Annotated in this window: 107 protein-coding genes, 5 tRNA genes, 1 pseudogene and 1 riboswitch; of the genes and pseudogenes, 46 read left to right on the forward strand and 67 right to left on the reverse strand. The window is 59.6% G+C overall.

Features of this window, described 5'->3' with window-relative positions:
• The 4 genes from J3351_RS06030 to J3351_RS06045 form a co-directional block, all read right to left on the reverse strand.
• Positions 1–1,093, reverse strand: a 1,093-nt coding sequence (locus tag J3351_RS06030) for a type IV secretory system conjugative DNA transfer family protein (protein WP_242699324.1), incomplete at its 3' end; no start/stop codon positions are given.
• On the reverse strand, positions 1,090–1,566 hold the full coding sequence (locus tag J3351_RS06035; RefSeq protein WP_002569165.1) for a PcfB family protein: 477 nt from the start codon (positions 1,564–1,566) through the stop codon (positions 1,090–1,092). The genes J3351_RS06030 and J3351_RS06035, both read right to left, overlap by 4 nt.
• 41 nt (positions 1,567–1,607) lie before the next feature.
• On the reverse strand, positions 1,608–1,829 hold the full coding sequence (locus J3351_RS06040) for a DUF5348 domain-containing protein (RefSeq protein ID WP_002569164.1): 222 nt from the start codon (positions 1,827–1,829) through the stop codon (positions 1,608–1,610).
• Between the two features lie 31 nt (positions 1,830–1,860).
• A complete protein-coding gene (locus J3351_RS06045; RefSeq protein WP_008978068.1) occupies positions 1,861–2,844 on the reverse strand; it encodes a DUF6017 domain-containing protein in 984 nt (327 codons plus the stop codon).
• Between the two features lie 300 nt (positions 2,845–3,144).
• Here J3351_RS06045 and J3351_RS06050 point away from each other — a divergent pair.
• The 9 genes and pseudogenes from J3351_RS06050 to J3351_RS06090 form a co-directional block, all read left to right on the forward strand.
• A pseudogene (locus J3351_RS06050) lies at positions 3,145–4,581 on the forward strand (recombinase family protein); the annotation flags it as partial.
• A 330-nt stretch (positions 4,582–4,911) separates the two neighbouring features.
• Positions 4,912–5,193 (forward strand): hypothetical protein, encoded by a 282-nt coding sequence (locus J3351_RS06055; RefSeq protein ID WP_055189751.1) that lies wholly within the window; start codon positions 4,912–4,914, stop codon positions 5,191–5,193.
• Positions 5,193–5,900, forward strand: coding sequence for an ImmA/IrrE family metallo-endopeptidase (locus J3351_RS06060; protein ID WP_156060461.1), 708 nt, complete (start codon positions 5,193–5,195; stop codon positions 5,898–5,900). The genes J3351_RS06055 and J3351_RS06060 overlap by 1 nt, the downstream gene beginning before the upstream one ends.
• 532 nt (positions 5,901–6,432) lie before the next feature.
• The gene (locus J3351_RS06065; RefSeq protein ID WP_207697327.1) at positions 6,433–6,924 is read left to right on the forward strand and encodes a sigma-70 family RNA polymerase sigma factor; all 492 of its coding nucleotides are present in this window, start codon (positions 6,433–6,435) and stop codon (positions 6,922–6,924) included.
• Between the two features lie 373 nt (positions 6,925–7,297).
• Complete coding sequence (locus J3351_RS06070; protein WP_156060459.1) at positions 7,298–7,525, forward strand: hypothetical protein; 228 nt, start codon at positions 7,298–7,300, stop codon at positions 7,523–7,525.
• Positions 7,526–7,611: 86 nt separating this feature from the next.
• Complete coding sequence (locus J3351_RS06075) at positions 7,612–8,286, forward strand: type II toxin-antitoxin system PemK/MazF family toxin (RefSeq protein ID WP_156060457.1); 675 nt, start codon at positions 7,612–7,614, stop codon at positions 8,284–8,286.
• On the forward strand, positions 8,277–9,086 hold the full coding sequence (locus tag J3351_RS06080) for a DUF6551 family protein (protein ID WP_156060455.1): 810 nt from the start codon (positions 8,277–8,279) through the stop codon (positions 9,084–9,086). Before J3351_RS06075 ends, J3351_RS06080 begins: the two co-directional genes overlap by 10 nt.
• Before the next feature lie 114 nt (positions 9,087–9,200).
• Positions 9,201–9,566, forward strand: coding sequence for a helix-turn-helix domain-containing protein (locus tag J3351_RS06085; protein WP_242699325.1), 366 nt, complete (start codon positions 9,201–9,203; stop codon positions 9,564–9,566).
• Positions 9,567–9,568: 2 nt separating this feature from the next.
• Positions 9,569–10,681, forward strand: a complete 1,113-nt coding sequence (locus J3351_RS06090) for a phage integrase SAM-like domain-containing protein (RefSeq protein WP_242699326.1) — start codon at positions 9,569–9,571, stop codon at positions 10,679–10,681.
• Here the strand turns inward: J3351_RS06090 and J3351_RS06095 are convergent.
• Positions 10,642–10,728, reverse strand: a tRNA-Leu gene (locus tag J3351_RS06095). The two genes, J3351_RS06090 and J3351_RS06095, sit on opposite strands and share 40 nt — an antisense overlap.
• A 141-nt stretch (positions 10,729–10,869) precedes the next feature.
• Between J3351_RS06095 and J3351_RS06100 the strand changes: the two genes are divergently transcribed.
• Both J3351_RS06100 and J3351_RS06105 read left to right on the forward strand, forming a co-directional pair.
• Positions 10,870–11,349, forward strand: a complete 480-nt coding sequence (locus J3351_RS06100; RefSeq protein WP_207697328.1) for a hypothetical protein — start codon at positions 10,870–10,872, stop codon at positions 11,347–11,349.
• 185 nt (positions 11,350–11,534) lie between these two features.
• Entirely contained in the window at positions 11,535–11,867 is a 333-nt protein-coding gene (locus J3351_RS06105; RefSeq protein ID WP_035393739.1) for a DUF6465 family protein, read from the forward strand.
• Between the two features lie 132 nt (positions 11,868–11,999).
• On the opposite strand, the gene J3351_RS06110 is transcribed toward J3351_RS06105, so the two are convergent.
• The 3 genes from J3351_RS06110 to J3351_RS06120 all read right to left on the reverse strand — a co-directional run bounded on the left by J3351_RS06110 (position 12,000) and on the right by J3351_RS06120 (position 14,736).
• Entirely contained in the window at positions 12,000–12,599 is a 600-nt protein-coding gene (locus J3351_RS06110; RefSeq protein ID WP_097771480.1) for an ECF transporter S component, read from the reverse strand.
• A gap of 241 nt (positions 12,600–12,840) precedes the next feature.
• A complete protein-coding gene (locus tag J3351_RS06115) occupies positions 12,841–13,824 on the reverse strand; it encodes a Gfo/Idh/MocA family protein (protein WP_207697329.1) in 984 nt (327 codons plus the stop codon).
• A 24-nt stretch (positions 13,825–13,848) separates the two neighbouring features.
• On the reverse strand, positions 13,849–14,736 hold the full coding sequence (locus J3351_RS06120; protein WP_005931758.1) for a type III pantothenate kinase: 888 nt from the start codon (positions 14,734–14,736) through the stop codon (positions 13,849–13,851).
• Positions 14,737–14,987: 251 nt separating this feature from the next.
• On the opposite strand from J3351_RS06120, the gene coaBC reads away from it, so the two are divergent.
• The 7 genes from coaBC to J3351_RS06155 all read left to right on the forward strand — a co-directional run bounded on the left by coaBC (position 14,988) and on the right by J3351_RS06155 (position 23,444).
• Positions 14,988–16,184 carry a bifunctional phosphopantothenoylcysteine decarboxylase/phosphopantothenate--cysteine ligase CoaBC gene (coaBC, locus tag J3351_RS06125; RefSeq protein WP_097771483.1) on the forward strand — a complete coding sequence of 399 codons (1,197 nt, stop codon included), beginning with the start codon at positions 14,988–14,990 and terminating at the stop codon, positions 16,182–16,184.
• A gap of 206 nt (positions 16,185–16,390) precedes the next feature.
• Complete coding sequence (locus tag J3351_RS06130) at positions 16,391–17,332, forward strand: ABC transporter permease (RefSeq protein ID WP_207697330.1); 942 nt, start codon at positions 16,391–16,393, stop codon at positions 17,330–17,332.
• Entirely contained in the window at positions 17,332–18,363 is a 1,032-nt protein-coding gene (locus J3351_RS06135) for an ABC transporter permease (RefSeq protein ID WP_005931769.1), read from the forward strand. Before J3351_RS06130 ends, J3351_RS06135 begins: the two co-directional genes overlap by 1 nt.
• 13 nt (positions 18,364–18,376) lie before the next feature.
• Positions 18,377–19,438, forward strand: a complete 1,062-nt coding sequence (locus tag J3351_RS06140; RefSeq protein ID WP_097771486.1) for an ABC transporter ATP-binding protein — start codon at positions 18,377–18,379, stop codon at positions 19,436–19,438.
• The gene (locus tag J3351_RS06145) at positions 19,431–20,456 is read left to right on the forward strand and encodes an ATP-binding cassette domain-containing protein (RefSeq protein ID WP_242699327.1); all 1,026 of its coding nucleotides are present in this window, start codon (positions 19,431–19,433) and stop codon (positions 20,454–20,456) included. Before J3351_RS06140 ends, J3351_RS06145 begins: the two co-directional genes overlap by 8 nt.
• A 183-nt stretch (positions 20,457–20,639) precedes the next feature.
• Complete coding sequence (locus tag J3351_RS06150) at positions 20,640–22,373, forward strand: class I adenylate-forming enzyme family protein (protein ID WP_207697331.1); 1,734 nt, start codon at positions 20,640–20,642, stop codon at positions 22,371–22,373.
• Between the two features lie 39 nt (positions 22,374–22,412).
• Positions 22,413–23,444: a GDSL-type esterase/lipase family protein gene (locus J3351_RS06155; RefSeq protein WP_207697332.1), complete on the forward strand. Its 1,032-nt coding sequence runs from the start codon at positions 22,413–22,415 to the stop codon at positions 23,442–23,444.
• Positions 23,445–23,611: 167 nt separating this feature from the next.
• Here J3351_RS06155 and J3351_RS06160 read toward each other — a convergent pair whose 3' ends face one another.
• The gene (locus tag J3351_RS06160; RefSeq protein ID WP_097773420.1) at positions 23,612–24,640 is read right to left on the reverse strand and encodes an NAD(P)H-dependent glycerol-3-phosphate dehydrogenase; all 1,029 of its coding nucleotides are present in this window, start codon (positions 24,638–24,640) and stop codon (positions 23,612–23,614) included.
• Between the two features lie 316 nt (positions 24,641–24,956).
• Here J3351_RS06160 and J3351_RS06165 point away from each other — a divergent pair, with 316 nt between their 5' ends.
• The 3 genes from J3351_RS06165 (at position 24,957) to J3351_RS06175 (ending at position 27,479) form a co-directional block, all read left to right on the forward strand.
• The gene (locus J3351_RS06165; RefSeq protein WP_005931789.1) at positions 24,957–25,640 is read left to right on the forward strand and encodes an amino acid ABC transporter permease; all 684 of its coding nucleotides are present in this window, start codon (positions 24,957–24,959) and stop codon (positions 25,638–25,640) included.
• 16 nt (positions 25,641–25,656) lie between these two features.
• The gene (locus tag J3351_RS06170; protein WP_242699328.1) at positions 25,657–26,472 is read left to right on the forward strand and encodes an amino acid ABC transporter ATP-binding protein; all 816 of its coding nucleotides are present in this window, start codon (positions 25,657–25,659) and stop codon (positions 26,470–26,472) included.
• Positions 26,473–26,630: 158 nt separating this feature from the next.
• Positions 26,631–27,479 (forward strand): transporter substrate-binding domain-containing protein, encoded by an 849-nt coding sequence (locus tag J3351_RS06175; RefSeq protein WP_117476735.1) that lies wholly within the window; start codon positions 26,631–26,633, stop codon positions 27,477–27,479.
• 54 nt (positions 27,480–27,533) lie between these two features.
• Here J3351_RS06175 and uvrC read toward each other — a convergent pair whose 3' ends face one another.
• From uvrC to J3351_RS06215, 8 genes are all read right to left on the reverse strand, one after another.
• Positions 27,534–29,381: an excinuclease ABC subunit UvrC gene (gene uvrC / locus J3351_RS06180; protein ID WP_005931797.1), complete on the reverse strand. Its 1,848-nt coding sequence runs from the start codon at positions 29,379–29,381 to the stop codon at positions 27,534–27,536.
• 78 nt (positions 29,382–29,459) lie between these two features.
• Positions 29,460–29,723: an HPr family phosphocarrier protein gene (locus tag J3351_RS06185; protein WP_005920365.1), complete on the reverse strand. Its 264-nt coding sequence runs from the start codon at positions 29,721–29,723 to the stop codon at positions 29,460–29,462.
• A gap of 260 nt (positions 29,724–29,983) precedes the next feature.
• Entirely contained in the window at positions 29,984–31,216 is a 1,233-nt protein-coding gene (trmD, locus tag J3351_RS06190) for a tRNA (guanosine(37)-N1)-methyltransferase TrmD (RefSeq protein WP_005931800.1), read from the reverse strand.
• A 3-nt stretch (positions 31,217–31,219) separates the two neighbouring features.
• On the reverse strand, positions 31,220–31,756 hold the full coding sequence (gene rimM / locus J3351_RS06195) for a ribosome maturation factor RimM (RefSeq protein WP_156059751.1): 537 nt from the start codon (positions 31,754–31,756) through the stop codon (positions 31,220–31,222).
• 212 nt (positions 31,757–31,968) lie between these two features.
• The gene (locus J3351_RS06200; protein WP_005934928.1) at positions 31,969–32,202 is read right to left on the reverse strand and encodes a KH domain-containing protein; all 234 of its coding nucleotides are present in this window, start codon (positions 32,200–32,202) and stop codon (positions 31,969–31,971) included.
• A gap of 16 nt (positions 32,203–32,218) precedes the next feature.
• Positions 32,219–32,461 (reverse strand): 30S ribosomal protein S16, encoded by a 243-nt coding sequence (rpsP, locus tag J3351_RS06205; RefSeq protein WP_035394752.1) that lies wholly within the window; start codon positions 32,459–32,461, stop codon positions 32,219–32,221.
• 153 nt (positions 32,462–32,614) lie between these two features.
• Positions 32,615–33,970 (reverse strand): signal recognition particle protein, encoded by a 1,356-nt coding sequence (gene ffh, locus J3351_RS06210; RefSeq protein ID WP_207697333.1) that lies wholly within the window; start codon positions 33,968–33,970, stop codon positions 32,615–32,617.
• 31 nt (positions 33,971–34,001) lie between these two features.
• The gene (locus J3351_RS06215) at positions 34,002–34,385 is read right to left on the reverse strand and encodes a sigma factor-like helix-turn-helix DNA-binding protein (RefSeq protein WP_035394754.1); all 384 of its coding nucleotides are present in this window, start codon (positions 34,383–34,385) and stop codon (positions 34,002–34,004) included.
• A gap of 298 nt (positions 34,386–34,683) precedes the next feature.
• On the opposite strand from J3351_RS06215, the gene J3351_RS06220 reads away from it, so the two are divergent.
• Both J3351_RS06220 and J3351_RS06225 read left to right on the forward strand, forming a co-directional pair.
• Positions 34,684–35,595: a pyridoxal-phosphate dependent enzyme gene (locus J3351_RS06220; protein ID WP_005934933.1), complete on the forward strand. Its 912-nt coding sequence runs from the start codon at positions 34,684–34,686 to the stop codon at positions 35,593–35,595.
• Between the two features lie 17 nt (positions 35,596–35,612).
• Positions 35,613–36,941 carry an MATE family efflux transporter gene (locus J3351_RS06225; protein ID WP_207697334.1) on the forward strand — a complete coding sequence of 443 codons (1,329 nt, stop codon included), beginning with the start codon at positions 35,613–35,615 and terminating at the stop codon, positions 36,939–36,941.
• Between the two features lie 31 nt (positions 36,942–36,972).
• On the opposite strand, the gene J3351_RS06230 is transcribed toward J3351_RS06225, so the two are convergent.
• Entirely contained in the window at positions 36,973–37,659 is a 687-nt protein-coding gene (locus J3351_RS06230; protein WP_207697335.1) for a ClpP family protease, read from the reverse strand.
• A gap of 253 nt (positions 37,660–37,912) precedes the next feature.
• On the opposite strand from J3351_RS06230, the gene J3351_RS06235 reads away from it, so the two are divergent.
• The 5 genes from J3351_RS06235 (at position 37,913) to J3351_RS06255 (ending at position 43,125) form a co-directional block, all read left to right on the forward strand.
• On the forward strand, positions 37,913–38,554 hold the full coding sequence (locus J3351_RS06235) for a redox-sensing transcriptional repressor Rex (protein WP_005934937.1): 642 nt from the start codon (positions 37,913–37,915) through the stop codon (positions 38,552–38,554).
• A gap of 87 nt (positions 38,555–38,641) precedes the next feature.
• Positions 38,642–39,250 carry a thymidine kinase gene (locus tag J3351_RS06240; RefSeq protein ID WP_005934938.1) on the forward strand — a complete coding sequence of 203 codons (609 nt, stop codon included), beginning with the start codon at positions 38,642–38,644 and terminating at the stop codon, positions 39,248–39,250.
• Positions 39,251–39,794: 544 nt separating this feature from the next.
• Positions 39,795–41,165, forward strand: coding sequence for an ABC transporter substrate-binding protein (locus J3351_RS06245; protein ID WP_117476729.1), 1,371 nt, complete (start codon positions 39,795–39,797; stop codon positions 41,163–41,165).
• Positions 41,166–41,329: 164 nt separating this feature from the next.
• A complete protein-coding gene (locus J3351_RS06250; protein WP_005934943.1) occupies positions 41,330–42,256 on the forward strand; it encodes a carbohydrate ABC transporter permease in 927 nt (308 codons plus the stop codon).
• An 11-nt stretch (positions 42,257–42,267) separates the two neighbouring features.
• Positions 42,268–43,125: a carbohydrate ABC transporter permease gene (locus J3351_RS06255; protein ID WP_005934944.1), complete on the forward strand. Its 858-nt coding sequence runs from the start codon at positions 42,268–42,270 to the stop codon at positions 43,123–43,125.
• Positions 43,126–43,204: 79 nt separating this feature from the next.
• Here J3351_RS06255 and J3351_RS06260 read toward each other — a convergent pair whose 3' ends face one another.
• The gene (locus J3351_RS06260) at positions 43,205–44,020 is read right to left on the reverse strand and encodes an AraC family transcriptional regulator (RefSeq protein ID WP_207697336.1); all 816 of its coding nucleotides are present in this window, start codon (positions 44,018–44,020) and stop codon (positions 43,205–43,207) included.
• 99 nt (positions 44,021–44,119) lie between these two features.
• On the opposite strand from J3351_RS06260, the gene J3351_RS06265 reads away from it, so the two are divergent.
• Together J3351_RS06265 and J3351_RS06270 are read left to right on the forward strand one after the other, a co-directional pair.
• Positions 44,120–45,676, forward strand: a complete 1,557-nt coding sequence (locus J3351_RS06265; protein WP_207697337.1) for a glycoside hydrolase family 28 protein — start codon at positions 44,120–44,122, stop codon at positions 45,674–45,676.
• Positions 45,677–45,679: 3 nt separating this feature from the next.
• Entirely contained in the window at positions 45,680–46,825 is a 1,146-nt protein-coding gene (locus tag J3351_RS06270; RefSeq protein ID WP_005934947.1) for a glycoside hydrolase family 105 protein, read from the forward strand.
• 171 nt (positions 46,826–46,996) lie between these two features.
• Here the strand turns inward: J3351_RS06270 and J3351_RS06275 are convergent, their stop codons facing one another.
• From J3351_RS06275 to J3351_RS06290, 4 genes are read right to left on the reverse strand one after another with little or no spacing between them, the layout of a single operon-like run.
• Complete coding sequence (locus tag J3351_RS06275; protein WP_207697338.1) at positions 46,997–47,491, reverse strand: hypothetical protein; 495 nt, start codon at positions 47,489–47,491, stop codon at positions 46,997–46,999.
• Positions 47,472–48,149, reverse strand: coding sequence for a hypothetical protein (locus J3351_RS06280; RefSeq protein WP_207697339.1), 678 nt, complete (start codon positions 48,147–48,149; stop codon positions 47,472–47,474). The genes J3351_RS06275 and J3351_RS06280 overlap by 20 nt, the downstream gene beginning before the upstream one ends.
• Positions 48,150–48,159: 10 nt before the next feature.
• The gene (locus J3351_RS06285) at positions 48,160–48,738 is read right to left on the reverse strand and encodes a hypothetical protein (protein ID WP_207697340.1); all 579 of its coding nucleotides are present in this window, start codon (positions 48,736–48,738) and stop codon (positions 48,160–48,162) included.
• Positions 48,722–49,252: an RNA polymerase sigma factor gene (locus tag J3351_RS06290; RefSeq protein WP_005934952.1), complete on the reverse strand. Its 531-nt coding sequence runs from the start codon at positions 49,250–49,252 to the stop codon at positions 48,722–48,724. Before J3351_RS06290 ends, J3351_RS06285 begins: the two co-directional genes overlap by 17 nt.
• A 226-nt stretch (positions 49,253–49,478) precedes the next feature.
• On the opposite strand from J3351_RS06290, the gene J3351_RS06295 reads away from it, so the two are divergent.
• Positions 49,479–50,441 (forward strand): biotin--[acetyl-CoA-carboxylase] ligase, encoded by a 963-nt coding sequence (locus J3351_RS06295; protein WP_207697341.1) that lies wholly within the window; start codon positions 49,479–49,481, stop codon positions 50,439–50,441.
• 51 nt (positions 50,442–50,492) lie between these two features.
• Here the strand turns inward: J3351_RS06295 and J3351_RS06300 are convergent, their stop codons facing one another.
• The 4 genes from J3351_RS06300 to J3351_RS06315 form a co-directional block, all read right to left on the reverse strand.
• The gene (locus tag J3351_RS06300; protein ID WP_207697342.1) at positions 50,493–51,689 is read right to left on the reverse strand and encodes a hypothetical protein; all 1,197 of its coding nucleotides are present in this window, start codon (positions 51,687–51,689) and stop codon (positions 50,493–50,495) included.
• Between the two features lie 7 nt (positions 51,690–51,696).
• Positions 51,697–51,939, reverse strand: coding sequence for an acyl carrier protein (locus J3351_RS06305; RefSeq protein ID WP_005934955.1), 243 nt, complete (start codon positions 51,937–51,939; stop codon positions 51,697–51,699).
• Positions 51,940–52,121: 182 nt separating this feature from the next.
• Positions 52,122–53,594 (reverse strand): class I adenylate-forming enzyme family protein, encoded by a 1,473-nt coding sequence (locus J3351_RS06310; protein WP_207697343.1) that lies wholly within the window; start codon positions 53,592–53,594, stop codon positions 52,122–52,124.
• Positions 53,595–53,622: 28 nt separating this feature from the next.
• Positions 53,623–55,131: a class I adenylate-forming enzyme family protein gene (locus tag J3351_RS06315; RefSeq protein ID WP_207697344.1), complete on the reverse strand. Its 1,509-nt coding sequence runs from the start codon at positions 55,129–55,131 to the stop codon at positions 53,623–53,625.
• 376 nt (positions 55,132–55,507) lie between these two features.
• Between J3351_RS06315 and J3351_RS06320 the strand changes: the two genes are divergently transcribed.
• The 7 genes from J3351_RS06320 to pflA all read left to right on the forward strand — a co-directional run bounded on the left by J3351_RS06320 (position 55,508) and on the right by pflA (position 64,681).
• A complete protein-coding gene (locus J3351_RS06320) occupies positions 55,508–56,668 on the forward strand; it encodes an acyltransferase (protein ID WP_207697345.1) in 1,161 nt (386 codons plus the stop codon).
• 60 nt (positions 56,669–56,728) lie between these two features.
• Positions 56,729–57,556 carry a hypothetical protein gene (locus J3351_RS06325; RefSeq protein ID WP_207697346.1) on the forward strand — a complete coding sequence of 276 codons (828 nt, stop codon included), beginning with the start codon at positions 56,729–56,731 and terminating at the stop codon, positions 57,554–57,556.
• 22 nt (positions 57,557–57,578) lie between these two features.
• On the forward strand, positions 57,579–59,180 hold the full coding sequence (locus tag J3351_RS06330) for a glycosyltransferase (protein WP_207697347.1): 1,602 nt from the start codon (positions 57,579–57,581) through the stop codon (positions 59,178–59,180).
• 303 nt (positions 59,181–59,483) lie between these two features.
• Positions 59,484–60,509, forward strand: coding sequence for a lysylphosphatidylglycerol synthase transmembrane domain-containing protein (locus tag J3351_RS06335; protein WP_156070498.1), 1,026 nt, complete (start codon positions 59,484–59,486; stop codon positions 60,507–60,509).
• An 89-nt stretch (positions 60,510–60,598) separates the two neighbouring features.
• Positions 60,599–61,051 (forward strand): hypothetical protein, encoded by a 453-nt coding sequence (locus tag J3351_RS06340; RefSeq protein WP_207697348.1) that lies wholly within the window; start codon positions 60,599–60,601, stop codon positions 61,049–61,051.
• 635 nt (positions 61,052–61,686) lie between these two features.
• Entirely contained in the window at positions 61,687–63,939 is a 2,253-nt protein-coding gene (pflB, locus tag J3351_RS06345) for a formate C-acetyltransferase (protein ID WP_207697349.1), read from the forward strand.
• Entirely contained in the window at positions 63,926–64,681 is a 756-nt protein-coding gene (gene pflA, locus J3351_RS06350; RefSeq protein ID WP_097773391.1) for a pyruvate formate-lyase-activating protein, read from the forward strand. Before pflB ends, pflA begins: the two co-directional genes overlap by 14 nt.
• 134 nt (positions 64,682–64,815) lie before the next feature.
• Here the strand turns inward: pflA and J3351_RS06355 are convergent, their stop codons facing one another.
• The 30 genes from J3351_RS06355 to J3351_RS06500 form a co-directional block, all read right to left on the reverse strand.
• Positions 64,816–66,663: an HD-GYP domain-containing protein gene (locus J3351_RS06355; RefSeq protein ID WP_207697350.1), complete on the reverse strand. Its 1,848-nt coding sequence runs from the start codon at positions 66,661–66,663 to the stop codon at positions 64,816–64,818.
• Positions 66,664–66,849: 186 nt separating this feature from the next.
• Positions 66,850–68,220, reverse strand: a complete 1,371-nt coding sequence (locus J3351_RS06360; RefSeq protein ID WP_207697351.1) for an MATE family efflux transporter — start codon at positions 68,218–68,220, stop codon at positions 66,850–66,852.
• 123 nt (positions 68,221–68,343) lie between these two features.
• Complete coding sequence (locus J3351_RS06365; RefSeq protein ID WP_207697352.1) at positions 68,344–69,015, reverse strand: precorrin-8X methylmutase; 672 nt, start codon at positions 69,013–69,015, stop codon at positions 68,344–68,346.
• Complete coding sequence (locus J3351_RS06370) at positions 69,012–70,514, reverse strand: cobyric acid synthase (protein WP_207697353.1); 1,503 nt, start codon at positions 70,512–70,514, stop codon at positions 69,012–69,014. Before J3351_RS06370 ends, J3351_RS06365 begins: the two co-directional genes overlap by 4 nt.
• Positions 70,511–71,560, reverse strand: coding sequence for a histidinol-phosphate transaminase (locus J3351_RS06375; RefSeq protein ID WP_207697354.1), 1,050 nt, complete (start codon positions 71,558–71,560; stop codon positions 70,511–70,513). The genes J3351_RS06370 and J3351_RS06375 overlap by 4 nt, the downstream gene beginning before the upstream one ends.
• A gap of 97 nt (positions 71,561–71,657) precedes the next feature.
• Positions 71,658–72,608 carry an adenosylcobinamide-phosphate synthase CbiB gene (gene cbiB, locus J3351_RS06380; RefSeq protein ID WP_156182470.1) on the reverse strand — a complete coding sequence of 317 codons (951 nt, stop codon included), beginning with the start codon at positions 72,606–72,608 and terminating at the stop codon, positions 71,658–71,660.
• Positions 72,605–73,204, reverse strand: a complete 600-nt coding sequence (locus J3351_RS06385; protein WP_117505890.1) for a histidine phosphatase family protein — start codon at positions 73,202–73,204, stop codon at positions 72,605–72,607. The genes cbiB and J3351_RS06385 overlap by 4 nt, the downstream gene beginning before the upstream one ends.
• A complete protein-coding gene (locus J3351_RS06390; RefSeq protein WP_005934987.1) occupies positions 73,198–73,515 on the reverse strand; it encodes a bifunctional adenosylcobinamide kinase/adenosylcobinamide-phosphate guanylyltransferase in 318 nt (105 codons plus the stop codon). The genes J3351_RS06385 and J3351_RS06390 overlap by 7 nt, the downstream gene beginning before the upstream one ends.
• Complete coding sequence (locus J3351_RS06395; protein WP_207697355.1) at positions 73,512–74,264, reverse strand: adenosylcobinamide-GDP ribazoletransferase; 753 nt, start codon at positions 74,262–74,264, stop codon at positions 73,512–73,514. The genes J3351_RS06390 and J3351_RS06395 overlap by 4 nt, the downstream gene beginning before the upstream one ends.
• Positions 74,261–74,782: a bifunctional adenosylcobinamide kinase/adenosylcobinamide-phosphate guanylyltransferase gene (locus J3351_RS06400; RefSeq protein ID WP_207697356.1), complete on the reverse strand. Its 522-nt coding sequence runs from the start codon at positions 74,780–74,782 to the stop codon at positions 74,261–74,263. Before J3351_RS06400 ends, J3351_RS06395 begins: the two co-directional genes overlap by 4 nt.
• Positions 74,776–75,840 carry a nicotinate-nucleotide--dimethylbenzimidazole phosphoribosyltransferase gene (cobT, locus tag J3351_RS06405; protein WP_207697357.1) on the reverse strand — a complete coding sequence of 355 codons (1,065 nt, stop codon included), beginning with the start codon at positions 75,838–75,840 and terminating at the stop codon, positions 74,776–74,778. Before cobT ends, J3351_RS06400 begins: the two co-directional genes overlap by 7 nt.
• On the reverse strand, positions 75,837–77,222 hold the full coding sequence (locus J3351_RS06410) for a cobyrinate a,c-diamide synthase (protein WP_207697358.1): 1,386 nt from the start codon (positions 77,220–77,222) through the stop codon (positions 75,837–75,839). The genes cobT and J3351_RS06410 overlap by 4 nt, the downstream gene beginning before the upstream one ends.
• Positions 77,219–78,421 carry a precorrin-6y C5,15-methyltransferase (decarboxylating) subunit CbiE gene (cbiE, locus tag J3351_RS06415; protein ID WP_207684195.1) on the reverse strand — a complete coding sequence of 401 codons (1,203 nt, stop codon included), beginning with the start codon at positions 78,419–78,421 and terminating at the stop codon, positions 77,219–77,221. The genes J3351_RS06410 and cbiE overlap by 4 nt, the downstream gene beginning before the upstream one ends.
• The gene (gene cobK, locus J3351_RS06420) at positions 78,418–79,155 is read right to left on the reverse strand and encodes a precorrin-6A reductase (RefSeq protein ID WP_207697359.1); all 738 of its coding nucleotides are present in this window, start codon (positions 79,153–79,155) and stop codon (positions 78,418–78,420) included. Before cobK ends, cbiE begins: the two co-directional genes overlap by 4 nt.
• Positions 79,152–79,886: a precorrin-3B C(17)-methyltransferase gene (gene cobJ / locus J3351_RS06425; protein WP_005935001.1), complete on the reverse strand. Its 735-nt coding sequence runs from the start codon at positions 79,884–79,886 to the stop codon at positions 79,152–79,154. The genes cobK and cobJ overlap by 4 nt, the downstream gene beginning before the upstream one ends.
• On the reverse strand, positions 79,879–80,877 hold the full coding sequence (locus J3351_RS06430) for a cobalamin biosynthesis protein (protein WP_207697360.1): 999 nt from the start codon (positions 80,875–80,877) through the stop codon (positions 79,879–79,881). Before J3351_RS06430 ends, cobJ begins: the two co-directional genes overlap by 8 nt.
• Positions 80,874–81,635, reverse strand: coding sequence for a precorrin-4 C(11)-methyltransferase (gene cobM / locus J3351_RS06435; protein ID WP_207697361.1), 762 nt, complete (start codon positions 81,633–81,635; stop codon positions 80,874–80,876). Before cobM ends, J3351_RS06430 begins: the two co-directional genes overlap by 4 nt.
• 1 nt (position 81,636) lies before the next feature.
• Complete coding sequence (gene cbiD / locus J3351_RS06440; RefSeq protein ID WP_207697362.1) at positions 81,637–83,553, reverse strand: cobalt-precorrin-5B (C(1))-methyltransferase CbiD; 1,917 nt, start codon at positions 83,551–83,553, stop codon at positions 81,637–81,639.
• Positions 83,550–84,566, reverse strand: coding sequence for an iron ABC transporter permease (locus J3351_RS06445; RefSeq protein ID WP_207697363.1), 1,017 nt, complete (start codon positions 84,564–84,566; stop codon positions 83,550–83,552). The genes cbiD and J3351_RS06445 overlap by 4 nt, the downstream gene beginning before the upstream one ends.
• Before the next feature lie 3 nt (positions 84,567–84,569).
• The gene (locus J3351_RS06450) at positions 84,570–85,706 is read right to left on the reverse strand and encodes an ABC transporter substrate-binding protein (protein ID WP_207697364.1); all 1,137 of its coding nucleotides are present in this window, start codon (positions 85,704–85,706) and stop codon (positions 84,570–84,572) included.
• A 122-nt stretch (positions 85,707–85,828) separates the two neighbouring features.
• Positions 85,829–86,680 (reverse strand): iron transporter, encoded by an 852-nt coding sequence (locus J3351_RS06455; RefSeq protein WP_207697365.1) that lies wholly within the window; start codon positions 86,678–86,680, stop codon positions 85,829–85,831.
• A gap of 118 nt (positions 86,681–86,798) precedes the next feature.
• Complete coding sequence (locus tag J3351_RS06460; protein WP_207697366.1) at positions 86,799–88,034, reverse strand: sirohydrochlorin cobaltochelatase; 1,236 nt, start codon at positions 88,032–88,034, stop codon at positions 86,799–86,801.
• Entirely contained in the window at positions 88,031–88,255 is a 225-nt protein-coding gene (locus J3351_RS06465) for a hypothetical protein (protein WP_156066495.1), read from the reverse strand. The genes J3351_RS06460 and J3351_RS06465 overlap by 4 nt, the downstream gene beginning before the upstream one ends.
• A riboswitch (cobalamin riboswitch) is annotated at positions 88,212–88,430 on the reverse strand. (Overlaps the previous gene by 44 nt.)
• A 38-nt stretch (positions 88,431–88,468) precedes the next feature.
• Positions 88,469–89,740: a glycerate kinase gene (locus tag J3351_RS06470; RefSeq protein WP_207697367.1), complete on the reverse strand. Its 1,272-nt coding sequence runs from the start codon at positions 89,738–89,740 to the stop codon at positions 88,469–88,471.
• Positions 89,741–89,851: 111 nt separating this feature from the next.
• A tRNA-Pro gene (locus J3351_RS06475) sits at positions 89,852–89,926 on the reverse strand.
• A gap of 72 nt (positions 89,927–89,998) precedes the next feature.
• Positions 89,999–90,778 (reverse strand): ComF family protein, encoded by a 780-nt coding sequence (locus tag J3351_RS06480; RefSeq protein ID WP_207697368.1) that lies wholly within the window; start codon positions 90,776–90,778, stop codon positions 89,999–90,001.
• A complete protein-coding gene (locus tag J3351_RS06485) occupies positions 90,778–92,964 on the reverse strand; it encodes an S-layer homology domain-containing protein (protein WP_207697369.1) in 2,187 nt (728 codons plus the stop codon). Before J3351_RS06485 ends, J3351_RS06480 begins: the two co-directional genes overlap by 1 nt.
• Before the next feature lie 206 nt (positions 92,965–93,170).
• Entirely contained in the window at positions 93,171–94,376 is a 1,206-nt protein-coding gene (locus J3351_RS06490; RefSeq protein ID WP_207697370.1) for an ABC transporter permease, read from the reverse strand.
• Positions 94,373–95,122 (reverse strand): ABC transporter ATP-binding protein, encoded by a 750-nt coding sequence (locus tag J3351_RS06495; protein ID WP_117506087.1) that lies wholly within the window; start codon positions 95,120–95,122, stop codon positions 94,373–94,375. The genes J3351_RS06490 and J3351_RS06495 overlap by 4 nt, the downstream gene beginning before the upstream one ends.
• 12 nt (positions 95,123–95,134) lie before the next feature.
• Positions 95,135–96,772 carry an HlyD family efflux transporter periplasmic adaptor subunit gene (locus tag J3351_RS06500; RefSeq protein ID WP_242699329.1) on the reverse strand — a complete coding sequence of 546 codons (1,638 nt, stop codon included), beginning with the start codon at positions 96,770–96,772 and terminating at the stop codon, positions 95,135–95,137.
• 237 nt (positions 96,773–97,009) lie between these two features.
• Between J3351_RS06500 and J3351_RS06505 the strand changes: the two genes are divergently transcribed.
• Together J3351_RS06505 and J3351_RS06510 are read left to right on the forward strand one after the other, a co-directional pair.
• Positions 97,010–97,561 (forward strand): biotin transporter BioY, encoded by a 552-nt coding sequence (locus J3351_RS06505; protein WP_035394764.1) that lies wholly within the window; start codon positions 97,010–97,012, stop codon positions 97,559–97,561.
• A complete protein-coding gene (locus J3351_RS06510) occupies positions 97,558–97,962 on the forward strand; it encodes a DUF1284 domain-containing protein (RefSeq protein WP_156072428.1) in 405 nt (134 codons plus the stop codon). The genes J3351_RS06505 and J3351_RS06510 overlap by 4 nt, the downstream gene beginning before the upstream one ends.
• A gap of 62 nt (positions 97,963–98,024) precedes the next feature.
• Here the strand turns inward: J3351_RS06510 and J3351_RS06515 are convergent, their stop codons facing one another.
• The 5 genes from J3351_RS06515 to J3351_RS06535 form a co-directional block, all read right to left on the reverse strand.
• The gene (locus J3351_RS06515; RefSeq protein ID WP_207684207.1) at positions 98,025–98,387 is read right to left on the reverse strand and encodes a NusG domain II-containing protein; all 363 of its coding nucleotides are present in this window, start codon (positions 98,385–98,387) and stop codon (positions 98,025–98,027) included.
• Entirely contained in the window at positions 98,384–100,303 is a 1,920-nt protein-coding gene (locus J3351_RS06520) for a flavocytochrome c (RefSeq protein ID WP_207697371.1), read from the reverse strand. Before J3351_RS06520 ends, J3351_RS06515 begins: the two co-directional genes overlap by 4 nt.
• A 125-nt stretch (positions 100,304–100,428) precedes the next feature.
• A complete protein-coding gene (locus J3351_RS06525) occupies positions 100,429–101,427 on the reverse strand; it encodes a GGGtGRT protein (protein ID WP_097778332.1) in 999 nt (332 codons plus the stop codon).
• A gap of 17 nt (positions 101,428–101,444) precedes the next feature.
• Positions 101,445–102,146, reverse strand: coding sequence for an iron-sulfur cluster assembly scaffold protein (locus J3351_RS06530; protein ID WP_035394767.1), 702 nt, complete (start codon positions 102,144–102,146; stop codon positions 101,445–101,447).
• Positions 102,147–102,422: 276 nt separating this feature from the next.
• Positions 102,423–103,646 carry an MFS transporter gene (locus tag J3351_RS06535; protein ID WP_207697372.1) on the reverse strand — a complete coding sequence of 408 codons (1,224 nt, stop codon included), beginning with the start codon at positions 103,644–103,646 and terminating at the stop codon, positions 102,423–102,425.
• A gap of 258 nt (positions 103,647–103,904) precedes the next feature.
• On the opposite strand from J3351_RS06535, the gene hisS reads away from it, so the two are divergent.
• Positions 103,905–105,146: a histidine--tRNA ligase gene (gene hisS / locus J3351_RS06540; RefSeq protein WP_097773364.1), complete on the forward strand. Its 1,242-nt coding sequence runs from the start codon at positions 103,905–103,907 to the stop codon at positions 105,144–105,146.
• Positions 105,147–105,340: 194 nt separating this feature from the next.
• Here the strand turns inward: hisS and J3351_RS06545 are convergent, their stop codons facing one another.
• Genes J3351_RS06545 through J3351_RS06555 form a run of 3 tightly spaced genes read right to left on the reverse strand, consistent with a single transcriptional unit; the run spans position 105,341 to position 109,473 of the window.
• Positions 105,341–106,837 carry a carboxypeptidase M32 gene (locus J3351_RS06545; protein ID WP_207697373.1) on the reverse strand — a complete coding sequence of 499 codons (1,497 nt, stop codon included), beginning with the start codon at positions 106,835–106,837 and terminating at the stop codon, positions 105,341–105,343.
• A 17-nt stretch (positions 106,838–106,854) separates the two neighbouring features.
• Positions 106,855–107,517, reverse strand: a complete 663-nt coding sequence (locus J3351_RS06550; protein WP_156066481.1) for a metallophosphoesterase — start codon at positions 107,515–107,517, stop codon at positions 106,855–106,857.
• A gap of 30 nt (positions 107,518–107,547) precedes the next feature.
• On the reverse strand, positions 107,548–109,473 hold the full coding sequence (locus J3351_RS06555; protein WP_242699330.1) for a BMP family ABC transporter substrate-binding protein: 1,926 nt from the start codon (positions 109,471–109,473) through the stop codon (positions 107,548–107,550).
• Between the two features lie 190 nt (positions 109,474–109,663).
• On the opposite strand from J3351_RS06555, the gene J3351_RS06560 reads away from it, so the two are divergent.
• The 5 genes from J3351_RS06560 to J3351_RS06580 all read left to right on the forward strand — a co-directional run bounded on the left by J3351_RS06560 (position 109,664) and on the right by J3351_RS06580 (position 111,364).
• Positions 109,664–110,227: a DUF1643 domain-containing protein gene (locus J3351_RS06560; protein WP_005935043.1), complete on the forward strand. Its 564-nt coding sequence runs from the start codon at positions 109,664–109,666 to the stop codon at positions 110,225–110,227.
• A gap of 12 nt (positions 110,228–110,239) precedes the next feature.
• On the forward strand, positions 110,240–110,776 hold the full coding sequence (locus tag J3351_RS06565; protein ID WP_207697374.1) for a phosphatase PAP2 family protein: 537 nt from the start codon (positions 110,240–110,242) through the stop codon (positions 110,774–110,776).
• Between the two features lie 143 nt (positions 110,777–110,919).
• Positions 110,920–110,993, forward strand: a tRNA-Arg gene (locus tag J3351_RS06570).
• A gap of 9 nt (positions 110,994–111,002) precedes the next feature.
• A tRNA-His gene (locus tag J3351_RS06575) sits at positions 111,003–111,076 on the forward strand.
• Positions 111,077–111,277: 201 nt separating this feature from the next.
• Positions 111,278–111,364 (forward strand) — tRNA-Leu (locus tag J3351_RS06580).
• A gap of 48 nt (positions 111,365–111,412) precedes the next feature.
• Here J3351_RS06580 and J3351_RS06585 read toward each other — a convergent pair.
• Together J3351_RS06585 and J3351_RS06590 are read right to left on the reverse strand one after the other, a co-directional pair.
• Positions 111,413–113,122, reverse strand: coding sequence for a recombinase family protein (locus J3351_RS06585; protein ID WP_119194707.1), 1,710 nt, complete (start codon positions 113,120–113,122; stop codon positions 111,413–111,415).
• 98 nt (positions 113,123–113,220) lie between these two features.
• Entirely contained in the window at positions 113,221–113,406 is a 186-nt protein-coding gene (locus J3351_RS06590) for a hypothetical protein (protein ID WP_113992624.1), read from the reverse strand.
• Between the last annotated feature and the right edge of the window lie 14 nt (positions 113,407–113,420).

Raw genomic sequence — 113,420 nt, forward strand, 5'->3', positions numbered from 1 at the left:
GTTCGTACAGAGCTGTGATTTTCTCATTTTTTCTCATAACTTGCGCTCCTTTCTTCGGTTTTAGGTTGTGTGTTCTAAGAGACTTCCCAACCGCTTGATTAAGAAGTCTTTTAGAGCATACAACACCCGCCGCAAGTTTGTATTTTTTGTACTGCTTGACTGCAAAATGCTCCGGGTCTTTTTCTTCCAGACGTTCAAACATGAGGTCAACCGGGTTCTGGAAGTCCTCGTCGTCCTCGCGGGCTTCCGACGCATTTATCATTTCAAGCAGCGTCGTGAAGTTCTTCTCGTCCTCCGGGGCTTCATACCAGATATAGCCGATTAGCGCGGTGTAGTAGAGCTTTTCCGCTTTCACCCAGAAATCCTCGCCGGATTTTTCCCCGTCGCCTTTGGTGTTGGCGATAATGGTATTGACTAACTTCAAAATGTCCTTTTCGCTCCGCAGATAGGCAAAGGGATTGTATTTCATGGATTTTTTGAAGTTAATCGTATTTAGCACTTTGATACGGTATTTGTACCGCTGTAACATTTTCCCGGTTTCCAAAATCAGTGTTCCTTTCGGGTCAGTGACGATATACGACGTTGGAAAATCCTTTGACGTACATTGCATGAGCGACGGTTTCACAAAGAACCGGGTCTTGCCGCTGCCGGAACCGCCGATTACAAGGATATTTTTGTTTCTTGCGTATTTCGGCTGCTTCGGGCGGCTGTTCATGGTAAGCCGTTCCGTCTGCGTTAGGGGGATATTGTTCTCAAATACCGGGTCGGTGTACGGCTTTATGTCGTCAGCCCCGCCCCAACGCGCCGAACCGTATTCTGTCCCGCGGCGGTATTTCTTCGCGTTCTTGCCTTTGGTGTAGATAATCAGCCGGACAATGACCGCCCCCGCAATGCCTAAAGCTAAGTCTGCCGGGTGGAAGCTCGGCGCGATACTGGAAAAGGCGGCGGTAAAACCGTCCCCAAGATGTAGCAGCTTTGCGCTCGCGTCCGCGCCGGGGGAGAGCCGGACAGCCGCGCCCACTTTATCAAAGAGCCAGACAAAGAGCAGATACGGGAGATTTAAGATAAGCAGCTTCTTGATTTCCGGCTTCATAGCGATACCTCCCTGTCTTTGTTCTTGACCTTTGCCCGTTCCGCGTTCTTGCCCTGTGCAGCTTCTTTGAGGGTAGAGAGCAGCTTTCGGATTGAGGGCTTTTTCTCCTGTGTCAGCTTTTTTGCGGAAAATTCCTTAAAGGCGGCGGTCAGCACGTCCGCGTCCCGCCCCTTGAAGAAAACCAGATAGCGGGGCGGGCTTTCCGTCGCGTCCTTTTTCAGCGCAAAGTCGATACCGTACTTTTTCGCCGTACTCTCAAAGGCTTTGATATTGCCCTCGGTAATCTCAATGTTGGAAACGCCCGCGTTCTGCTTCATAAGCTGCTTTAAGCTCTGCTTGCCCTGTGGCGGTTTTGCAAGCTGCTTTTTGCCCTTTGACAGTATGGCTTTCATTGCCTTTTGGAGCGTCTGCGCGGTCAGCTTCCCGGTCTTGATGTAAAGGGCTATGGTCTTTTCGTTTACTTCGTCCTGCAATTTGTCGCGTCCTCCTTTCGCGTTTCTTTATGGGGCGGCGGTCAGATACGCACCCGCAGCCCGTTCAAGTCCTCGGCTCTGATACCCACAAGATACCAGTTGTCGCCGTACTCAATCCGGGTCGGCTTCCACTTGCCCCGCACGAATACGTCAAAGCACTCGCCGCAATGCAAGCCCCCGTAGTAGCTGTTTAAGTCAAAGCGGATGTCGTAACGGTCGGTGCGCTCGTCAAATACCAATGCTCCTGTCATTTTCTGTGCCATAATAAAATCCTCCTTTTGTGGTTGTGGGTGGTTACAGGCTTTCGCCCTCGTTGCATGAATAATAGTCCGGGTCGCCGTACTGCGGCTTTTTCGGTGACAGTGCGCCGCTTGCCATGTCATGGGCGACAAGGGAAGTGTAATAATTGCCGATAGTGGACGGGGCGTTGAAAAGGGCTGCTTTCAGATATTGCTTGATGTTGCGGATTTTCGTTGTGTTCTCCCGCATACAGTCAAGCACAAAGCGGATATGCTCGCCGTCCAGTTTCATAAACTTAGATTTCACAAGCTCTGCCGGGTAGTCGTCCCCCGCAATCCGTACCCGCTTTCTGGCGGTGCATACGGTTTCAAGCATGAGGTCTACAATCTCGTCAAGCCTGTCACTGTCAAACTTCATGTCCTGTTTGAGAATGTCGTAGTCGATATTGTCCTTGATGATTTCCCGGTATATATCAACTGCGCTCTGTGCTGTCGCTTCCGTTCCTTTCCGTTCCGGCGGCGTAGCCGCTTCTCTGCAAGGAGAGGGGTTAGGGGAAAGGATAGGAATGGAATGGGTACTTTGTTCATCAGTAATTATTTTTTCTTTTTTTGGTAAGTCAGTTCTTTGTATATCTTTATTTAATTGCGTTGGATTTTCCAACGTAGGTTTTTCCAATGTTGGTTTTTCCTGTGTTGGATTATCCAATGTTGGATTTTCCAATGTTGGTAAATCCGGCGTAGGCGGCTGCGGCTGCTCGAATATCACATAGTCCGCGCCCCGCAAGCGTCCTTTCTCGTCGCGCTCCCTTGAACGGACGATATACCCGGCGCGTTCAAGCTCCTTAATGGCTTCGCGGATAGCGTCTATCTTCTCCCGGTTGATAAGGGATAAGCCTTTCAAGGTGTAGTCCCAATCTTCGGGGAGTGACAGCATTTGCGACAACAGCCCCTTTGCCTTTAGGGAAAGCTCCTTGTTGCGTAGGTGGTGGTTGCTCATTACGGTGTAGCCCTTGTTCCGTTCCACTCTGAAAACTGCCATAGTTCATAGCTCCTTTGCTTTGGATTTGTTACGCAGTAGAAGCGCGGTTTCGGGGAATAAGGTATAAATCCCTTGCCGCGCCAGATACACACCCGCAAAACCGCTTGTAGCAAGGCTTTTTCTGCCCCTACTGCGTAACAAAGGGCATGAAAAAAGCGGCGTTCCTGTTCTCCCATGTAGAGAGTAAGAAACGCCGCTTCTGCGTCGTATTCAGTTTTTAGTACAATACCCTGCTTGTCCGTCGCTCGAAAAACCTTGATTTTCCAGTGTTTTCAAAAGTATCGTTATCTAACGTCAGCTTTTGACAGACCGGGCTTTCAACGGATGATCGACGATATTGAGGAAGGCAAAATCAACTGCGTTGTAACAAAGGATTTATCCCGTTTAGGTCGAAACTATATTCTGACAGGTCAGTACACGGAGATCTACTTTCCGAGTAAAGGTGTCCGCTATATTGCTGTCAACGATAATGTGGACACTCTCAACGGCGAAAGCGAACTCGCTCCGTTCCTGAACATCCTGAATGAGATGCACGCTCGCCAGACCAGCAAAAAAGTCAAGGCCGCTATGCGGACAAGATTTGCGAACGGTGCGCACTATGGTGCATACGCTCCTCTGGGATATATCAAAGACCCCGACAAGTCAGGGCATCTTCTGGTAGACCCGGAAACGAAGTGGATCATTGAGAAAATCTTTGATCTTGCGGTGCATGGACACGGTGCGGCCAGCATCACCCATATTTTAGTAGATGAAAAGGTTCCCACTCCCGGCTGGTTGAATTTTCAGCGGTATGGCACATTTGCTAACATCTATGCAGGAGCGTCGGAAGAGAAGTCCTACGCATGGACGGTAGCGCAGGTCAAAAGTATCCTGAAAGAAGAAACCTATATCGGTCACAGCGTTCACAATAAGCAGAGCAACATCTCTTTCAAGAACAAGAAAAAGGTGCGGAAGCCGCAGGAGGAATGGTATCGTGTGGAGAACACCCACGAAGCTATTATCTCTGCGGATGTGTTCCGACAGGTGCAGGAGCAGATTGCTCATCGCCGTAGAAAACAGAAAGACGGAACAACGCAAATCTTTTCCGGGCTTGTAAAATGTGCGGATTGCGGCTGGTCGATGGCCTATGGTATGAATAAGCAGAACAAAAAGCCCTACGGCTATTACCATTGCAGCAAAAACGGACAGGGCCTTCACCAATGTTCCATGCACTATATTCGATATGATGTGCTGTACACCTATATTCTGGCAAGAGTGCAGTATTGGTCGCAGCAAGCACAGCAGGATGGAGATAAACTCTTGCAGCGTTTACTGAATGCCAGCGACAAAGAACGCAACACCGCCAAGAAAAAACAGACTGCCGAACTCAAAAAGGCCACAAAGCGTAAGGCAGAGGTGGACAACCTGTTCGCCAAAATGTATGAGGACTGGTCTGTTGGACGCATTACGGAGTACAATTTCAATATGCTGTCCGAAAAGTATCAGGCAGAACAGCATGAACTGGACGAAAAGATTCAAGAACTTCAAGCCGAACTTGATGCAGCCGTTCAGACCGCTGTTGACGCTGAAAAGTGGATTGAGTTGATGAAAAAGTACGTCAACCCCACACAATTGACCGCCGAACTTCTAAATGCTCTGATTGAAAAGATTCTCATTCACGAAGCTGTCAAGCATGAAGATGGCACCAGAGAACAGGAAGTTGAAATTTTTTACCGTTTTATCGGCAAAGTCGAGTGACGCATTATAAAAGGGTGTGCAATCGAACGGTTGCACACCTAGTACATAACCAATATCTTTAAGTGAGGGATTCTCCTTTTTCCCATTTGCTGATACCCTTGTCACTGACATGCCCGATGTGCGGAACCATGAACTATGATGTAGATTTTGATGCAACCGACGGCTGGACAAAATGACATCTGTGCAAAGCAGTAACCTGCTCTATGGATGAGTGGAAAAAGCATACAGTGTCCGTTCCTCTGTTAAACGAAAAACAGCTCGTGGCACGCAGTATGATTCGCAAGTAATGCACGCTGCATTCTGATAAATCTGCAAAAAGGAGGAATTCTGATGTGTGGTGATTACAACCTTCGCCGTGAGAAAAGATACGTCGAAGTGGATGTTCGTTTTACTCCTGACGGTAAGATCCGTCCTCTTGCCATAAACTATGACAAGACTCGCACTTATGGAATTGACCGTGTTTTGGCAGTCAGGCATGGCACATCGCGCCTTGGCGGAAAAGGTCACTGCTTCACCTGTCTAATCTGCGGGCAGAAGCGAAATCTTTGGCTTGAGCAGGGCAAGTGGTTCGTGGAAGCCTACTGCTCTGTGCCGGAAAGCCGTGCTTCGTAATGGCAAGGTACTTATCCCGCGCAGACCTTTCGCGCATAGCGGGTAAGTATATCGACCAGTACTATACCCGCTTCAGGATCAGCAAAGATGCCCCGGAACCCATTGACCCTGAACGGCTTGCAAGCGCTGTTCTTGGGCTGAATGTGAAAATGCTGCCGCTGTGCAGCGATGGCAGCATCCTCGGACTGACCGTTTTTCAAAGATGCGGTTTTACCGTAACTTTAGGGGATGGTACAAAGCTTGTAGAGATGTTCATGCCGAAGGACGTTGTGATCGATTCCGCCCTTGCGGCAGACAACTGCACCGGATGCCGGAATTTCACGATAGCGCATGAAGCGGCACACCATATTCTGGCTGACCTGTTTCCGAACGACTATGGAAAAGCAGTCAAGTGCCGTGGGCACATTGCCTATCGGGAACGAAACGGACAGCCCTCATGGGAGGAATGGCAGGCGAATACCCTTGCAGTGGAGATGCTGATGCCAACATTTCTGGTCAACGCCGAAATAGAACGTGCAGCGCTGTGCCTGCCAAATGGTATCCTGTACAAATCCGCATCGGACCCGAACTATGAAAAAATTCTGGAGATGGCTGCACGGATGGGAGTATCGTGGTCTGCGATTAGGATCAGATTACAGCAGATGCAGGTCATCAACGGAAAACCCATCCACTGCCATCCATTGGACGTCATTCGATTTGGAGAATAATATGACTTGGTCAAATAATCGCTCTTTTAAGAGTAAACCGCTGAACAATATACAGCAGGCACAATTCAGCATTGGCTGGAGGTTTTGTCCGGTTTGCGGACACAAGCTCTACCAAAAAACTGAGAGCTGTTCAGGCTCTATCAGCATAAAGTGCCTCAAGTGCGGCAACGTAGCAACCGTTGACTTAGCCTACCGCAGGCGCTGACTTTTTAGACAAAACACAATTTCAAAAATCGGGTGCATTGCACCCTGAATATGGACTGTTCGTCACCGAGCAACGGGCCATTGCCGCAAGGCAATGTATGAAACGTGCACCAAATAGCCGGGCAACAGCTGATAGAGTGATTCTGCTTTAGAACCGCTCTGTTAGTTGGTTGTCCGGCTATTTTTTTAGCCTTCAGGTAGCCTGCTCCCGTAAAAAGGAGCAGGCTTTATGTTTGTCCGTTTTTCGTGGATGCCCCAAGCGGCGAAATATCCGTAGCCTTCCAAATTTTCGACTTTTCACGACTTATCGAAAATTTGGAGGTTTAACATGGGCTTTAACTACGGTTTGGAAAAGAAGAATTTTGATAGTCAGTGGGCTATGACCCGCAAGCAGTATGAAGATGCCGGTATGAGCAGCGAAGCGATTCAGGCAATGTACGATTACGACTGGTCTGTTTTTAACGCTAATCGCTCTTACCAGAACCATACGCAGGAAATTGCAGCGCCGTCCTTTGAACAGAGCGAAGAATCCTACTCGCCCTTGATGAACAAGTATCAGGAAGCCGTTTCCGTTACGGATACTTACCACGAAACTAAAAGCCGTTTTGCATGGATTGGTGAGATTGAGAACGAGCAGTTGCTTACTGCACTCGAAACTTTGAAAACCGAAGATTTGGAAATTATCACCATGTACGCTTACGAGGGATACGACATCACTGAAATTTCTAAAGTCTACTGCGTATCTCGGCCCACTATTAGTATCAAAATCAAGAGAATTACTAAATTTTTGAAAAAATTCAATTTTAATGCTACGAATTGACCCTTCTCGATGCCTACCAAGTGAAGGGACAATTTCCCAAGCGGCATCTGCCGCAGGGCAAAGCGTCCGACTTCATGGTCCTTGAAAACTGAATAGTTCCGTCATCTGGTACTCCGATAATGATACTTCCGTAATTCGCGGCCCGGTCACAAAGCAGACGGGGTGGCTGAAATGCCAATGAAGCGGTACAAGTCCGCTGCCAGATGTTTATGCCCCACTCGCAGGGGGCCGAGGGCGAATATGCGAGATCTTTAATCATATTGATCCGGGAACTGTCGGGTACGTTCCACGCATCCGGCAGTTCCCGTTTTTTACGTATTCTTATTTATTCTTTACCCGAATATCCACTTTTGATACATAGGAGGACACTTTTATGGACGAGTTGAACCCCACGGTGTGCGAGCAGGAGATCTACGAGGAGATGGAGCTGACCCCTGAGATGGTCAAGTCCATCCGCACCCTTTGCGGCACCTGTCTGCGGCATTTTGTGGATGCAAAAGTTTTCAAAATCGCACTTGTACCCAGCGCAGACCGGAGCATGGACACTTGCACCGTCTGCCAGATGCGGCGCGGCTACGATTATGTGGTCATGCACCGCTGACCTAACCATACCACCATACCGTGAACGAAGCCCATTGCGGAACATCCGGCAGCGGGCTTTGCACATAACAACATGGAGGTACAATTTTGCAGCAAAACTGGAAATTCCAACGCGGAGACATCTTCTTCACCCATTTCGGGGCGAGCACCGGTTCGGAACAGTACGGTGACCGTCCGGCGGTCATTCTTCAGAATGACGTGGGCAACTATCACTCTCCGACCCTGATCGTTGCGACCATGACAAGCAAGGCGGAAAAGAAAGTAAACCAGCCGACCCACTGCCCGTTGGAAAACGCAGGGTTGAATATGCCGTCCGTTGTGCAGGCAGAGCAGATCTTCACCATCGACAAGAGCCGGGCGCTGAAGTATCTGGGGCATCTGACCCCGGAGGAGATGCGCAGGGTGGATGATGCAGTGCGTATCAGCCTTGCGCTGAACCCCATGGGCAGCATCCAGCAGATGGAGCCTATCCGGCGCTCTACGGCGCTTTACGCACCGCCTGAGGTGGTGGATGGCAAACCACCTGTCTACCCCTATACGCCCATCAAATCGTCTTTTGAGAACGCCGGAAGCATCGAGGAAATGATGCTGTACACCGAGTTGCAATCCGCGGTTCATGCCATGATCCAGCGGTTGGAATACAGCTTCACCTTCAATCCCAGCCTGCTCACCAGCCCGAAGCGGAAGCAGCAGGTGGCTGAGATCTTAGAGGAAGCCGAGAAGTACATTTGGAGAATCAAGGAGGAAATGCGATGCGCCTGAACGAAAACAATACTTTCATTGGTATCAACCCGCCGTACCAGCTTTCGGTCATCCACAGCAGCAAGCTGATCTATCCCCGCGAGATCTACCAGCGGGGCGTGGAGCGCAAGCGGGTGGAGCTGATCGCCAGAGACTTCAATGAGTACATCGTTAACGAGCCGAAGGTCAGCTTCCGCAACGGCAGGTACTATGTGATGGACGGGCAGCACACCATCGAGGGCTGCATCCTCCTCAACGGTGGCGAGGACCGCCCGATCCTCTGCAAGGTCTACACCGGACTGACGATGGAGCAGGAAGCCCTGCTCTTTGCGGAGCAGAACGGTCACGCCGTACCCCTGTCGGCGGGCATCAAGCTGCGCGCCAAGGTGGTGGGCGGTGATGCGCCTTCCAAGGCGTTTGTCGCAGCCACTAACCGGGTGGGGCCGTCCCTCAACTACGACAGCATGCAGCTGAGCGACTACCGCATCAGCTGTGTGGGCACGGCGCTGAAGCTGTACGACCAGCTGGGTGAGGAAATTTACTGCGAAGCCCTGCGGCACATCGTGGAAGCGTGGGAGGGCAGACCGGATTCCTTCCGGGCAGCTGTTCTGCGGGGCGTGATGTACTTTGTGCAGCTGTATCATGGACAGTACAGCGCGGAGCGGCTTGTCCGTGCGCTGAGCGGCGTCCATCCCATGGAGCTCTACCGTATCAGCCGGGATAACCCCGCAAAGCTCCCGGGCTGGCGGCGGTATGTTTACCCCATCTACACCACCTACAACGGCAAGTGCAGGAAGGATGCACTGCCGATGAAGTTCTAAACTCAAATATCTCCTTTGGCAAGGGCGATGGTACCCGGAAAAGGCCATCGCTCTTTACATATAGTATTTTCTTTCAAATAATTGACATATTGAACTAGAAAGGAGAGGACCGGAATGAGCGAGATCGCAGCCTGCACTTTGATTCAGGAAGAGCCTGACCGAAAGACGGAGAGGTATCTGACGATGTTCAAGGACTACCCGGATGTGGTGACGGTGGAGCATCTTCAGGAAATGCTTGGCATCTGCCGGAAGAATGCGTATCTGCTGGTCAAGCAGAATAAGATCCACTCGGCGCGTGTAGGACGCAGCTATAAGATACCAAAACTCTGCGTGGTAGAGTACCTGCTCGATCAGGATCGGCAACTTGGAGGGATGCACCTTTCAAACTCCCTTGCGCCATCCTTGCAAAACACTCCAGAATCTTCTAAACTTATGATGCCTAAGCAAAGGACGTTTGGCTGCGAACAGAAAGGAGCATAACTATGACAAATGTGGCCGGACATTTAAGAGAACAAAATGGTATGTATCAGATGATTCTGAGCTGGAAAGACGCAGATGGAAAGCGCAGAACCAAATCCATCAGCACAGGACTTCCGGTTAAAGGAAACAAAAAAAGAGCTGAATCTCTGTTGCGTAAAACACAAAAAGAGTTTAACCCTGAAACGATGCAGCAGGTTTCCGACCTGCCGGTATCGGAATATCTGAACCGCTGGCTTCGGGAAAGCGTGATGAACCTTCCGCCCGAAACCTATGGCAGATATGCTTATGATCTGGGAAGAGTAGTTGTCCCATACTTTGAAAAGAAGCGGCTGTCTTTGAAAGCACTCTCTCCGCGCGATCTGGAAACGTTCTTCCGCTATGAGCGTCAGCAGGAGGAGGCCAGTGTACAGCAGCTTCTGGATTGGCACAAGGAGTTGACCGATGCCCTACAATATGCCGTTGACAATAATTGGCTGAAGGTCAGCCCCATCAAAGAAGTTGACCCCTGCCTTGATAACTCCCCGGTACTTTTCACCGACTTCATCACGGACTGGTTGAAAATGATGAAGTCACGAGTGGAAATCACAACCTATACCAGCTATGAAAGAGCAATCGTTCACAAGATCGTCCCATATTTTGAACCGCTCCACTATACATTGCAGGATATGGAACAGCATCCCAAATACATCCAAGACTTCTACCAGCATGAGTTGGATCGTGGCCTTACGGCAAACACCGTCATTCACTATCACGCCAACATCCGCAAATGCTTGCAGTACGCTTTTCAAATCGGCATGATCCGTTCCAACCCGGCAGATCGCGTTGAACGTCCTCGTAAGGAAAAGTTCAAGTCGGAGATTTACAGCGGTGAAGAACTGGAGCAGCTATTCAAAGTGATTCAAGGTGATTCTTCGGAGTTTGGTGTTATCATGGCTGCATTCTACGGCCTGCGGCGCAGTGAAGTTGTTGGCTTGAAATGGGATGCCATTGACTTTGAGAACGAGACCATCAGCATCCAGCATATGAAAAAGCGAGTGTCCTTACAGCGTTTCAAATGCTGTAAGAACACTCGCTATGGTGCCGGTGGTGGGGGTCGAACCCACACGTGTTATTAGCACAAGGGATTTTGAGTCCCCCTCGTCTGCCATTCCGACACACCGGCGTATGTAGAACGGTATTATTATAGCGGATTTTCCATCCAAAATCAAGACACTATTCCCTTTTGCAGAAAAAAGAATTTTTCGCCTTCCCTTTCCGGGGATTCCGTGGTATCCTTACAACAAAAAAGAGCCTGGAGGTTTCTATGAATCACACGTTTTCTGCTCCCGTTACCGATGCACAGCGTCAGCGGGATGCTCTGCTGGGTGCGCTGGTGGGGCTGGCGCGCTCCACAGTCAATGAACCCAAAACGGAGGACACTGACCGCATACTGGCTGCCAGTCTGCGGCTGGCGGCTGACCCCGAGGCCGCCGAGAGCGCGCTGCTCCGGATGACCGACATCGTTGAAGCTGAGAAGCACCGGGTGGCCCCCAACTGCGCTGCCTGTGCCATGCCCTGCGGAAACACCAGCAATTATGACCTTGCCCGTTTGTGGGGCGCACCCGCAGAAATTTGTGCCCTGAAAGTTCGACTGCTTTCTGCGGTCTGCGTCCTTGCCGGACAAAAAACGACGGCACAAATCCAGAAGGAGATCTGCGATGATCTATTTGTGCTGGCAGAGGACTGGGACACCGAACTGCTGCTGCCCATCGTCATACGGGCCGAGGGGCTGTGCGCCCAGTAACTTTTCCAGAAACAAAAAAGCTTTTCCTGCCTGAAAACGAACCTTTTTTCACAAAACCTCTTTACAAATGCGCCGCAAAAAACTATTATATAGTTATATGCTGCCGTTTGAAGCAAAGTTTTTCTACCGGCGTAGTCCGGTATTATTCCCACACGCAAGACTATATGAGAAAGAAGGTAGAATCCATGTCAGTGAAAAAGCCTGTCGTTCCTGCCGCTGCAGAAGCTCCCGCAGCCGAGGCAAAGCCCGCACGCAAGACCGCAAAGTCCGCTGTCAAAACGGAGAAAGCCCCCAAAACGGAAAAGACCGCCCACAAGGGCCGTCCCCCGCTTTCCCCTGAGATCTACGTTGAATTTGCCGGCAAGCAGTATAACATCACCGATCTTGTGGACCGCGCCAAGGCCGATTACCGCCTGACCCACAAGGTGGGCGTGCAGTCCTGCAAGATCTACGTCAAGCCTGAGGAAGAGGCCGCCTACTATGTCGTCAACAAGGTCGGCGGCAAGCTGCCTCTGTAAAGGCTGTGTTTTTGTTTTTCACCGCACAGAAAAAGACCAGAGCTGTTCTGCCAAGCGGCAGTTCAGTTCTGGTCTTTTGTTTTACAATGTTACAAAACCCATACGCTCTTCCCTGACGCGGAACGCGGGGTCTTACTTCAGGAACTTGTGCACGGCGCGGGCCACGATACCGCCCAGGATGCCGGAGACGAGGAACTCAGCCACGCCCTGGACACCAACCAGCAGCACAACGAACATCAGGGGGTTGGCAGCGCCCTTAACGGACACCAGGTTCTGGACATAGTCGCAGTTGTAGAACGCCAGCACGATATAGCCCATGAAGAACAGGGTGTTCAGGGCCGGAGCGCACATGGCGCTGACGATATAGCTCCAGGTGCGGCTCTTGTCCAGCTTGCTCAGGCCGTTGAAGATCAGGCCCACACACACGCCCATCAGCACACGCATGCCCACGCAGAGGATAAAGGTGTTGACAGGGCTGACCTGGAACAGAGCGCCGGTCATGGCGGAAGCGCCGGTAACGGCATCATAGAAGCTCACCGCGCCGAACACGCCGCCCAGCACAGCACCGGCCACAGGGCCCATGGTGATGGCACCCACCGCAATGGGCAGGGTCAGGAAGCTCATGTAAAGCGGGCCCATGGGCACACTGCCCAGGCCGATGGCCTTCATTACAAGTTCGATGGCGACCAGCAGTGCCAGTCGGGTGAGAGTGCGAAGATCGTTGTTTTTCATAATTCAGTTTTCCTCCTGCTGCCGTTCCGCCCTATACGTCGGATACGGCGCAAATCTGGTTTTTGATAAAATGTCAGGGATGCTTGAAAATTTATAAACGACCTCACCCTCTCCGTCATTGCTTCGCAATGCCACCTCTCCCGAAGGGCGAGGCCTTGGCAATCCATGCAAAGTTTGCGGTTTTGTCAAAAGCTCCCCCTTTGGGGGAGCTGGCACGAAGTGCCTGAGAGGGTTAGGATGTTTATCTATCACAGGGAAATTTGATGCCGGCGCTCCGCCGGGCCACGGTCAGCACACGGCTGACGGCCACGGAGGTATCCAGCATCCGGCTGCACAGCTCCTGGTCACCGCCCTCGATGGCCCTGGCAAAGGCGTGGAACTCCGCCGCCTGCCGGGGTCTGCCGCCGTTCAGGTTGAAGTGCTCTTCCTTGCCCTGATTGGGGTGGAAGGTCACGCCACCGCACCAGTTGGCCGTGGATTTCTGCAGGATATAGCCCTTTGTGCCCTGGATGACATACCGGGCAGGCGCACCGCAGTCCTTGGCGGCCATGCTGACTGCCTTGAAGCTGTTGTACTCCATGGTCAGGATACCACTGGTGTCGATGCCGCGCTCCATGTTGGCCAGGTAGTGCACCTGGTTCGGCTCACCGAACAGGCCCACGATATAGCTGATGTTGTAGACGTTCAGATCCATCAGGGCACCGCCCGCACACTCCGGGTCAAAGGAGACCGGCGTTTCCCCGGCACAGAAGGCATCGTAGCGGCTGGAATACTGGCTGAAATTGCACTGCACCAGCTTCACCCTGCCAATGCGGGGCAGCAGCTCCCGGATCTTGTTGTAGTTTTCGAGGTACTGGGTGGTCATGGCCTCAAACAGGAACACCTTTTTGCGGCGGGCCAACGCCGCCAGCTCCTCGGTCTGGGCAGCGGTGCAGGCCATGGGCTTTTCCACAATGACATGCTTCCCCGCTTCCAGCGCCACCTTGGCATAGCGGTAATGCTGCAGGTTGGGCACGGCCAGATAGATCACGTCCACCCACTGCAATAATTCAAAATAGTTCGTGGTGTGCTGGGGAATGCCGTACTGTTCGCACATCTCGTCGGCCACCGGCGCACTGCGCTGGGTGCTGCAGAGCGCCTGCACCGTAAAGGGGCAGTCCGGCCCTGCCAGCCAGGGCAGAAACTCCCGCACGATCATCCCCGTGCCCAGGATCCCTAGTTTCATTGTTCTCTCCATCCTGTTTCGTCGTCAGCCGTTTTTGTTCTTCTCCTCGCGGCGTTCCCGGCGCTGGGAGCGGGGACGGCGGCCCCGGCGGAAATTGTTGTTCGGGTTCCGCCGCCTGCCCCCGGCGGCATAGTGCGGCTGAGGTGCGTTCATCTGGTACAGCAGTGCCAGCCCCTTCAGCAGCAGCTCCGGGTCGTAGGTCAGCGGATGGCGGCAGAGCGGCGTGACATACTTTGCCAGCCCGCCCGTGACCACCAGGGTGGCCGGACGGCCCAGCTCTTCCTCAATGCGCTGGGTGATGCCGTCCAGCAGGACTGCCGTGCCCAGCACAGAGCCCGAAAGCATACAGCTCTCAGTGTTCACACCAATGGCTGCTTTGGGGGAGCTCAGCCGCACCTGCGGCAGCTGGGCACAGCGCTCCCCCAGAGCCCGCAGGCCGGTGGAAAGCCCCGGGCAGATCACACCGCCCCGGAATACCCGGTTCTCATCCACAACATTAAATGTAGTGGCAGTGCCCAGATCCACGGTGATGACCGGCAGCGGGAAGTTCGCCGCAGCGTAAGCGGCATCCACCAGCCGGTCCTTGCCCACGGCATGGGGGTCAGGCACCCCCATGGTCAGGCCTGTGCGGATCTCCGGCGAAACGATGACCGGCTTTTTGCCGGTGTAATAGCGGGCGCACTCAGCCAGTGCTCCGGTGATCTGGGGCACTACGCTGGTCAGCACCGCGCCCTCGAACCGGATGGGCTTTTCCGGGTGGCGGCGGTGGGCAAACACCTTTTCCATTTCAATGCGGTATTCCGCGGCGGTACGGGTGCGCACCGTATCCATGTGGGCCACAAAGCATACACGTCCGTCCTTGATGCCGCCCAGGGCGACGGTGGTGTTGCCTATATCAATGGCTAAGATCATATTTTACCTTTCCTGCAAAACCTCTCAGGCGCTTTGCTCCGGCTCCCCTGCCAGAGGAGCCGGTTGGCTTGCCTCTCCCGGCAGGAGAGGCGGCAAAGACGCAGACCTTGACGGAGAGGTTTTATTCTAAGTCAAGCTATTTTACCGCATTTTTGCGCTGGATACAAGACCCAACCGAAAGATTTTGTTGTGCTGGCGGTGATTTTGGATTATACTAAAGAGGCAAACCCGCAAAACAGGAGGTTTTTTGGATGGATCTGCAGGGCAAATGCGTCCTTTTGGGCGTTACCGGCGGCATTGCCGCCTATAAAATGGCAAATGTGGCCAGCGCACTCAAAAAGCTGGGGGCGGACGTGGAGGTCATTATGACCGAGAACGCCACCCATTTCATCACCCCTCTCGTCTTTGAGACGCTGACCGGCCACAAATGCATGGTGGATACCTTCGACCGCGATTTCAAGTTCGAGGTCACCCACATCTCGCTGGCCAAAAAGGCAGATGTCGTTCTGGTGGCACCGGCCACGGCCAACGTCATTGCCAAAATGGCCCACGGCATTGCCGATGATATGCTCACCACCGTGGTGCTTGCGGCCAGGTGCCCCAAGCTGGTCAGCCCGGCCATGAACACCGGGATGCTGGAAAACCCCATCACGCAGGACAACCTCAGAACGCTGGAGCACTACGGCTTCACGGTCATCCCCTCTGAGAGCGGGGTGCTGGCCTGCAAGGATGTGGGCAGCGGCCGCCTGCCCAAGGAGGATGTGCTCATCGAGTACATCCTGCACACCATCGCCCGGCCCAAGGATCTGGCCGGTGTCCGCATCGCTGTGACCGCCGGGCCCACGCAGGAGCCGCTGGACCCCGTGCGCTACCTGACCAACCACTCTACCGGCAAGATGGGCTATGCCATCGCCCGGGCCGCCGCCATGCGGGGAGCAGAGGTCACCCTCATCCACGGCCACACCGACCTGCCGCCGGTCCGCTTCACCACCGATGTTCCCATTACCACGGCGCAGGATATGTACGATGCCGTGACCAGCCGCTTTGAGGAGATGGACGTGCTGGTGATGGCTGCCGCCGTGGCCGACTACCGCCCCGTGACGGTGGCAAGCGACAAGATCAAGAAAAAGGACGGCGACCTCTCCATCCCTGTGGAGCGCACCGCCGACATTCTGGGTACCATCGGCCCGAAAAAGACCCACCAGTTCCTCTGCGGTTTTTCCATGGAGACCCGGGATATGGTGGAAAACTCCACGGCCAAGCTGACCCGGAAGAATCTGGACATGGTGGTGGCCAACAACCTGAAGGTCGCCGGAGCCGGTTTTGGGGTGGACACCAACGTGGTCACCTTCATCACCCCCGACGGCACCCGGGAGCTGCCCCTGATGAGCAAGGCCGATGTGGCCGATGCCATTCTGGATGAGATTTTGAAGCGCAGAGGTTTATAAAAACTTTTATCCCTCTCCGTCAACCCGGCGGAGAGGGTTGTTTTTGTAAGAAAAACGTTCACTTTACCCTGCTTTTACAAAAACATTTTTCAAAATCCGGGCAAATCACTTTCCAAAAGTGCAATTTTGATGTATTCTATTCCTATCCGCTGTTCAGGACCACTGTCCGCGGAGGAACCACAAACGAAAGAGGGGTGCGCACAGATATGCTGAAATATCTGGCAAAACGCATCGGGCGTTCCATCCTGACGCTGTTCGTCATTGTAACGCTCGTGTTCTGCCTGCTGCGGCTGATGCCGGTGGAAGGCTACTTTGCAAACTACGAAAAAATGACCGAGGCCCAGATCCAGGCGGGCCTGCAGTCCATGGGCCTGCTGGACCCGCTGCCGGTGCAGATCGGCCGCTTCTGGTGGAATGCCCTCCACGGCGACCTGGGCGTGAGCCATATTTATAAGGTAAATGCCTCGGTCACCGGCATCCTGGCCAAGAAGCTGCCCATCTCCATCCAGATGGGCGTGTTTGCCATGCTGCTGAGCCTGGTCATCGGCATTCCCATGGGCCTGCTGATGGGCCGGTTCAAGAACCGCTGGCCGGATAAGATCGGCACCGCCGTCATCGTGCTCATTCAGGCTGTGCCTGCCGCCGTGTATTACCTTTATATTCAGATGTACGGCACCACCGCCCTGGGCGTTGGCCTGCTGTTTGATGCCTCCGACTGGCGGTACTGGGTGCTGCCGGTCTGCTCCATGAGCCTGGGCAACGTGGCATTCTACGCCATGTGGCTGCGCCGCTACATGGTGGACGAGAGCAACAAGGATTACGTCCGGCTGGCACTGGCCAAGGGCGTGAGCGAGAGCAACATCGCCCTGCGCCACATTTTCCGCAACGCCATGGTGCCGCTGGTGCAGTATATTCCCTCTGCCTTCCTGAACACTGTGGTCGGCTCCATCTACATCGAGAGCCTGTATTCCATCCCCGGCATGGGCGGCCTGCTGGTCACCTGCGTCCAGCGCCACGACAACACCATGGTGCAGGGCATCGTGCTGCTGTACGCCTGCGTGGGCATCATCGGCCTGATCCTGGGCGATCTGCTCATGGTGCTCATCGATCCCCGCATCAGCTTTGGCAAGAAAGAAGGTGGCCGATAATGCTGTTCCACATGAAAGATCACAAGGCAGCTGTTCTGGAAAACGACCTGAACAAGCTGCAGAAGGACGGCCCCGCCGCTTGGGCCGACCTGCCCGAGGACGAGCTGTTCACCCCCGCCGGGTTCAGCGAGGAGCGTGCCGAGGCCACCTCCTACTCTAATTACAGCTATTGGGGCAGCACCTTCCGTGCTTTCTTCAAGAATAAGATCGCCGTGGCCCTGCTCATTGCACTGGTGTTCGTGGTGGGCTTTGCCTTTTTGCAGCCTTATCTGCCCGGTCAGGCAGATCCCAATCTCTGCCAGGTAGACTCTACCACCGGTATCCAGTTCCGCAATATCGCCCCCGGGGAAGAGGGCTTTATCTGGGGCTCCAATGCCATCGGCCAGGACCTGTGGGCCCGCATCTGGGCCGGTGCACGCACCAGTCTGACCATCGCCTTCTTCGTGGCCCTCATTGAGGCCGTGGTGGGCATCACGGTGGGCGTGCTCTGGGGCTATGTCCGCCAGCTCGATTTCTTCTTCACCGAGCTGTACAACATCTGCGATAACATCCCCTCCACCATCATCCTGATCCTGATCTCCTATGTCGCGTCCCCCAGCATCCAGACCCTGATCCTGGGCATGTCCATCACGGGCTGGATCGCCATGGCGCGCTTTATCCGCAACCAGATCCTGATCATCCGCGACCGTGATTACAACGTGGCTTCCCGCTGCATCGGCACCCCCATCCGCCGCATCGTGCTGCGCAACCTGCTGCCCTATCTGGTATCGGTCATCATGCTGCGCATGGCCCTGACCATCCCCGCCGCCATCGGCAGCGAGGTGTTCATCACCTATATCGGCCTGGGCCTTTCTGTGGAAACGCCCTCTCTGGGCAACCTGATCAACGACGGCCGCAAGGTGATGATGCAGGCGGGCCTGCGGTACCAGCTGCTCTACCCCACCATCATCCTGAGCTTTGTCACCATTGCCTTCTACCTCATCGGCAACGCCTTCTCGGACGCTGCTGACCCGAAGAACCACCTGCAGTAAGGAGGGACAGAAGATGGAAAAAAATCAGCTCATCCTTTCTGTAAAGGACCTCAACATCAAATTCAACCTGCGCGGCAAGGTGCTGCATGCCATCCGCGGCATCGACCTGGACATCTACCACGGCGAAGTCCTTGCCATCGTGGGCGAATCCGGCTCCGGCAAGAGCGTGTTCACCAAGAGCTTCATGGGCCTGCTGGATGCCAACGGCTCCATCACCTCGGGCACCATTGATTATTACGGTGCCGATGACGGCAAGCCCATCCGCCTTTCCGACCTGAAAAAGGAGAAGGACTGGCTGAAGGTCCGGGGCCATGAGATTGCCATGATCATGCAGGACCCCATGACCAGCCTGAACCCCCTGAAGACCATCGGCGACCAGATCATGGAAGCCGTGGAGCTGCACCAGCATCTCAAGGGCAAGGCCGCCCGGGAAAAGACCCTTGAATACCTGCGGGACGTGGGCATTGCTGACCCCGAGGTGCGCTTTGCGCAGTATCCCCACGAGTTTTCGGGCGGTATGCGCCAGCGCGTCGTCATTGCCATTGCGGTGGCCTGCAACCCGCAGATTCTGATCTGCGATGAGCCCACCACCGCACTGGATGTGACCATTCAGGCCCAGATCCTGCAGCTGCTCAAGGAGATGCAGGTCAAGTACAACCTGACCATCGTCCTCATCACCCACGATCTGGGCGTGGTGGCCAACATCGCCGACCGGGTGGCCGTCATGTACGCAGGTGACATCGTGGAGATCGGCACCTCCGATGAGATCTACTACGACCCCCGCCACCCCTACACCTGGGCGCTGCTGTCCAGTATGCCCCAGATGGGCATCAAAGGCGAGGATCTGTTCAACATTCAGGGTACACCCCCGAACCTGTTCACCGAGATCCACGGCGATGCCTTTGCCCCCCGCAACCCCCAGGCGCTGAAGATCGACTTTGTCAAGCGCCCGCCCTACTTTACGGTCAGCCCCACCCACAAGGCCAAGACCTGGCTGCTGGACCCCCGGGCCCCCAAGGTGGAACCGCCTGCCGCCGTCAAACTGTTGAAAGAGGAGGGGATGCAGGATGCCTGAAAATCGTGACATTCGCGTTTGCGAAGCAGCGAACACCCCAGTGGAGTGTTCGAGCGAAAAAACGGTCTTGCGCCAGCAAGATGGAGAGGCCTCGCCCCGGCAGGTCCTGCTTGAGGTCAAGGACCTCGAGGTGACCTACGGCTCCGGCCGCAAGGCCTTCAAGGCCGTGAACCGTGCCAACTTTGAAATTTACAAGGGTGAGACCTTTGGTCTGGTGGGCGAATCCGGCTCCGGCAAAACCACCATCGGCCGCGCCATCATGCGCATCCTGCCCACCTCGGGCGGCGAGATCCTGTACAAGGGCCAGAAGATCAACGGCAAGATTTCCCGCCAGCTGGACCAGCAGGTCATCAAGGAGATCCAGATGATCTTCCAGGACCCGCAGTCCTCCCTGAACGAGCGTGCCAAGGTCAGCTACATCGTGGGCGAGGGCCTGCAGAATGTCCGGCCCGACCTGACCGCCGCCCAGCGGGAGGAGAAGGTCCGGCAGGCACTGCTGGATGTGGGCCTGCTGCCTGAATTCGCCTCCCGTTTCCCGCATGAGTTCTCCGGCGGCCAGCGCCAGCGCATCGGCATTGCCCGCGCCCTGATCGTGGAGCCTGAGTTTATCATTGCCGACGAGCCCATCTCGGCTCTGGATATGTCCATCCGTGCCCAGGTGCTCAACCTGCTGCGTCATCTGCAGAAGGAGCGCGGCATCACCTACCTGTTCATCGCCCACGACCTCTCGGTCATGCGGTACATTTCGGACCGCATCGCCGTCATCCACAAGGGCAATATCGTGGAGCTGGCCGATGCGGAGGAGCTGGTGACCCATGCCATCCACCCCTACACCCGCAGCCTGCTCTCCGCCATCCCCATGCCCAACCCCAGGCTGGAGCGGAAGAAAAAGCTGCTGGTCTACGACCCTGCCATGCACGATTACACGCAGGAGGCTCCCCAGTGGCGGGAGCTGCGCCCCAGCCACTGGGTGCTCTGCAGCAAGCAGGAGGCCAAAGACTGGCTGGCTGAAATGTAAACTTTCTCTTGCGTTTTTTGACAAAGTTCGCCCTTTGTTTCTTGACATTTCCACCCTGCTCTACTACAATAGCTCTTGTACGTATTGTGTTGTTTTTAACAAACGGACGAAATTTAAGACCCTGTTGAATCCGGCTGCCCCGGCTGCGGGTGCAGTGACTGCTCAAAGGACAAAGGACAATTTATGACAACATCCAACACCCCGATCTATGCTTCCCAGGCACGTCCCTGGCTGAAATTCTACGATCAGAAGTACATTGACCAGACCATGCCCGCCTGCACGGCGTTTGAGCTCGTCTGCCGGCAGAACAAGAACCGGCTGGGCGAGACCGCACTGGAATACTATGGCCGCAAGTTCACCTACGCTGATTTTATCGTCAACGTCAAAAAGACGGCTGCCGCCCTGCGGGCCGCGGGCCTGAAAAAGGGCGATATCGCCACGGTGGTCAGCGTGATGACCCCGGAGATCATCTTTGCGTTCTATGCCGCCGACATGATCGGCGCGACTCTGAACCTGGTGGATCCCCGTTACAGTGTGGAGGGCATCCGTGAGTACATTGAAGAGGTGGATTCCCACCTGCTGATCTGCCTGAATGTGGTGTATGAGCGCTGCCATCAGGCTGCCAAGCGCACCCATGTGGAGCATGTGGTGGTGCTCTCCCCGGCCGATTCCCTGCCGCTGCCTCTGGCGCTGGGTTACAAGGTCAAGAATCTCGACAAGAACAAGTATCATTCCAACGTCATCCACTGGAAGCAGTTCCTTGCTGCCGGGAAAGACGAGAGCATTGCCGCGGAGCCCTATGACCCGGAGCACGCCTGTGTGGTGGTGCACACCGGCGGCACCACTGGCTCCCCCAAGGGCGTGATGCTGACCGATAACAACTTCAACGGCATTGCCATGCAGTTCTCCGCCTGCGACACGCTGTTTTCCAAGGGTCAGTCCCTGCTGAACATCATGCCCCCCTTCATTGCCTACGGCTTTGCCTGCGGCGTACATCTGCCGCTGACGCTGGGCATCAAGGTGGTCATCATCCCCAACCTCGACTCCAATAAGCTGGGCAGTCTGATCTGGAAGTACAAGCCCGAGCACATGTTCGGCGTGCCCTCCCACTACCAGCAGCTGGCTGTTGACCCCAAGCTGCAGAACAAGGATCTCTCCTTCATCCGCAACTATGCCGCAGGCGGCGATGCCATCGCCCGGGGTGCCGAACAGACGGTCAACGACTTCCTGGCCGCTCACAACGTGGAATTCCCCATCGCCAAGGGCTACGGCATGACCGAGGCATCCTCTGCTGCCACCGCTGCTGCCGGACGGAACAACAAGTCCGGCAGTGTGGGCCTGCCGCTGGTCAACACGCTGGTGTCTGCCTTTGAGCCGGGCACCGACACGGAGCTGCCCATCGGCCAGCGGGGCGAGCTGTGCATCTCCGGCCCCGGCGTTATGAAGGGCTACTACAACAAGCCTGCCGAGACCGCCGCCATCCTGCGCACCCATGCAGATGGCCGGGTCTGGGTGCATACCGGTGACATCGGCTATCTGGACGAGGATGGCTTTGTCTATCTGGACAGCCGGATCAAGCGGCTCATCATCCGCCACGATGGCTTCAAGGTGTTCCCCTCCATGATCGAAAATGTGGTCAGCCAGCATCCCGCCGTGCATCAGTGCTCTGTGGTGGGCTGCGCCGACAAGGATCATGTGCAGGGCCGCCTGCCTTTTGTCTATCTGGTGCTTGACCCTGCGGTTCCCGCCGCCAAGCGCAAGCAGATCATCAAGGAATTGCGCCAGCTCTGCATTGAGGAGCTGCCCGAATATGTCCAGCCCGTGGGGTACAAGATCATCCCCGAAATGCCCCTGACACTGGCCGCTAAATTTGATTATCGCAAGCTGGAAGAAGAGATCACTCCCCGCGATTATTAAGCAGAATAATACACATTGGAAAGGATTCGTGACGACACCATGAAAAAGAAACTGATTGGCCTGGCCCTTTCGGCCGCCATGCTGTTCTCCGTCCTGAGCGTTCCGGCCTTTGCAGCCGCCCCGGAAGAAAGCGCAGACCCCGCTCTGACCGCTGAACAGGCCGCCGCAGAGGAGGAGAACTGTTTCTTCACCTCCAGCAACACCGAAGAAGAGAAGGAGCCCAACTCCATCACCTATGTTGCCCTGGGCGACAGCATCTGCGCTGGCATCGGCCTGACGAAGGTGCAGTACGCCACCAACCTCATCGGTGTGGATGTTTCCTTCAACTTCAAGGGCTACCCCGAGGCCTGCTATGTGGGTCAGGTGGGCAAAAGCCTGAACCTCGACCGGGATCATGCCATCAATCTGGGCCTGCCCGGCGTGATGAGCAAGGATATGCTGGAGCTGGTCAAGACCGGCACCATGGCCGAGATGAACACCCTCTCCGGCTGCCAGTACAATTACCCTGAGTTCATCAACTACATCAAGAGCGCCGATGTCATCTCCATCCAGCTGGGCTCTAACGATGCCTTTGTGCCCACCGTGGTCTCCTTTGGCGAGGCTACCAACTGGAAGAGCGCCGACCTGGCTTCCATCGTGCTCAGCGGCAACCTGCGCGACCGCGACCAGGACACTGAGGCTGCACTGAACGAGAGCCTGAAAAAGCTCAGCCTGACCCGCAGCGAGAAAGATGCCGTCTGGAACCTGTTCTTCTCCGGCATGAACAAGATCTGCGAGAACGCTTATCCCGAAAGCACCAGCAACCTGCGCCAGATCGTAGCAACCGTCAAGGAGCTGAACCCTGATGCCCAGATCCTGATCATCGGTGCCACCAACCCTGTGCCCCTGCTGCCCAGCTGGAGCGATTACTTCAGCAAGCTGAACAACTACGAAAAGCAGCTGGCCGATGTTTACGGTGCCACCTACGTTTCCATCCCCTTTGCTCAGACTGAGCTGGATGGCCACCCCACCGTCTCCGGCCACAAGTACATCGCCGACAAGATCGTCAAAGCAATCGAGGCCCAGCAGTAAAATGAAAGAGGAACAACCCTCTCAGTCAAAGCCTGCGGCTTTGCCAGCTCCCCCGAAAGGGGGAGCTTTTTTGATGCCGTAAAGTACAGCACCAACCCTCTCCCCTCGGGAGCGGTGGCATTGCGAAGCAATGACGGAGAGGGTCGTCCCTCTCTATGAAAAAAATATTACTTTTCGTAGCTCTGGGGCAGCTCGTTCTTGGGGTCACGGTCCATCAGGGAACGCACCGCCTCGGCGGCGCTCATGCCCTTGTTCACAACGGCGTTCACGGTCTGAACGATGGGCATTTCCACCTGATACTTGGCGGCAAGCTCCAGCGCGGCGGGCAGGGCGTTCATGCCCTCGACCACCATGCCCACCTCCTTCACGGCCTGCTCCGGGGTTTCACCCTTGCCGATGAGGATGCCGGCCCGGTTGTTGCGGCTGTGCATACTGGTGGCGGTCACGATCAGGTCACCGATGCCGGCCAGACCGGCAAAGGTGTGGACATTGCAGCCCATGGCCACGCCCAGCCGGGCAAGCTCGGCAATGCCGCGGGTGATGAGTGCGGCGCGGGCGTTGTCGCCATAGCCCAGGCCGGTGGAGATGCCCACGCCCAACGCAATGACATTCTTCATGGCACCGCTGAGTTCCACGCCCTTGATGTCCTCATTGGTGTACACACGCATGACGTTGTTGGTGAACACCGTCTGCACGAATCTGGCCGCTTCCATATCCTTGCTGGCCGAAACGATGGTGGTGGGTAGGTCGATTGCCACCTCCTCAGCGTGGGTGGGGCCGCTCAGGGCCACCAGACGCACCCCCTTGGGGCCGCCCTCTTTGCCCAGCTCATCGGCCAGGATCTCCGTCATGGTGAACAGGGTATCCTTTTCAATGCCCTTGGCAACGTCCACAATGATCTGACCGTCCGGCACAAAGGGCCGGGCCTTGGCTGCGGTGGAGCGCACGAACACCGACGGCACCGCGAACAGCAGGATCTCCTTGTCCGTGCACACCTCTTCCACGCTCTTGGTGAACTTCATCTCTGCCGGAATGGTCATGCCGGGCAGATTGGGGTGGACCCGAGTGGTGGAAAGGTTGTCGATCTCCTGTTCCAGCGCCGACCACACGGTCACGTCATTGCCGCTCACCGTCAGCATCCGCGCCAGAGCCATGCCCCAGGTGCCTGCACCCAGAATACCAATTTTATGCTTCATTGTGTTTTGTCCTCCGTATGCGCCGGGCTGCTTGTGTGCCCGGCCTGTTCCCCGCGCTTCCTGCACGGGGCCTGTCTGATTCCATTTTACACGAAACATCGTACCGCGTCAACTCCTTGCCAGACTGCACAAAGTTAACCTGTGTTTTCTTTTGTTTTTGGCCAGAGTGAAGGATTTTCGCCAATGGATTGCACTTGTCTCCATTTCATGCTATAGTATTTTGGTAGGAATTGTAGGATATGCTCTTGACCTGAACCATAGTTTAAGGTGTATCCTAAAGATATTCCACCGTTTTTTATCAATAAGGAAGAAAAATATGTTTGAAGCACTTCTTACCAACCGCACGGTCAGCGTGCTGTGGGAGGCCCTGCCCCGCATCCTGACGGCAGGCCTGACCATGACCATTCCCCTGACCCTGATCTCCTTCAGCCTTGCCATGGTCATTGCAGTGGCTGTTGCGCTGGTGCAGTACGCCAATGTTCCGGTGCTGCGCCAGATCGCCCGGTTCTACATCTGGGTCATCCGGGGCACGCCGCTGCTGGTGCAGCTGTTCATCATCTTCTACGGCCTGCCCAGCCTGGGCATCATGCTGGATGCTTTTCCGGCAGCCGTCATCGCCTTTGCCTTCAACGAGGGTGCCTACTGCGCCGAGACCATGCGCGGCGCGCTGGAAAGCGTGCCCCAGGGCCAGCTGGAGGCCGGTTCCTGCGTGGGCATGACCTGGTGGCAGATCATGCGCCGCATCGTTCTGCCGCAGGCCCTGCGCACCGCTGTGCCCTCCCTGTCCAACTCCCTCATCAGCATGATCAAGGACACCTCTCTGGCCTCCAACATCACGGTGGCAGAGTTGTTCATGGCAGGCCAGCGTGTGGCAGCCCGCACCTACATTTTCCTGCCCATCTACTGCGAGGTGGCTGTGGTCTACCTGCTGTTCTGCACCATCATCACCAAGCTGCAGGCGCTGGTGGAGCGACAGCTGAACGCACACGGCTTCCAGTGAGAAAGGGGTGGACGGTATGGCCATGTTAGAGATCAAAGACATCCACAAAACATTTTACACCTACGATGACAAGCCCAGCTTCCACATCGGGCCTTTCCCGCGCGGCAATGCCCGCCGGGTGCGCAGCGCACTGCACGTCCTGAACGGCGTGGACCTGAGTGTGGAAAAGGGAGACGTTGTTGCCATTCTGGGCCCTTCCGGCTCCGGCAAGACCACCCTGCTGCGCTGCCTGAACTTTCTGGAGACCGCTGACAGCGGCACTCTGGTGTTCGACGGCGAATCCTTCGATCTTGGCAGGATCTCCCGGGCCGACATTGCCCGCCTGCGCAAAAAAACGGCCTTTGTGTTCCAGAACTACAACCTGTTCCGGAACAAGACCGCCCTGCAGAATGTGACCGAGGGCCTGATCGTTGCCCGCAGGATGCCCAAAGAGCAGGCGGATGAGATCGGCAGACAGATGCTGGAAAAGGTCGGTCTGGCCGACCGGGCCGACTACTATCCCCGCCAGCTTTCCGGCGGACAGCAGCAGCGCGTTGCCATTGCCCGCGCCCTTGCCACCGACCCGGAGATCATTTACTTTGACGAACCCACCAGTGCCCTTGACCCGGAGCTGACCGGCGAGGTGCTCTCTGTCATGCGGAAGCTGGCCGAAGAGGGCATGACCATGTTGGTGGTCACCCACGAGATGGGCTTTGCCCGCAACGTCTCCTCCAAGACGGTATTCATGGAGAACGGCGTGGTGGTGGAGCAGGCCCCTTCCCACGAATTCTTTGCCCACCCCCGCGAGGAACGGACCCGGGAGTTCCTGCGGAAGATCGAGCACACAGCATAAGGGATGGCCGACGGGGAGCTTTCCACGCAAATGCTTCGGGCCATTCCATCGCCCGCCCTATTGCCTGCGGCAACAGGGTCCCACCCCAGCGGAACATTTGCTTAGGAAACTCCCCGCCGTCCTTTTGATACAGCTTTTTCTATGAAAGGATCTTAACTATGAAGCGCAGAACTTTTATTTCGATGATGAGTGTCATGGCCGCCGCCGGCGTTCTGACCCTGTCCGGCTGCTCCAACAGCAGCACCTCCACCGCCGCAAGCTCCGGTGCATCCTCTGCTGCCGGTTCCGCTGCTGACCAGCTGGCTGCCATTCAGGCCAGTGGCAAGCTGATCGTGGCACTGGAGGGCGCATGGCAGCCCTGGAGCTACCATGACGAGAGCGACACTCTGGTGGGCTATGATGTCGAGGTCTCCCGCGCCATTGCCGAAAAGCTGGGCGTGGAGCCGGAGTATGTGGAGAGCGACTGGGACAGCCTGTTCGCCGGTCTGGACGCTGGACGCTTTGACATGGTCTGCAACGGCGTGGAGGTCACCGACGAGCGCGCCCTGACTTATGATTTCACCACTCCCTACGGTTACATCCACACCGCTCTGGCCGTCCGCAAGGACAACGACGAGATCAAGACCTTTGAGGACCTGAAGGGCAAGACCACTGCCAACAGCCTGGCTTCCACCTACATGGAGCTGGCCGAGAGCTACGGTGCTACCGTGCAGGGCATCGACACCCTGGAGGAAACCATCCAGCTGCTGGCTGCCGGACGCATTGATGCCACCCTGAATGCGGATGTCTCCTTCTACGATTACCTGAACGTCCATCCGGATGCCGACTTCAAGATCGTGGCCCAGACTGAGGATGCCTCCCACGTTGCCATCCCCCTGCGCAAGGGCGACAACAGCGCCACCCTGCTGGAAGCCGTCAACAACGCCATCGATGAGCTGCGCGCCGACGGCACCCTGAAGGAGCTGAGCGAGAAGTACTTCGGTCAGGATATCTCCTCCGAGAATTGATTTTTCCCTGAATACGCCAGGAGGGCGGCTGCTGATGCAGCCGCCCTCCTTTTGTTATGCGTGAAAATAATCATAGATGGTCTGTGCCAGCTGGGGGCCAACGCCGGGGGTATTTTCCAGCTGGTCGGGGGTGGCCTCCCGCACAGCACCCACGCTCTTGAACTGTGTCATCAGGGCCTTGGCCGTTTTGGGGCCCACCCCGGGCACCTCGGTCAGGGTGGAGGAATAGCTCTTCTTCCGCATCTGCTGCTTGCGGTAGGCATTGGCAAAGCGGTGGGTCTCGTCCTGGATGGCCGTGATAAAGGTGAAAGTCCCCCGGTTCATATTGATGGCGATCTCCCGGCCCTCACTGTCCACGATGGCGCGGGTACGGTGATGGTCATCCTTGACCATGCCGTAAAGGGGCACATCGGCCAGCGAAGTTCCTGCCAGTGCCGCCTTGGCCGCGCTGACCTGTCCCCGGCCGCCATCCATCAGCAGCAGGTCCGGCTTCTGCCCGAAATAATTGTCGCTGCCCTGCCCCTGTGCGGCCAGCGCGGCGTATTTCTCATACTCTGCCGCCCGCCGGGAAACCGTCTCGGCCAGCGAAGCATAGTCGTCCGTCCCCAGCACGGTCTTCATCCGGAACTTCCGATATCCGGCTTTGTAGGGCTTGCCATCCCGGAAGGTGACCATGCCGCAGACGCTGGTGCCATCACCCCAGTTGGAGATATCGTAGCTCTCAATGGTGCGCGGCGGCTTGGAAAGCCCCAGCACCTGCGCCATCTCATCCAGCAGCTTCTCCTCACGGGCGTAGCGGCCGCTCTCCCGGGCCAGCCGTTCCACCGCATTGGTGTGGGCCATCTCCACCAGATGGGCCTTATCGCCCCGCTGGGGCACATAGAGCTGTACCTCACTGCCCCGCTTTTCGTTCAGGGCCTGCTGCAGCGCCTCGCTGTCCGGCGGCAGCTCGTCCACGGCAATGATCTTTGGGATCTGCTCATCGTCCAGATAATACCGGGGCAGAAACTCCTCCCGCACGGCGGCAATATCTGCCGTATCGTGGAAAAGGAACTCCCGCTTATCGGTCAGCCGCCCCTCCCGGAAGCGCAGGACTGCCGCGCAGACACTGCTGGGGGTACCGGCCAACGCCACCACATCCATCTCCACCTCCGGGTCCACCACGACCTTCTGGCCCGCTGTCACCTTGGTGATGGCGTTGATCTGGTCCCGGAGGAGGGCCGCTGTCTCAAATTCCAGCCGGTCAGAGGCTTCCAGCATCCGCTCGTTCAGGATCTTGAGAATGTCCTTTTTGCCGTACCGGATCAGATGCACCGCATTTTTCACGGCCTGATTGTAGTTCTCGCAGCTGATCTTGCCGCTGCACACGGCCATGCACTTGCCGATATGGGCATTCAGGCAGGGCCGCCCCTTGCCGATATCCTGGGGGAACCGCTTGCTGCACCGGGGCAGCAAAAAGGCATCCAGCGCGGTCTCGGCCATCTGCCGGGCCGCAAAGGACGAGGTATAGGGGCCGATGTATTCGGCATCGTCCTCCTCCTTTTGCAGCACGAAGGAAAGGCGGGGCCAGGCTTCCCGGGTCACCTTGATATAGCTGTAACCCTTGTCATCCTTCAGCAGGATATTGTACTTGGGGGTGTGCGCCTTGATCTGGCTGGCTTCCAGCACCAGCGCCTCGAACTCGCTCTGGCAGACGATGACATCAAACGCATAGGCGTGGGCGATCATCTGGCTGACCTTGTTGTCGTGGGGCACCCCCTCGCGGAAATACTGGCTCACCCGGATGCGCAAGCGTTTGGCTTTGCCGATATAAATAATGGTATCGCTTTTGTCCCGGATGATATACACACCGGGCAAAAGCGGCAGCATACAGGCTTTCTGATACAGTTCTGCTTTGGTCATGGCAGCTCCTCCGGGAAATTGGTAAAACAAAAAGCGGCAGGAAAAACATCCCGCCGCCTCAAAAATCAAAGGCTCGAATTACTCTGCAAAGCCAGACTCGACCAGCTTGATCAGGCCATCAACAGCAGCCTGCTCGTCTGCGCCGTCAGCGATGATGCGGATGGTGGTGCCGCCCACGATGCCCAGAGACAGAACGCCCAGCAGGCTCTTAGCGTTCACGCGGCGCTCTTCCTTCTCGACCCAGATGGAAGACTTGAACTCGTTAGCCTTCTGGATAAAGAAGGTAGCCGGACGAGCGTGCAGACCAACCTGATTTTCAACGGTAACTTCTTTGACGTACATAGTAAAACGCTCCTATCTATTATCGTTCTCGGGAATTCGATTTGTTTCTTGCCTGTTGCGTTGTACCTATTTTAGCGCAAGCCGAAACCAATGTACAGCCCCAGAACGCATTTTTGGCGGTTTTCCCAATGATGAGGGGGGTCTTTTTCACCTTTTATACAAAGATAACAAAATTATTCCCCCAGTGTTGGCCGGGTAATACAAAAGTTTTCAACATTTTTTCGACCTTCGACAGTTTCCCGGCCCGTTCGACCCTGTTTTCAGCCCTGATAGCGCATTTCCAGCACCTGACTGGGGCGCACCACCAGCGGGTCTTTGGCCGGGTCGAATTTCTCCTTTGCGCCCACTACCTGCCAGCCCATGCGGCGGTAAAGAGCCAGTGCCCGGGTGTTGGTGTTCAGCACCGTAAGCACCGGGTGCTCATGCTCCGGCAGCTTCTTCCGGGCGAAATCCAGCATCTTCTGGCCGATGCCCCTGCCCCGGGCGCTCTCCGTCACAAAAAGATGCTCCACCTGCCCGGTCTTGTGGTGTACGCTGACCGTGGCATCCGGCACATCCTTGGTATAGTGGAGGTAGCAGACCCAGCCTTCCTGCTTTTCCTGCTGCAGCTGGGGCAGGAACATCTCCGGGGTCAGGGCATCCAGCGCTTCCTGCACCCAGCCCCCGGCACAAATGCTCCGGCGGCCCTCCGCAAACAGCTTTGCGGCAGCCTCCATCTGCTCGGCGGTCTTGACCAGCCGGACATTCTCGCCCCGCTTCCACTTGGGGATCTCGGTCAGGGGATGGGTCTCACACCACTGCTCGTAGAGCTCCGGGCGGCGCAGACGGGTGCGCTCCCGGCTCTGCTGCCCCCGCCAGGCATCGATTTTCTGGTGGTTGCCCTCCAGCAGGACAGGCGGCACAGCACGGCCCTCCCAAACCTCGGGCCGGGTGTACTGGGGGTACTCCAGCAGGCCGTCCCAGTAGCTCTCCTCCTCGTAGCCCTTCTGCTCAGCCAGAACGCCGGGTTTCAGGCGGAGGACGCTGTCTGCCACCACCAGGCTGGCCAGCTCGCCGCCGGTGAGGATATAATCGCCGATGGAGATCTCCTCGTCCGCAAAGGCATCGATCACGCGCTCATCAATGCCCTCGTAGTGGCCGCAGACCAGGGTCAGGTTGTCGTACTGGGCCAGCCGCCGGGCGTGCTCCTCGGTATAGCGCTGCCCACCTGCCGTCAGGAATACTATATGCGGCGCAGGCCGTCCCTGTTCCTGCACTTCCTTCTGGACTGCCCGCAGGCAGTCGGCAATGGGCTGGGCATAGAGCACCATGCCGCAGCCGCCGCCATAGGGATAGTCGTCGGTCTGCTTCTGTTTATTCAGGGTGTAGTCCCGGATCTGGTGGCAGTGAGTCTCAATATATCCCTTTTTGGCAGCGCGGCCGATGATGCTGGAATCCAGCACCTGCTGGCACATCTCCGGGAAAAGGGTCACGATGTCCACACGCATCCCCATGGCTCACTCCTCCTCCCGCTCACTGTCAAAATCGTCATCCAGCAGGCCCGGGATGGGGGTGACGAGGAGATAGCCCTCCGGCGGGTTGCGCTCTTTCAAAAAGGCATCCACCCCGGGGAACATATATTCCTTGCCGCTGGGGGCCTTGACGGTGTAGATATCCTGTGCGCCGGGGTGGTCCACGCTGGTCACCACGCCGTACACTTTGCCGGTATCGGCATCCCGCACTTCACACCCGATGAGGTCGGCCACATACCACTTGCCCGCAGGCAGGGTGGCATCGTCACGGTCAAAGTAGAACACCTGCCCCCGCAGGGCACGGGCGGCATCCATATCGCTGACCCCTTCCAGCTGGAGCAGGGCCATCTGCCCCTGGGGGCGGATGGAGGTGATCTTGTAGCACCTGCCGCCCTGGGGGGTGGTGTACAGGCGGCCCACCTTTTTCAGAAAGGCCGCGCCATCGCACCACAGCTCCAGCTTCATCTCGCCGCGCACACCGTGGGTGGTCACCACCTTGCCGGCTTCCAAGTATTTCTGCATTGCTTTTACTCCTTTAGCATCCTCACCCTCTCCGTCATTGCTACGCAATGCCACCTCTCCCGAGGGGAGAGGCCTTGGCAGTCACCACAAAGTTTCTGGTTTTGCCAAGGGCTCCCCCTTTGGGGGAGCTGGACGCGAAGCGGCCTGAGAGGGCGAGCTGCCTAATAATACAAAAAGGCCCCTTGCCTTGCGGCAAAGGGCCCGTAGGGTGCTCAGTCGATCTCAACAAGGACCTTTTCATCGACCCGCACAGCAGCCGCGCGCATCACCACACGAATGGCTTTTGCGATCCGGCCCTGCTTGCCGATGACACGGCCCATATCTCCCTCTGCCACGCTCAGGTGGTAGACGATGGTGCCGTCCTCGCGGGGCTCGTCCACCGTGACCTTGACGGCTTCCTTGTCCTCCACGAGACCGCGGGCAACTGCCAGCAACAGCTCCTGCATGAGTCAGCCCTCCTACTTACAGAATGTTGGACTTCTTCAGCAGAACGCGGACGGTATCGGTGGGCTGTGCGCCGTTGGCGATCCAAGCCTTGGCCTTCTCAGCGTCGATCTTCACCTCAGAGGGCTCCTGGTTGGGATCGTAGGTGCCGATCTCCTCGATGAAACGGCCGTCGCGGGGGAAGCGGCTGTCAGCAACAACAACACGATAGAAGGGAGCCTTCTTAGCGCCAACGCGGCGCAGACGAATCTTAACTGCCATGGTAAATATCCTCCAAAAATGTTTGTGCCCCGTTTGGGGTTTGATTAAATCTATCTGTACAACCCCTGCGGGGTGTATACCTGTGTTTGAAAGAAAACCTCTCCGTCACCTTCGGTGACACCTCCCCCCAGCAGGGGAGGCAAGCTTCAAGGTTTATTTAAGGCCCCGGAAGGCATTGGGGTTGCCCATCATGCCGCCCAGGCGGCGGGCAAAGCCCTTGGGGCTCTTCTTGAACTGCTTCATCATCTTCTGCATCATCTCAAACTGCTTGAGCAGCTTGTTGACATCCTCCACCCGGGTGCCGCTGCCCGCTGCAATGCGGCGCTTGCGCTTGGGGTTGATGATGGAGGGCTTTTCACGCTCTTCCTTGGTCATGGAATAGATCATGGCCTCGATGCGGTCAAAGGCTTTCTCGTCGACCTGGCTGGCATCAATGCCGGACATACCGGGCATCATGCTCAGCATGGCACCTGCACCGCCCATCTTGCGGATCTGCGCAAACTGGGCCAGCATGTCGTTCATATCGAACTTGTTTTCCATCATCCGCCGGGCGGTCTCTTCTGCGGCCTTTTCATCGGCGGCATCCTGCGCCTTCTCAATAAGGCTCAGCACATCGCCCATGCCCAGGATGCGGCTGGCCATGCGGGAGGGATGGAACACTTCCAGATCGTCCAGCTTTTCGCCGGTGCCCTGGAACTTGATGGGCTTGCCGGTGACGCTCAGCACCGAAAGTGCCGCGCCGCCGCGGGTATCGCCATCGGTCTTGGTCAGGATGATGCCGTCGATGCCCACCGTCTCGTTGAAGGTCTTAGCAACATTCACAGCATCCTGACCTGCCATGGCATCCACCACCAGCAGCGTCTCGTCCACGGGGACAGCTTCCTTGATCTGCACGAGCTCCTGCATCAGGACCTCGTCGATCTGCAGACGGCCGGCGGTATCCAGGATCACGATGTCGTTGCCGTAATCCCTGGCGTGGGCCAGCGCCTTGCGGGCGATCTCCGGGGGCTTGGCACCCGGCAGCGTGAACACGGGCGCACCTGCCTGCTTGCCCACCACCTGCAGCTGGTCGATGGCGGCGGGGCGGTAGATATCGCAGGCCACCAGCATGGGGCGGCGGCCCTGCTTGATGAAGTATTTGGCAAGCTTGGCTGCGTGGGTCGTTTTACCGTTGCCCTGCAGGCCGCAGAGCATGATGATGGTCTGACCCTTGTTCTTGACGATCAGGCGGGGGGCTTCCTCGCCGCCCATCAGGGCAACGAGCTCCTCGTTGACGATCTTGACCACCTGCTGGGCGGGGGTCAGGCTCTCCATGACCTCCTGACCCATGGCGCGCTCGGAGACCTTGGCACAGAAATCCTTGGCAACCTTGTAGTTGACATCGGCTTCCAGCAGGGCCATCCGCACCTCGCGCATGGCGGCTTTGATGTCGGCCTCGGTCAGCTTGCCGTGGCCGCGCAGCTTTTTGAACACACCGGCAAGGCGGTCGGTCAAAGATTCAAATGCCATGTTCGGTGCTCCTCTCAAAATAGTAATGGTGTCAGCTCTCGTTGACTTCGTCGATGGAGCGGATCAGCCCCAGCATCTTGTTCAGCGTTGCTGCATACTCAGTGGTGGTGAGCCTGGCATAGGGGCCGGTGCACTCGAACCGCGCGTCAATGACCAGCTGTTCCAGTTCCTCCAGCTTTTCCTGCACCCGGCGGTAGCGGCCTGCAAAGCCCACCTTGGCTTCCAGCTCTTTCAGGGTGGTCTCGCCATGCTTGATGGCATCCCGTGCGCCCTGACGGGTGATCCCGAAGTTTTCCCCGATCTCACTGAGGGAGAGGTCGTCGTTGTAATACTGGTTCAGCATCTCGCGCTGCTTGGGCGTGAGCACCTCGCCATAAAAATCGAGCAGATAGCCCATTTCAAAGTCTTTTGCCATGATGCGTTCTGCCCTGACCTCCGTTTGTTGTAAAGTTCATTTGCTTTACATACGGAGTATAGCAGACATTCTTTTCCTTGTCAAGGCTTTTTTCCATCACTCTGCTGATTTTTCAGCAGATTTTTCTCCATTTTGTCCAATTGCGGCTTGACGCTGGGCACAGGATGCGCTACCTTATAGGTATTAAACCTCTCAGTCTAGGCCTGATGGCTTTGCCAGCCCCCCTCTAACAGGGGAGCCCTTGGCATGGCAGACAGTTCTGTGCTGACTGCTCAGGTTTGCGTAAGGGAGGAGTTTCGTGGCGATCTATCCAAACATCTACCAGACCCTGGTCCCCTGTCCGATTGTGGAGCTGCGGGGCTATCTTGCCGCCTGCGGGCTCAAAGGGCGGCTGTATGCTTACCTTGATTATAATGGGCCCACCGGCACGTCCCGCGATTCGGTGGCCGAGGGGATGCTGGCCCTTGCGGCGGAAAAGCACAAGCTGCTCCCGGGCCAGCCCATCATTGAGGCGGCCTCCGGCTCCTTTGCCATGGCGCTGGCCCTTGCCGGGCGGACGGCGGGCCACCCTGTGGTGCTGACCATGCCGGAGGATGCCCCGGCCCTGCGGCAGGAATACCTGCTCCGGCTGGGGGCACAAATCCTGCATTCCCCCGCCCAGCGGGGCCTTGCGGGGGCCCGGGCGCTGGCAGAGACCACCGCCGCCGAAAAGGGCTGGTACTATATGAACTGGCTTGCCAATGACGATAACCCCGAATACCATCGCCGGGTGACCGGCCCCGCCATCGTGCAGGCCATCTCCCGGGAGGGCCGCAGTCTCGTGGACACCATCACCGTCGGCGTGGGCAGCGCGGGCACCATCACCGGCGTAGGCGAGACCATCAAGGCCTGGACCAACGATGTCCGCATCGTGGCCGTGGAGCCCTTTGAAAATCAGGCTCTGGGCGGCGGCTTCACTGGCGGGCACGGCATCCCGGATATCGGCTACGGCATCGTGCCGGGCAATTACAACGCCTATGTTGTGGATAATGTAGCCGCCGTTACCAGCACCGATGCCAACCGCGCTGCACAGCGGGTCCTTGCCACCGATGCCATTCCCGCCTCCCCTGCCGCCGGTGCAGCCCTCCACGCCGCCGCACAGCTGATCGCCACCGGCACCAGCCGCTCGGCACTGGCCATCTTCAGCGGACGGCAGGCATTTAATCTATAAAGAAAAGAGAGTTCCAAATGACCAAGGATATGACGACCGGCCCGATCACACCGCTGCTGGTCAATTTCACCATTCCCCTCGTGCTGGGCAACCTGTTCCAGCTGACTTATAACGCCGTAGACAGCATCATTGTCGGCAAATTCGTGGGCGAGGATGCCCTTGCCGCCGTGGGCACCTCCAACCCGCTGATGACGCTGGCGATTTTGTTCATCAACGGTGTCTGCCTGGGTGCAGGCATCCTTGTCAGCCTGGCGTTCGGGGCAGGCAACACCGAGCTGGTGGAGCGTCAGGTCTCCACCACCGCCATTTCAGGCTCCGTCTTTTCCCTGGTGTTCTCGCTGACCTGTGTGATTTTGGCAAATCCGCTGCTCCGTCTGCTGCAGGTGCCGGAAGAGATCCTTCCCATCGCTGTGAACTACCTGCGCATCGTGTTCGGCGGGCTGCTGTTCACCTTCTTTTATAATTTCCTCGCCGCTACCATGCGTGCGCTGGGCGACAGCAAAAGCGCGCTGTACTTCCTGATGATCAGTTCGGTGCTGAACATCGGCGGCGACCTGTTCTTTGTTGAGGTGCTGGATTGGGGCTCCGAGGGCTGTGCCCTTTCCACCGTGCTGAGCGAAGCGCTCTGCTGCGTGTTCTGCCTGATCTATATCCGCTGGAAGGTCCCTGTGTTGCAGCTGGGCAGGCGCTGGTTCATTTTTGACTCCTCGCTGCTGAAAAAGACCATCAGCTACGGCTGGACCAGCGCCATGCAGCAGGCCACCGTTCAGCTGGGCAAGATCGCCATTCAGGCCATCGTGAATACCATGGGTGTCAGCGCCATGGCCGCCTTTGCCGCCGCAGGCCGCATCGATGACTTTGCCTATGTGCCCCAGCAGAACATCGGCCATGCCACCACCACCCTGATGGCCCAGAACCGCGGCGCGGGCAAAAAAGACCGTGTCCGCGCCAGCTTCTTCTGCGGCCTGAAGCTGGAGTTCCTCTACGCCATTTTTATCACCGCTGTCTGCTTCTTCTTTGCCGAGCCCATCATCCGGCTCTTCGTCACCGATGCCGCCGTGGTGCATCTGGGGGTGCGCTTTTTGAAGCTGGTCTCCCTGTTCTATCTGATGCCCTCGCTGACCAACGGCATCCAGGGCGGCTTCCGCGGCCTGGGCGACCTCAAGATCACCCTGAACAGCAGCACGCTCAACATGGCAGGCCGTGTGGCGGCCGCTGCCGTCTTTGTGCTGCTGATGAAGATGGATATCGAGGCCCTGCCGTACAGCTATGTTGTGGGCTGGATCCTCATGCTGGTCTATGAAGCCCCCATGATGGTGAAGTATCTGCGGAAGGGCGAGCTGTAAGCCTGACACCGCCCCGGGCAGACCCATGCTCTCACTCTGCCCGCTCGATCTCCCGGTACAGCCAGTCCAGTGCATCAGAAATGCCGCCCAGCTGATCGATGAGCTTTTCCTTCACGGCCTTTTTGCCGTCCAGCATGGTGCCCACGTCCATCACCAGCTCACCGGTGCGGAGCATCAGCTCTGAGTAGCGCTCTGCCGTAATGCCGCTGTGGCCCGCCACAAAGCCGGTGATGCGCTCCTGCATCTGCTCGAACCACCGCATGGTCTGGGGCACGCCCAGAATCATGCCGGAGTGGCGGACCGGGTGCACCGTCATGGTCGCCGTGGGCACGATAAAGCTGCGCCGGGCGCTGACTGCCAGCGGGATGCCGATGGAGTGGCCCCCGCCCAGCACGACCGTGGCACTGGGCTTTGAGATGCTGGCAATGAGTTCTGCCAGCGCCAGCCCGGCCTCCACGTCCCCGCCCACGGTATTGATGAGCACCAGTAGGCCCTCCACAGCGGGGTCCTCCTGCACTGCCACCAGCTGCGGGATCACATGCTCATACTTGGTGGTCTTCTGGCCCTGCGGGGCCTCCACATGGCCCTCGATCTGGCCGATCACGGTCAGGCAGTGGATGGCATGGGGGCCGCGGGTGCGCCACACCGTTCCCAGATCTTCCAGCTGCTCTTTCTCCAGCCGCTGCTGTTCGGTGGTTTCCTTTTCATATTCCGGCATGTTGGCTCCTCCTCAGGGTGTTTTTTTCAGTGTTCCCGGGGATCGAAGCAATATGCGGCGGCTAAGATTTCTTTACTTTGAAAAAAATTGGCCCAGAGGATTTGACATTCTGTCTCATTGCAGTATACTTTATACTAAGAATAAGATTGACAAGTATATATCATTATTGTTCATAAACTGTCTTAACTGCCGGTGCACCTTGCAGGGCGCAAAGAGACCGGCATTCCCTTTGGATGAAAGGAGAACCATTTCCATGAACAATCCCGGCAAAGCTTCCCTTCCGGTGATCAAGCGCCTGCCCAAGTACTACCGTTACCTGCGGACGCTGAAGAACGACGGCATCACCAGCATCTCCTCCCGCGAGCTGGCCGCCCAGATGGGCACCACGGCCTCTCAGGTGCGGCAGGATTTCAACTGCATCGGCGACGTGAACGGCCGCCAGGGCATCGGCTACTCGGTGGAGAACCTGCTTTCCATCCTGGAGCATCTGCTGTTCGGCAACGGTGACCTGCTGCCCACCATCCTCATCGGCTGCGGCCGGTTGGGCAAGGCAGTCAGCCGCTTCATCACCACCGACACCAACGGCTACAAGCTGATCGCCGCCTTTGACAATTCCCCCAGCGAGGTGGGCAAAGAGATCAACGGCATCCAGATCTTACACGTTGACGAGCTGGAGGCCTTCTGCGCAGAGCATAAGCCTGAGGTGGCTGTGTTCTGTGTGCCCCGCAGCGGTGCGGAAGAGCTCAGCGGCCGACTGGTCGAACTGGGCATCAAAGGCTTCTGGAACTTCTCCCACTACGACCTGTCGGTGCCCTACCCCGAAGTGGTGGTGGAGAACGTCCACCTGGGCGACAGCCTGATGAGCTTGGGTTACCGCCTGCGCAATCAGGACTGATCTATTCTTATAGCATATCACAGAAAACAGGCAGCCCTCTCCCCCCGAACGAGCAGAGAGGGTTGCCTTTTTATGAGGAGATCAACTATGGCGAAGCTATACTTCCGATACGGTGCCATGAACAGCGGCAAAAGCACTGCGCTGATGCAGGTGGCCCACAACTACGAAGAGCAGGGGATGCGGGTGCTGATCCTGAAGCCCCAGGTGGATACCAAGGGCGGCGGCGAGCTGGTCAGCCGCCTGGGCGTGCGCCGCAGGGCCGACCTGCTCATTCCGCCCGAGGTGGATGTGTTCGAGGCCGTGCGCGCCGCTTCTGCCGGGGAGCAGCCGCTGGCCTGTGTTCTCTGCGACGAGAGCCAGTTCTTTACCCCGGCACAGGCCGAGCAGCTGTTCATGGTCACGGTAGACCTGAACATCCCGGTCATCTGCTACGGCCTGCGGTCAGACTTCTCCCTCAAGGGCTTCCCCGGCTCCACCCGTCTGCTGGAGCTGGCCCACACCATTGAGGAGATGAAGACCATCTGCACCTGCGGGCGCAAGGCCACCTGCAACTGCCGCAGGGTCAATGGGGAGTTCGTCTTTGAGGGCGAGCAGGTCGCCATCGATCTGGAAAACGATGTGCAGTACGTCAGCATGTGCCCCCAGTGCTATTTCAAGGCACGGCGGGCGTTTTACGCCAAACGGAACGCACAGTAAGTGTCGATCTCCGGCAGGCACAGGAGCCACCCTTCCTGCATGAGAGCCCAGATTTCCCAAACGTTTTTTACAGTTTTCAGAGCGCTGCCCGGCTGGGCAGCGCTCTTTTTTGCCTGCCGCCTTCCAAAGTGATATATCAGTTGTATCCCACGGCGAACGTTTTTTGCACAATTGATATATCAGTTTATAAAATAGCGATATCGTCACTTTTTTCACATGTTGTATACAACATTATACCGTCAATTTCGCAAAAAGTTACAAAACCATTGCAATTTTAGAGGTTCTGCCACACTCTCCCGGCCCGTTTCTATGCAATCTATCCAATTATGCAGATTGCATATTTTTTCGCTCCAAGTTTATTCATTTCGGCAATGCCGTCAAATCGCTGCAAATCACAAGAGCAATATTTGTTCGTTTTTTGTCCGTATCACTTCAATTTACATCTTTCTTTTTCCCATCCCTTTTGTTATCATATTTGTATACAACGAGCCTTGTGCAGAAAGGCCCGCTCGATGTTTTTTGATTTATTAGGAGGAGAACAACAATGAGCAAGGCAATTTCCCGTCGTGATTTCCTGAAGGTCACCGGTGCTGTTGGTGCAGCTGGTCTGCTGGCTGCCTGCGGCGGCAATGGCGGCGCTGCTTCCAGCACCGCTTCTTCCGCAGCCGAGGCTGCTTCTGTGGCTGGCCTGAGCAGCGATCCCGTTACCCTGACCATGAGCTGGTGGGGCGGCGAGTCCCGCCACAACGCTTACCAGGAGGCCCTGAAGGCTTTCTCTGCTGAGCACACCACCATCACCGTCAACCCCACCTTCGCTGCATGGTCCGGCTGGGAGGACACCATGTCCACCAAGTTTGCAGGCGGCGTGGCTGAGGATGTCTGCCAGATCAACTGGAACTGGCTGTACAACTACTCCGGCAACGGCCAGACCTTCCTGGATCTGAACAGCGTCACCGATTACCTGGATATGTCCCAGTGGGACGACGCAAAGCTGGGTGCCTGCAACGTTGCAAATGCACAGCAGTGCGTGCCCATCTCCATGACCGGCCGTATCTTCTACTGGAACATGACCACCTTTAACAAGGCCGGCATCACCGAAGTTCCCGCCACTGAGGATGACCTGTTTGCAGCAGGCAAGGCTTTCCAGGAGAAGCTGGGCGATGATTACTATCCCCTGCACCTGGGCGCATACGACCGTATGATCCTGATGGTGTTCTACCTCGAGTCCAAGTACGGCAAGGACTGGGCAGATCCCACCACCTCTACCCTGAACTACACCGCTGACGAGATCGCCGAGGGCATCGACTTCATCAAGAGCCTGGTCGACGGCCACGTCATCATGCCGCTGCCCACCTACTACGGTGCAAACGGCGACGGTGCTACCCACCAGTCCAACGAGTGGATCACCGGCAAGATCGCCGGCATCTTCGAGTGGGATTCCGCTGCTTCCAAGTACCAGGACGCTCTGGACGAGGAGAACAAGCCCGGCTTCACCGTTGGTGAGGAGATCAAGTTCGGCGATTACAACGGCGGCTTCTCCAAGGTCTCCATGGGCATGGCCATCACCAAGACCTGCAAGAACCCCGCTGAGGCTGCTACCCTGATCGAGTACCTGTGGAACGGTGACGGCGCTGCCATCATGGGCTCCGAGTGCGGTGTCCCCGCTTCCAAAGCTGGTCTGGCTACCGCTCAGGCTGCCGGTAAGATCAACGAGCTGGTCGCCGAGGCAAACGGCAAGGTCATGAGCTTTGTTTCCTGCCAGCTGGATCCCCTGTTCGAGTCTTCCGATCTGAAGGCTACCGGCACCGGCATCTATCAGGAAGTGTTCGATACCGTTGACTACGACAACAAGAGCGGTGCAGATGTTGTTGACACCCTGCTGGATGGCATGTCTGCTGTTGGCTACACTGTCTGATCTTCTTTGCTGACCTGAGTTAAACTACATATCAGGGGCATCGTCCACCCGTAGGCCCGATGCCCCTTTTTTCTCAGGTACAGGTTACAATTCTCTGACAAATCTGTTGCCAAAGTGTGACATAAGGTTTGTTGCACTGATTTTCACCAAAGGAGGATCCCCGGATGAAAGAAAGCAAAGCGCCCTCTCTCGGGCGTACCCCCGCACAGAAGTTCCTGGATAAATGGCAGGGTCTGATCTACCTGATCCCCTGGATCATCGGCTTTATCGTGTTCAAGGCCATCCCCTTCGGTCAGTCGCTGTATTACAGCTTCACCGACATGAACTTCTTCAACGGCATCCACCAGTACGGCGTGATGAACTACGTCACCGCCTTCTCTGATGCCAAGGTCACCAAGGCTCTGGTCACCACCTTCAAGTACGCCTTCATCACCGTGCCCCTGAAGCTGATCTTTGCTCTGTTCATTGCATACATCCTGAACTTCAAGATCGCCTGCGTGAACCTGTTCCGTACCGTTTACTACATCCCGTCCATTCTGGGCGGCTCCGTTGCCATCGCCGTGCTGTGGAAGGCCGTTTTCCGTGATGACGGTCTGGTCAACACCATCATCCGCGCCATCACCTTCGGCCACGCACAGGGCCCCTCCTGGCTGAGCGACCCCAACTATGCGCTGTGGATCATCTGCTTCCTGCGCATCTGGCAGTTTGGCTCCGCCATGGTGCTGTTCCTGGCCGCCCTGAAGGGCGTGCCCGCAGACCTGTACGAGGCTGCCACCATTGATGGTGCTGGTAAGTGGAAGCAGTTCTTCTCCATCACTGTTCCCATGATCACCCCCATCATCTTCTACAACCTGGTCACTCAGATCTGCCAGGCTTTCCAGGAGTTCAACGGCCCCTTCATCATCACCAATGGCGGCCCGCGCAACTCCACCACCCTGATCTCCATTCTGGTTTACAACTACGCCTTCAAGTCCAACCAGATGGGCATGGCTTCCGCTCTGGCCTGGATCATGTTCGTGATCGTCTGCATCCTCACGATCATCGCCTTCACCAGCCAGAAGAAGTGGGTCTACTACTCGGATGAAAGGTAAGGTGTGACAGTATGGGAATGAAAGCATCCAACGCCATTGCGACGTTTTTTAAGTATCTTGTCCTGATCCTGGTGGGCCTGATCATGATCTATCCCCTGCTGTGGATGGTCAGCGCTACCTTTAAGGACAACAGCGAGATCTTTGCAGGCATCGGCCTGTGGATCAAGAACCCCACCCTGGAGGGCTACAAGAACGCGCTGAACAACTTCGGCGGTTCCATCAACATCCTGCAGGCCATGCTGAACACTTATTCTTATGTTCTGCCCAAGGTCATCTGCACGGTGGTCTCCTCCTGCATTGCAGCCTACGGCTTTGGCCGTTTCGACTTCCCGGGCCGGAAGATCCTGTTCAGCATCATGCTGGCCACCCTGTTCCTGCCTCAGGTCGTTCTGAACGTTCCTCAGTTCCTGCTGTACACCAAGTTCGGCTGGGTCAACAGCCCGTTCTATCTGGCCATCTGGGTCCACACTGCATTTGCAACTGAGACCTACTTTGTTTACCAGCTGGTGCAGTTCATGCGCAATGTCCCGCGCGATCTGGACGAGGCTGCCGCCATTGATGGCTGCAACTCCTTCCAGACCCTGTACAAGGTCATTGTCCCCATGCTGATGCCCGCTCTGGTGTCCTGCGCACTGTTCCAGTTCATGTGGAGCTGCAACGACTTCATGGGCCCCCTGCTTTACGTGCAGACCCCTGCAAAGTACCCCATGTCCCTGTTCGTCAAGCTGTCCATGGACGGTGATACCGGCTTTGCCTGGAACCGTATCCTGGCCCTGTCCCTGATCTCCATCCTGCCGCAGCTGATCGTTTTCTTCTGTGCACAGGATCAGTTCGTCGAAGGTATCTCCGCCGGTGCTGTCAAGGGCTAAGCACCCCCTCTGCGGACAGAACCATTGACTTTCGATGAATAAGCAACGCCCCCTGTGCTGCGCACAGGGGGCGTTGTTCTTATCCGCGGTGGCTCTTGCGGTATTGCAGCGGCCCCGTTCCCATCGTCTCGCGGAACACGCGGCGGAAATGGGCGGCGGAGGCAAAGCCAGTCTGCTCGGCCACAGCACTGATGTTCAGGTCGGTGCTCTCCAGCAGGCGCTGGGCAGCCTCGATGCGGCGGCCATTGATGTAATCCACAATGGACTGGCCCGTGACCCGCCGGAACAGCCGGCTCAGGTAATAGGGCGACAGGTAGAACCGCGCAGCCACATCTGTCAGGGAGAATTTCTGCTGGTAGTTGGCTGCAAGGTAAGCGCAGATCTGCTCCACCGTCTCGTTGCGGGGGCGGATGTCCTGCCTTTCACTGCGGCACTCCTGCTCCACATAGTGCAGGATGAGGGCCAGATAGATCATGCCGGGGCTTTCCGGCTCGTTTTCGGCGCTCTGCATCATGCCCAGCAGAGTGCGCAGGCGGCCTAACCACTGCACCGGGCCGTACAGAGCCGTTTGTTCTCCCGGCTCAAACAGCGGCATGAAATCCCGCTGCATCAGGTTCTTGAGCACCGGGAGAACGCCCGCCGGGAACCGGCAGCCGATGAGCTCAGGGGCAATGTGGCCCGCCTGCTGCAGCAGGCCCCCGCCGGGGCCCAGCAGCAGCACACAGCCCGGGTTCACCAGCAGGCTCTCACCGCCCCGCACCAGCGTAAAGCTGCCGCCGGACACCAGAATGATCCGGCAGATCTCCTCCTCCTCAGCCAGCTCATACTGGCCGGTCTGGAACCGCAGCGCCGTTGCCGTTACCCGGCCGCTCCATTTTTCCCGTTCCGCTTTCATCCGCACACCCCATTCAACAGTTTCTTTTCCTCAGTGTACCATGCCCGCCACCTGCGGGCAACCCATAAATCTTTCCACATCCAAGGAGGCATCCTGTTTATGAAGCTTTCCCTGATTCGTTCCATGACCCGCAGTGCCGTGTTTGAGCTGGAAAACGGCCTGTGCTACCGTCCGGCACATCCCTTCACCGTTCAGCTGAACGGTGAGACGGTGTACGAGGCGTGCAACACCAACGTGTTCTCCCTGTTCAGCCTGCTGCCCGGCACCCCCTACACGGTTGCCGTGCAGGCCGAGGGTGAGACCCTGACCCTCGATTTCACCACCGAGGCCGAGACCTTCTTTGTAGACGCATCCCGTTACGGCCTGGTGGCCGACGGCACCACCGACAACACCGGCAAACTGCAGGCCGCCCTTTCCACCTGCCCCAAGGGCGGCACGGTCTATCTGCCCGCCGGGCGCTACCGCACCTCCAGCCTGTTTATGAAGAGCTGCACCACCCTCTACCTGGAAAAGGGCGCTGTGCTGCTGGGCGACAACGACCGCACCCACTACCCCATCCTGCCCGGTGTCATTCCCAGTGAGAACGAGGTGGATGAATACTACCTGACCGGCTGGGAGGGCAACCCGCTGGATAGCTTTGCCGGCCTGCTGAACATCACGCAGGTGCACGACGTGGTGGTGACCGGCGAAGGCACGCTGGACTGCGATGCCCAGAACGGCGACTGGTGGATCAATCAGAAGGTCAAGCGGATCGCATGGCGGCCCCGCGCGGTGGCTGCGGTGGACAGCGAGAATGTCTGCCTCCACGGCATCACAGTGCAGAACAGCTACTCCTGGACCATCCACCCCATCTTCGTCAAGCACCTGGACCTGCTGAACTTCAACATCAACAACCCCTACAACGCCCCCAACACCGACGGCATCGACCCCGAGAGCTGCGAGTACATCCGCATCATCGGCGCGAACATCCACGTGGGTGACGACTGCATTGCCATGAAGGCCAGCAAGGTATTCCTGGGCATGAAGCTGAAAAAGAGCTGCGAGCACACTGTGATTCGGAACTGCCTGCTGGACAAGGGCCATGGCGGCATCGTCATCGGCAGCGAGATGAGCGGCGGCGTGAAGGATATGGTGGTGACCCAGTGCCTGATGGACCACACCGACCGCGGCCTGCGGGTCAAGACCCGGCGCGGCCGCGGCAACACCGCCGTCATCGACGGGCTGGTGTTCCGCAACGTGGAGATGCGCGGTGTCAAGGCTCCCTTTGTCATCAATATGTTCTATTTCTGTGACCCGGACGGCCACAGCCCCTATGTCCAGTGCCGCGATGCCATGCCGGTGGATGAGTACACCCCCAGGCTGGGCACCCTGACCATGGAGGATATCGTGGCCACCGATGCACAGTTCGCGGGCTGCTACTTCGACGGCCTGCCTGAGCAGCCCATCGAGCGCATCTCCATGAAGAACGTCACCATCACCTTTGACCCCAATGCTGAAGCCGGTCAGGCTGCCATGGCGGACAACCGCCCCAACGTGAAAAAGCTGGCCATCTACGCGGAGAACGTCAAGGAGATCGACCTGCACAACGTCAAGATCACCGGCTACGAGGGCGAGCGCCTGCGCTTTGCCAATGTCGGCCATTTCGAGGAGGACTGACCCATGACCCATGAAGAAATTCTCACCCTGCTGGGCGACTATGTGGACTACCTGATCGCCAATTCCAGCGCCGAGGCCCCCATGTGGAACATTGAAAAGGTGCGCAGCGGCAAGCCCAACAAGTGGAACTACATCGACGGCTGCATGATCACGGCCTGCCTGAGCCTGTACAAGACCACCGGGGACGAGAAGTACCTGAGCTTCTCCAAGGACTTCATCGACTTCTTTGTGCAGGAGGATGGTTCCATCAAGACCTATGACCCCAAAGAGTACAACCTGGACAACGTGAATCAGGGCAAGAACCTGTTCACCCTGTACGACATCTTCGGGGACGAGAAGTACCGCCGGGCCATTGACACCATCCGCAGCCAGCTGCTCACCCAGCCCCGCACCAAGGAGGGCAACTTCTGGCACAAGGATATCTACCCCTGGCAGGTCTGGCTGGACGGCACCTATATGGCCCAGCCCTTCTACATGGAGTACGAGACCCGCTACAACAAGATGCAGGGCTGCATTGACAGCTACAAGCAGTTTATGAACATCAAAAAGCACATGCGGGACGAAAAGACCGGCCTGTACTACCACGGCTACGACGAGAGCCGCCAGATGTACTGGGCTGACCCCGTGACCGGCTGCAGCCCCAACTTCTGGCTGCGGGCCATGGGCTGGTTCATGGTGGCCATGGTGGATGTGCTGGAGCGGATGGACGAGCAGCTGTACAACGAGTACCGCGGCATCATGGCACAGCTCCGCCAGACCATTGAGGATGTGCACAAGTTCCAGGACGAGGAGACCGGCATGTTCTGGCAGGTGATGGATCACCCCGGCGTGGAGGGCAACTACCTTGAGACCAGCGGCACCGCCCTGTTTGCCTATGCGGTGCTCAAGGGCGTGCGCCTGGGCTACCTGCCCAAGCGGATGGCTGCCTGGGCTGAGAAAGCCTTCTACGGCACCTGTGACAGGTACCTCTCCAAGAACCCGGACGGCAGCCTGCAGCTGGATGGCATCTGCCTGGTGGCAGGTCTGGGCGGCAAGGATCACCGCGACGGCTCCCTGGCCTACTACTTCAGTGAGCCTGTGGTCTGCAACGATGCCAAGGGCGTAGGCCCCCTGGTGCTGGCCTACACCGAGATGATCGCCCGCAAGTAACACACGAGCTTACAGCAAAAAGCGAACCGCCATGGTGACAGTTGCCATGGCGGTTCGCTTTTACACTTTTTCTTCGAGCACCCATCGTCCGGGTGCACATTCAGTATACCCGGACAAGTGCCCCCTGTAAAAGGTATCTTTTGTATTGCTGTGATATGTTTTTTGTATGGCTCACACTTCCGTGTGGGAGGCCGCGCTGCTGTCCTCATTTTCCTCATCGAGGTCCGGGCCGGTGCCCTCGTCCAGATCAAGGCGCAGGCGGTCGCTTTCCGCATCATCCAAGTCCCGCTCCTGCCGGGCATCGTATTCGATCCAGAACTCCTCCCGGTGCAGGGCAAAATCAAAGGCTGCCATCAGGCAGGCCCCGCCAAAGGCGCTGACCATCAGCACGATGCAGAGGAACACCGAGAGGAAATCGTACTTCCAGCGCTGAGGCCTTGCGGCAAAATACAGCACCTCGCACCCCAGCAGGATCAGCCCTGCCGCCGGGGCGATCTTCAGCGCAAGGTCCCAGTTGAAATGCGGCACAAAGAAATAGCAGAGGAACAGCACGCCGCAGACGATCAGGCAGACACCCAGCGTCAGGGTGCCCACCCGGCGCACCGGGGCGCTCTCCGGGGCTTTGGGGGCCGGGCGCTCTGCTGTGTTATTCTTCTTCTCGTCCATTGTCTTCATCCTCCGGGTCAAGGGTCACCTCGCCGGTCGTATCCGGCTCTGCCTTGCGGGCAAAGTGATCCAGTAGGCTGGGCATCTTCTTTTCGGGCTGATACTCCTGAAAATCGGTTTCCTCCGGTGCAGCTTCCGGAGCAGCCTTCTTTGCCCTGGGGCCCCGCACCAGCCAGATGCCGCACAGGATCAGCGCCACGCAGAGCACCACCTCGGGCAGTTGATCCATCACCAGATAGATGGCCCGCCACACCGGAGCCTTCTGGCCCCAGCGCCACAGAATATCGCCCAGCGTGTTCATAATGATCTGCTCGTAGGCGATCAGCGCACCGATGGCGATCAGGCACCAGCCCACCAGCTTGTGGCTGTCCATCATCATCCGGGCAAGACGCTTATCCTGCGGGTCGAAGTGGACCAGATAATCGTCCTCCGGGGCGGTGCCCATGCTGATCTGGGCACGCAGGTTGAAGGTGTCGAAAAAGCTGTACATGAACACCACCAGCAGCGCAAACGCGATGGGCGGGATCAGCATGGCTGCCATGCTGATGGCAGCCGCCATCAGCATCAGCGAAAGGCCGCGCTTCATATATCCCTGATACATCTGGCCCGCGCCCGGGATAAAGGCGAACAGCAGGGTCAGGATGCCATTTTTCTTCATAATCGTTCCCTCATTTCTCTGTATTCGGGGTGTTACCCGCGATCTTATCGGTCACATCCGTGAGCAGCTTGTGGAGCAAAGAGGAGCCTTCGCCGGCATAGCGGCGGTCCTGTTTTGTCTCCACGGGTCTCCCCAGCTGTTCCGGCGCGGACTGCGGTCGGTCGTCCTCAATGGGACGGTATTGCGGGGTGTTCTCCGGGGCCGGGTCATTCTGGCCGGGTTCCCAGAGCTGGCTCTGGTCGGTCTCCAGCACGGTCTCCCGCCCGGCACCATACTGGATGATCTGCTGCAGCGCCCCGCTCCGCCACAGGGTCAGGGCCAGCACAGCGGCTACACCGGCCACGGCAGCCCTGCCATAGGTATTCTGCATCAGGCGGGCCCAGATCGTGCCCATCACCGCGCCCTGCACACTCTTTGGCGGTTTTTCCAGTGCATCGGCGGTCAAAAGGGCCGTGTAACGGTCCATGCACTGGTCACAATAGGAGAGGTGTTCGGCGGCTTCCAGCCTGCCCAGCTCATCCAGCTGGCCGTCCATCATGGCCCGGAAGCCCGCGTCGGTCATGCAGCCATCTTCACGAAACAATTCCATCTTCGCTCCTCCTTTCCTGACGGATCTGCTCCGCCAGCATTTTCTTTGCCCGGTAGATCTGCGCCTCCACCGTCTTTTGGGGCCTGCCGCAGAGGGCTGCCGCCTCGGCGGCGGTGCGGCCCTCCAGCAGCATCAGGCGGCAGGGGGTGCGGTACGGCTCCCGCATCCCCAGGATCTTCCCGGTCAGGGTCTCCTCGCTCATGGCATCCAGCACCTGCTGCTCCGGGTCGGAGCCGGGCGGCGCGCCTTCCAGTGCAAGGATATCATCTCCCGGGGTGTTCACCCGGCGCACCCACGCACTGCGCAGGTAGTCCTTGGCTTTGTTGGAAGCGATACGCGCCAGCCACTGCTTTTCGTACCCGGGCGGGCAGCGGTCAATGGCCCGCCATGCGGCCAGAAAGGTTTCCTGTGCCAGATCCTGGGCATCGCCCTCGTCTGGCACCAGCTGGTGGCAGACCGTGTAGACCAGCCCCTGATACTGCCGCACCAGCGCATTGAATTCCAGTGTTGTCAACGGTCCGCATCCCTCCTTTCCTGCCGCTCTGTAATTGAATACGAAACAGAGCGCGGTTTTCCTGCAAAAATTTTGAAAAATAAAAACGGATAATCCTCTCCGGCATTGCGCTGCTTGGCTCCCCTATTAGGGGAGCTGGCGCAAAGCGCCTGAGAGGTTCTTCTTTTGCAATGCCTCAAGTTATGCTATACTATTACTACTATAGCACAAGAAGGAGGCGGTTTCCATGGATAGAAGCACCAAACAGGCCCTGCTGCAGGCGCTTTCGGCGGCAGAGGGAGCCTATATCTCAGGCCAGCAGCTGGCCGAAGCGCTGGGCGTGAGCCGCGCGGCTGTCCACAAGGCGGCACAGGCGCTTTTGGCCCAGGGATACGCGCTGGATTCCGCCCCGCGCCGGGGCTACCGGCTGGCAGGCGGTGACCCCTTCTGCGCCGAAGCAGTGGGCCCCTACCCCGCCCCCATTCACATCTACGACACGCTGCAAAGCTCCAACCTGACGGCCAAGCAGCTGGCACTGGGCGGTGCACCCCACGGCACGCTGGTGCTCACGGCCCATCAGCAGGCGGGGCGCGGGCGGCTGGGGCGGCGGTTTGAAAGCCCTGCCGGGAAGGGGGTCTACCTCTCCCTCATCCTGCGGCCCACCCTTTCTGCTGCCGATGCCCAGAGCGCGACCATCAGTGCAGCGGTGGCCGTGGCCCGGGCTGTCAAGGCCCTGTGCGGGCTGGAACTGGGCATCAAATGGGTGAACGACCTTTACTATCAGGGCCGCAAGGTCTGCGGCATCCTGACCGAAGCCGGGACCGACATGGAGAGCGGCCAGCTGGAATGGCTGGTGGTGGGCATCGGCCTCAACCTGACCACCTCCCCTGCCGATTGGCCCGAGGAGCTGGCCCGCACGGCAGGCAGCCTTTACCCCGGCGGGCCCGCACCCGTGAGCCGGGCGGTGCTGGCCGGGGCCATTGCCCGGGAGCTGCTCTCCCTCTGCCCGGCCTTCGACTGTCTGGACGAGTACCGGGCCCGCTGTTTTGTGCCGGGCCACTGGGTCACCGTCTGCACCGGGGCCGAGACCTATGCCGCAAAGGCCCTTTCCATTGACGATGCGGGCCGTCTGGTGGTGGAGCGCGAGGGCGGCAGGCAGATTGCCCTGCAGCACGGCGAGGTCAGCATCCGGCCCACCTCCACAATATAAAAAATGACCCCTTCCGCCACGCCGACGCATGACGGAAAGGGTCATTTTCTTTTAAGAGATATGTACCGCTTCCAGCACCCTGATGCCCTCCTGCTCCATCACGTCGCGCAGGGCCTCGAGGTAGCCGGGCTTGTCCACCTTGTTCTCAATGCAGCAGGTCAGCACGCCGTGCAGGCTGGTGACCTCCATTGCAAGGGATGCGCCGTCCGGCAGCACCCAGGTCTGGAAATCGGTCAGGTACGCTTCCAGCTCCGGGCTGTGCGGCAGCAGTGGGCTGCCGATGTAGCTGACCCAGAAATCTGCCGGGAAGCCGCTGATGTACTCGCCCATCTGGAACACACGCTTCTTGATCTTGAGCGCGGCCTTCTGCCGGAACACCTGATACACCCAGCCCATCTGTTCGGCCATGCGGAACAGGCGGCGCTCCGGGGTCAGGCTTTCCCGGATCTCATGGTCGAGCCGCTTTGCAAAGCTGTGGAGCCGGGCCTGCGGTTCCAGCCGCAGGGACAGCTGAAAGGACGCAATGCAGTTGTACAGGGCATGCGGCACCCCCAGCGCCGCACGGGTGTCGGCGGCATAGCTGTACACAAGGTCGTTCTTTTCCAGATACCGCTGTGCTGCCTGGCAGGTCAGCCCCATGAGGGCGCTGAAGGGCTTCACGCCCTCCTTCTGCGCCAGATCCACAAGGCTCTGCCTGTCCAGCCGCAGCCGCTGGAAATGGGGCGTGCCCTCGTGGATCTGCAGCACGTCCTTCTGCATGTCGTTGGCCACCTGGCTCTCCGGGTAGCGGGCCAGCAGCTGTTCCACATCGTAGGGCGGGTCAGAGGCAAGGGCCTCGCACACAAAACCGGCGTTGGAGCGCAGGTTGCAGTAGAGCTTGAGCAGCAGGGTGAAAAAGGGCGCGCTGCCCCGGCCATCGGCCAGGAAGTGGAACCAGTCCAGATAGACCGTGTTTCCCTCATAGCCCAGCGAGAAGAGATAATCGTTCGTCTCCTCGGGGATCTTTGGCTGGGTGCTGCCCTGCCGCACACGGCAGGGGGCAGTGTTGGGCTCCAGACGGGCCTCCCGCTTTTCCCACACCACATGGCAGAAATAATACTCTGCCAGCGGGCGGGCCGCATCCAGTGCCTGCTGCAGAAGGGCCGGGGCAACGGCCTCCTTCAGCGTGGCCTGATAGCGGCAGAGGACCTGATTTTCGCGGTAGTAGTAGACGATGCCCTGAAACACCGCACGCTGCTCTGCATTCATCCGGAATTTACCCCGCGTTCTCGGCCAGATAATCGGCCAGATCGCCGATGGTCACAAAGTTGCGCAGCTCCTTTTCGGGGATGCGCAGGCCAAAGGTCTCTTCCAGATCGGCCACGACGGTCAGGATCTCCATAGAGGACAGATCCAGATCATCCATCATCACGCTGTTTTCGTTGACATCCTCGGGCGAGATCTCTGCCACATCCTCCAGAATTGCCAGGATCTGAGACATGATTTCTGCTCTTTCCATCAAAAAATCTTCCTTTCCGTGAGGGATTTTTTATCGCCTGCAAGGGCGCAGTTTCAGTATGCCACGCGCCGGGCCGGTTTAGCCAGCCGGCGGGGCATTCCTGTGTTTTATAATACCTGTTTTATGGAGGAAATGCAACACACCGGCCGCCCGGTTTTGCGCTTTTTTTACAATTTCCGCGCTTACCTGCGCAGCAGCTTGCCCATGGCGTTGCGGGGCAGGGGCTCGGCGCTGAACTCCACTGCCGTGATCCGCTGGTACAGCGGCAGAGTACGGTTCAACCCGGTGATAAAGGCCCGGACCTCCGCCTGCTTTTCCTCGGCACAGCAGATCAGCGCGCCGATCCTTTTGCCCATCTCCTTGACCACGCACTCCTGCACCTCAGGGCAGGCGTTGAGCTTTCTTTCCAGCTCCTCGGGACTGACGTTCTCGCCGGTGCCCAGAATGATCAGGTTCTTCTTCCGGCCCACCATATAGTAATAACCGTCCTCGTCCTCACGGGCCAGGTCGCCGGTGTGGAGCCAGCCGTCTTTGTCGATGATCTCGGCGGTGGCCTCGGGGTCTTTATAGTAGCCCAGCATCACACAGCCGCCCCGGATGCAGATCTCGCCGGTCTCATCCAGCTTGTACTCACAGTGGCCGTCCGGCTTGCCCAGCGCCCGGATATGGGGCTCTGCCTGGGCGTAATTCACCAGACCATCGCCGCAGGTCTCGGTCATGCCGTAGCACTGGGTGATGTACATGCCGTTTTCCACCAGACCCAGCAGCAGCTCGCTGTCGAACATGGCAGAGCTGCCGCAGGGGTTCCACAGGCCGTTCAGCTTATCGGCGCGGCCGCGCTTAACATCCTTGTAGATGCTCTCCATCAGCACCGGGGCCACGGCAATGGAATCGCTGTGCATCAGCCCCAGATCCCGGTAGAAATTCCGCAGGTCACTGCAAAGGTTCAGGGCCCAGCCCTTGAAGGGCCAGGAGAACAGGCAGATAAAGGTGCCCAGATGGAACAGGGGCAGGATGGCAAAGTTGCTCAGGACATCGTTTTTATCCTCGGGCAGCTGCCGGTGCTTGAAGTCCAGCAAGTGGTCGCCCATGGCAACGTGCATCTGCATCACGGTAAAGAAGTTCCGCTCTGCCAGCATCACGGCCTTGCTGCGGCCGGTGGTGCCGGAAGTGAACAGCATGACCATCAGGGCATTGGGGTCGATCTTCTTTTCCAGCCCGCCGGGCGCGGTGTCCTTCCAGACATCCATCGGCCGCAAGCGTTCCCCATACGCAGCCTCCAGCTGCTCACGGCAGCCGTAGTCCACCCCATCGTTCAGGATGAGGGCAGGCTCTGCCAGCTCCAGCTCCCAGCTCAGTTCGTCCCAGGTCTTTTTCTGGTTCATCGTTACCAGAACAGCCCCGGCCAGCACAGCGCCAAAGGTATTCACGCCGTACTCATAGCAGTTCCGGCTCAACAGAACCACCCGCTTGCCCTCCACTTCCGGGATGTTCTGGGCAAACCAGGCAGCGGCGCGGCGGATATCCTGTGCATACTCGGCATAGGTCTTTTCCTTCACGGTGCCGGTGGCATCCTCTACCCAGCGGAAGGCCACCCGCCCGGGGAATTCCTGCTCCATTGTCCGGGTGACAAGATCATAGACATTGTTTACCATGGTCTGCTCCTTTTTCTCCCGTTTGATTTTACCTGCGCAGCAGCTTGCCCAGCGCGTTGCGGGGCAGGGGCTCGGCGCTGCACTCCACCACGGAGATGCGCTTGTACATGGGCAGGGTGCGGTTCAGCTCGGTGACAAAAGCCTTCACCTGCTGCTGCTTGTCATCCTCACAGCAGACCACGGTGCCGATCTTCTTGCCCATCTCCTTGACGATGCACTCCTTGATGGCATCGCACTTACCCAGCAGCTTTTCCAGCTCCTCGGGGCTGACGTTCTCGCCGCTGTCCAGAATGATGAGGTTCTTCTTGCGGCCGGTCATATAGTAGTAGCCTTCCTCGTCCACGCGGGCCAGGTCGCCGGTGTGGAGCCAGCCGTCCTTGTCGATGGTCTCGGCAGTGGCCTCGGGGTTCTTATAGTAGCCCAGCATCACGCAGCCGCCGCGGACGCAGATCTCGCCGGTCTCGCCCACCTTGACCTCACAGAAGCCGTCCGGCTTGCCCAGGGCACGCAGGTGGTCGCCCTCCTGGGTCACGTTCAGCAGGCCATAGCCGGCCAGCTCGGTCATGGAGTAGCACTGGTTGATGTAGAAGCCATTCTTCACCAGATCGCTCAGAATGGCGGGGTCAAGAATGGCAGAGCTGCAGCTCAGGTTCCACAGACCGTTCAGGCGGTCGGCATGGCCGCGCTTGACCTCGTTGCAGATCATCTCCACCAGCACCGGCGGGGTAGACATGGCATCACTGTGCATCAGGCTCATATCCCGGCGCAGGTCGCGGGCATCACAGCAGAGATTCAGGGTCCAGCCCTGCACGCCATAGACAAAGTAGCAGATGAAACCGGCCAGATGGAACATAGGCACCAGCGTAAAGTGGCTGAAGGTCTGGTCGAGGTACTGGGGTACCAGCCGCTCCTCATAGTCAAGGACGGACTTCAGGCCATCGATGTACATCTGGCAGGCGGTGAAGTAGTTCTTCTCGCTCAGCATCACGCCCTTGCTGCGGCCGGTGGTGCCGGAAGTGAACATCAGCATCAGCAAACCCTCGTGGTCGATGCGGTTGACCATCTCAGCCTCAGGGGCAGCGGTCCAGGCATCCATGGGGCGGAGCCGAGCGCCGTAGAGTGCTTCCAGCTGGGCGCGGTAGCCGTAATCGATGCCATCATTGAAGATGAGGTCCGGCTCCACCATACCCAGCTCATACTCCAGCTCGGCCCAGGTCTTGCCCTGGTTCAGGGTCACGATGACAGCGCCTGCCATCATGGTGCCGAAAACGACCGCGCCGTACTCATAGTTGGTGCGGCTCAGGATGACGATCTTCTTGCCCTTGGGCTCGCCCAGCTCCTGCTGCAGGTAGCCGGTCGCTTTGCGGATATCCTGCACATACTGAGCGTAGGTCTTTTCCACCACCGTGTCCTTGCCTTCCACATAGCGGAACGCCACACGGTCAGCATACTTATTCTGCATCGCAGAGATCATATCAAAAACGGTCATCGGCATATTTGCCACGGTCACAACTTCGTTACAAGCCTTGTTTGCCATTATTTTACACTCCCTGTTTATTTTTGCTAAATCATTCCCTTTTGTTTCCGCCAAATGGAATCTTCTGGGCACTCTAGCCTAGAGTATACCGCATAGAGGGCTTAAATGCAAGATTTAATTGCACAAATATGCAACTTAAACTTGCAGTCAATCTGTGCACCCGGATGTAAATCCTGCCTTTTGTTGCGGGCAGGCCGTGAGTGTGGTACACTTTTCCCGGTATCTGCCCACCGTGCTTTCTCCCTGCGTTTGATTGACAGCAAGGGCAAAAAGCATTATACTTATTATAAATATCTCTAATTTTTAACATGATGCGCCAAAAATCCGGCAATTCTGCCATCCCGGGGCGGGGTGCGGCGCAGAGGAGGACCTTTTTATGGAGGGAACCAAACGCCGTGCCGCAAATTCGCTGGGCATGTTCGATCTGCTCAAGGGTGTCGGCATGCTGACCATCGTCTTTGCCCACACCGGCGAGCTTTACCCCATGGGCGATGCCAGCCACATCAACCCGCTGACCTTTTGCATGTTCGCCTACCGCGAATCCCTGATGGCGGCCTTTTACATTGCCAGCGGCTACGGCTTCCGCAAGCGCTCCATCGGCAAGTGCATCGACCAGCAGTTCAAAACGCTGCTCAAGCCTTACATCTATACAGGCATTGCCACCACCGTGTTCCATTTTATCATCCATTACAGCCTGTTCGGCAGCCTGCACAACGCCACCTACGAGACCTACAAGGTGCTGGGCGGCTTTGCACTGGGCCTGCCCCACACGGCCACCTATTTCGGCCAGCTGTTCTTCTCCTGCGGCCCCATGTGGTATCTGCTCTCGCTGATGATCGCATGGATCCTGCTGGATCTCATCCTGAATATCTTCCCGGAGCAGTACATAAACTGGGCGGTGCTGGGTACCATGCTGTTAGGCTGGGGCATCTGCATCACCTGGGAGGCTCCTTTTTGCATCGGCCAGGGCATGGTCACCGTTCCGGCTCTGTATGTGGGCTACCTTGTCAAGAAGCATAAGATCTTTGAACAGCCTCTCTCGCCCCGTCTGCGCGGCGGGATGATCGCGGCAGCGCTGGCTGTGGCCGCACTGGTGCTTCTTACCAAGAGCACCGACTGCGTCTCGATGGCCGAGTGGACCTTCGGCCCCGTGAGCATCCTGCTGGATGCCGTGACGGGCCTGGGCATCCTTTCCATCGTCATCTGGTTCCAGCGCAGAGTGGAGAACGTTGTCACCCACGCCATTCAGGCCATTGGCCGCCGTTCGCTGTTCATCTTCTGCGTCCACACCGTGGAGCTCACGGCCATTCCCTGGTATCTGATGCCCCAGAAGTTTGCGGCTCACCCGGTGCTGGGCATGGTGCTGCAGTTCACCCTTTCGCTGGGCTCCACCCTGCTCATCTGCGAGCTGCTGGTGCGCCGCCGGGACCTGAAGTTCTGGCTCACCTCCCGCCGGGAGCAGAAGGCGGCGGAAGCGCCCCGCCGGCGCAGCGCCCGCGCCGAAGCGCCTGAGCGTCATTTTGCGGCAAAACACTGATTTTTTGCAGAGGGTGCACCCTCTGCTGAAGTGAAATAATATTATGAGGAGAATCCGGTTATGAACAACGCAGCTCCTGAGAACACTGCGGCTCTGCAGGAAAAGATCGCCGAGCTGGAACAGCAGCTCAAGCTTTCGGACGAAGGTGCTTCCCATCTGGCAGAGCGCTGCCTTTCCCTGGAACAGAAGGTGCAGTCCTACCTTGCGGCACACCCCCAGCGCGAGATGCATACTGACTCGCCCACTCTGCTGCAGCCGCTGCTCTATTATGATGCAGGCTTCGGCTTTTCGGAAAAGGACACCCTGACCGCGCCCGACTGCACCACCGACGAGCTGACCGGTGCTGTGACCGCGACCTTTGAGCTGCCGGTGGCCGTGCAGGCCCTGCGGTTCGACCCGGGTGAGCTGCCCTGCTGCATCACCAACCTGATCTTTTCAGACGACCGCATCATCTGCGTGCCCACCAACGGCCTGAACCTTTCCGGTGGAAGCACCCTGTTTCTGGGCGATGACCCCAACTACCGGCTGGAGGGCACCACCCACTACCCCGCCGGGATGAAGCTGGTGGTGAGCTATGGCTACTTCCCGCTGGAGACCCTGACAGACGAGCCTTTGTTCTGCGCCGTGCTGCAGGGCGTGCAGCAGCTCCAGCTGCGCAAGGACAGCGAAAAACAGCATATCCAGCAGCTGGAGCAGAATGCCGCGGCCCAGCAGCAGATGGTGGCCGCCCTGCAGCAGGAGATCGCACAGCTGCACCAGAAAAACGCCGATCTGCAGGCCCGGAGCAATGCCTACGAGACCTCGCTGGAAAGCGTGTTTTCCAGTAAAAGCTGGAAGCTCACTGCTCCCATCCGCAGCCTGATGCGCCTGTTCCACCGTGGAAACTGAGAAGCGGAACGGAGGAACAGCCATGTATAACAATTACACCCCCCTGCAGCAGCGTCAGCTGGCCCTGCAGGAGTACAGCAACACCCAGAGCACCTATCTGCTGGTCTGCGCATCGGCCCGCAGCACGGCCCTGAAAGCCACCCTGACCGACCAGCTCCACCGCAAGTTCCGGCTGGTGGAGCGGCTGGACGGGGAACTGACCGCAAGCGTGGACGGCGTGTTTCTGGCCGCCGAGGACGTGGAGCTGATGTCCACCGCCCTGATGTACTTTGCCAAAGCCCTGCAGGATGGTGCGGATTACGCCGTCTGCAACGCTGTGTTCGGCTTTGGCGGGGCGACTGCCCTCTATCAGAGCCAGCCGCTGCAGGCGCAGAACCGCTGCGCCGTGGTCAGCCGCGCCCTGCTGGAGCGCTGCCGCGCCGCCGCCCATGACCCCGAAAATGTGCCCGAGCTGCTGGCGCTGGCCGCGCAGCTCTGCACTAAGCCCGCTCTCATTCCGCAGGCCCTGCTCCACTACGAGCGCGGCATCTGCGCCGAGGATGCGTTTTCGGCCCACGGCAAACGTGCCTTTATTATGAGCCATGTGCTGGATATGACCGGTGCGCCCATCGTGCTGGTGAGTGCCGTGCCGGTGCTGCGCAGCATGGGGTATGAGGTACTCGTGCTGGGCCCCAGTGACGGCGGCTCCCTGCATCTCTTCCTGGATGCCGGGGCCTCGGTCATCACCCGGTCGTCCTGCCGCAATGTCTCCGATGCCTGGGGCATGGCTCTCTGTGCCGACTTCGTCATCGCCAACACGGTGGTCATGGCCCGGGCTGTCCGTGCCCTGAGCGGCACCGCCGTGCCGGTGCTGTGGTGGCTCCACGATGCCTTTGCAGGCTATCCCCACATTGCCCACCAGATCCCCACCCAGCTGGGAGAGAATGTCCGGGTCTACTCGGTGGGCAGCCACGCCGCCAACGCCATGCACGTCGTGCGGCCCGAGTTCGAGATCCGGCCGCTCATCTACGGCCTGCCCGATTACGCGGCAGAGAACTTTGTCCGCACCGATCTGGGCTACAACCACGGCCGCCCGCTGTTTGCCACGGTGGGCTCCTTTGAGCGCCGTAAGGGCCACGATATCTTCTGCAAGGCCATCCGCCTGCTGCCGCCCGAGGTACGGGAGAAGGCCTCCTTCCTCTTTGTGGGCCAGGCCGCTGACAAGGAGATGATGGATTCCGTCCGCACCCTGACCGCAGACTACCCGGAAAACGTGTACTACTGCAAGCGGCTCACCCGTGACGAGATCAAGAGCCTGATGGAGCAGTGCACCGGTTTGGTCTGTGCTTCCCGCGATGACCCCATGCCCACCTTTGTCACCGAGGGTCTGATCTTCGGCAAGCCATCCATCGTGTCGGAGCACACCGGCACCGCCGGGCTCATCTCCGAGGGGCGGAACGGCTTCGTTTACCACGACGACGACCCGCAGCAGCTGGCTGTCCTGCTGGAGCACGCCATTGAACACCCGGAAGAGCTGGCCTCCATGCGGACAGAATGCCGTAAAATGTACGAGCAGTATTATTCCAAGGAGGCTTTTGAGCAGACGCTCCGGGCTGCTGTGGAAGATTTGACAGCGAAAAAGTAACACAAAACCTCTCCGTCATTGCTTCGCAATGCCACCTCTCCTCATAGGGGCAACAGCAACAACCGCCGCCAGTGGCGGATAAAGGGCGTTGCTGTTGGGGCTGCGGCCAGCAAGACACAAGTGTTGTTTCCAACACGAAGTGGATGCTGGGTGCCGCAACCCGGGCTTGGCGAACGAAGTAAGCCCGAGAGGTTCTTTTTTATCATATCACACAAAGTGACGAGAAAAATTTTGTTTCAGTTCACAAAAACAAGGTTCCTCTGTGTTATACTGCAAGCAGTATCGTGAAAGGAGCCTTGTCCCATGGAACAGACCAACACCCCCCAGCAGCCCTCCCGCAAAAAGGCGATCCTTTCTCTGCTGGTACTGCTGGCGCTGACCTGTGTAGTGGTTTTCATCTTCAGCAGCCACTGGGCCGAGATTTCGACCGCGCTGGCCCAGCTCTCCTTCTGGCAGGTGCTGCTGGTGCTGGCCATCGGCCTGACATACCCACTGCTTGAGGGAATCGTCTGCTGGCTCATCATCCGCTGCCGCCTGCCGGGCTTCACCCTGCGGCGCGGCTTGGATGCCGCCTTTGTGGGCACCTTTGGCAACGTGGTCGGCCTGGGTGCCGGGGCTGTGCCCATGGAGTCCTACTATCTCTACCACTGCGGCCTGCCGCTGGGCCCCGGTGTGGGCCTGATGACCCTGCAATATGTATTCCACAAGACCACCGTTCTGCTCTATGCCACTGTGATGCTCCTGCTGCAGCACCGGTGGCTCGCCGCCAACACCTCCGGCGTGATGCACTATCTGCCCGCCGCCTACTGCGTGGTGGCGCTGGTCATCGTGACGCTGGTGCTGCTCTGTGTCTCGCCGCTGGTGCAGCGGCTGGCCCGCTGGGCCATGGGCTTTCTGCCCAAAACAGAACCATGGCAGACCCGCCGGGAAAAGTGGCTGGAGCAGCTGGACACCCTGGCCACCGAGAGCCGCCTCCTGCTGGCCGACAAGGGCCGCTGTGCCCGTATCCTTGCCGTGCAGACCCTCAAGCTGTTTCTGATGTTCACCCTGCCGTGGTTCTGCATCCGGTTCATGGGGCTTTCCTGCGGGCTGAGCTTCTGGCAGGTACAGCTGCTCACCAGCCTGATGCTCTTCCTTTCCAATGCCCTGCCCAATGTGGCAGGCATGGGCTCCATTGAAACAGCCTTTCTGCTGGTGTTCAGCAGCTTTATGACCAGCGGCGAGGCCATGAGCACCCTGATGCTCTTCCGCATCGCAAGCTACTATTTTGTGTTCGCCGCCAGCGCCGCAGGTACCTTTGCGGCGCAGAAGCATCTGGAGAACAGTTGACATCCTGCGCGTTCCGGCACTATAATGAGAGCGTACTCTTTGAAGATCTCTGGCCGCCTGCTGTGCGGCCCGCCAAGGGAGAACGCCTTATGGAAAACAAAAGTCTCCGTTTTTATGCCATCATGGCTCTCTGGGTCGTGTTGTTCGTGCTGTTATTCGTTTCCAACCGCCGCGTTGACCTGAAAACTGACATCAATAAAAGCACTTCCGTCTCTGTCAGCGTGGAGGATACCGTCAGCCTGAGCCCCTCTGTGGTCACCACCCGTGCCTATTCTGCGGGCGATGATACTTATCAGGCATTTTTCGAGATCCTGCAAAACGCGAGCTGCTACCAAAAGTTCAACCAGAATGTCCGCTCCTACTCCCACGACTACGAAGCGCATTCCATCACCCTGCGCTTTGCAGACGATGCCAGCCAGAACCTGCTCTTCACCGTCTATTCAGACGGAGTCTGTCAGGTAAACGGAAAATTCGTCTTCCTCCGCTCCCCCGATGGAAATGCAGAAGCGATCTACCAGCTGCTGCGGGATGCGGTGGTGTAAAGAATATTGCCCGCTCCCCGGGATGCGGCTGATCAACGACCGGGACAAAACAAAAATCGGGGCACTCAGGTGGTCAAGCTGAGTGTCCCGTTTTTGTTTTCATCTGCGCACAGTGCCGTACCAGAGCCCTGTGTGCCGCGCAGCGGATGCAGAGCAAACCAGAATGCTGCATCCTGCCAAGAAAAAGAGAGTATGGAATGGAGGAATGGAACGGAGCGCTTGCAGACACTCCGTTTTTTGGTGCATCGTGGTTAGAGTTAGCTAACCGTCACTGCGAGAACAGGATACCATAGATGGTTAGTCTTGTCAACCCTCAATTTGCATTTTTTCCCGAAAAAGGTGTGTGTCGCCGGGGTTTTAGCTTTTTTTCTACATTCTGCCCAAAGAATCCCCCTTGCTTTGGAAGAAAACCCACTTGTTTTCTATTGCTTTTTAAAGCGGTTCTTGTTATTATAGTAACGCAAGATTTTGTGGGCAAGCTTTCATTTTTGTCTACACCTTGTAGTTGGAACTGCCGCAGACGGCAGTTCCAAGACCGTTTCGCCCCCAGAAAGCCGCCTATGCAGTGCGGTTTTTCAAAGGCTCAATAGTTAGAATGCGCTAACCTGCGCATGGAATGGAGCAAGGAGGTTCCAATGATCAATTTTGAACAGTGGGAAGGCTTTGAGGGCCGCATCTGGAAAGAGGAAGTCAATGTCCGCGACTTCATCCAGAAGAACTACACCCCGTACGACGGCGACGAAAGCTTTCTGGCTGGCCCCACCGAGGCGACCGATAAGCTGTGGGGTGCCCTGCAGAAGCTGCAGAAGGAAGAGCGCGCCAAGGGCGGCGTGCTGGACATGGAGACCGAAGTCGTCAGCAGCCTGACCGCTTACGGCCCCGGCTATATCGACGAGACCCTGAAGGATCTGGAGCAGATCGTCGGCCTGCAGACCGACAAGCCCCTGAAGCGTGCATTCATGCCCTACGGCGGCATCAAGATGGCAGAGCAGGCCTGCACCACCTACGGCTATCAGCCCAGCGAGGAGCTGCACAAGATCTTTACCGACTATACCCGCACCCACAACCAGGCTGTGTTCGATGCCTACACCCCTGAGATGAAGGCTGCCCGCCACACCCACATCATCACCGGCCTGCCCGACACCTACGGCCGCGGCCGCATCGTGGGCGACTACCGCCGCGTGGCCCTGTACGGCATCGATGCCCTGATCAAGTTCAAGCAGGAAGATTTCGCCAACTGCGGCGACGGCACCATGACCGATGACGTGATCCGCCTGCGTGAGGAGATCGCACGCCAGATCAGCGCCCTGAAGGGCATGAAGAAGATGGCCGAGGCCTACGGCTGCGATATCTCCCAGCCCGCTAAGAACGCCAAGGAAGCCTGCCAGTGGCTGTACTTCGGCTACCTGGCCGCCATCAAGACCCAGAACGGCGCTGCCATGAGCGTGGGCCGCATCTCCACCTTCCTGGATATCTACATCCAGCGCGATCTGGAGAACGGCACCCTGACCGAGAGCCAGGCTCAGGAGCTGATCGACCACATGGTGATGAAGTTCCGCATGGTCAAGTTTGCCCGCATCCCCAGCTACAACCAGCTGTTCTCCGGCGACCCCGTGTGGGCCACCCTGGAAGTGGGCGGCATCGGCATGGACGGCCGCAGCATGGTCACCAAGAACTGCTACCGCTTCCTGCACACTCTGGAGAACATGGGCCCTGCACCGGAGCCGAACCTGACCGTTCTGTACTCCTCTGCCCTGCCTGAGAACTTCAAGAAGTACGCCGCCAAGGTGTCCATCAACACCAGCTCTGTTCAGTACGAGAACGACGATGTGATGAAGCCCGTTTGGGGCGACGATTACTCCATCTGCTGCTGCGTGTCTGCCACCCAGACCGGCAAGGAGATGCAGTTCTTTGGTGCCCGCGCCAACCTGGCAAAGTGCCTGCTGTACGCCATCAACGGCGGCGTGGACGAGAAGAGCCACGAGCAGTGCGGCCCCAACTATGCCCCCATCACCAGCGAGTACCTGAACTATGACGAGGTCCTGCCCAAATATGTTCAGATGCTGGACTGGCTGGCCGGCCTGTACGTCAACGTGCTGAACCTGATCCAGTATATGCACGACAAGTACTACTACGAGGAAGCCGAAATGGCCCTGATCGACACCGATGTGCGCCGCACCTTTGCCACCGGCATTGCAGGCTTCTCCCACGTCATCGACTCCCTGAGCGCCATCAAGTACGCCAAGGTCAAGGTCGTGCGCGATGAGACCGGCCTGGCCACCGGCTATGAGGTGGAGGGCGACTTCCCCAAGTACGGCAACGATGACGACCGTGCCGATGAGATCGGCGTGTGGCTGCTGCGCACCTTCCTGGAGATGATCAAGAAGCGCCACACCTACCGCAACTCCGAGGCTACCACCTCCATCCTGACCATCACCTCCAACGTGGTGTACGGCAAGTACACCGGTGCTCTGCCCGATGGCCGTGCCGCCTTTACCCCCTTTGCACCCGGTGCAAACCCCAGCTACGGTGCGGAGCAGAACGGCCTGCTGGCTTCCCTGAACTCTGTTGCCAAGCTGCCCTACCACTGGGCTCTGGACGGCATCTCCAACACCCAGACCATCAACCCCGAGGCTCTGGGCCACAGCGAGGAGGAGCGCAAGGAGAACCTGGTGCAGGTGCTGGACGGCTACTTCGATCAGGGTGCACACCACCTGAACGTGAATGTGTTCGGCAAGGAGAAGCTGCTGGATGCCATGGAGCACCCCGAAAAGGAAGAATACGCCAACTTCACCATCCGCGTCTCCGGCTATGCGGTCAAGTTCATCGACCTGACCCGCGAGCAGCAGATGGACGTGATCTCCCGTACCTGCCATGCCGCACTGTGACCCTGTCGGTCTCGTCCACTCGCTGGAAAGCTTCGGCTCGGTGGACGGGCCGGGTGTCCGGTTCGTTGTCTTTCTGCAGGGCTGTGCCCTGCGCTGCAAATACTGCCACAACCCCGAAACGTGGAGCGCTGAGGGCGGCACGGAATGGTCTCCGGAGAAGCTGTTCCAGCACGTCTGGCGCTACCGCAATTACTGGGGCAAGAAGGGCGGCATCACCGTCAGCGGCGGCGAGCCGCTGCGGCAGATGGACTTCTTGACAAAATTCTTCCAGCTGGCGCGCGCCAAGGGGGTGCACACCGCGCTGGACACGGCCGGTCAGCCGTTCCAGCCCGATGACCCCGCCTACCTGGCCGCCTTCGATACCCTGATGGCTTCCACCAGTCTGGTGATCCTGGATCTCAAGGAGATCGACCCGGAGAAGCACCGTCAGCTTACCGGCCGGGACAATGCCAACATCTTAGCCATGGCACGGCACATCTCTGATCTGGGCGTTCCGCTCTGGATCCGGCATGTGCTGGTGCCCGGCCTCACCGATGACGAGGAGGGCCTGCGCAGGACCGCAGATTTCATCCGCAGCCTGAAAACGGTGCAGCGGGTGGAGGTGCTCCCCTACCACACGCTGGGGCTGTTCAAGTGGCAGAAGCTGGGCATCTCCTATCCCCTGCCCGATGCTGTTCCCCCCACGGCGGAACAGGTCCGCCGGGCGGAGGAATTGTTGGAAGTGGCTAAGTACCCCGGCTGAACTGCACCGGCAGGGTAGACTGGGAAAGCTTCATCCTGACTTAAACAAAAAGAATGACCCTCTCTATCACGCTGACGTATGCCCGCTCCCTTTTGTGGGAGGTGGCACTGCGAAGCAATGATAGAGAGGGTCGTTTATTTTTCTTCACTTCCGGCGTGATACACCTGCAGATACACCCTTTTGCGCTCGGCATCCGTGTTCTCTGCCAGCTGCTGGCAGAAACGCTCATCCTCGAACAGGGCGACCACATTGGGCGCATAGCGGGTGCCGCTCTGGGCCCGCAGCTCTTCCAGCAGCGTGCGGAAGGGCTTGGCAAGGTTGTAGCACCGACCGATATTATCGGTGGCGGCATCCAGCGAGTCTGCCACGCTCAGCGCATCCACGATTCCCTTGATCTCCGGCGGGCAGGAGGGTACATCATTGGGATAGCCGCCTTTGCCGTTGTAATAGCAGTGGTGATAGAGCGCCGCCAGGGCCAGCGTTCTTCCGCAGCCCATTCTATTCAGAATGTCAGCGCCGGTCCTTGGGTGGCTCTGGATGCAGAAAAATTCCTCATCCAGCAGGCGGCGGGCGTTGTTGTCGATGTACATCAGAACGGCACACTTGCCAAGGTCGTGGTACAGGCCGCACTCATAGGCCGTCTGGCAGAGCTCTTCCCGCCGGGCCTGCACCTCGGCCGCGCTCCTGCAGCCCAGCAGGCCCACCAGTGTTTCGGGCCGTGTCTCGATCTGCCGCTGCAGCAGGGCACGGGTCAGCTCTGCCACCATCAGCGAGTGGACATAGGTCGGCTTGTGCCCGGCCAGGATACTGCCCAGCATCCGGCGGTTCGCCGTTTCATCTGAGCTGGTGTTGATCTTGCTCAACTCCCAAGCAGCAGAGTTTACCACACGGGGATACTGGCTGGCCGGCATCTGTTCCAGATACTGATCCGCAGAACGGCGTACCTGCTCCACGGTTGCACGATATCTCTGTGCTCCCGCCTCGTCCAGACGTTCTGCATAGACCGAAAGATAGGCCGCCAGAACCAGCTTCCGGTTGATGGCCTCGGCAGAATAATCATCCTGCGCCACGCTTCCCGCCGATTCCAGAAGGATCTTGACCACGTCTTCCAGGCTGCCCACCCCGGCATGGTAGCGGGCAGCAGCGTAAAAATAGGGCACCCGCCAGTTCTGCAGGCGCGCATCCTGACCCTTGTACTTCTTCTTGTGCCCCCAGATGTATTCCGCCGATTCCAGCACCTGCCGCGCCACCTCGGGATCCTCCTCCTGCCGCAGGTGGGTCAGCAGGGTCATGCGGTCCATGTGCATGGAATAGATGTAGCTTTCCCAAGGGAACTCCGGGTCCAGTGCATGGTAATGCGCAGACTGGATGACCTCCATTGCGCGGCTGAACCGCTCCAGATACCGGCAGCTTTCCGCATGGGTGCCGCGGGACATCCCCAGCCGGGTGTTGCCCACACAGCGGATGAGATACTGCCGGGTATTCCTGTCCAGCTGTTCATACCGTGACATGTATTCAGCAGCTTCCGTAAAATAGACCTGGATCGCATCTCCCAACAGGTTGATGCCAGTTCCCTCATCCCGGACGTTCATATAATGCAGGGTGATGCCTGTGTAGTACAGCTCTCTGACGATCATGGGCACGTCTTTCCGGCTGCGGGCCGCTGCCAGCAGCAGCTGATGCACCTTGAACGCCACGCCCACATCCTCGCTGTTCGCGTAGTTGAACAGCCTGCCTGCAAAGGCACTCAGTCCCTGGATATCCGTTTCGGTCAGGGAGGCAGGGTCGCGGTCGTAGACAAACTGCGCCAGCAGTGCCTCATTCTGCCGCATCAGGGTGTTGCATCTCAGCGCGTTGGTCTGGATCTCTTCCAGCACGGCAGCGGGAGCTTTGCCCTCCGGAAAGCTGGGCCGGGAGATCGAGCGCACAACGCGCAGATCCCGAATATACTGTTCAAAGGCCTCTGCCTGTGTGCACTCCATCTTATCAGCCCCTTTTGTCGAAGTCCGTCGTTCGATTTGAAACTATAATTCAGTATACGGTATTTTTCGGCAGAAATCAACTGATTTTCGCAGATTTTTTAGCCCCCCCCCCCGAATATTTTTACGCATTCATACGTTATTTTTTGTATAAAACGCACTTTTACCGGGGGATCGGGTGCGCTTGATTTACGAAATTGCTTCCGGCAGCTGCATCCATTTGCCCTTCCAGGCGTAGAGCACCATCAGCACTGCACCCACAGCCCAGGACACCGGGTAGACCAGCAGCACACCCTCAATGCCTGCAAACAGGAGCAGGACAAACTGGATCCAGACGATGCGGAACAGGCACAGGGAGATCAGCAGCACCACCATGGGCGGCACGCTCTTGCCGGTGCCGCGCACCGTACCGGCAAGGCCCTGCAGGATGCCCAGCATCCAGTAGAAGGGGCAGAAATAGAGCATACAGATCTTGCCGTAGGCAATGACCGTTTCATCGCCGGTGAACAGGTGCATGATGGAATCCTGGAAGACGAGCAGCAGGATGCCGGTCACGATGGTGTAAACGATGCACATGCCCAGGGTGACAAAGGTGCCCTTTTTGACACGGTCGATTTTGCCCGCACCAAAGTTCTGGCCCACAAAGGTGGTGGCCGCCATGCTGAAGCTCAGCACAGGCAGAATGTTAAAGCCATCCACCTTCATATAGGCGGCAAAGCCTGCCATGGCAGCGGCACCATAGCCGTTGACGCTGACCTGCACCAGCACATTGGAAAGGGAGATGACCATATTCTGGATGCCGGTGGGCAGGCCCACCTTGATGATGCGGACCGCCATCTTTTTGTGCACGCGCACTTCCTTTGCCGTCACGCGGTAATCGTCCTCCACCCGCATCAGAAAGCGCAGGGAGAGTACACAGGACACCAGCTGGCTGATATCGGTGGCAATGGCCGCACCGGCCACGCCCATCTTGCATCCGGCAATCAGAACAAGGTCGAGGACGATGTTGGTGATGGAGGCAACGCCCAGGTAAAGCAGGCTCCGCTTGGAGTTGCCGGCGGCGTTCAGGATACCGGCCGCCATGTTATACACCACGCTGAACAGCACGCCGCCAAAATAGAGCCGCATATAGAGCACCGCATCCTCCAGCACCTCTGCGGGGGTGTTCATGGCGGTGAGCAGGGCACGGCTGACGGCAATGCCGCACACGGTCAGGATCGCACCCAGAATGGCCGAAAGGGCCAGCGAGGTGTGCACCGCAGTGTGCGCGCCCTCCCTGTCCTTGGCTCCCAGAAACTGGGACACCACGACACCGGCACCCACGGCAATACCCTGGCTGAACCCGATGAGCAGGAAGATGGGCGAACCGCTGGAGCCGACGGCTGCCAGCGCGTTGCTGCCCACAAAGTTGCCCACGATGATGGAATCGGCTGTGTTGTACAGCTGCTGCAGCATGTTGCCCAGGATCAGCGGCACCGAGAAGAGCAGAATGCTCTTCCAGATGCTGCCCTCTGTCATCAGCCGTGATTTTTTCTTTTCTTCTAAAATCGTCTGTGCCATAATGTTTCCTTTTTCACGCAAAGCTTCAACTCATATATCAATCGTCATACAGATAAACGATACCTTGTTTCTGCCAAAAAGTCAAGCAAAAGCGTAAAAAGGGACGTTTTCACCGGTTCCGCCCTATTTCCACCCTCTTGCCGCTGGGTCCAGCATCTCGGCGGCAGAGTAGACCAGGGCGTTGCAGACTGCGGCGGCCACGGTGCTTCCGCCTTTGCGGCCCATGGCCGCGATGGCAGGCACGCCGTGGGCTGCACAGGCGGCAAACAGCGCTTCCTTGCTTTCCACCACATTCACAAACCCCACCGGCACGGCGATGACCAGGGCAGGCCGCAGCCCGGCCTCGATCTCTTCCACAATGGTCAGCAGGGCGGTGGGAGCATTGCCCACCGCAAGGATGGCCCCGGGGTGCTCCTGCGCCGCACGGTGCATGGAGGCCACTGCCCGGGTGGTTCCGGTCTCGGCTGCGATCCGCGTCACCTCAGGGTCCGCCATGTAGCAGAGGGCACTGCCGCCCAGCCGGGCAAGGGCAGGCTTGGAAATGCCCGAAAGTGCCATGTTGGTATCGGTGATGATAGGGGTCCCGGCCCGCAGGGCGGCCACACCTGCCGCCACAGCCCCCGGCGTAAAGCGCAGATTTTTCGCATAGTCAAAGTCGGCGGTGGTGTGGATGACCCGCTTGACCACAGCGGCAGTCTCGGGCGGCGGGGTCAGGCCCAACACTTCCAGCTCTGCCGTGATGATGGAAAGGCTTGTCCGCTCAATGTCGGCGGGCAGATGATGTTGTGGGATCATTGTGCATTCCTCCGCGGGTTCTCCAACCCCATGGCCGCGTAAACGGCATCCAGATCCAGCGCGCCGCGCACGCCATCGGCCAGCAGGTCAAACTGCTGCTGGCGGTACTGCTCCATCGGGATGAGGGCGGCACTGTCCGGCGCAATGCCCTTGCGCTGGCAGAGCAGGGCCACCAGCTTCTCGGTGAGTTCACCGGTATCAAACAGGCCGTGCAGGTAGGTGCCGAACACATTGTCCTGCACGCAGCCCTCGGGTGTGCCGTCTGCCAGTGTGCAGAAGGGCACACCCTGCACCTCGGTGCGGCCGGTGTGGATCTGATATCCGGTCAGGGCCGCGCCCCCAAAGGGGGCGGCGGTCACGGCGGCAGTGTCCTGGGTGCGGTGCTTCTGGCCGGTAAAGACCGTGCGGGTGGGCAGCAGCCCCAGCCCCCGCACGGTCTGCGCCGTACCGCTCTCCGTGCCCTCAGGGTCGGCAAGCGTCTCACCCAGCATCTGATACCCGCCGCAGACCCCCAGCACCGGCGTGCCGCTGGCCGCCAGCTTCAATAGGGCTGCTTCCAGCCCGGACTGCCGCAGCCAGAGCAGGTCATCCACCGTGTTCTTGGTGCCGGGCAGGATGATGAGATCCGGTGTGCCCAGCTGGCGGGTATTCTGCACATACCGCACACCCAGCAGCGGGTGCTGCTCCAGCGGCATGAAATCGGTAAAGTTGGAGATGTGCGGCAGGCGGAGGATGGCCGCATCCAGCGGGTGGACCGTTCTGCCCGCATCCAGCCGGGTGGAAAGAGAATCCTCGTCCTCAATGTCCACCTTCAGGTAGGGCACGACTCCCAGCACCGGCAGCTGCGTTTTCTCTTCCAGCATAGCAAGGCCGGGGCGCAGGATCTCCACATCGCCGCGGAATTTATTGATAAGCAGCCCCTTGATGCGGGCGCGCTCCTCTGGCTCCAGCAGCGCCACCGTACCGTACAGCTGGGCGAACACACCGCCCCGGTCGATGTCTCCCGCCAGCAGAACGGGGGCATCCACCAGCCGGGCAAGGCCCATGTTGACGATATCGTCTGCCTTCAGGTTGATCTCCGCCGGGCTTCCGGCCCCCTCAATGACGATGATGTCCACGGTTTCGGCCAGACTGTCGTAGGCTGAGAGGATCTCCGGGATGAGCGCTCTTTTCATTTTGAAGTAGGCGGCGGCGGGCATCTGGCCCCGCACCTCACCGTTCACGATGACCTGACTGCCCACGTCACTGCTGGGCTTGAGCAGGATGGGGTTCATCCGCACATCCGGCTCGATGCCTGCGGCCTGCGCCTGCACCACCTGTGCCCGGCCCATTTCCAGCCCATCCCGGGTGACAAAGCTGTTCAGCGCCATGTTCTGGCTCTTGAAGGGAGCCACGCGGTAACCGTCCTGCGCAAAAATGCGGCAGAGGGCGGCGCACAGCAGGCTTTTGCCTGCACCGCTCATGGTTCCCTGCACCATGATGCACTTTGCCTTGCTCATTCCAGCACCTCCGCAAGAAGTTTCAAAAGCTGTTCGTTTTCAGGCCCGGTGCGCACGGCGGTGCGGTACCAGCCGGGGCCCAGCCCGGGGTAGTTCGCACAGCTGCGCAGCACAGCGCCCCTTTGCCGCAAGGCTTCTCCCAGCGTCTCCGGGGCCTGAAACAGCAGGTAATTTGCCCTGCCGTCCAGCACCCGCAGGCCCAGCGCCCGCAGCCCGGCCGTTAGGCGGGGCCGCTGTTCGGCAACGAGGGCCCGGACCTTTTCCACATACGCTGTCTCCTCCAGCGCGGCAAGGCCCGCCGCCTGCGCCAGACTGGACACGCCCCAGGGCTGGCCGCAGGCCTGCATCTGTTCCAGCAGCGCCGTGTCGGCACTCAGGGCATAGCCCAGCCGCACGCCCGCCATGCCGTAAAGCTTGGTGAAGGCTTTCAGGATGACCAGATCTCCCTCCCCCAGCAGGCCTTTTGCCGTGTGCAGGGCATGGTCGGGCAGGAAATCAAGGAAGCATTCGTCCACCACCAGCAGGGTGCCGCACGCCGCGCAGCGGTGGAGGATCTGTTCCACCAGCGGCAGGGCCGTCAGCTGGCCGGTGGGGTTGTTGGGCTGGCAGAGGAACACCATATCCACTCCCGGGCGGATGGCCGCACAGAACGCATCCGTGACCGCAAAGTCCTCCTGCTCCCGCAAAAAGAAGCGTTCCACCGTGCAGCCGACACTTTCCAAAGCAGTGGCATACTCCGCAAAGGTGGGAGCGGTGACCAGCGCCCGGCGAGGCTTTCTGGCCCAGACCAGCCGGAAGATGAGGTCTGCCGCCCCATTGCCGCAGAGGATCTGCTCCGCCGGCACGCCCTCATGGAGCGCCAGCTTTGCCCGCAGTTCCCGGCACAGGGGGTCGGGGTAGCGGTCGGCCGTGGGCAATGCCGCCGTGATGGCCCGGGTCACCCCTTCCGGCAGGCCCAGCGGGCTGACGTTGGCCGAAAAATCCAGCGCATCTCGCCCGAACTCGGCCCGGTAACCGGCCCAATCGCCGCCATGTACTAGTTGCATGTTCGTTCTCCTTTTCCTGGATGGTTCTGGATCCCAGTCCTTGGCTCCCCCCTTTGGGGGAGCTGTCATGCAAGGCATGACTGAGAGGGTGAGGTCGTTACAAAATAGCCCGGATTGCCACGCCCCACGCCAGTGCAAAAGCGCTTGCCACGTACATCATCTGGTTGGCACGCAGGATATCCTCCGGTTCAATGGGACGCAGCGGATCACCGATGGTGGGCTTGGCGTAGTATTCGCCAAAGTAATAGGCGGGCCCGGCCAGCTGCACCCCCAGCGCACCGGCGCAGGCGCTCTCGGTCTGGGCGCTGTTGGGGCTGGCGTGGTTCCGGCGGTCCCGCCGCCAGATCTTCCACGCCCCTTTTGCGTCATTGTGCGTAAAGGCCGCGGCAGCCACCCACAGCAGGGCGGCAAGGCGGCTGGGAAGGTAATTTGCCGCATCGTCCAGCTTGGCCGGGATGCGGCCAAAGTAGAGGTATTTTTCGTTTTTGTAGCCCAGCATACTGTCCATCGTGTTGATGGCCTTGTAGGTCAGGGCCAGCGGTGCTCCGCCGATGAGCATATAGAGCAGGGGCGCGATCACGCCGTCGCTGGCGTTTTCGGCCACCGTCTCCACAGCAGCCCTGGTCACCCCCTCCAGCGTCAGATCCTGGGTGTCCCGCCCCACGATGCGGCTGACCGCCCTGCGGGCGGCAGGCAGGTCGGGCTTGACCAGTTCCCGGTAAACATTGGTGCTCTCCTGCGCCAGCCCCTTTGCGGCCAGTGCCTGCCCGCACCAGAACATCTGGACGGCCAGCCCCAGCCACGGGCTGATGCGGGCAGCCCCCAGGCAGACAAGGCTCGTCAGCAGAAAGGTGCCCACCGGCAGGCAGAACGCCACAATGGCACCGCCCAGCAGTTCCCCCTGAGGCGTTTTGGGCAGACGGGCCCGCAGGCGCTTTTCCAGCGCCGAGATGGCCTTGCCCATGTACACCACCGGGTGGGGCAGCCAAGCCGGGTCGCCAAAGAGACAGTCCAGCACAAAACCGCCGAGCACTGCGTATTCGATCATCGGGCATCCTCCTTTGTGTACTGCACAGTCTTCAGCAGGTGCAGCACCCGCTGCTCCGCCCAATCTCCTGCATCCAGAACGTAACCGCCCGCGTTGGGGGCGCACCAGTGGTAATAATCCGCATGGGGCAGGGCGTAGCGCTCCATGGCAGCCATCTGGGTGCCACCGTGGGCCAGAATGACCAGTGTCTCTTCCCCATCGGCAAGGGCCTTGTCCACCAGTGCGGCAAAGGCCCTGCACACCCGCTCCGAAAAAACAGCCTTGGTCTCGCCGTCCGGGCAGGGGCTTTCGCAGTTGGCGTTCACCCAGGCCAGATAATCCGGGTCGTGCTCCATCTCAATGAAATTGCGGCCCTCAAAGCTGCCGAAGCACATCTCCTGCAGGTCTTTCACCTCCACGAGCCTTGCACCCGGGAAGAGCACCTCCGCGGTCTGCCGGGTGCGGCAGAGCGGGGTGATATAGACCGTTTCCGGCCGGAGGTCAGCCTGCCGCAGCTGGGCGCGGCCTGCGGGGCACAGGGGGATATCCCGCTGGCCCTGATAGCGCTTTTCGGCGTTGTAGGCCGTCAGGCCATGGCGCAGAAGATAGATCAGCATGGGGGCAGTTCTCCTTTCAATACTGTAGGGATGCCGCAGAACATCTGCACCACGCACCCGGCCCGGGCCGCCAGCAGGCAGGCCAGCCGCCCGGCGGCTTCCCGTGCGGCCCGCTCCCCTGCGTCCATGGGCACCACGCCGCCGCCCACCTCGGTGGCCATCACGATATCATAAGCGGAGAGCTCCTCCGCAAGCTTTTCCAGATCCTCAGCCTCTGCGGCCAGGGCCTGCACCTCCGCAATGCGGGTGCCGGGCAGGCGCTGGGCAAAGGTGCGCTTGCCGCTGTACAGCGGCCCGGTGATAAAGATCATAACAGTCCTCCCCACTGGCAGGCACACAGCGCCGCCAGCATCCACAGCTCGGCTTTTTGCAAAAACCACCCGGCCAGATCGCCGGTGATGCCGCCAAACTGCTTGTTTGAAACAACATGATAGCGTGCAAACACCAGCAACGCCGCCAGCACCAGCGCCCAGCCGCCCAGTGCCAGCAGGGCGGCGCTGAGCAGAGCGGCCAGCACCATCAGCACCCGGCGGACAGTAGTTCGATCCGCCGCCGTGGCAAAGGTGTGGGCAAGGCCGGTGTTCTTTGCCATCGGGAACGATGCCACGGCCAGGCCCGAAAGGGCCCGTTCCAGCACAAGGGCCAGTATCCAGCAAAGGCCCACCCGGGGCGTAAAGTCCACGCAGGCGCAAAGGGCAAGGTAGGCCGCAAAATAACTGCACAGCCGGATCACCGCAAAGGCACCGCAGTGGGGGTCTTTGAGGATCTCCAGCTTCTTTTCCCGGTCGCCATAGCTGGAAAGGGCATCACAGGTGTCGGCATAGCCATCCAGGTGGATGCCGCCCGTGACCCAGACCGGGATCAGGCAGAACCCCGCCGCTTTTGCGGGCATCGGCAGGGGCAGAGCGCCGCACAGGCACCACAGCCCGCCAATGACCACCCCGATGAGCGGGAAGGCACACATGGCATACCGCATGTTTTTCTGGTTCCACGCGAACTGCGGCACCGGCAGGGCCGAAAACATGGCAAAGGCCACTGCAATGGTCTGCAATCCAATCATTTTTCCACTCCTTTATAATAGACCGGGATGCCGCACACCACCCGCACCACATGGTCAGCCCGGGCGGCAAGGGCATTGTTCACCTGCGCCAGCGCTTTCAGGTAGCGCCCGGTGTCGCCTGCATAGTCGGCACCGCCGCTGAATACCTCGTTGGAGACCACGATGAGGTGCGCGCATTGTCCGGCCAATTGGTCCAGTCCTTCCAAAATGGCCGAAGCGGCATTTTCTCCCGCCCCGGCGGGGTCGTAGAGCTCGTTGGCGGTCAGGTTGCCCAGATCCTCCAACAGCGCAGTTCCCCGGGCAGGCAGATGGATGTTCTCCAGCTGCAGGGGGCACTCCACGGTCTCAAACTGCTTTGCTGCCCGCATCCTCCGGTGCTTTTCCACCCGGGCGGCACACTCGGCATCCCACACCTGCATGGTGGCGATGTAATAGCGTGGGAGCGCGGTTTTCAGCACCAGGCTCTCGGCATACCCGCTCTTGCCGCTGGCGGCACCGCCCAATACCAGCGTCAGCATTGGGGGGTGTACGGCGTGATACCGCCCTCCGTGAAGGAATAGCAATCGCAGTAAACGGCCAGCGCCATATCCCACAGCGGGATGCTTGCCACCGCTCCGGTGCCCTCGCCGAGATGGAGCCCGGCGGTGAGCAGGGGCGCTTTGCCCAGCGCTTCCAGCACCAGCCTTGCTGCCGGTTCGGTGGAGCAGTGGCTGGCAAACACGGCCTTTTCCGCGGCGGGGCAGAGCCGCACCGCGCACAGCGCCGCCACCCCGCTGATGAAGCCATCCATCAGCACGGGCAGGCCTTCCAGCGCGCCGCCCAGAAAAACACCGCACAGCCCGGCGATGTCGAACCCGCCCAGCTTGGAGAGCACGTCCAGCGGGTCGGCGGCATCGGGCTGATTCCGCGCAATGCCCCGCCGGATGGCATCCAGCTTGCGGGCAAGCCCTGCGTCGGAAAGGCCCGCACCACGGCCTGTCATCCGCTCCACGGGCTGACCCAGCAGAACCGCAGCCACGGCGCTGGAGGTGGTGGTGTTGCCAATGCCCATCTCCCCCGTGGCCAGCAGCTGCACCCCTGCCGCCTTCTGCGCCCGGACAAGCCCGATGCCCGCCGCAATGGCATCCACCGCCTGCTGGCGGGTCATGGCAGGGCCGGTGGTGAAATCCGCCGTCCCGGCGGCAATGCGGCAGTTCTGCACCCCGGGCACCGGCTCCCCGGCCATGCCAAGGTCCACAGGCACCACTTCGCAGCGGGCCGTTTTTGCCATCTGGCAGACACTGGTGCGCCGGGCGGCAAGGTTCTCGGCCACGGCCCGGGTCACGCTCTGGTCTGTCTGGCTCACGCCCTGCGCCACCACGCCGTTGTCGGCGCAGAGCACCAGCACGGCCCGGCGGGAAAACGCCAGCTCTGCCGTGCCGGTCAGGGCGGCGGCATCCTCCAGCATGGTCTCCAGCCTGCCCAGCCCGCCCAGCGGCTTGGCCAGGCTGGCCCAGTGAGTGTGGGCGGCGGTGCGGGCGGTCTCGTCCGGCCGGGTGATCCTGGAAAGAAGCTGTTTCAGTTCAAGCTCTGTCATTGGTCCTGTTCCTCTTGATGATAGTGTGCGGCGGCATCCACGAACCGCCGGGGCAGGGCCGTGCCCGCCCAATACAAATGCGGGAAGCCCGCATAGAAATGCTCGTTTGCAAAGCCGCAGTCCCATTGCTTCCCGTTTGGCTTTGCGGCGGTAAAGCCGGTGCCGTTGTCTGTGGAATCCCAGTGGTGGAACTCGTGCACCGGCAGATGCTCCCCGGCGCGGAACAGCATACTGTCGGCGTGGGCAGTCAATGTTGCGTATCCGAACCGCACCAGCCGCCCCACCCGGAAGCCCTGCCCCGGCAGGACACCTGCCATGGGCCAGCGTTCCCCGTTGGCATCCTCCAGGCTCTGGCCCAGATAGAGAAAGCCCCCGCACTCGGCCACCGTGGGCAGACCGCGCTCCACAGCCCGGCGCACAGAGGCCAGCATGGAGCGGTTCGCACTCAACTGCCCGGCATACAGCTCCGGGTAGCCGCCGGGCAGATAGAGCCCGCCGATCTGCTCCGGCAGGGCGGGGTCCTGCAGGGGGCTGAACCAGCAGAGCTCCGCCCCCGCCCGCTCCAGTGCTTCCAGCGTTTCGGCGTAGGTGAAGCAAAACGCCGCATCCCTTGCAACGGCAATGGGAACGCGGGGGCGCTGTTCCTCTCCTCCTTGGGGCGGCAGCTCTCCCGCAGGGGGGAACCTGTCGGTGTACGCCAAAGGCGCTGCGCCTTCGGTCAGGGCAAAAAGCTTCTCCCAATCCACCACCAGCGCATCGGCCATCCGGCTGATCTTCTGCTGTAAGTCCGCGATCTCCCCGGCAGTTTTCAGGCCTAAGTGGCGGCTCTCAAGGGCGGCATCCGGCAGGTGGGGCAGATAGCCCAGCACCGGCAGGCCGGTCTCCCGTTCCAGCATGGGAGCCAGCAGAGCATACAGATGGGGGGCACAGTCATTGAGCAGGATGCCCGCCAGATGGCTGGGGGTGCGGAACTGTTTCAGCCCGTTGATCTGGGCCGCCAGTGTCAGGCTGGCCCCTCTGGGCTGGACCACCAGAAGCACCGGCAGGCCCAGCGTATCGGCCAGATGCCAGGCACTGGCGGTATCACTCACGCCGCCCAGTCCATCGTAAAAGCCCATGGCACCCTCGCACACAGCTGCCCCGTGCCCGGCGGTGGCCTGCGCATAGAGCGCGCGCACCGTCTCCGGCGCAGAGAAAAACAGGTCGAGGTTGTGGCTCTCCACCCCCAGCACGGCCCGGTGAAACATGGGGTCGATATAGTCCGGCCCGCTCTTGAAGGAGCAGGGGTCCTGCCCCCGCCGCTTGAGCGCCGCCAGCAGGGCGCAGGTCAGTGTGGTTTTGCCGCTGCCGGAACAGGGCGCGGCCACAAGAAATTGGATCATTTGCGTTCTCCTGTGATAAGGAAGATGGGGTTATTGGCCATCAGCAGGTGGAGCCTGCCCGCAGGCCGGGTGCGGCTGACCGCGATCTGCGTTACCTCCGCAGCAAGGCCGTGGGCAGTCAGTGCGGCCACGGCGGCGCTCAGCGTTTCCAGCGCAATGGCAGAGATGCAGATGCGGGCGTTCGGATTCCGGGCAAGCACCGTGTCCACCACAGCCTCCATGCCCCCCTTGGTCCCGCCGATGAACACGGCATCCGGGGCGGGCAGGTCAGCCAGCGCGGCGGGTGCGCGGCCCTCCACCAGTGTCAGGTTGCAGGCGTGGAATGTTTCCCGGTTCTGCCGGATGAGCCCGCAGGCCTCCGGGTCACACTCCACGGCATACACATGCCCCCGGGGTGCAGCCAGTGCCAGCTCCACGCTCACGCTGCCGGTGCCCGCCCCCACATCCCACAGAGTATCGGCAGGCTGCACGGCCAGCTTGGCCAGCGCCGCCGCCCGCACCTCCTGCTTGGTCATGGGCACCTCTCCCCTGTGGAAGGCTTCATCCGGGAAGCCGGGCACCCGCCGGGGCGGCTGAGGAAGATGCTCCACAAGCAGAACGCTCAGGCTTGCAAACTGCTTTTGCGCAAACTCCTGCGCCGTGCCGAACAGGATCTTTTCCTCTGCCCGGCCCAGCTCTTCGCCCACCAGCACATGGGCATCGCCCAGCCCGGCAGCAGCCAATCGGCCGCAGAGGGAGGCAGGCGTTTCTGCCCCGCCGGTCAGGAAAAACACAGGCTTTCCCCCAGCCGTCAGGCACTCGGCCACCGGGTCGCAGGCACAGCCGTGGGCCGAGACCAGCTTCCACTCCTGCCAGGAGCGGCCCACCGCAGCGGCCAGCAGCTGAACGCTGGAAAGCCCCGGCAGCACCCGGCAGGAGATGCCAAAGGCCCGCAGCATCGGCAGCAGCTGGGCCGCACCGGAGTAAAACCCGGTGTCGCCGCTGTACACAAGGGCAGCATCCACCTCCGGGTCAGCCGCCAGCGCGGCAAGGACATCCTCAGGCTGATACAGGGCCTTCCGATGTTCCGTACAGCCCTGCGGCAGCTGTTCCAGCAGGCGCTTTGCCCCCAGGATCAGTCCGGCGTTCTGCAGAGCGGCAAGGCCCTGCGCGGTCAGGCTTTCCGGCGTGCCCGACCCCATCCCGATGAGTGTGATCATTGCAGCATCTCCTTACAATGTGTCAGGATCTGTTCCGCCGTTTCGCCCTGCTCGGCCGGGCGGCGGATGACGATGAGCTGTGCCCCGGTGTCCTGCGCTGCCCGGGCTTTTTCTTCAAAGCCGCCCGCCGCACCGCCATCTTTGGTAACGAGGAAGCGGATGGCAAACTGCTCTATCAGCGCCCGGTTCAGCGCATAGGAGAACGGCCCCTGCATGGCGATGATGTTCTTATGGGGGATATCTGCCCCCTCGCAGGCGGCAATGCCCTCCCGGGTGGGCAGGACACGGGGAAAAAGCCGTGCCGGTTCCAGCACAGCAAAGGCAGAAAGCTCCTTGGCCCCGGTGGCAAGCAGGACATTTCCCTGCGTCCGGGCCAGAAATCCCGCCGCATGGGCCGCAGAGGCAAACACCATGCTCCCGGCGGGCAGCGGGCTTTCGGGCCGGAGCAGGCGGCGGTACTCCGTGCCTGCTGTTTTGCAGGCTGCCCGGATGTTCCGGGTGGCCTCCACGGCATAGGGATGGGTCGCATCCACGCAAAGGTCAGCCCCCTGCAGCAGGGCGGTCATCTCCTCCGGGGTCAGCCGCCCGCAGTGGACGGTGATGCCGGACCTTTCGCCCTGTTCCTCGGCCCCCAGCGGGGTGGCCACGCTGACCAGTACCTCGGCCCCCAGTGCGGCCAACTGCTTCGAAAACACACGGCCCTCGGTGGTGCCGCTGAATATTACGGCCCTCATGCGCGGTACCCCCGCGGCGTGACCATCCGCCCGCTCAGCTGGCGGGTCTGGGCGTTGCCGACAAATACGGTGGTGAACATATCCACCGGGGTGGTTTCCAGCGCAGCCAGCGTCAGAACGCGGCTTTCCTGCCCCTCCCGGCCAATGTTCCGCACGATGCCGCAGACCGTTCCGGGTGCTTTGCCGTTTGCCAGCAGGATGCGCACCGCCCGCGCCAGATAGTCCGGCCGTCCCTTGGAGGAGGGGTTGTACAGCGCGATGCAGAAATCCCCCATGGCTGCCGCCGCCAGCCGCCGCTCAATGACCTCCCACGGCGTGAGCCGGTCAGAGAGGGAGAGCACACAGAAATCGTGGGCCAGCGGGGCACCCAGCACCGCACCGCCGCTCAGGGCGGCGGTCAGGCCGGGCACCACCTCCACCGTCACGTCCGGGAAGTGCTCGGCCAGCTCCAGCAGAGGGCTTGCCATGCCGTAGACCCCGGCATCTCCCGAGCAGACCAGCGCCACCGCCCTGCCGCTCCGGGCCGTTTCCAGCGCCCAGCGGCAGCGGTCGATCTCCTTGGTCATGCCGGTGGAATAATAGAGCTTGTCCGGGAAGTAGGGGCGCACCAGATCCAGATAGACCGTATAGCCGCACAGCACCTCGGCTTGCGTTAAGGCGCTCTGCGCCTGTGCGGTCAGAAACCGGGGATCCCCGGGCCCAAGCCCGACAACAAAAACAACATTAGGCATCCTGCCACCTCCAATCCGGGGCAAAGGGACGAAGCGCCAGCGCAAAGGTCACGCCGTAGCCCGCCTGTTTGGGAAGAATGATCGTGCCGCCTGCCGCCAGCACCGCCGCCCGCTCGCAGACATTGTCCACACCGGTCACGCTCCGGACAAAGGCCGAAGGTGTGAACTGCCCGGGGGCGTTCTGCAGCTGTGCGGCAGAATAAAACTGCACCGGCCAGCCGTGGATTCTGCAAAATTCCAGCAGGCCCGGCTCATGGGCTTTCAGGTCGATGCTGGCTGCCGCCGTGATGCACACTGCTGCAAGGCCGTGGGCCGCGCAGAACTGTGCAAAGGCCGCTTCCAGCTGTGCGGCGCTGGTCTCCCGCCTGCACCCGATGCCCAGCACACCGATCTTCGGGATCAGGTGCAGCGCATCGCCCGCCGGGAAAAGGGTCAGGGCAAAGTCGGCGCGCTCTGCCTCCCCCGCCGGGATCACCCCGGCAGGGGCCTGCCCGGCAATGGGGAATTCCGAGCGGTACCGCACCGGCCCGCCCGCCAGCAGTCTGCTGCTGACGCGCTTGATGCGCCCCGGCTCCAGCACGGCGCAGTTCTGGTGCCTGGCCCACGCATCTACGGCAAACACCCCGTTGGCATCGGTGGCCGTGGTAATGACCGGCACCGCACCGCAGACCGCCGCCAGCGCCCGAGCCAGATCGTTGGCCCCGCCCAGATGGCCCGAAAGGATCGGCACCGCAAAATGGCCGCACTCGTCCAGCACCACCACGGCAGGGTCCACCGCCTTGTTCCGGCAGTGGGGCGCAATGGCCCGCACCGCTATGCCCACAGCCCCCACAAAGATCAGGGCATCCGCATGGGCGAACTGCTCTGCGGTCCAGTCGGCAAGGCCGGGCCCGCCATGGCCGCAGCGGGCCACAGTGCCGGGCAGGTCACTGGCCAGCTTTTGGGCCAGCGCCAGCCCTTTTTCCGTAAAGGCAAGATAGGCGCGGGTCACTGGTCTGCCCCCTTGCGGAACTCCGTCGTAAAGGTTGGGTCGTAGAGCTTGCTCCGCTCATACCGGGTGCCCAGAAAATCCCCCACCACGATGAGCGCCGTCTTGGTGATGCCGTTGGCGCGGGTGCTCCCGGCCAGCGTGCCCACGGTGCAGCGCACCACCTTCTGCTCCGGCCAGCTGGCCTTGTAGACCACGGCGGCAGGAGTCTCCGGCGTGTAGGCTCCGCCTGCCAGCAGGGCCTGCTGCACCTTGTCGATGAGGCCGACGGAGAGGAAGATCACCATGGTTGCCCCATGGGCGGCAAGGCTGGCCAGCTTCTCCTTTTCCGGCACCGGGGTGCGCCCCTCCATCCGGGTAATGATCACGGTCTGGCTGATGGTGGGCAGAGTGTACTCGGCGTTCAGCGCCGCCGCCGCCCCGCAAAAGCTGGACACGCCGGGGGTATCATCGTAGGGGATGCCATCCGCATCCAGTGCATCCATCTGCTCCCGGATGGCCCCATACAGGCAGGGGTCGCCGGTGTGGAGCCGCACGGTGGTCCCGCCTGCGGCTTCCACCCGGTGCATCACGTCCAGCACCTGTTCCAGCGTCATCTCGGCGCTGTTGTAAACGGCGCACTCCGGCTTCGCCAGCCCCAGCAGAGCCGGGTTGACCAGACTGCCCGCATAAATGATGCAGTCGGCTTCCTGCAGCAGGGCCGCCCCCCGCCGGGTGATGAGGTCAGGTGCGCCGGGGCCTGCGCCTACAAAATGTACCATCTCAATGCTCCTTCCATTCGTTCAGCAGTTGTGCGGCAGTGTCGGTGGCTCCCAGCGGGCCGTGCTGGTTGGAAAACAGCACCGCCCCCACCCGGAACGCCCCGCAGGCCCGCCGGTCAAGGTGGAGCTGGACTGCCCGCAGCAGGCTTTCCAGCACCGGAGCCCGCAGGCCGGCGCTGTCCAGGAGTTCCAGACAGGCATCGGTGGTGGCAGCGTCCATCAGGGCGGCGCAGACTTCCCGGGAAGCGCCGCAGAGCGCCGCATGGGTGCAGAACAGCTCGGTGCGGCAGTCGGCAGTGTGGGAATGGGTGTTCATAATACCGCCCGCCACCTTGACCAGCTTGCCCACATGGCCCACCAGAAGCACCTCTTCAAAGCGGGCCGCAGCAGCCATATCCAGCGTATCACCGATAAAGTTCGAGGTTTTCACCACCGGAACAGCGTGAAACTCCGGGTAACTTTCGTGCAGATAGTCCAGCCCGTAATTGCCGGGGGCCAGGATGAGCCGCCTGGGGCTGCCCGCCCGGAGAGCGGCCTGATTCATTTCCAGCTGGATGGTGTCCAGGATCGCCTGCTGGCTCATAGGCTCCACAATGCCGCTGGTTCCCAGCACCGAAAGCCCGCCCTCGACCCCGATGTGGGGGTTGAAGGTGCGCTTTGCCACCTCTTCCCCGCCCTCGATGGAGATGGTCACGGCAAAGCCGCCGGTGTAGCAGGCGCTCTCGGCTTCCCTTTGCAGGGCCTCGGCGATCATCTGCCGGGGCACATGGTTGATGGCAGCTTCCCCCACCGGCTGGTCCAGCCCGGCCTTGGTCACCCGGCCCACGCCCTTGCCGCCGGAGATGCGGATCTCGGTGGTATCGGGCAGCAATTCTACGGCGGCGATCACGGGCAGGCCGGTGGTCACATCCACATCATCCCCGCCGTCCTTCTCAATGGCGCATTCGGCACCGGCTCCGGCGGGGCGGCAGTACAGCGGTGCCACCTCCACCACGATGCCCTTCGGCGTGCGCAGGGCAACACTCTCCGGGGCATGGCCGGTGAGCAGGAGCCGCGCGGCCCCCGCCGCACCCAGCGCCGCGCAGGTGCCGGTGGTGTACCCGCAGCGGAGCAGCTTCTGCCCACTGCGGACGTAATGTTCAAACTTTGGCCCGGCAGGCTTTTCCGGGCCGAACACGGCCTCGTACTGCTCCTTGGTCAGGCTGTACAGCGCCCGGATGTTCTCCGGGGCAAAGGCCTCCTTCGGGGTCAGCACCCCCGAAACGCTGTGCGGGAACACGCAGACCACCGCATCCGCGATCTTCTGCGCCATGTCCAGCTCGTGCAGGCTGACGATCACGGCCAGCCCCTGCTCATGGGCCAGTTTCTGCAGGATGGTCAGCAGCTCGATCTTTCCCTTGACATCCAGAAAAGAGGTCGGCTCGTCCAGCAGCAGAACTCCGGGCTGCTGGCAGATGGCACGGGCCAGCAGAACGCGCTGGCGCTGGCCGTCGCTGATGCAGTTGAAATCCCGGCCCGCCAGAGGGGAAGCCCCCACCAGTTCCAGCGCGTCCCGCACGGCCTGCCGGTCGGTATCGGACAGGATGCCCAGCCGCCCGGTATAGGGGATGCGTCCGGCGGCGGCAAACTCAAAGCAGGAAGTCAGCTCGGTGCGGCGGGTATGGGGCAGCATCAGGGCCAGCTTCCGGGCCCGGGCCGGGCCGGTGTAATCGGTTAGGCTGCGGCCATCCAGCAGGACAGCCCCGCCCAGGGGGGCCAGCTGGCCCGCCAGCGTTTTGAGCAGGGTGGATTTGCCCGCGCCGTTTGGCCCGATGAGGGCCAGGATCTGCCCCGGCACCGCCCCCAGCGTGATGCCGGAAGCAAGGGGCGCGCTGCCATAGCCGATGGCCAGCTCTTTCGTTTCACAGAGGTATTTCATCGCACACCCTCCTGACCCCGGCGCACCAGCAGCCAGATGACCACCGGTGCACCAAACACTGCCGTTACGGCGCTGATCGAAAGCTCGGTGGGGGCAAACATACTGCGGGCGATGAGGTCGCACAGCAGGCAGAAAGCCGCCCCGCCCAGGCAGCACCCGGGCAGCACCACCAGCGGCCTTGCGCTGCCGAACAGCTGCTTGACCAGATGGGGCACCGCAATGCCCACAAAGGAGATGGGCCCCGCAAAGGCCGTGACACAGGCGGCCAGCAGGCTGGAAAGCAGCACCAGCAGCCGGGAAAAGGCTTTGACATTGATGCCCACGCTCCGGGCGTAGGCCTCTCCCATCTGGTAGGCGGCCATGGGCTTGGAAAGGCAGAACGCTGCCGCCAGAGCGGGCAGCACCACCAGCGCCGCCGCCCGCACATTGCCCCAGGTCATGCCGGAAAAGCTGCCCTGAGACCAGTTGTGGAGGTTGACGATGTTGCTGTCCTGGGCAAAGGCCACCACAAACTCCGTGACGGCCGAGCAGATGTAGCCGATCATCACACCGCAGATAACAAGGATGCTCATCCGCTGCACCCGCCGGGAGACCGCCAGCACAAAGGCCATGGAGGCCATGGCCCCCGCAAAGGCGGCTGTGATCAGGGTAAGGGAGCTGGTGAGCAGGCCATGGTTCAGAAAAGCCACCATGACCAGTGCCACGGCCAGCTTGGCCCCGCTGGAGATGCCCATGACAAAGGGCCCTGCAATGGGGTTGGCAAAAAAGGTCTGCAGCAGGTAGCCCGCCGCCGAGAGCGCCGCCCCCAGCAGCACCACCATCACGGCCCGGGGCAGGCGCAGCTGGGTGATGATGCCCACGCTCAAAGCGTCCCGCCCGCAGCCGGTCAGGGCCGCCAGCACTGCCCCCGGTGTCAGGGACACACTGCCCCAGAACAGGTTGGCGGCAAACAGCACCGCCAGCAGCAGGGCAAGGATGCCGTAAGAAAGGATCAGGCGCTTTTTGCTGGTCATAGGTTACTCTACTTTCCTCAGAAATTGCAGGTCGGCGGGGTCGTTCTCCGTAAAGACACGGTGCAGGTCGAGCACAAAATCGACCAGCGCCGTACTCTGCTGGAAAAAGCTCTGGGTGGTGCACCAGACACTGCCGCTCTGCACGGCCTTGAACTCGGCCAGCAGGGGGCATTTTGCCACCAGTTCCTCCGTGGTGTGCACCACGCCCTCAATGGTGCTGTTGTAAAGGAGCACATCCGCATCCTTTGCACCGGCGTAAAAATCCTCCAGCGGCAGGTTCATGGTGGAAAGGTTGTTGCCGTTGTCGGTCAGGTCCGCAAAAACATAATCACCGCCCGCCATCTCGATCATCTGGGCCACATAATCGCCGCCCTTGCGCACATTGGCAAGGTTGTTGGCTGTGATGGAGAAAAAGGCACAGCGCTTGCCGGTGGGAGCCTGCCCGGCCAGCGGTGCAAGGCGCTCCACCTGCCGGGCGAACTCCTGTTCTGCCAGCTCCTCTTTCCCCAGCAGGATGCCCCAGAACTTGAGCCATTCCAGCCGGGCCAGCGGGCCGCTCTCATAGCTGGAGCGCTCCACCAGCACCGGGATGCCGAACCGTTCCAGCTGCTCCTTGACCTCCGGGGTGTGGTAGATCATGGTGTTCTCGATGGCAAGGCCGCAGTTGGCCGCAAGGATCTTTTCGTAGTCCGGGGCGCTGTACTTGCCCGCATAGGCAATGCGCCCGGCCTCCATGGCGGCTCTGGCCTCATCCAGATACCAGCCCTCCGCCCGGGTGCCGGAAAGGGTCACACTGTCCAGCCCATCCAGCGCGAGGAACAGGTCCATCACCGAGGTGGAGACAAGGTAGATGTTCCGGACGGGCTGACGCAGCACCGTCACGCTCTCGGGCAGGCCTTCCACCGCAGCGGCATCCTCCGGGGTCACAAGGAACTGCTCCCCCGATTCGGTCAGGGTCAGCATGGTATAGCCGCCCTCATAGCAGTCTGCAGTAAACTGTGTGGCGTAATCCAGCGGGCAGGCATGGTCAAAGACCAGTTCTTCTGTGCTGGCGGGCGCTGTCTCGGAGGCAGCGCAACCCGACAGGGCCAGTACTGTAGCAGGCAGAACGCGCAGGAATTGTTGTCGGGTGATCTTCATAGGGAATAACCTCTCCGTCGCCTTCGGCGACAGCTCCCCTCGTAGGGGAGCCAAGTTTGCGCTATTGCTCTCTTGCCTCTCCTATTAGGAGAGGTGGCATCGCACGGCGATGCCGGAGAGGTTCAGTTCAGCGCAAAGGTCAGCGTATACTCGATCTCATGGGGGGTGCTCATGGCTACGGTATCGGCAGTGACAGCCAGCGGGGTGCCCAGTGCAGAAACGGGGATTTCAAAGGTGGAGTTGCCCTCGGTGTTGGTGGGCAGATACTTCTCGCCGTCCACGATCATGTAATCATAATTGGGGCTGCTCCACAGGATGACAGCGGTCATTTTGCCGTCCGCCACGGTCAGGGCGGCAGGGCTTTCCACGGTGGCACGGCCAGAGCCGCCCTCCAGGGTCACATTGACGCTGTATTCACCGTCCGCAGGGGTCTCGGCAGCTTCCTCAGCCTTGGGCTGTGCATTGCGGATGCTCACGGTGTGGTCATACCACTTGCCCTTGGTCCCGAGGAGTGCCAGCTGGAAGTCCTGGTCCACAGCGGCCACGGGGATATCATAGCCGTAGACCTCCTCCGAGGTGCCATCAGAGTAAGTGACGGTGTCGGTGGTAGGCAGCAGCCAGTCTGCCTTGTTGGCCTCGGCATCGGCGGCCATGCCAACGTACAGGTTGACGATCTTCTTGGAGGCCAGACTGACGTGGAAGGTCATCTGCCCGTTCTCCACGGTCAGGGTGCCCATGCCATTGCAGGCTTCGTTGGCGTGGAACATGCCGCTGTCGGTGTCGAACTCAGCCGTGTACACGCCGTCCGGCAGGGCAGCTTCGGTGCTTTCGGAAGCGGCGGCAGCGCTCACGGCAGAAGCGGCTTCCGAGCTGACAGCAGAGGAAGCAGCGGAAGAAGCCCCGCCGCAGCCGGTGAGGACGGCGGCCAGCATCAGGGAAGCAACGGACAGGGAAACAAACTGTTTGCAGTGCATAAACAAAATACCTCAAAAATTCAGAATTTGAAATGGGAGTGTTTCTCCTCATGCGGGGAAGCTCTCCATAAAAAATGCCCGAAAAGATCTCTCCCTTCGGGCATTGGAATGCGGAATATTAGCCGTTCAGGGAATCAATGGCGGCTTTGGTGTGCTCAATGTAGCGCTGCTGGATGTCCTCGATCTCACCCAGACCGGCGATCTGGCACTCCACGGACGCGAAGTCACCGGAGGCCTGGAACTGGCTCAGCCAGGAATCGTCATCCGCACCGGCCATATCGTTGTTGGCGTGGTCACCGGCAACGACCATCAGGGGGCGCAGGATGACCTTGGTGTAACCGGCGGCCTTGACAGCCTCGATGACGTTCTCGCAGGCTGTCTCCTCGGGCTCACCCTCCACCGTGCCGATGAACACGTTGCTGTAGCCCAGGGTCTGCATGGCGGTCTGCATCTGGCTGTAGCTCACTTTTGCGGTGTGGGAGGTGCCGTGGCCCATAAAGACGAAGGCGACCTTCTCCTCAGCAGCGGCATCCAGGCTGTCGAAACCGGCATCCTTCACAGCAGCAGCGGTAACGGCCTTGGCAACAGCTTCCTTGTCGGCGTTGATGACGGCAGCATCGGCACCAACCTCGCCCAGCAGGGGCTCGGCAACGGCGACACTCTCGAACTTGTCCTTGTACTCGTCGATCATCTCCATCATCTCGTCGTACTCTGCACCGTGCATCAGGTGGGTGGGCTGGACGACCAGGTTCTTCACGCCGTTGGCCACAGCGCGGTCCAGAGCCTGCTGCATGTTGTCGATCTTCTCGCCGTCGCGGGCCTGAACATGGTTGATGATGATCTGTGCGGTGAAGGCGCGGCGGACAGACCAATCGGGATAAGCGGCCTGCAGCGCATCCTCGATGCCCTTGATATCCTTCACTCGGCTGTCGTTGAAGGAGGTGCCGAAGGAGACCACCAGCAGCTCATTCTCGCCGATGTCGTCCTGATTGCGGCTGTCGTCCTTGGAAGCATCGCCGGTGTCGCGGCCAAAGTAGTCAGGGTCAGCCTCTTCGCCCTCGACCAGCTCCTTCTGGGCATCGGTCAGGGCATCCCATGCGGCCTTGGCGGCCTCACACTGGGCATCGGTGTCATCGGTGCGCTCCTGCACATAGATGGCATCGATCAGGTCTGCAACGTTCTTTGCGGCCAATTCGTCAGCCTCCTCGCCGGAAACCTCGCTGCTGGCAGCAGATCCTGCCGTGCTGGAAGCAGTGGTGCTGCTTGCGGCACCGCCGCAGCCGGTCAGTACACCGGCGCAGAGGGCCAGAGCGGTCAGAGCGGCCACTGCTTTGTGGATGGTGCGTTTTCTCATTTTTGTTCGTTCCTTTCCTGTTTTTGAACATGATTTTTGCTGAACAGAAGGTACAGGAAAGAGTGCCCGGCAAAACAAAAGGGGCCTTTCTGCTTGCGGGATGGCAAAGCAAAAAGGCCCTTTTCAGTTTTTTCAGGCTTTTTGGGTACAACCAATTCCTCGTGATCTGGGGCTTGCGCCCCCGTACCAACAGCGGGCAGGTTTCCTGGCTGAAAGCTCAACATCCACCGCCGCCTTCCCGGAACATGCGTTCCAGTGACCGGTGCAGCTGCACCCTGGCGGTAAACTCCCTATCACAGTGACGAGATCGTGCGGGATTTGCACCCGCTTCCCTTTTAACGTGCCTGCCCCCGGCCAGAGCCGCGGGCGGTACGCACCTGCTGTTTTCTATTCAGTTCGCTGTTCAGTATAACATACTCAACGGAGGAATGCAATCACCACTCCGGGGAAACTTCCGGGCTCACAGGCGGTGTTTTTTCCCCGATCAGGGCCACCGCCACATCGTTGACATTGGTGCCCGTTGCCCCGGTGATGATCAGGCCATCCACTGCTTTCAGGGCGTGGTAGGAATCGTTGTTCTGCAAAGCAGCGTATCCGCTCCAGCCCCCGGCCTCCAGCGCGGCAAGGGTATCCCCATCCACATAGCCGCCGGCGGCATCGGTGGGGCCGTCTGTGCCATCGCTGCCCGCAGAGAACACCGCCGCGTTCAGCCCGGCAATGGCGGGCGCGGCCGCAAGGGCCAGCTCCTGATTTCTTCCGCCAAGCCCTTTTCCGGTCAGGTGAACGATGGTCTCGCCGCCCGCGATGTAGGCCAGCTTTTTCCCCTGCCCTGCCTGGGTGCGAACAATGGAGCCAAGAAAGCTGCCTGCTTCCCGTGCTTCGCAGCAGAGTTGGTCGGTCAGGAGAACCGGTTCATATCCCAGATTCCGGCAGGCACTGGCCGCGGCACGGCAAAGCTCCCGCACGCTGCCGGTGATCCGGGTGGTCACATTGTCCAGCGTTTTGGGCGTTTCCTGCGCCAGCAGGGCCCGGGCCTGTGCTGAGAGTGCCAGATGATACTTTTCGGCAACGGCAAGCGCCTGGGCGCAGGTGGAGGTATCCGGCACCGCCGGGCCGCTGGCGATCATATCCAGCGGATCCCCCAGAATGTCGCTCAGCACGATGCTGAACACCTGCGCAGGGGCACAGCGCTGCGCGAACCGCCCGCCCTTCACACCGGAAAGCCGCTTGCGGATGGTATTCATCTCCACAATGTCGGCCCCGCTGGCCAGCAGCTGGCTCGTGATGTCCTGCAGCTCTGCCCCGGAAACGAGCGGCTGCTCGAACAGCGCACTGCCGCCGCCGGAAAGCAGGAACAGCACCGTATCCCCGGCAGTCAGCCCCTGCACCAGCGCCAGCGCCTTTTGGGTGGCCGCAAAACCGTTTTCATCCGGTACCGGGTGGCCCGCCTCATAGCAGGTCACCCCGGGGATCTCACCTTTCACATGGCCGTACTTGGTCACGACCACGCCGCCATCCACCCGGCCCAGCGTTTCAACCGCCGCGTGTGCCATCTGCCAGGCCGCCTTGCCCGCCGCCACCAGAAGCACCCGGCCCTTCCCGGGCCGGAGATCCCGCAGCGCGCGGCGCACCGCCTCATCCGGCAGAACAGCGTTCAGGCTGGAACGAAGAATCACATCCGCATCCCGGCGCAGTGCAGCATTCATAGACTCGCCCTCCTTGCAGCGGTGTCCGCCCCTCCGGGACAGCGCACCAGAAACAACCGAATAAAAAATCAAGACCGACGATCTCTTTTGAAATCGTCGGTCTTGTTCCAATCCGAGTGGCGAGAATCGAACTCACGGCCTCTTGAACCCCATTCAAGCGCGCTACCAAAACTGCGCTACACCCGGACATCTGATTGAGCTTGTCGCTCACGGCTCAATCAGTATACCCGAAGAATGGTGTTTTGTCAAGCACTATTTTCAAATTTCTTCTTCATTTTCGGCAATGGCCGTTGTGCTGCCCACCGGCTGCGGAAACTCCACCGTAGCCAGCGCCACAGCGAACACGCTCTGCGCACCGGCATCCAGCAGAGCCTGCGCGCAGGCCGAGGCCGTGGCTCCGGTGGTCAGGACATCGTCCACCAGCAGAATGCGCTTTCCCTCCACAGCCTCCGGCCGGGCCACCCGGAAGGCCCCCGCCACATTGGCCAGCCGCTCGTCAAGGGAGAGCCCCTCCTGCCGCCGGGTGGAGCGGGCACGGGTCAGCGCGTCCGTGACCACCGGCACGCCCACCGCCCGGGCAAGGGGCTGTGCCATCCGCTCCGGCACATTGTAGCCGCGCTTTTTGCTGGAGGCCGGTACCGGAAGGATGCAGTCGTAACCCCTGTCAAGGCCCGGTACCGGTTCGGGCAGGGGCTCAGAACCATGCATTCTGATCTCGCTGCCAAAGAGCAGGCGGGCCATCTCCACGCCCAGCTCCACAGCTGCCCAGGGCGCGCCCTGATATTTTGCCCGCAGCACCGCGCGGCGGACAAGGCCGGTGTATCGGTAGGGCGCGGCTGCCCCATCCAGCCGCCCCAGGTAGTGCTCGGAGCCGCGCAGCCGCATGGAGGGTGCACGGCGCAGCTCTGCCAGCTCATCGGCGCAGTCCGGGCAGGCAGGCTGGTTCCCCAGCACCCGATCACAAAAAGGGCAGCGGCGCGGGTAAAGCACCCAGCGCAGCTGCCGCAGTGTGCGGCTCAGGCCGCTGTAATAAAGCATCAGTCGTTCTTGACCGCAATGATGACGCGGACCTTTTTTCCGGCAGCGCAGCCGAAATTATCGTACCAGCCAGTCAGCTGGTAGCCTTCCGCATCCACCTGAGCCAGCTTGGTGGGGTAATACTGGCCCTTGTACCACAGGTAGACCTGCACATTGTCTGCCATCTCGTAGCGTTCATTGCCCGAGAGCACCGAGGCCGCGCCGACCTTGTCGATCTTCAGGGGCATCAGCTGCATCATGGCCTTGACAGAGCCGGTGGTCTCCTGCCGCACGGCAATGCCGCCCGCCAGCACCGGATACTTGATGGCCGTGGTGTAGCTGGCCGCCGCGCCGTTGACGTAGCAGACATAGGTCGCCCCGCCGCCGATGTAGTTAAAGATCTGCTTGAAGGGGGTGCCCGTGATCTCCGCGATCTGCTGGAAGCCAATGCTCATCAGGGAGCCGGTGTTGCTGGTCAGTTTCTGCCAGGCCGTGCTCAGGATATCGCCCGAGACGATGCCCCACAGGATCTCGCTGGTGGTGGGCACCAGCAGGTTGGACAGGCGGTCTGCCGCCGTGGTACCGGTCACAGTGGTGGTGGTACCCGAGGCAGAGCCGGAGCTGTCGGTGCCGCCCGTGGCCGCTCCGGTGGTGGTGCCTGTCGTGGTCGTAGTGCCGGAGGCGGAATCTCCCGCCACAATGCCGGTGACGAGGCTCTTCAGGTCAGAATAATTCATGGCCAGATTTTTCACATCGTCCAGCACGCCGTAGCTCCACAGGTCGCCGGTCACATCGTTCAGGATGAGCCGGTCGATCTGTCCGGCATCGTTGACGGTATAGTAACGGACATCGAGGTCACTCAGTGTTACCCCCGATAGGCGGCTGGGACGAACCGTCCCAGCCACACCCTCCGAAGTCGTATCCAGAATCTCTACATCGTCGGCCAGGGCGGCAGCGCCCAGCGCAGTGGCATTGGTATTGATGGTGCCGTTGACGCGGCGGTCATCGATGTGTTCCACGCTCTCGCCCTCCGGGGTGACCTTGATCTCTACCAGCCACCCCTGCGGAAAGTTCAGGCTCTTGTCCACGTTCACCGTGCGGGCAATGCCATCGGTGCACATGACGGAGACTTTCTGCAAAACATCCGCGCCGTTCTCTTCCACCAGACTGCGGGTGGCGGTCTGCACGACACCGTAGAACACGCTGTCGGCTTCCTCGCCGGTCACGATCCCGGCAGCCTCATTGTTCATGCCCAACAGCAGGGTGACGACCTCGCCCACGCCGCCGCCGTTGAGGGAGGACACCTGGGAGGCCACCGCAGAGGAGCCCAGCGTATAGCTGGTGCCTGCCACCGTTACACTGGTGGGGGCACTGGCACTGGGCGAAACTGCCGTGATGCGGCCAGCGGCGCGGCGGGTGTAGACCCACAATGTCTGTAAACTCTCACTGTAATAATACACGTCGTATTTGTTCAGCTCCGCAGATTCCGACGCTTTATCGTTGCGGTAGACCATCTTGGGAACAAAGGGCAGCTGGACCGTATCGCCCGCCACAAAGGGGCCCTTCAGGCTCTTGAGCATGACGCTGGAGGTATCCACCTGGCCATTGGAGACCGTGAAGCCCAGGCTGCTGCCGTAGGCACTGCCGCTGGCGGTGTTGGCTGTCAGGGCGTTGTAGAACAGCAGGGCGCACTCCTCGTAGTTGAGCGCCTCGCCCTGGCTGCAGTCCACCTGATTGCGCAGGCCCAGCTCACTGGCCTTGTTCAGCTGTGCGTTGGGGAAGGAGCCGCTCAGGTCGGTCATCTTATAGCCCATCAGCTTGAGGATGGCCGTGACCGCCTCCTCCAGCGTCACAGCGTTGTCGGGCCGGAAAGAGCCGTCGGTGTAGCCGTTCATCCAGCCGTTCTGCACCGCAATGCGGACATAGGGTGCATAGGGCGAAGTGCCGGGCAGGTCGGTGAACAGGGTGCCCACTGTGCCCTGAGAGCCCACGCTCTCGCGGTAGGTGGAGTAGGACACCAGCATCCGGGCCAGCGCACCGCGGGTGACCACAGCGTTCAGGGCAGCCTGCTGGCTGCTGTCCATCGCGTTCAGCGTGATGGACAGCTGGACCGCCGTGTTGGCGTTGCCCGCTGCCGATGCCGGCAGCACCAGCATCGACACGGCAATGCTTACCGCCAGCAGAAATGCAAGGATTCGCTTTTTCATGGAAAATCCTCCTTAAAATAGTTTCTAATGTATTCCGGGTTGCGGCTCCCAGCGTCTGCTTCGTGCAAAGCCTTGCACTTGCATCCTGCTGGCCGCGGCCCCAACAACTCCTCCCTTCATCCGCCACTGGCGGCGGTCGTCGTTGTTGCCCCTATTAGGGGAGCTCCGCAAGGCGCTGGCAAAGCCAGACCGAAGCGGTAAGAGGTTTAATCATATCTCAGCGCTTCAATGGGGTTCAGCCTTGCGGCGCGCTTGGCGGGCAGATAGCCGAACAGCACACCGATGCCCACTGAGATGCCAAAGGCCACCACGATGGAGTTGAACGAGGGGCTGACGGTCACATCAATGCTGCTGGAGATCATGGGCAGGATGCGGTTTGCCGCCATGGACACGATATAGCCAAGGACGATGCCCAGCACGCCGCCCAGTGCGGAGGTGGTGGCAGCTTCCACCACGAACTGCGACAGGATCACCCGCTCCTTGGCACCCAGTGCCTTGCGGATGCCGATCTCCCGGGTGCGCTCGGTCACCGACACCAGCATGATGTTCATAATGCCGATGCCGCCCACCAGCAGCGAGATGCTGGCAATGCCGGTAAGGATGATGATGACCATGTTGATCATCTCGTTCATCTCCTCCAGCCACTCGCTGGCGCTGTAGATGTAGTAAGTGTTGTCGCTCTTGAGCAGGTCGTACAGACCGCTTTCCACCACCGCCTTGGCCTCGTTGGCGCGGCTCTCGTCCTTCATAATCGCAACAAAGTTCTTGGCGCTGGACTGGTTGGAGAGCCGCATGGCCGTGGTGTAGGGCAGATAGATGCAGTCATCATCGGAGCCCTGCTGCAGGTTCTTGTCCGTCACCTTGGCGTTCAGCACGCCCACGATCCGGAACTTGTAGGCCCCCAGCTTGATGGTCTGGCCCACTGCGTTGCCGCCGTAGGCTGCCCGGTTGAGGTAATCGCCGATGATGCAGACCTGCTTATTGTCCTTGATGTCCATGTACTGCAGGCCGCGCCCCTGGGCGAGGGTATAGTTTTTCATCTCAGTGTAGTGCTCGTCCACACCGTAAACACTGGTGCCGTAGCGGTAGGTCGTGGTGCCCACCTTGGGGGTGTTGTTGCTGAAATCGATCTGGGGCGAGACTGCGGAGATGAGCTCCTTGTTCTTATCCGCGATCTTATACACATCCTCCACCGAGGCGGTGCGGGAGCCGTAGCCCCAGACCTGAATGGACAGGGCATTCGTGCCCAGCGCCGAAAAGCTGTCCCGCATGCTCTGGGTCATGCCGTTGCCCAGGCCCACGATAACGATGACCGCCATGACACCGATGATGATGCCCAGCATGGTCAGGAAGGTGCGGAGTTTGTTGCTCCACACATTCTGGAGGGCCTGACGGAAGGTCTCAATGATCATTTGTTCCCCTCCTGTTCTGCCGATTCAAAGTTCAGCGTCGGCTGGACGATGGCTTCCGGCGCGCGGGAGTCGCCATCGTAGACCACCTGACCATCCTCCAGCCGGATGATGCGGTCGGCCTGCACGGCAATGGAGTTGTCATGGGTGATGAGCACCACCGTATGGCCCTGCCCATGCAGGTCCTGCAGCATTCCCAGCACCTCGCGGCCGGTGTGGCTGTCCAGCGCGCCGGTGGGCTCATCCGCCAGAATGATCGCCGGGTTGCGCACCAGCGCCCGCGCGATGGATACGCGCTGCTGCTGGCCGCCCGAAAGCTGGTTGGGCTTGTTTTTCAGCTTATCGCCCAGCCCCACCTGCTCCAGCACCTCGCGGGCCCGGCGGTGGCGCTCGGCGCGGGGGATGCCCGCATAGACCAGCGGCACCTCCACGTTTTCCAGTAAGTTTAATTTGGGCAGAAGATTATACTGCTGGAAGATGAACCCCAGCATCTCGTTGCGGATGGAGGCCAGCTCGTTCCGGCTCATCTTGCCCACATCCCGGCCGTTCAGCCGGTAGGTGCCCGCCGTGGGCACATCCAGACAGCCGATGATGTTCATGCAGGTGGACTTGCCGGAGCCGGACTGGCCCACAATGGCAACAAACTCGCCTTTTTCTATTTTCATGGTGATGTGGTCGGCGGCTTTTACCGTGGTGTCGCCCATCTGGTAATACTTGCAGACCGCATCAAATTCGATCAGAGCACTCATTCCATCCTCCCATCAGAAGATCATCATGCCGCTGCCATCGTCATAGTAGCTGTCGCTGCTGACCGAGTTGGGGTCGTAACCAATGGTGTCCCCCTCCTGGATGCCGCTGACGATCTGGGTGTAATCATCATCGCTGACACCGGTCTTGACGGCCACATAGACAAAGCCCTCGGGTGCCTCCATGGTGGCATCCGCCTTGGAAGCGCTGGGGGAATCCTGGGTCACCAGCACATAGCCGCCCCGGACGATGGCCGCATTGGGCACGGTCAGGGCATTGGCAGCCTCGGCCACCACGATCTCGGCATTGGCGTTCATGCCGGGCCGCAGGCCGTCGGTCTCGTCAATGCGGATGGTCACCGGGTAGGTGGTGGTGCCGCCGTTGGAAGCGCCCTTCATGGAGACGCGGGTCACAGTGCCCACATAGTTCTTATCCTGCACGGCATCGGCCGTGATCTGCACCTTCTGGCCCACAGTCAGGGAGCTGATCTGCAGCTCGTCCACATTGATGACCATTTCCAGATAGCTCAGGTCGTAGATGACGCAGAGGGTATCGCCGGATTTGACCGCATCGCCCACCTTGGCATCCTTTTCAATGATGGTGCCGCTGATGGGAGAGGTGACGGTATAGTTGGCCATGGTATCCTGCAGGTTCTGCAGGGAGATCTCAGCGCTGCGCAGGGTCTCAGAGGCCGACTGGATGCTCTCGGTCAGGTCATCGCCGCTCAGCTCGATCAGGATATCGTCCTTGGCAACAGTCTGGCCCTCCTGCACATGGATGGAGGTCACGGTGCCTGCGGCCTGTGCGGTCAGGGTACGCTCTGCCTGATAGCCAAAGGTGGCAGAGCCGATGGAGCTGACCCCGTTGATGGAGGCGGTGGCCGCCTGCGCGGTGGTCAGGCCACCCGCGTTCCGCACGGCAATGGTCACGGTGCGGGTGAGCAGGTTGCCGGTGCTCAGGGCATCCGTTCCGGTCACGCTGGTCACGGTGCCGTCCAGCTGCTCAAAGGTGCCGTCCAGCGTCACCTGGGCGGTCTGGCCCACGCTGAAATTGGCGGCATCAGCGGCGGGGAATTCCAGCGTCAGCAGCATTTTGGAGCTGTCGCGGATGATGGCGACCTCCTGCCCGCTGGTCACCTCGTCGCCCTTGGCGACCTTCAGGGTGCTCACGGTGCCATCCACCTCGGCACGCACATACTGGCGGTCCACCACCTTGTCATAGCTGCGCTGTGCCTGCTGCATGGCGATCTCAGCCTTTTCAAAATTGGTGGAAGCGTCCGAGCTGTCCAGCGTGTAGAGGATGCTCCCCTCATCCAGCACGTCGCCCTCCTCGAACTCGCCGGTGAGCACCTTGCCCTCCACCAGAGATTTCACGGTGTAGGTGTTGGCAGGGTTCAGGGTGCCGGTACCGCTCAGGGTGTTGGAGACATCCCGCACTTCAGGGCTGGTCTCCAGATAGCTGGGGTCCACGGCTGTGGTGCTGGCGCTCTTGGGCTTGAGCAAAAACACACCGCCCGCGATCACCACACAGACCACCGGCACGAGCCATTTCCAGTTCTTCTGCAAAAACAGCACCGGGGCCTTGGTTGTCTGTGCCGCAGGCGTTTCCGCACCCGGGTTCTCCGCGCCGTCCTTCTTCTTATTCCAGATCATCATGTTCCTCCTATCAAATTCAGGCCCGCCGGGGGCGGCCTGTCAGGTTCCTTTCCTATGTATAGGTGTAGTGTATCGCATTTTGCCCGGATACACAAGCGTCCAAATTTCGTTTGATCGCTTTTCAGCAAATTTTCACAGATTGTAAACCTTTGTGCAAATCGCAAGTTGACCTGTCTGCCGCTTTCTGGTTTAATCGGGACGTTGTTTGAACCAAACCAGAGGAGGATTTTTTCTATGAATCAGACCAGTAAGTTCTCGGTGCGCGATATCTGCTACGCGGGCCTGTTTGCCGCCGTCATCGCCGTGATGGCACAGATCTCCATCCCCATGCCGCTGGGTGTGCCCATGACCATGCAGACCTTCGCCATCACGCTGGCGGCTGTGGTGCTGGGCTCCAAGCTGTCCGCCATTGCCACGCTCGTTTATCTGCTGCTGGGCGCTGTGGGCGTGCCCGTGCTGGCCAACTTCTCCGGCGGCATCGATAAGTTTGTCGGCCCCACCGGCGGCTTTCTGATCTCCTTCCCCATCATGGCCTACATCATCGGCCTTGGCGTGGAGCACAGGGATGCTTTCAAGGGTGCTTTCCCCGTGGCGGTTGTCGTGGGCACCGTGGTCAACTATATCGTGGGTGTTATCCTGTTCGTGATCGTCGCCCACAGCACCGTGTCCGTGGCTGTTTCTGCCTGCGTTCTTCCCTTCATCCCCACCGCCATCATCAAGGCTGTGCTGGCCTGCGTGCTGGGCCTGAACATCCGGAAGCGGATCCCGGGGGTAAAAAAGGCATGAGCATCGTACTGCGCCCGCATCACCTGCTCTGCACCCAGGGCTACTCCGGCCATGGCTACAGCGAAGCCTTTGTGGAGCACATGAACGATATCGTCCATCAGCTGCGGGATGTGCCCGGGACGAAGATCCAGCTCACCTTCTCCACCGACACCCTCTGTTCCTGCTGCCCCAACAAGCTGGACACCGACCTGTGCGACACACAGGAAAAGGTCAAGCGGTACGACCGCAAGACTGTGGAGTATTTCGGGCTGGAGGAAAAGGAATACGACTACCAGGCCCTCATCCGGGAGATCGATGCCAAAGCCACCCCCGAGATGCTGGCCGATATCTGCCGGGACTGCTGCTGGTTCCCCATCAGCGCCTGCTGCAAGAATATCTGCGAAGGCAAATACGTGAAATAACATTTCCCCCTATACAACAGGCCGCCGTGCAGGATCATCTCCTGCACGGCGGCCTCTTTGTTTTATTCTGTTTCTGCGGCCTGCACCGTTACATAGACCCCGGCGGGGACACAGGCGGCCCAGGCATCCTGCTCGCTCAGCCAGTCGAATTGCTCGCACACATGGTCCGGGCACTGACTGTCGAGAAAGGCGATAGCCCCATCCTTTACCTGCAGATGCACGATATAATCGCCCACATCATACAGATAATCGTGGTCCTCGTCCAGCGGGATCGTTTCGGTGATGCCGTCGCCGAAATCGACCACGGCCACCAGCGGCTCCGCTTTGGGGGCGTTGGCACGGTACAGCACGAACAGGAGTGCTGCCGCGGCCAGCACCACGGCCGCAAAGATCAGGTTTTTCTGCCAGCTTTTCAGGCGTTTCATGCAGCGTACTTGCTTGCAGCTGCACCTGCAATGCGGCCAAAGACAACGAAGTCAGAGACAGCAGTGCCGCCCAGACGGTTTGCACCGTGGACACCACCGGTCACCTCACCTGCTGCGAACAGGCCGGGGATGATCTCGCCGTTCTCGTTCAGGACTTCGGTGTTGGTGTTGATCTTCAGGCCGCCCATGGTGTGATGAACGCCTGCGGTGACCTTGATGGCATAGTAGGGAGCGGTATCCAGCTTGTTTGCAAAGCTGGTGCGGCCAAAGTCGGGGTCATTCTTGGCCTCAACGTAGCCGTTCCAGGTGTTCATGGTCTCGGCCAGAGCAGCGCCGTCCACGCCGATCTGCTCAGCCAGTTCCTCATAGGTCTTGCCCTCGAAGGTGTAGCCCTTCTTGATGTAGCCCTGAATGACACTGGAATCATCGACCATCTTCTGGTCAATGATCAGCCAGCTGTAGCTGCCGGGCTGTGCGATCTCAGCGGCAGAGACCACGTCACGGGTGCCGACTTCATCAATGAAGCGCTTGCCCTCGGAATTGATCAGAACAGCGCCGTCGCCGCGCAGACCCTCGGTGATCAGAGAAGCGCTGTCGTACTGGACAGTGGGGTGGATCTGGATCTGGTCCATATCCACGGTGTCAGCACCGATGGCCTGTGCCATCTTGATGCCCTGGCCCAGGATGCCAGGGGCGTTGGTGGTCATAAAGCCCTTCAGCTCGGGCTTATACTCAACGACCATATCCATGTTTGCGCCGAAACCGCCGGAGGTCAGGATCACGGCCTTGGCGTTGATGGTAATGGTCTCACCGGAAGCGCCGGTGGCCTTGATGCCAACAGCAGCGCCGTTGTCATCGGTCAGGATCTCGGTGGCGGTGGTGTTCACCATGATCTGGACACCAGCCTTCTGGCAGTCCTCCTCCAGCAGGGGCACCATATAAGCACCCACGGAGACGACCTTGCCCTCCTCATTCACAGGGCGGTGGATTCGCTTGACAGATGCGCCGCCTGCAGAGGAGACGCTGTTCAGGGTAATGCCCTGCTCACCCAGCCAGTCGATGGCATCAGCGCTGTTGGAGCACAGGGTCTCCACCAGAGCAGGGTCATTGACACCCTTGCCGCCGATCATGGTATCCAGCTCCATCAGCTCCACAGAGTCGAAGTAGCCCTTGGGGTCAGCCTGATAAGCAGCCCACTGCTCAGACACAGTCTTGGCCAGAGCGGTGATGGTCTCGTTGTCAGCATACTTTTCAGCAGCGGTCTTCAGGGTCTTTTCGACACCTGCGCCCTCGGCGAACTCGTTCTCATCCTGATACACGGTCTTACCGGCGTTCATGCCGCCGGTAGCGCGCACGGAGTTGCCGCCCACCACGGGCTGGCTCTCCACGATGACAACGCTCTTGCCCTCGCTGGTAGCAGTCAGGGCAGCGGTCATGCCTGCGCCGCCTGCGCCCACGATGACGATGTCGGTATCAACGGTAGAGTCCTCAGCAGGCTCAGCGTTGTTCTCCACAGCGGTCTGGAAATCCTCAGGCTTCAGACCAGCAGCGGTGATGGCAGCAGCGGCTGCCTCCTTGATGGCATTGGAGGTGATGGTTGCGGTAGACACGCCGTCCACGGCAATGCTGCCGCTCTCGGCAATGGCAGCGGGCAGCTGCTCGATTGCCTTGGAGCCCACGCCCTTGGTCTCATCGGCACCCTCAGCGGTGCAGCCGGTGATCTTGCCGTCGGTCAGGGTCAGGGTAACGGTAACATCGCCGCCAAAGCCCTTGGCAGTGCCGGTAAAATCGCCGGTAGCACCCGCGCCGGTGGTGGAGGCGGGCTTGCTGCCGCAGCCGTAGCCCAGCAGGCTCACTGCAACGACAGCGGCCATGGCCAGCGCTGCAATGCTCTGTTTCATCTTCGTGTTTTTCATGGTTTCTTCTTTTTCCTTCTTAGTTGAAGCAACGTTGCAGGCAGTTAGCCTGCGCGAACATATCTCAGCATAAAAAGGGGGCTGCCCATTCGGAAGGCAGCCCCCTTTGCCGAACTAGGAAAAGATCAGGCGTTGGCCTGTGCAGCAGCAACAGCGCAGGCAACGGTAGCGCCGACCATGGGGTTGTTGCCCATGCCGATCAGGCCCATCATCTCAACGTGTGCGGGCACGGAGGAGGAACCTGCGAACTGAGCATCACCATGGACGCGGCCCAGAGAGTCGGTCAGGCCATAGCTTGCGGGGCCTGCAGCCACGTTATCGGGGTGCAGGGTACGGCCCGTGCCGCCGCCGGAAGCGACGGAGAAGTACTTCTTGCCGTTCTCGATGGCCCACTTCTTGTAGGTACCGGCGACCAGGTGCTGGAAGCGGACGGGGTTGGTGGAGTTGCCGGTGATGGAGCACTGAACGTCCTCCTTCTTCATAATGGCAACGCCTTCCATAACGTCGTTTGCGCCGTAGCACTTGACAGCAGCGCGCTCACCCTCGGAGAAGGGGATCTCCTTGACGACCTTCAGGGTCTGGGTGGGGATATCGTACTCGGTCTGCACATAGGTGAAGCCGTTGATACGGGAAATGATGTAAGCTGCATCCTTGCCCAGGCCGTTCAGGATAACACGCAGGGGGGTCTTGCGGACCTTGTTTGCGGTGCGTGCGATACCGATAGCGCCCTCAGCAGCAGCAAAGGACTCGTGGCCTGCCAGGAAAGCGAAGCAGGTGGTGTCCTCGCTCAGCAGACGAGCGCCCAGGTTGCCGTGGCCCAGACCGACCTGACGCTGCTCAGCAACAGAGCCGGGGATGGTGAATGCTTCCAGACCTTCGCCGATGGCAGCAGCGCACTCGGCAGCGTCGGTCAGGCCGCGCTTGACGGCGATGGCGGTGCCCAGGGTGTATGCCCAGACAGCGTTATCAAAGCAGATGGGCTGCACGCCGCGCACGATCTTGTCGCAGTCGATGCCCTTAGCGAGGAGCATCTCGTTGCAAGCGTCCAGAGACTCCAGGCCGTTGGCCTTCAGGCATGCCTCGATTTTCGGCATACGGCGATCCATAGATTCAAAAGTTGCCATGAGTTGTTCCTCCTCTCTTATTCCTCACGCGGGTCAATGTACTTGACAGCGCCCTGCTCCTTGCTGAAGCGGCCGTAAGTACCCACGTTCTTCTCGTAAGCCTCGTTGGGGGTCTTGCCGTGACGGATATCCTCCATCATCTTGCCCAGCTTGACGAACTGATAGCCGATGACCTCATCGTTGGCATCCAGAGCCAGCTTGTTGATGTAGCCCTCGGTCAGCTCCAGGTAACGGACACCCTTGGCCTTGGTGGAGAAGATGGTGCCGGTCATGGAGCGCAGGCCCTTGCCCAGGTCATCCAGACCTGCGCCGATGGGCAGACCGTCCTCAGAGAAAGCGGTCTGGCTGCGGCCGTAGACGATCTGCAGGAACAGCTCACGCATTGCCACGTTGATGGCATCGCACACCAGGTCGGTGTTCAGAGCTTCCAGAATGGTCTTGCCGGGCAGGATCTCGCCAGCCATAGCAGCGGAATGGGTCATGCCGGAGCAGCCGATGGTCTCCACCAGAGCCTCCTCGATGACACCGTTCTTGATGTTCAGAGACAGCTTGCAGGTGCCCTGCTGGGGTGCACACCAGCCCACACCATGGGTGTAGCCGCTGATGTCCTTGATCTCATAGGCCTTGACCCATGCGCCCTCTTCGGGGATGGGAGCCGGACCATGCTTAGGACCTTTGGTGATCGGGCACATATTCTGTACTTGCTGCGAATAGGTCATAATCATACTCTCCTTTTGACAAATTGATGCCATTGGCAGGGGGTGTCCTGCCGTTTGCATTGACCGGCTGCACCGCTCTCTTCCGCGCCACGCCGGTACTACCACGCATGATTTTATTATAGAGAACCTTGGCGGAATTTGCAAGACGTTTTGCGGATTTTTTCACAAGCATTTTTAACGGTTATTTGCTACTAACTAGCACTTTCACCGCTTTCGCTGCCCAGTTCGTCACATTTCTATCATATTTGTCAAAAGGAATATCTTGCGCTGTCCGGTTCAGTTTTTTCTGGGCGGCTGTTGGGCCCTGACAGGCCGGAGCGCCCAGATGCACACAAAGCCCGCCGCCGCGCCTGCCATGGCCAGCCAGTGCCGCCCGGTGGCAAGACCCCACAGGTTCGCCGCAAAGGGGAAGGCAAGGCTGCCCACGCTCTGTCCCAGCGCCAGAAAGCCGTAGTTCACCCCGGCATGGGGCAGGCCGAACAGGTCGGTGGAGAGAGAAGGCAGCACCGCCGCCAGCGCCGAATAGCAGAAGGTGAGCCCTGCGTACACAGCCACAACGAGCCACCCCTGTGCGAACAGGAAGGCCGCTGAAAGCCCCAGCGATACGCCGAACAGGATCAGGTCAGTGGGGCGGCGGCCGATCCGGTCGCTGAGCAGGGGCATCAGCAAGCGGCCCGCCGCGCTGCCCACGCTGCCCAGCACCACACTCCACAGGGCAGCGCCCTCGTCCAGGCCCCGCTCCATGCCCAGCTTTAAGATGATGGGGCTGAACAGCAGCACCGCCGGGGTGGAAAAGCAGACCGCTCCGGCGCAGAGCCAGTATTGCTTTGTTCTGAGCATCTGCAGCGGGGCAAGGTCGAGGGCCGGGGTGCCCTTTTCCCTGCCCTGCTCCTCGGGCTTCTGCTTTGCCGGGGGCGGGTCGGTGAGCAGGGCACTGCCCACAAGGCAGACCGGCAGCGTGAGTGCCCCCAGCGCCCAGAACGCCCCCCGGATCCCCTGCACCGGGCCAAAGCCCTTCAGCGCCGTGCGGACGAATCCGGTCAGGAACGCACCGCTCAGGCCCACCGCGCCGCCAATGACCCCCGTGGCAAGGCCCTTGCGCCCGGCGTACCATTTCTGGGCGCAGGACTGGATGGACGGGTAGAGAAACGCCGTGCCCAGCCCCGCCGGAATGCTGAACACTGCCCAAAACCATCCCCCCTTCTCCCCGGGCAGGAGGGCCGCCGCAAAGAACCCGCCGCAGAGCAGGCCGGTGCCCCACAGCGCCGCACAGCGCGGGCCTTTTTTATCCTGCAAAAAACCGCCGATGACGCAGCCCACCCCGAACGCTGCGATCAGGATGCCGAACGCATAGCCCGCGCCGTCCTCGGTCAGGCTGAACTCGTCCATCACCGGCTGCTGGAACACGCCCCACGCCGCAGGCAGGCCCGTCAGGATCTGAATGGCCGCCCCCGCCGCCAGGATGGTCCACGGGTGTTTTGCTGCAAATTGCTGTTTCATTGCCTGCCCTCCGAATGGTTTTTCCCTTACAGTGTACCCATTTCAATTGACAAAACGGCAGATTCCTTTATAATGGATAAAGTAACAACTAAACACGGCCTCGCCCTCTCCGTCATCGCTGCGCGATGCCACCTCCCCCAAAGTGGGAGGCTTTGGCAGTCCACACAAAGTTTACGGTTTTGCCAAGGGCTCTCCCTTTGGGAGAGCTGGACGCGGAGCGGCCTGAGAGGGCGAGCACTTGATAGAGAGGAACCAACTATGAAATCACAGGCATTGAAGGGTATGCGCGATCTGCTGCCCGCTGAGCAGACCCTGCGCGACTACATCCAGGGCAAGATCTTGGAGACCTACCGTGCTTCCGGCTTTGAGCGCATCTCCACCCCCATGCTGGAGGATATGGAGAACCTGGACAAATCCGATGGCGGCGACAACCTGAACCTGATCTTCAAGGTGATGAAGCGCGGAGACAAGCTGACCAGCGCCCTGGGCTCTGGCGACCCCAAGCAGCTCTCCGACATGGGCCTGCGCTATGATCTGACCCTGCCCCTGAGCCGTTTCTACGCTGCCAACAAGGACAAGCTCCCCCACCCCTTCAAGGTCATCCAGACCGACCGCGTGTTCCGCGCCGAGCGCCCCCAGAAGGGCCGCCTGCGCGAGTTTGTCCAGTGCGACATCGACATTCTGGGCGATGAGAGCCCCAATGCCGAGGTAGAGCTGATCGATGTGACCGCCCGTGCCCTGCTGGGCATCGGCTTTACCGGCTTCACCGTGAACATCAATGACCGCCGCATCCTGCGCGGAATGCTGGAGAGCATGGGCTTTGCCGCCGACACACTGGACTCTGTCTGCATCACCTTTGACAAGATGGATAAGATCGGTGCCGAGGGCGTGAAGGCCGAGCTGACCGAAAAGCAGCTGCCCGAAGCTGCCATCAACGCGCTGGCCGATTTCATTGCCGCCGGTGATGTGACACTGGAGTCCGTAGCTTCCCGCTGTGCCGACCCCGCCATTGCCGATGACCTGAAGTATGTGCTGGCCACCGCAAAGGCTATGGCCAACGGCCGCTTCGATGTGGCCTACTGCCCCAGCCTGGTGCGCGGCCAGGGCTACTACACCGGCATGGTGTTTGAGATCACCTGCCCGCAGTTCAGCGGTGCAGTGGCTGGCGGCGGCCGCTACGACAACATGATCGGTAAGTTCCTGGGCACCAAGGTGCCCGCTGTGGGCTTCTCCATCGGCTTCGAGCGCGTCTGCGGCATCCTGCTGGAGCAGGGTTATCAGATTCCCGGTGCCAAGCAGAAGATTGCCCTGCTCTACAACAGCGACGTGGACTTCCCCGCCGTGCTGGCCAAAGCCGCACAGCTGCGCGACACCTACAACGTCACCGTTCTGCCTCAGGCCAAGAAGCTGGGCAAGCAGCTGGGCCAGCTGGAGGCTTCCGGTTTCGCCGGTGCCGCCTTTATGGACAAGGATGAGGTAAAGATCTTCGCACAGCAGTAATGGGCAGGCGGCGGGAAGTTTCCCAAAGCAAGTGTCCGCTGGGGTGGGACCCTGTTGCCGCAGGCAATAGGGCGGGCGATGGAATGGCCCGTTTCACTTGCGCGGGAAAGCTTCCCGCCGCCCTTTGCAACAGCATATATAACAAAGCCCTCTCAGCCGATTTGGCCGGGAGGGCTTTGTTTTGTACAATCAAATTACAAGTTGTACAGTTCCGTATACTTTTTGGTCAGATAATCCAGATAGTAGTGTGCATCAAAGGTGCCGCAGGCGTTTCTGACGACTTCAGCAGGCTCCAGCAGGTGGCCGTACTGGTGCACCTTTTCCCGCAGCCAGCCGGTGACGGCGGAGAGATTCCCGTGGGCCACGCCGCCGTACACATCGAATTCCTGCTCCATATTGTGGAGCATCTGGGCACCGTAGGCATTGCCCAGAGCGTAAGACGGGAAGTAGCCGAAGGAGCCGCCCGACCAGTGGCTGTCCTGCAGGCAGCCCTCGCGGTCATTGGGAACCTCCACGCCCAGATACTCCTTGTACAGCTCTGCCCACGCGGCAGGGACCTCCTTTGCCGTCAGGGTGCCCGCAATGAGCTGCTTCTCGATCTCGTACCGCACCATAACGTGCAGGCAGTAGGTCAGCTCATCGGACTCGGTGCGGATGAGGCTGGGCTCCACCTTGTTCACGGCGCGGTAGAACTGCTCCGCAGTCACATTTCCCAGCTGTGCGGGGAAGAATTCCTGCACCTTGGGATAGATAGCCCCGATAAAGGCGCGGGAACGGCCGATGAGGTTCTCGTAGAAGCGGGACTGGCTCTCGTGCACGCCCATGGACACACCGCCGGTCAGGCAGGTGTACTGCAGGTCATCCCGGATGCCCAGCTCATACAGGGCATGGCCGCCCTCGTGGAGAACGGAGTACATCGAGGAGGCCACGTTGTGCAGGTCGTAGTTGGTGGTGATGCGGACATCCTTGTTGTTGAACTCCAGCGTAAAGGGGTGTTCGGTCTCACCCAGGCCGCAGTGGCCCCGGTCCAGACCCATGACCTCCATGAGATAGTCCGCAAACGCCTTCTGCTGCTCGACCGGATATTCCAGATGCAGGAAGCTGTCATCGATCTGGGGCTTCTCGCCGATGGCCCGGATGAGGGGCACCAGACCCTTGCGCAGGGTGTCAAAGAACACGTCCAGCTGTTGGGTGTCCACGCCCCGCTCATACTCGTTCAGCAGGGCATCGTAGGGCGCTTTTTCCGCATCGTAATAGCCCGCGAACTTCCGGTTATACTCTACCAGCTCCTGCAGGATGGGGCAGAAGGAGGCAAAGTCGTTTTCTTCCTTTGCCTTGTGCCAGACATCACTGGCGCGGTTGGTCAGCTCGCTGTATGCCATATACTCCTCGGCGGGGATGCGGGTGAGCTGCCGGCAGCTGCGGCGCAGCTCCTCCACCTCGCGGCGGTGGAGGGTGTCCAGCGTCTCCCGCCGGGCATAGAGCTCCTCCACCAGTGCAAGGGTCTCGGGGGCGGTCATCAGCTTCTGCAGTTCACCGGCCAGAATGCTCAGAGCCACACCCCGGCCCTCGGCCGTGTTCTTGGGGGCCACGGTCACAGCGTCCAGATACAGGCTGTTGGAGGCGCAGTTGTAGGCGTACAGCTTCTTCTGCAGGGTCTCCAGCGCCCGCAGCTTCTCATTTTGTTCCATTGGGTGTTTCTCCTTTTTCAGTTTTTGGTGGGAAATGCCGGGTCATTCCAGAAAAAGCGCTTCCGGGCCACCGGGTCCGGGTCCGGGATCTCAAACGTATAGCGCTCCGTTGCATTGATGACCGTGGTCTGGCCGTGGGTGCACACCCGGGGCAGGTTGGCATTATAGCTCAGGTGGACATGCCCGTGCACGAACCACTTGGGCTGGTACTCCTCCAGCAGGTCGTTGAAGCAGGCAAAGCCCTTATGGGCCCGGTCGTCGCCATCGTTCAGGCCGGCCGCCGGGGAATGGGTCAGCAGCAGGTCGATGCCGCCCGCCCGGTGGGCCTTGAACCAGAGCCGCCGCATCCGGCGGCGCATTTCCTGCTCCGTGTACTGGAAGGTCTCCTCGCAGTTGTAGCGGATGCTGCCGCCCAGCCCCATGATGCGCAGCCCTTTCCAGACATACACCTGATCGTCCACACAGATGCAGCCACCCGGCTCGCCCTCCGTGCGGTAGCAGCCATCGTGGTTGCCGTGGACATACAAAATGGGGGCCGCTGTAAAATTTGTTATATATTCGAGGTATTTTTTTGGCAGATCCCCGCAGGAGAGGATCAGATCGACCCCGGCCAAGCGTTCCCGGGAGCAATAGTCCCACAGCGCCTTGGAGGGGGTATCGGAAATTGCAAGTATCTTCACGTCCGCAACACTCCGTTCTGTTGAGCTTTTTTACAGCGTCGTCTCTTTCAGGCTGCTCAGGCCGTTGATCTCCAGCAGGCCCAGCGTTCTGACATCCAGCTGATCGTACCGGGGCAGGCTGCCCTCCACGCACTCGCCCAGCCAGTCCATCTCCATCAGTTCCTTGGGGGTGTAGGTGTCTGCAGTGGGTGCCTTGGGGATATGCCCCTGCGCAAAGATGCCCGCAGGGAAGATGGGGAACTCGTTGGCCGCAAGGTTCTTTTCCAGCAGATCGAGCAGCTGCTGCGTGCCCTTGGGCAGGGTCTCGTAGTAATCCAGCCGCTCCGCGTCACTGTGGAAGCCCCACCAGTAGTTGATGGCCTTGCCGCTGGAACCGCTGTCCCAGGTGCCCTCGAAGATAGAGCGGATGATGCCGATATAGAACACTTCCCACTTCCAGACCGGCAGCGCCACCGGCTGGATGCTGCCATCCGGCATCCGGCGGCACAGGCCGTATTCCCTGGCGCTGCCGGTGGGCTCAAAGGGGCTGCAGGCGTAGAACAGCTCGATATCCGGGCAGTCGGAGAAATCCAGCGGTTTTCCCGGCTCCTGCAGGCAGGCCCAGCGCAGCAGGATATGGCTGTTGGGCCGCACGGTGCGCAGGCCCCGGGCAAAGGCATTGACGGCCGCAGGCACACCGTAAACGGGGTTGGCCGCCACATAGCCCACCCGGTCGGTCAGATTCAGGATACCCGCCAGCATTCCCAGCAGGTAGTTGGCCTCATAGGTGCGAGGGTAATAGGTGCGCACCAGCGGATGGGGCGCGTTCAGGCAGCAGTTCAGGAACCGGGTCTTGGGGTGCTGGGCCGCTACCTTGAGGCAGGCGGGCCGCATCCGGATACTGGTGGTGAACACCACGTCCGCGTTGTCGTGGGCCACCTCTTCCATGATCTGCTCCGCGTCCACCTCGGGGGAGACATTTTCCCGGTTGGTGATGACGAGCCGGTCCGGGAATGCTTTTTTCAGGGCCTCGATCCCCTTTTCGTGGCCCCGCACCCAGGCGCTATTTTTAGCATTGTACTCGTGCAGGAACACCACCTTGAGCTGGCTGGGCTTGCTGAAGATGTTCAGCTTGTTCAGCAGCGGCTCACTGCCGGGCTTTGGCTCCAGCGAAAGCTCCACGGCGTGGGGCTCCGTCAGGATCTTGATCTCATCCCACAGTTTGGCCAGGTTTTCCCGCACCTGGCTGGGGGTGGACTGGCAGGCATCCGAATACCGGTAGACCGAGAGGTACACCAGCAGCGCGTCGCCCGGGGTCAGCCTCAGGGCAGAGCCGCCCAGCGCATAGAACTGCTGGCTGAACATGGTATACAGGGCCGAGAAGTTCAGCCGGTCGTCATCCGACCATACCTCGCTGGCGGCCTTGCAGACCAGTGTCTGCAGCTTTGCATAGCCGCCCAGCCGGGAGAACTGGACATTGTTGATCTTGCTCAACTTATAAAAATCGAGAAACTCGTAGTAGATCTTGTTTTCCAGCGTGTCGTTCCGGGCCGGAACAAGCCGGGTGACCGTGCCCGGAATGGTGACCGCCTCGTAGTATTTGAGGACAGACACCCGCTTGTTGCCCTCCTGCACATAGAACTTGTTCAGGTATTCGTAGGCAATGATGGGGGTGTGGATGCCCTCCTCCAGATGGGCCTCGCAGAGATTCGACCACTTGATGGCAAACTCGGTGTCCTCTTCCAGCAGGGGCATAAAGTTGGCCGCAAAGGCTGTGTGCCGCCCGCTGGTCTTGGTGCCCACAATGCTCTCGGCGGGGATATCCACCAGCCCCAGCGGTTCCTGGGCAACGATGTTCACCCCGTTCAGGATATCATCCAGCACCGCAAGGTACGGCGACTGGCCGCGCGCCACGCAGGCGCGGTAGGCACGCTGGCCCGCGCGCAGGGCGCTTCTATAATCTTCTATCATGGCCATAGCAGAACTCCCTTCTTCAATGGCTCCTGTTTTCCTTTCCCGGCCCGCGCCGCCGTGTATGCGGCACAGGTCCAAGAACAGTATAACATGAAATTCGGATTTATGGGAGACTTTCTCCGCCAAAGGTGTTGATTTACAGAATTTTTTCAGGTACGATAAATAGGAAACCATATTTGTGAGGTACATTTTCATGCAGACTGAACAGCTGCCCCGCCTGGAAGCGGGGGAATACCCCGGCGGCATCTGGTACTACGAGCCCCACACCTACCTGCCCTACCGCTATGTGCTGGGCCGGGTGGGCAGGCACCCGCTGGTGTGCATCGGCATCAACCCCAGCACCGCCCAGCCCGGCGCGCTGGACCCCACCTTAAAGAGTGTGGAGCGGCTGGCCAACGCCAACGGCTTTGACAGCTGGATCATGTTCAACGTATATCCCCAGCGCGCCACCGACCCCAACGACATGGACCGGGTGCCGGACCGCGCCCTCTGCGACGAGAACCTGCGCTGGCTGCGGGCCGTTCTGGCCGAGACCGAGCCCACCATGTGGGCCGCATGGGGCACCCTGATCGAAAAGCGGGACTACCTGCCCGGCCTGATGCGGGAGATGGTGGCCCTGACAAGAGAGCGGGACATCCCGTGGGTCACCTTTGGCAAGCGGAGCAAAAAGGGCCATCCCCATCACCCGCTCTACCTGCGCAAAGATTCCACACCCGAGCCGTTTGATGTTGAAAACTATCTGGACACCTGTTTTTGAGGGAGGGATACCATGACCCCGGAACGCTACCAGGCCCTGCTGCGCTGGCTGGAGGCCCGCCCCGCCCTGAAAAAGCTGGTGATCGCCCTGAACCGCTGGCTGCCTGCCGTGCCCTTTGCCTGCTACCCTTTGCTGCTGGTGCTGCTGAATGTCCGGTGGTTCCGGCTGCTCTCCGCAAACCGCGCCGCCGCTCTGGATTTTATGCAGCTCATCGCCCGGGCAGTCTTTGTGCCGGCCTTCGTCTTTCTGGGCGGCACGCTCCTGCGGGCCAGGCTGAACTTTCCCCGCCCGTATGAGCAGCCCGGCTTCACTCCGCTGGTGCCCAAGGAGACCCACGGCAAGTCCTTCCCCTCCCGCCACGCCCTGAGCGCCGCCGTGCTGGCCGCCGTGTGGTGCTACTTCTACCCCGCCGCCGGGGCCTGCATGGTGGTGGTGGCCCTGCTCATCTGCGCCCTGCGGGTGCTTGCCGGGGTGCACTTTGTCCGGGATGTGGCCGCCGGTGCTCTGCTGGGCTTTGCCCTTGGGGCCGCCGGAATGTACCTGCTGTGACCTCAAAATGCCCCCTGCGCCGGAAAATCCAAAAAAATTTGAAATTCCGCTTGACAGAAGCCTATGCGTATGGTATTATACTTCTCGCAGCGTGTGCCGAACGCACACTGCCGCCAGATAAGTACCCCATGGGATAACAACGTGCGCCCGTAGCTCAGGTGGATAGAGCAACTGCCTTCTAAGCAGTGGGCCGGGGGTTCGAGTCCCTTCGGGCGCATATTATGTGGTGCCTTTAGCGTAGTCGGTTAACGCGCCAGATTGTGGATCTGGAGACCGTGGGTTCGAGTCCCACAAGGCACCCTGCTAGGAATCAGACCGGAAGCCGAAAGGTTTCCGGTCTGATTTTTTGCTTTTCCAGCCCATTTTAACACGTATTTCCGTTGTTTTTCCGCTTTCTGCCGAAAAGTACAACTTTTTTTGAAATTGCGCTTGACAATTCCGGATTCCATGGTATAATAACTAACGTTCCGAGCCGAACGGCCTGTGAACAAAACAGAATATGCGGATATGGCGGAATTGGCAGACGCGTTAGATTCAGGTTCTAATCGGGGTAACTCGGTGGAGGTTCAAGTCCTCTTATCCGCACCATGGCGAGTGTTCTTACAGCATTTGAAAAGCTGTAAGAACACTCGCTTTTTATACAGCGAGTTCACAGGGGGCGTAGTTGACGACTACGCCTTTTCTTGTATTTACGGACACTTCCGGGATCGGCAGGGGCAGTACCGTTGGGATCTCGATCGTTCCGACGCAGTTATAGTGGATGCGAAGCCGCTGCTCCCAAACGCCGTCGATCTTCTCAGCATTAAACACTTCGATCTTCTCAACCAGTTCGTTCAGCATCCGGGGCGTCAGTTTCCTCGCTCTGGTGTACTTGCGAACAAGACCGATAAACATATCCGTTGTCATGGAACGGCTGCTCTGCTTCTCTATCTCGGAGCGGAGCTTTTTTATTTTCTCCGACAGCTCCTTTTGCTCGTCCTCATACCGCCGGGACATTTTTGCGAAGCGGTCATCGGAGAGCTTGCCGGAAACATTGTCCTCATAGATGCGCTCAAAGAGACCGTCCAATTCTTCGTCACGGGCAAGGAGCGTTTTCAGCTCTTTTTCCTTCAGCTTGCGGTCTGTCTGTTCCGCCTGCTGAGAATGTCCGATCACCGCTTTTACAAACTCATCCTCATAGAGGCTGGCGAATTTCGTTAAGCGCCGTATCTCTCCCAGCACCACTTCCTCCAGGAAGTCCACACGGACATAATGGGTAGAAGTACAGGTGCCGCGGTTGCCCTTGTAGTTGGAGCAGTTGAAATACTTGATCTCCGGATTGCCCTGATTGAAATGAAAGTGAAGGTTGCTGCCGCAATCAGCGCAGACCAGCAGGCCGGAAAACATATTGTGTTCTCCATTGTTGGTGCGGCGCTTACGGATTTTGCCCCGCTTCTGCTGCACCTGCTCATACACAGCACGCTCGATGATCGCCTCATGGACGTCCTGGAACACCACCCAATTCTCACGGTCATTGTCGATTCGCTTCTTATTCTTGTAGGATTTGGAATAAGTTTTGAAATTGAGAATGTCACCACAGTATTCCTGCAGGGAGAGAATTTTGGTTATTGTGGAGCTGTTCCACTTGGTAGGCGGCTGCTGTTTGCCCTTGCCGGGGCGTTTGATGCCCTTCGTGAGCCAGTAGGCCCGCGGGGTCAGGACATCGTCCTTTTCAAGCTGGGCGGCAATCTGCTCTGTTCCGAACCCCTCCAAAGTCATGCTGTAAACGCGGCGCACAACCTGGGCTGCCTCGTCATCCACGATCCAATGCTTCGGATCATTCGGGTCCTTGATGTAACCATAGGGAGGCTGGCCCATCGGCTCACCGGCATTGCCCTTGATCTTATTGCTGATGCGCCGCTTTTTGCTGATATCGCGGGCATACCACTCGTTGAACAGGTTGCGGATCGGGGCAAGCTCATTTTCGCCCTCTGCCGTGTCGATGTTATCCGAAACGGCCACCAAGCGGATATCATGGTTCGGGAAAAATTCTTCCGTCAGCCGTCCGACCTCAATGTAGTTTCGCCCCAGGCGGGAAAGGTCTTTGACAAAGACGGCGGCGGCTTTTCCCTGTTCCAACTGGCAGATCATTTCTACAAAACCAGGGCGATCCATCGTCACGCCGGAAATGCCGTCATCCAGAAAATGAACCAGATTTGTGTAACCCTTTTCCTTTGCGACTTTGGCAAGCAGTTTCTTTTGATTGCCGATGCTGTAGCTTTCGCCTTCAAGATTATCGTCACGGGAAAGCCTTTCATAGAGAAAGGCGGTCACGTCACGGGATTTTTTGTTATTCGACTGTTTCATAAGTCCTCCTTCCGTCAAGGCAGTCGAATAGCAAATATACTTGTACGAACACATTATACCGCCATTTGCTGCCTCTGTCAGCCGGGTTTGAAAGCTATTTACAGCTTTTCACTCTCGGACTTCATCAGGCGAAGGAGAACGCTACCCAGGGTATCCGGGCTTTCTTCTTTGAAAACCGGCTCAACAACGAACGACCGATTGCCAATGTGATAGGTCGTTTTTGCATCCAGAGGATTTTTCTCTGGTCTGCTGGTCTTGCCGGGATTTGTAGCTTTATCTTGCATGATAAAATCCCCTT

Source organism: Faecalibacterium sp. Marseille-Q0746 (genome assembly GCF_017377595.1).
Classification (GTDB): Bacteria; Bacillota; Clostridia; order Oscillospirales; family Ruminococcaceae; genus Faecalibacterium; species Faecalibacterium duncaniae.

Excerpts from the sequence above, each read along its gene's own strand:
- J3351_RS06555 (WP_242699330.1), bottom strand. The coding sequence starts at position 109,473 with ATGGCCATGATAGAAGATTATAGAAGCGCCCTGCGCGCGGGCCAGCGT.
- J3351_RS06185 (WP_005920365.1), bottom strand. The coding sequence starts at position 29,723 with ATGTACGTCAAAGAAGTTACCGTTGAAAATCAGGTTGGTCTGCACGCT.
- rpsP (WP_035394752.1), bottom strand. The coding sequence starts at position 32,461 with ATGGCAGTTAAGATTCGTCTGCGCCGCGTTGGCGCTAAGAAGGCTCCC.
- pflB (WP_207697349.1), top strand. The coding sequence starts at position 61,687 with ATGATCAATTTTGAACAGTGGGAAGGCTTTGAGGGCCGCATCTGGAAA.
- J3351_RS06585 (WP_119194707.1), bottom strand. The coding sequence starts at position 113,122 with ATGAAACAGTCGAATAACAAAAAATCCCGTGACGTGACCGCCTTTCTC.
- J3351_RS06055 (WP_055189751.1), top strand. The coding sequence starts at position 4,912 with ATGTGTGGTGATTACAACCTTCGCCGTGAGAAAAGATACGTCGAAGTG.
- J3351_RS06155 (WP_207697332.1), top strand. The coding sequence starts at position 22,413 with ATGAAAAAGAAACTGATTGGCCTGGCCCTTTCGGCCGCCATGCTGTTC.
- J3351_RS06520 (WP_207697371.1), bottom strand. The coding sequence starts at position 100,303 with ATGAAAAACACGAAGATGAAACAGAGCATTGCAGCGCTGGCCATGGCC.
- J3351_RS06525 (WP_097778332.1), bottom strand. The coding sequence starts at position 101,427 with ATGGCAACTTTTGAATCTATGGATCGCCGTATGCCGAAAATCGAGGCA.
- ffh (WP_207697333.1), bottom strand. The coding sequence starts at position 33,970 with ATGGCATTTGAATCTTTGACCGACCGCCTTGCCGGTGTGTTCAAAAAG.
- J3351_RS06280 (WP_207697339.1), bottom strand. The coding sequence starts at position 48,149 with ATGAAGAAAAATGGCATCCTGACCCTGCTGTTCGCCTTTATCCCGGGC.
- J3351_RS06150 (WP_207697331.1), top strand. The coding sequence starts at position 20,640 with ATGACAACATCCAACACCCCGATCTATGCTTCCCAGGCACGTCCCTGG.
- J3351_RS06140 (WP_097771486.1), top strand. The coding sequence starts at position 18,377 with ATGGAAAAAAATCAGCTCATCCTTTCTGTAAAGGACCTCAACATCAAA.
- J3351_RS06170 (WP_242699328.1), top strand. The coding sequence starts at position 25,657 with ATGGCCATGTTAGAGATCAAAGACATCCACAAAACATTTTACACCTAC.
- hisS (WP_097773364.1), top strand. The coding sequence starts at position 103,905 with ATGAAATCACAGGCATTGAAGGGTATGCGCGATCTGCTGCCCGCTGAG.
- J3351_RS06175 (WP_117476735.1), top strand. The coding sequence starts at position 26,631 with ATGAAGCGCAGAACTTTTATTTCGATGATGAGTGTCATGGCCGCCGCC.
- J3351_RS06115 (WP_207697329.1), bottom strand. The coding sequence starts at position 13,824 with ATGAAACTAGGGATCCTGGGCACGGGGATGATCGTGCGGGAGTTTCTG.
- J3351_RS06165 (WP_005931789.1), top strand. The coding sequence starts at position 24,957 with ATGTTTGAAGCACTTCTTACCAACCGCACGGTCAGCGTGCTGTGGGAG.
- J3351_RS06510 (WP_156072428.1), top strand. The coding sequence starts at position 97,558 with ATGAGCATCGTACTGCGCCCGCATCACCTGCTCTGCACCCAGGGCTAC.
- J3351_RS06250 (WP_005934943.1), top strand. The coding sequence starts at position 41,330 with ATGAAAGAAAGCAAAGCGCCCTCTCTCGGGCGTACCCCCGCACAGAAG.
- cbiE (WP_207684195.1), bottom strand. The coding sequence starts at position 78,421 with ATGATCACACTCATCGGGATGGGGTCGGGCACGCCGGAAAGCCTGACC.
- J3351_RS06040 (WP_002569164.1), bottom strand. The coding sequence starts at position 1,829 with ATGGCACAGAAAATGACAGGAGCATTGGTATTTGACGAGCGCACCGAC.
- cobT (WP_207697357.1), bottom strand. The coding sequence starts at position 75,840 with ATGACAGAGCTTGAACTGAAACAGCTTCTTTCCAGGATCACCCGGCCG.
- J3351_RS06450 (WP_207697364.1), bottom strand. The coding sequence starts at position 85,706 with ATGAAGATCACCCGACAACAATTCCTGCGCGTTCTGCCTGCTACAGTA.
- J3351_RS06270 (WP_005934947.1), top strand. The coding sequence starts at position 45,680 with ATGACCCATGAAGAAATTCTCACCCTGCTGGGCGACTATGTGGACTAC.
- J3351_RS06340 (WP_207697348.1), top strand. The coding sequence starts at position 60,599 with ATGGAAAACAAAAGTCTCCGTTTTTATGCCATCATGGCTCTCTGGGTC.
- J3351_RS06515 (WP_207684207.1), bottom strand. The coding sequence starts at position 98,387 with ATGAAACGCCTGAAAAGCTGGCAGAAAAACCTGATCTTTGCGGCCGTG.
- J3351_RS06060 (WP_156060461.1), top strand. The coding sequence starts at position 5,193 with ATGGCAAGGTACTTATCCCGCGCAGACCTTTCGCGCATAGCGGGTAAG.
- J3351_RS06395 (WP_207697355.1), bottom strand. The coding sequence starts at position 74,264 with ATGATTGGATTGCAGACCATTGCAGTGGCCTTTGCCATGTTTTCGGCC.
- J3351_RS06230 (WP_207697335.1), bottom strand. The coding sequence starts at position 37,659 with ATGCCGGAATATGAAAAGGAAACCACCGAACAGCAGCGGCTGGAGAAA.
- J3351_RS06445 (WP_207697363.1), bottom strand. The coding sequence starts at position 84,566 with ATGACCAGCAAAAAGCGCCTGATCCTTTCTTACGGCATCCTTGCCCTG.
- pflA (WP_097773391.1), top strand. The coding sequence starts at position 63,926 with ATGCCGCACTGTGACCCTGTCGGTCTCGTCCACTCGCTGGAAAGCTTC.
- J3351_RS06215 (WP_035394754.1), bottom strand. The coding sequence starts at position 34,385 with ATGGCAAAAGACTTTGAAATGGGCTATCTGCTCGATTTTTATGGCGAG.
- J3351_RS06460 (WP_207697366.1), bottom strand. The coding sequence starts at position 88,034 with ATGAGAAAACGCACCATCCACAAAGCAGTGGCCGCTCTGACCGCTCTG.
- J3351_RS06505 (WP_035394764.1), top strand. The coding sequence starts at position 97,010 with ATGAATCAGACCAGTAAGTTCTCGGTGCGCGATATCTGCTACGCGGGC.
- cbiB (WP_156182470.1), bottom strand. The coding sequence starts at position 72,608 with ATGATCGAATACGCAGTGCTCGGCGGTTTTGTGCTGGACTGTCTCTTT.
- J3351_RS06305 (WP_005934955.1), bottom strand. The coding sequence starts at position 51,939 with ATGGAAAGAGCAGAAATCATGTCTCAGATCCTGGCAATTCTGGAGGAT.
- J3351_RS06370 (WP_207697353.1), bottom strand. The coding sequence starts at position 70,514 with ATGAGCAAGGCAAAGTGCATCATGGTGCAGGGAACCATGAGCGGTGCA.
- J3351_RS06320 (WP_207697345.1), top strand. The coding sequence starts at position 55,508 with ATGGAGGGAACCAAACGCCGTGCCGCAAATTCGCTGGGCATGTTCGAT.
- J3351_RS06545 (WP_207697373.1), bottom strand. The coding sequence starts at position 106,837 with ATGGAACAAAATGAGAAGCTGCGGGCGCTGGAGACCCTGCAGAAGAAG.
- J3351_RS06530 (WP_035394767.1), bottom strand. The coding sequence starts at position 102,146 with ATGACCTATTCGCAGCAAGTACAGAATATGTGCCCGATCACCAAAGGT.
- J3351_RS06400 (WP_207697356.1), bottom strand. The coding sequence starts at position 74,782 with ATGCTGACGCTGGTATTGGGCGGTGCCGCCAGCGGCAAGAGCGGGTAT.
- J3351_RS06565 (WP_207697374.1), top strand. The coding sequence starts at position 110,240 with ATGACCCCGGAACGCTACCAGGCCCTGCTGCGCTGGCTGGAGGCCCGC.
- trmD (WP_005931800.1), bottom strand. The coding sequence starts at position 31,216 with ATGGGGATGCGTGTGGACATCGTGACCCTTTTCCCGGAGATGTGCCAG.
- J3351_RS06490 (WP_207697370.1), bottom strand. The coding sequence starts at position 94,376 with ATGATCATTGAGACCTTCCGTCAGGCCCTCCAGAATGTGTGGAGCAAC.
- J3351_RS06470 (WP_207697367.1), bottom strand. The coding sequence starts at position 89,740 with ATGAATGCTGCACTGCGCCGGGATGCGGATGTGATTCTTCGTTCCAGC.
- J3351_RS06110 (WP_097771480.1), bottom strand. The coding sequence starts at position 12,599 with ATGAAAAACAACGATCTTCGCACTCTCACCCGACTGGCACTGCTGGTC.
- J3351_RS06080 (WP_156060455.1), top strand. The coding sequence starts at position 8,277 with ATGCGCCTGAACGAAAACAATACTTTCATTGGTATCAACCCGCCGTAC.
- J3351_RS06375 (WP_207697354.1), bottom strand. The coding sequence starts at position 71,560 with ATGCAACTAGTACATGGCGGCGATTGGGCCGGTTACCGGGCCGAGTTC.
- J3351_RS06325 (WP_207697346.1), top strand. The coding sequence starts at position 56,729 with ATGAACAACGCAGCTCCTGAGAACACTGCGGCTCTGCAGGAAAAGATC.
- J3351_RS06385 (WP_117505890.1), bottom strand. The coding sequence starts at position 73,204 with ATGCTGATCTATCTTCTGCGCCATGGCCTGACGGCCTACAACGCCGAA.
- J3351_RS06235 (WP_005934937.1), top strand. The coding sequence starts at position 37,913 with ATGAACAATCCCGGCAAAGCTTCCCTTCCGGTGATCAAGCGCCTGCCC.
- J3351_RS06330 (WP_207697347.1), top strand. The coding sequence starts at position 57,579 with ATGTATAACAATTACACCCCCCTGCAGCAGCGTCAGCTGGCCCTGCAG.
- J3351_RS06200 (WP_005934928.1), bottom strand. The coding sequence starts at position 32,202 with ATGCAGGAGCTGTTGCTGGCAGTTGCCCGCGGTCTCGTGGAGGACAAG.
- J3351_RS06480 (WP_207697368.1), bottom strand. The coding sequence starts at position 90,778 with ATGCTTTATTACAGCGGCCTGAGCCGCACACTGCGGCAGCTGCGCTGG.
- cobJ (WP_005935001.1), bottom strand. The coding sequence starts at position 79,886 with ATGCCTAATGTTGTTTTTGTTGTCGGGCTTGGGCCCGGGGATCCCCGG.
- J3351_RS06590 (WP_113992624.1), bottom strand. The coding sequence starts at position 113,406 with ATGCAAGATAAAGCTACAAATCCCGGCAAGACCAGCAGACCAGAGAAA.
- J3351_RS06455 (WP_207697365.1), bottom strand. The coding sequence starts at position 86,680 with ATGCACTGCAAACAGTTTGTTTCCCTGTCCGTTGCTTCCCTGATGCTG.
- J3351_RS06240 (WP_005934938.1), top strand. The coding sequence starts at position 38,642 with ATGGCGAAGCTATACTTCCGATACGGTGCCATGAACAGCGGCAAAAGC.
- J3351_RS06135 (WP_005931769.1), top strand. The coding sequence starts at position 17,332 with ATGCTGTTCCACATGAAAGATCACAAGGCAGCTGTTCTGGAAAACGAC.
- J3351_RS06160 (WP_097773420.1), bottom strand. The coding sequence starts at position 24,640 with ATGAAGCATAAAATTGGTATTCTGGGTGCAGGCACCTGGGGCATGGCT.
- J3351_RS06225 (WP_207697334.1), top strand. The coding sequence starts at position 35,613 with ATGACCAAGGATATGACGACCGGCCCGATCACACCGCTGCTGGTCAAT.
- J3351_RS06255 (WP_005934944.1), top strand. The coding sequence starts at position 42,268 with ATGGGAATGAAAGCATCCAACGCCATTGCGACGTTTTTTAAGTATCTT.
- J3351_RS06245 (WP_117476729.1), top strand. The coding sequence starts at position 39,795 with ATGAGCAAGGCAATTTCCCGTCGTGATTTCCTGAAGGTCACCGGTGCT.
- cobM (WP_207697361.1), bottom strand. The coding sequence starts at position 81,635 with ATGGTACATTTTGTAGGCGCAGGCCCCGGCGCACCTGACCTCATCACC.
- J3351_RS06265 (WP_207697337.1), top strand. The coding sequence starts at position 44,120 with ATGAAGCTTTCCCTGATTCGTTCCATGACCCGCAGTGCCGTGTTTGAG.
- J3351_RS06085 (WP_242699325.1), top strand. The coding sequence starts at position 9,201 with ATGAGCGAGATCGCAGCCTGCACTTTGATTCAGGAAGAGCCTGACCGA.
- J3351_RS06260 (WP_207697336.1), bottom strand. The coding sequence starts at position 44,020 with ATGAAAGCGGAACGGGAAAAATGGAGCGGCCGGGTAACGGCAACGGCG.
- J3351_RS06295 (WP_207697341.1), top strand. The coding sequence starts at position 49,479 with ATGGATAGAAGCACCAAACAGGCCCTGCTGCAGGCGCTTTCGGCGGCA.
- J3351_RS06300 (WP_207697342.1), bottom strand. The coding sequence starts at position 51,689 with ATGAATGCAGAGCAGCGTGCGGTGTTTCAGGGCATCGTCTACTACTAC.
- J3351_RS06355 (WP_207697350.1), bottom strand. The coding sequence starts at position 66,663 with ATGGAGTGCACACAGGCAGAGGCCTTTGAACAGTATATTCGGGATCTG.
- J3351_RS06390 (WP_005934987.1), bottom strand. The coding sequence starts at position 73,515 with ATGATCTTTATCACCGGGCCGCTGTACAGCGGCAAGCGCACCTTTGCC.
- J3351_RS06485 (WP_207697369.1), bottom strand. The coding sequence starts at position 92,964 with ATGAAAAAGCGAATCCTTGCATTTCTGCTGGCGGTAAGCATTGCCGTG.
- J3351_RS06145 (WP_242699327.1), top strand. The coding sequence starts at position 19,431 with ATGCCTGAAAATCGTGACATTCGCGTTTGCGAAGCAGCGAACACCCCA.
- cobK (WP_207697359.1), bottom strand. The coding sequence starts at position 79,155 with ATGAGGGCCGTAATATTCAGCGGCACCACCGAGGGCCGTGTGTTTTCG.
- J3351_RS06315 (WP_207697344.1), bottom strand. The coding sequence starts at position 55,131 with ATGGCAAACAAGGCTTGTAACGAAGTTGTGACCGTGGCAAATATGCCG.
- J3351_RS06065 (WP_207697327.1), top strand. The coding sequence starts at position 6,433 with ATGGGCTTTAACTACGGTTTGGAAAAGAAGAATTTTGATAGTCAGTGG.
- J3351_RS06070 (WP_156060459.1), top strand. The coding sequence starts at position 7,298 with ATGGACGAGTTGAACCCCACGGTGTGCGAGCAGGAGATCTACGAGGAG.
- rimM (WP_156059751.1), bottom strand. The coding sequence starts at position 31,756 with ATGCAGAAATACTTGGAAGCCGGCAAGGTGGTGACCACCCACGGTGTG.
- J3351_RS06500 (WP_242699329.1), bottom strand. The coding sequence starts at position 96,772 with ATGATCTGGAATAAGAAGAAGGACGGCGCGGAGAACCCGGGTGCGGAA.
- J3351_RS06535 (WP_207697372.1), bottom strand. The coding sequence starts at position 103,646 with ATGAAACAGCAATTTGCAGCAAAACACCCGTGGACCATCCTGGCGGCG.
- J3351_RS06275 (WP_207697338.1), bottom strand. The coding sequence starts at position 47,491 with ATGGACGAGAAGAAGAATAACACAGCAGAGCGCCCGGCCCCCAAAGCC.
- J3351_RS06335 (WP_156070498.1), top strand. The coding sequence starts at position 59,484 with ATGGAACAGACCAACACCCCCCAGCAGCCCTCCCGCAAAAAGGCGATC.
- J3351_RS06410 (WP_207697358.1), bottom strand. The coding sequence starts at position 77,222 with ATGATCCAATTTCTTGTGGCCGCGCCCTGTTCCGGCAGCGGCAAAACC.
- J3351_RS06365 (WP_207697352.1), bottom strand. The coding sequence starts at position 69,015 with ATGATCCCACAACATCATCTGCCCGCCGACATTGAGCGGACAAGCCTT.
- J3351_RS06045 (WP_008978068.1), bottom strand. The coding sequence starts at position 2,844 with ATGGCAGTTTTCAGAGTGGAACGGAACAAGGGCTACACCGTAATGAGC.
- coaBC (WP_097771483.1), top strand. The coding sequence starts at position 14,988 with ATGGATCTGCAGGGCAAATGCGTCCTTTTGGGCGTTACCGGCGGCATT.
- J3351_RS06360 (WP_207697351.1), bottom strand. The coding sequence starts at position 68,220 with ATGGCACAGACGATTTTAGAAGAAAAGAAAAAATCACGGCTGATGACA.
- J3351_RS06100 (WP_207697328.1), top strand. The coding sequence starts at position 10,870 with ATGAATCACACGTTTTCTGCTCCCGTTACCGATGCACAGCGTCAGCGG.
- J3351_RS06285 (WP_207697340.1), bottom strand. The coding sequence starts at position 48,738 with ATGGAATTGTTTCGTGAAGATGGCTGCATGACCGACGCGGGCTTCCGG.
- J3351_RS06120 (WP_005931758.1), bottom strand. The coding sequence starts at position 14,736 with ATGATCTTAGCCATTGATATAGGCAACACCACCGTCGCCCTGGGCGGC.
- J3351_RS06090 (WP_242699326.1), top strand. The coding sequence starts at position 9,569 with ATGACAAATGTGGCCGGACATTTAAGAGAACAAAATGGTATGTATCAG.
- J3351_RS06310 (WP_207697343.1), bottom strand. The coding sequence starts at position 53,594 with ATGGTAAACAATGTCTATGATCTTGTCACCCGGACAATGGAGCAGGAA.
- J3351_RS06105 (WP_035393739.1), top strand. The coding sequence starts at position 11,535 with ATGTCAGTGAAAAAGCCTGTCGTTCCTGCCGCTGCAGAAGCTCCCGCA.
- J3351_RS06495 (WP_117506087.1), bottom strand. The coding sequence starts at position 95,122 with ATGAGTGCTCTGATCGAATTTGATGCGGTCTGCAAGTATTACCAGATG.
- J3351_RS06560 (WP_005935043.1), top strand. The coding sequence starts at position 109,664 with ATGCAGACTGAACAGCTGCCCCGCCTGGAAGCGGGGGAATACCCCGGC.
- uvrC (WP_005931797.1), bottom strand. The coding sequence starts at position 29,381 with ATGACCAAAGCAGAACTGTATCAGAAAGCCTGTATGCTGCCGCTTTTG.
- J3351_RS06130 (WP_207697330.1), top strand. The coding sequence starts at position 16,391 with ATGCTGAAATATCTGGCAAAACGCATCGGGCGTTCCATCCTGACGCTG.
- cbiD (WP_207697362.1), bottom strand. The coding sequence starts at position 83,553 with ATGAAATACCTCTGTGAAACGAAAGAGCTGGCCATCGGCTATGGCAGC.